Here is a 115343-nt window from a genome sequence, read left to right on the forward strand (position 1 = left end):
CTCGCATCACCGCCCTCGCGCGTACTGTTCACGAAAGTATCGAGTTAACGCTTCAATTCTTCCTGAATATACTTAGTTAAATTGGGTAATGTTTCCTCTACACCTTTTTTCAAGAACTCTTTTTTAGCCGTTGGGCGTTTAAACTTCTGCTTAACTTTCGGGTCATGCACATAAGCGGCATAGCTGGCGGAATAACCAATACGCCCCGTTACTCGCGTACCGTTAATGGTGACTGTGCGAAACTGGCTATTAATCAATGTTGAGGTATCGATAGGCGTATAGAGTGCGGCCTGTGCTCCAGCGTCGATAAGAAACCGCTGCATAGCGCGTGATACGCGTTGCTCTACATGTTGGCAATATTGCTGGAACGATTGATTACGACCTCTTCTCTTAGAGACTTTCACTTTTATCATTGCTGTACTCCAATAAAACTAAAGGGCAGAAATCTGCCCCATTAAAATTAAAAGCTGCCTCTTGCCTTTCTGCCTAACCCATAAGCCTGACGTAAAGCATCATCTAATTTTCCACCGTTCATCACTTCATGAATAATTTCATCAAGCGTGATCGTGTTTGTCCTTGGGTCATATTGTGGCTGACCAAATTCAACCTGAGCACTCGCAACGGTGTTATTCACATTGATAACAACATTAGGCACACCACCGCCCCCAATATCACGATTAGGAATAACCTTACCGCCTTCTCCTGGTAAAAGGTAATTTCTCCCTGCGGCTTGGAATATTTCAGGCTTACCACCTTCACCAAATCGATACATTTTATTTGCATCGACCGCACCACCGTTATAACGCCCACCACCAAAGCCAATCATTGACATAGACGTAGCTTTCCCTGCGGCCTGTGCGGTTGTATAGGCTGATAATCCCGTTCCTGATGCGGCTCCGCCTGTTGCGATTGATGCCGCGATTGCTGCTGGTGTCCATGCCGCTAATGCTGCCGCCCCTCCTGCTGTTGCTGCCGCTGCGTTCGCTGCCTGTGAAGCAACGCCAATTGTTTTGGTCAGAATGAAGTTTTTAAGCATCTCCACACCAACCTGAGCAATGGAATTTACAACACTGTTTAGCATCGTATTACCTAACGAACGCAACGCCTCGGACGCATCCATTGAGCCAGTGATTAACCCTGTCATGACGTTTGAAACATTACCCGCCAGAGAATCAACCGCTGAAGCCAACATTTCATAGCCTAGGTTCTGCTGCCTCATTAGCTCCCATTGTGCCGCTAACTGCTGCTGTTGATACTCTTTCTCTGCTGCGGTTCTGAGTAGCTGATATTGCGCATCGGTTGCCGCCTTAGACGCGGTGAACTGGTCATGGCTAATCTGTTGTTTTGCATAGGCTTCATTAAGTATTTGTAACTCTTGCGCCTTGTATTCTTTCATCATGGCCAACTTCTGAGTATGCTCATTAGCTAATGCCTGAATCGGGTCAAATTTAGCGCGGTTTTCCTCAATGTAATTGACTGAGGCATTGATTTTGATATCGGTCATTCCCTGATTAAATGACACCATCGCCTCACGCCCCATGCGCTCAAAATCTTCCTTGTTGATGAAGCCCTCATCTAACAAACGCTTGAGGGTTTTCACTTCCTCACCAAAGGTATGCGCCAGTTTCAACTCTGGGGTGATTTCCTGAGCCGCAATAAAATCATTCACGCGCTGATTGAGGTCAAACAGTTCCGCTGCCTCTTTCGAAATAGCCGCTTTTTGTTTCTCTGTTGCCTGTGCTCCGAGCCGCTGAACAGCTTCATAGATTGCCATTTGGCGGTTAACATCGGCTGCGCCACTTTCCAATAATCCATAGCGTTTTTTCAGTGTGGCCAATTGCTCACTTTGGCGTTTTATCGCTTCATTCGCTTGGTTGGCGGCTTTAGCGGACTTGTTGCCTTTTGATTTACTGCTTAGTGCGGCTTCTTGGGCTTCACGTAACTTGCGTATGGCTTCAATGGCTTTCGGGAGTTCGGTATTGTAGGCGGCTGAACCTTTTTGTAATCCCATTTGCATGAGGAGTAACGAAGCGTTGTATTCATCCAGTGCCGGCTTACCGTCTTTCATGCCAATAGTGAGGGCTTGGGTGCGCTGCTCAATCTCAGTGAGCGAGTTAGCAAGATTTAAACTGACCGTTTTATCAAACTCATCCGTTAATTCTTGGATTTTCTGTTTAAATATTTCAGAGTCTTTAACAAAGCCGTCAGCAATTAACGCCTTTTCTAGCTCTTTGATAGCCTGCTCTTTCTTAACGGCTGCCTCGCTGCCTAATTCCAGTGATCGGGCTACTTGTTGGTTAGCATCAATCACGCCTTTAGCTTGGCGTTGGTAAATTAAGTCGGCTCTGGCCAGCTCATCCGTTTGTTGTGCTCTAACCTTAGCAATATCAGCGGCTTTACCTTGTGATACCGTCCAGCGACGAATATTTTGCTCACCTTCTGATATAACTAACTCATACTGTTGCTGTTTTTTAGTAAGATCATCAATCAACTTCACAAAGTCATCACGCACATATGGAGTGCCAACTTCCATACCTTGAGCTTTTTGGGATTTAATCGCTTGCTCAATTCTACCAAGTTCTTCTCTGTAGTAGCGTAACTGCTCATTTACGTCTAATAGGTTTTTTTTCTGTCCGTCTAGTTCTGTGGTTGTTTCCGCTATCTTCTCGCCTAAGCGGTTAGCCACAACACGCGCCTGTTTTGCTGACAGTTCGTCAATTTTATCAATCCACTGATCTACCCTGTCGTTAAACTCTTTGGTGGCGGTGTCATCGTTCATGGCGTTATACAATGCGTAAACACCTGCGGCAGCCAAAAAGAATACACCAGTAGGACCACCTAATAATCCCACTGTGCCCCGTAACCCTTGCATAGCGATAGACTGAGTTTTAGCGGCTTGGGCTGCGCGGTTATTGGCTGCGGTCACTGCGTCAGTTGTGGTCGCTAGTGTGGCTTTCGCTTTTTGCTCCAATGCTAATGCCGCATTTAATTTATGGGTTGCGTTGGCTTCAACTTCTTTCGCTTTAGCGACCTGAGCCTCAACACGCGCAATTTCTTTCCCTGTTGTGGCTAAATGCGTTTTGATTTTAGTTTCTGTGGCGTGTAGGGCGTTACTGGCTTTGGTGACGCGTTGTAGATTTTCCTCACTCGCTGCCATTTGATAGGTTATTTCGGCATCCTTGAGCTGTACCGCCTGTCGTGCTCTCAGTGACTCTAAATCACGTTGCTTGGCATCATTAGCCGCTTCTAGTGAATAAACGTGCTCTAACGCTGCCTGAGCCGCTTTTAACTCGGCTTGTGCGGATACTGTCAGATTTCTAGCGTTAATGACTTCTTGGGAGGCTGCGGCTTGTAATGCCTGTGCTTTCATTTGAATAGCGCGAGTATGTGAAACCTCGGCTTGTGTGGCGTTAATCGCCCCTTGAGTATGTTGTAAGAGTGAAGAGGTCGCACTACCAATATTGGAAATATACCCCGCACCTAATAACCCAGAGACATTACTAATTACACCTGTAAAACGCGCATTCGCGCTAGTCGCTCTGTCTGTAGCGGCTGACGCTGCGCCAATTTGCCCCGTTAACTCGCTCATTTGACGTGATAATCGGTTAATTTCAGGCATTTTTAACGCACTGGAAACGGCCATTGCTGTTTTATCAAAACGGTAAAAGGCTTTCGACGTATCATCAGCCTGCTTACCCATTTCAGCCATTTTCCGCTTTGTTTCTCTAACCGCTTTCCCCGCCTCAAGAACGCCCTCAGTATCAGCTTTAATGATGATTTCAACCCCATCAATCTCAAACATAATGACCTCTCTTTTAATGTTTCGCTGATAACCCGCTGACATTACCGTCACGTAATGCAAAGCGTGTCATTTCGCCAATCACATAAATACACTGATCTGTGATGGAATATGGCTTAGTGAATACATTCAAATACGGACGCAACAAATCACATGCCTTACTCTCAACATCGAACGACTCACCACGAGACTTAACAATCGATACCGCATTATCAAATAGTCCTGCCGCCAGCAATTCAGGGATCACCTCGCCTGTAATGCCGTTATACGTCACTAATGTTGTTCCCGTTTCCGCTTTTAGCCCATCAACATAAATCTGGGCGATGGTACTTGCTAACTGCTGTAACTTTTCCATTAGAACCCCTCACGCTGTAAGGCATCACTTAATAGCCCTTGAATCAATTGGCTAATAGGCGCTCGTTGAATGAAAACATCTTTTTCACCCTGTTTTTCTTTAAATTTTTTAACGCGATCTACTATGTCGCTTTCAATTGACACTGCCTTGAAGGTTCTTTTTTGCTTATCCATGATTATTTACCCACCCTGTAGTTATATACACTACAATTATAATCCAGAGTAAAAAATAAACAACAATATATTGCTACAAAAAAGTATAAATGTAGAAATATTTTCTACTAAACTTGATTTACTTGAAATTAAGACAACAAAAAAACCGACTCAAGGTCGGCTTCTGTTCTATTTATATGCTTGCTATTTCAACGGTGAGTTATAGACAGGACTTTTAAAAGTATAAATTAGATGCGTTTTCCCTTGATTTGATACGCTCATTCTTAAGTTTGCTTTGTATCCATCTTTATCAAAATCCATATTAACGTCGCCACAATCTTGGCTTGCTAAGCAATTAAAAAAATCACTTTCATCTTTAATGATATGGGTTTTATTTACAGCTTCGCCATATACTTTTTCCAGTTTATTTCCCGCTTGCTCATATAGTTCAAATGCTTCATCTTTGGTAGTTGCTTTCTGATCGAAGTTCTCAGTATAAAATATATAGAACAGCCCTAACTTATCGTGAAATGTTGTAAACAAAATAGCTGCGTCGTGTCCGTCAGGTGTTTCTTGAAAAGTACAGGAGTGTTCAAAATTACAGTTTGTATCTTTTAAATTTAATGCTTTAACACTTTCTTTAGTCTGCCCCCACTTAAAGCCGTAGGGTGCTGGTGGACTGTTATCACATCCCGATAGAAACAAAGCCAATAAAGCCGTTATCATGATTTTTTTCATTTGGTGATCCTTTTAGTTGATAAGGCCAATTATACATAACCGCCTCGGCTTATGCTTTGGCGGTGTTCAACTAATAACTATCTGTAACGCCTAATCAGAGCCTTTCTAGCAATTTTGATTTGATCTGGCGTACCTGTAATAACCATGCGTCTAAAAATAAATCCTGAAGTTTTGACATTAACGTCAGCGATACGCCTGACGGCTTGCATGGCATATTTAATTTTATCAAGCTCAAAGATTGTATAAGCCAATTCAATTACATCTTGATTACCTTTGCTTCTGTAAATAATTTTCATAAGGCTCCTGTATCATTTCTTTAGCCACTCTATCAGTTTTTGCTCCGCTATGCTTTGTTGTTCTGGCGTAACCTCTCCGTTAGGTTGTCCGTGCATATCAAACCGATTGCCGCCCAGAGTAAGAGCTTTCAAATATGCCTTGCGGCTGATGTATGAGCGTAATCCCTGTTTAATGTGACTCTCTGGGATATCCAGCCCTTTATCTTTAACCTCAGCAATCATAGCTTCCTTGATGCCAATCATTAGCGGCTTGGCTTCTGGCTCACTGAATAGCGTCCAATGCTGCGCTATACGGTCGATACGGTGTTGTTTCTTCTTCGCGTGAACATCTGCCTTGTTTTTCTTCTTCGGTTGCTGTGAGGCTTCCTGTGGCGTTTTAGCCTGTATGCTTTTTGGTGTGCTCATCACTGGTGGATTTGTTACACCATTGTTATTTTTTCTTAATGATAAAGTCACTCGGGTCATGATTTCTTTTTCCTCAAAAAAACTTTTCTATTAAATACGCGATCAGGTGTTGGTTCAGTCGGTTCAGTTGGTTCAATTTGTAAAGATGCTTGTTTTTAAAGTATTTATTTGAAAATACTGAACCAACATACCCATGATTTGAACCGACATTTTCTATGTATGAACCAACATCGAATTTAAAAATGCCATCCAGTGGAAAAACTCTTTAATTCTGTGTGTTGGTTCAAAATGCCACTTTGTCGGTTCAAAACAGCCTCTTGTTGGTTCAGTGTTGGTTCAATAAATGCTATTTTTCCCTTATAAATCAATAAAACTTATCTACTGAACCAACTGAACCGACACTAAAACGATAAAATCACGCACATGAAAAAAACATTATGAGATTTTCATCCCTCCGCTAGTTGTTGCTCAATTGTTATCTTCTTCTGTGCTCTCTGGAGCGAACTGCAAAACGTAAACATTAAATTGCCGTCCGTCTATGCGTGGGCTTTTTCGTTGATAGCCTCTCCCACTGGTGGGTGGTGTTAACATGCCAGCCATTTTTAACGCCTCAGCAAATTGTTTGTAGTTAAACCCTGCCGCGATTTCTTTCTCAAAGGCGGACGGGAAGGTATAAAAGATTATCGGGTCATCCTCGTTACTGCCTTTCTTCCTATATCCTGCAAGGTCTCTAATAGGTAGATCCCTAACATCATAAGGAATTGGGGCAAATCGGCTTAATCCGTGAGCATTCAAAAACGCCTCAGCTTGTTCTTTGATTTGCTCATACTCTTTGTTTCCCGTGCCGAACTCTGCGACCCATACGTTAAATATTGCTTGAACTACATCCCTACAATCTTGTTCACTCCAACCCGTAATCACACGCCCCATAATCAAAGCAGCTTCAATTGTGGCGAATCGGTCGCTCGCTCGGTGTACCTGTTCCCCATAGCTACTTGGAATTAACTTATTCCAGCGTTGCTGTGCGGCTCTGTAGGCTTCTTTAGCTTCGTCTTTGTGATTTGATAGGTACTCAATCCAATAGCGTCCTGCTGCCCCGTAGCTATCACGACAATTCACCTTGATTAAATCCGCGTGGGCTTTCCCTGTTTCACATTCGTGTAGTTCGGTGGCGCGTTCAATGGGGATATTTAGTAATCGCACTAATTGCCCTGCGTTCACTTTCACACCTGAATTTAATAAAAAGGTTTCAATGTCTTTTTCCCCTGTACTAATGGCCACCGTCCGCCAGCTTTGAACCTGCCTATTGCCACCATCTTTCGCACCTTGTATCTTGCCTTTGCCATTAAACAGCGTGTAAGCCGATTTATAGACGTGTTTAGGGTCTGCGCCTTGTCCGACTTCATCCAAATACAAAAGCCCGTCATTGTGCGCTACAGCCTCGTTAGTCATGCCGTATTCAGTGCCATACCACGTTAAACGCTGCAAATCGGGATCACCGTACAAGCTCACGGCCATATCTGCGGTGGTGCTTTTCCCTGCTGTCGATTGGGCGTAAATGTGAATACCAAAGCTGTCCGCCCCTGTGATACTCGTCATCGGTGCGGCTAAGGCTGCGCCAATCGCAAACATCATAAAACTATTACCGTTAGCCAATCGTGCAACATCATTCCGCCAGCTTTCTACTGTTCCGCTTGTCTGGTAGGCGGTAGCGGCTGCGCTTTGCCCGTTAAAAAATATCGGTTGCTCAGGTGTACCAATGATTGAGCCGTCTGGCATGATGTACGCGCCTTTGTGCCAGCCTGATTTATTGGTGATACTCCAATTCTCTTTGAATTTCTGGCGCAAGAGCCAATCAGATAAAGACTGTCTTAGCCCTGATTTAGTTGTCACAATTAGCCCTGCATTTTTAAGCGTTTTCCACCCCTCACGCTCGCCAATATCCCCCATCGGAACGGCTTGAACGTTGTTATTGCCCCACTCGAAAATCAAATACTTTTGATTCAGGTCATTAACGCCTTTCGTAATGCGTTTTATGGCGTTAGATAACCATTGTTCATGATTGATGATCTCCCCTGTTTCTTTGTCCGCTTTAGGTGTAACCAGAAATACACCGTCGTCGCGTGATTCAATGCGTATTTTCATGGGGTCTGATTTAAGGGCTTTGTGGTTTACATCAATCTCAATCATTACCTTACTTCCTTGTTTATCCACTTCGGCATTAAATGCCTGTCTTGCTGCCTCAATGCCGTGTGATAAGCGATAATCATCCCAATCGGCTTTATCTTCGGTAGGCGGTAAAACCGCAATACCATTAACCGCTTTAGCTGCCTTTTCTGCCGCCAATTTCCCTATATTGTCTTGGTCTGGCTTAATATCGTTGTCACCTGCAATGATAATTTGGCTCTCTTGGTACTTTGTCCGCATCACCTTAGCCACATGAATTAAGTTACCCGCATCAATTGCCGCTACTGTGTGCGCTTCTGGTTGGATTAACTGGCACGTCATGGCGGTTGCCAATCCCTCAGCGATAATCACCGTAGAAACATTTACAGGCTCATTGATAGGGTAATAGCTGCCATTCTTCGCGCTATCGAGTAATAGCCGTTTCTCGCCATTGGATTTAATCGTCTGTGCTGCTGTGATTGTGCCGTCAGTGTCTATCAATGGAATAATCAGCGAACCATCGGCTAACAGGGTCACGGTGGTACTATCAAACCCTTTCGCCTTGAGATACTCAGATTCGCCCTGTTTAGCATTGGCAATAGTGCGGTTGTATCGCGCTGTAAAGCGTTTATGCTTCACTATCTGCTCGTTAGCTTGGCTCTGGGCTTGCTGTGCTTTCAATGCGTCCTGTTGCGCTTTTACCTCATGGCTACGGTAGGCTGGTGGATTATCTGAACGGGTATCAATTCCAATTATGCCAGCCACTTCATACGCTGCCTCAGTCACGCTGCCACCCAGAACACGCTGAACTAAGTCCAATCCATCGCCTGAGCCGCACTGGCTACAAATAAACGTGCCGTTGCCGTCTATGTCGTCGAATCTAAAACGGTCTTTACCGCCACAATGGGGGCAAGCTGTGTGCGTGTTTAGGGGCACTTCTGCCCCAAAGTTGGATAATATGTTTTGCCATTGGCCATTTGCTTTCAGCTTCACATCACGGATAACATCAATCGGTTTCATTGAAACGCCCCCTTATCGGCTAAAGAGTCGCCCATATCATTAATCATGCTTTGCCAAACCTCGCGCCCGTAACCCGTGATATAGCCATTAATCACGCACTGACCCATTAAACTAATGGCTGTTGTTTCCCACATAGGAACAGACTGTTTAAGTGCTTCCAGCAAATAACTATCGACGAGCATTCGAATACCTTTCACACCGTCAATAATGGCAACCTCAATGGCCTTGTTGCCTACATTCATTGGAAACCAATCACCGCCATTACGTGTGGTTACATCGTGATAAATAGCGGCTGCGTAGCTATTCGCCAGTGAATTAACTTTAAAATTCTTCGTTATCATGTCATTGCGTCCTTTTAATGAATGGTTACGGTGTTGCTAAACTCACCATCTTCTATCGCCCGAATGAGATCATCGTGAAGAATAGATAATCCCTCGCGCCCTCGGTCTGATAGTCGGCAACCTTGTTTAGGCTCAAGATTGATAAAATCCCTATACATTCTTATGGCCATAGCAGGGGCATATCCTGATTCGTAATGCTCATAAGCTGCGCCCTCAACGTGGTTTGCCAATAACATACGTTCGCTTGCTGCATAAACAGTTAAGGCTGCGTGTTCATTGCGATACACTGCTGCGGTAATCTTTCCGCCTTTCCCGTTATCGGTTTGATGAAATCCGTTATTGTCGGCCTGTTCCATGACAAAAGAGGCGGCAACAATCCAACGCCAGAGAATGACGGTTTGCTCAATGGTGGATTTAAAAAAGCCTTCAACCTCACCTTTGCTAATGGCTAAAACCAACTCAAACCCCATTGATAAATGACCATCAAAACTACCGTCATTTAATGCGTCCAATGCCTCCGTATAGCTAATAGCCTCTTGATTCGCTGCGTCAGTAATGAGAATTACACCGTGTTCGCTGTGCTCGAATGCGTTAATGTTTGTAATATTCATCGGTTCGCCTCCGCTACTGCTACTTTGTAAGCTCTCAACACATGCGAGGACTTACCTGTAATAATTGTTTTAATCACTAAGCCGCGCTTTGTGCTGGCTGTTACATTGGTTTTAAGCAGTACCGCATCCACAACACGACGATGTTTTTTATACTGAAATAGATTGCTAGTTACGGTGATTTTGGCGACTGCGCCACCGTCAAAATAATTGAGTTTCACTACTTGTTACCCTCCATAGCAGAATCAATATCTTTAACGGCATCACTCACCATAGAGAAAACAACATCTATCATATGGGCGGTTTCCTCGTCCTGATTCGCCTCTTGCCAAACGCTTAACAGTGTCAGCACTCGGTTTACTTTCATGCGTGGCACTTCCAGTGATAAAACCATCTCTTTGTTAGCCATTACTTCACCTCACGCACATAGTTAATTCGGATATCGGTTAAACCGTCACGTTGCGCTTCTCGCATCACTTGCGATTGTGCGTCTTTCTGGGTGGTAGATATCACCTGCTTACAAATACCTAGCGTTAACCCTTTAGGTGTTGTGCCATATCCTGCGATTTGAAACGTTCTCATGAGCGATAATCCCCCATATCCTGAATGTGTAGCTGTGAGGCTTGCTCAATGGCAATTACCATTGGTTTAAGTGCTTTTTTCTCCTTACGACGTAGGTTCATGGCATAACTACCGCGCCTACCGTGACCTTGATAAGAGTCAGCTTCTAAACGGCTAATCAAGTTCTGAGCCTCACCAATTGGCATGGCTTCAAGTTCCGCCAGCGTGGGTATTTGAATGTGTTTAATTTCTGGGAATTCAGAGAGTCGGAAATAACTGTTAACCATTGAACGCTGAACCTGCCACGACAAATCATCAGTAAATGGCTTGGCAACCATCAAATAACCTGATTCAGTGATAAGCATTAGCTCTTTTGCTTTTCCGCCTATTTCTAGTTCGGGCAACTCGGTACGTATTACGTACTTAGTGAGCAAAAAGTAATCTACCCCATCAATGAAGTGTTTTTTATGCGTGTTAAATGTGCGCTTTGCTGTACCTTTCGGGCGTTGGTGTACCTCGTCAATCATGGCAAAGGTCACAACTCGCTTACCTTGATACATAAATGGGCTTAAGCTGGTGGCATTGATAGTGACCTGTCTCATTTCATCACCCCTTCAATTCTTTCAAACTCAATAAATTGATTTTTTAAAAGACGACTTACCGCCCTTAACATGAAATAAGTATCACTTTCTGCCTCATTTTCTACGGCTGTTAATATCGGAAACATTAACGACTGGATTTCTTCGTTGATTTCCTTGGCTTCATCAAGAAGGCGCGACGGTGTAGGTTTTTCATGTTTTTTCATTTGGTCGCCTCCTCGAGGGATTCGCATATTTCTGCGTTGAAGTCATACGCAATAGAAACGGGGTCGATTAACTCACGCGAACAATCGCTACTCACTTGCTCCAAGATAACGGCAAGCAATGAATTATTTTGCTGCGCTTTGTATGCGGCTCTGTCTAATGGAATAGGCTTGCTCATGAGTTAGCCTCCAGTACCACAATTTCCTCTTGAAGAAATGCGCAGACGTCACCGGATAACTTCGCCATAAGAGAAGCTAAAGTAGATATTTCACTGCCTTGTAACTGGTGCGGGTGCGATTCAATGAGTAGATTAATTAACTCAACCTGATGAGCTTTTTCAGCCGCTTGGTGAATAGTGATATCTGCGCTCATACTTCCCCCTCTAATTTTGCGTCTACGGCTTCTGCGTCACTAATACGGTTAATAGCTTCCAACCAGTAATAGAGTTCTTGTTTTTTTGGATCATCAATCTGAGGGAATACCTCACAAAGAATATGAGCCATACCTTTTCGAACCCTAAGCAAACGGTCACGGCTACGTTCTTCTGAGTGTAAAGGGGTGTTATTGCCTAACATGTCCGCTATTTCAGCTTGAATACGCTGATAGTTATCAGGATATAAACGACTCATGATTAAGCCCTCCCTGCATAGGTGTATTCGTTGCTGAACTGGCTTAATGGAACAATGACAGGACTATCAAAGCCGTCTCGCTGAAAGGTCACACGGTTGAATTGAACCGATAGAACTCTGACGGTTTCGCCATTATTTTTGTGAGTGTAGAAGTCATTAGGTTGAGGGTTACGCATGAGCCACCTCCTGAGTAGGTAAGCGGCCAGCGAATATCAGCATGTAATCACGTACAAGCATCAGTCTTGCACTGTTCTCGTTCGGTGCTGTAACAGCAATACGGCAAGGTTTAGCGGTGTAATCGCTACGGTTTAACGCGAGAAATAACCATCTGTACGATTGGTTAGGGGTGAGACTAGTCCGCCCTGTGACGGGTGTGTTATGCTTACTCATAGTTACCTCGATAGCTTCGTTATCGGTGGTGATTAGATGCCCCGTTAGTGTTCCACCACTGCGGGGCATTGTTTTTATATAGCACTTACCTTTATACTGGTTCGCACCATATACATATAAACTATCATAGTGGTTCGAACCAATGCAAGATGAAAAAGACAAAAAACCATACGACCGTGCAAACAGCACAAGAAGAACAATCCGATTTGATGATGATTTGCTCAAACAAATAGACTCAGTTATTGGTAATGAGCCATTTAGTTCATGGGTTAAGACAGCCTGTCGTAACGAGCTGGAAAGATTAGGTGTTAAGCCTAAAAACTGATATTTGCCATACCAGAGAAGTAAGCTAATATTAATATTCTCACTTGCTCGGTATTCAATATCGACGTTTCCAAGGGTAGCCGATTGGCTGCCCTTTTTTATGGACTGACAAAACTCAATTCGTTCCTTTTTTATGGACTCCAAAAACTCAATTATTTTGCCTTTTATGGACTCGCAAAACTCAATTCGTTCCTTTTTTATGGACTCCAAAAACTCAATTATTTTGCCTTTTATGGACTCGCAAAACTCAATTTTCCCATTTTTTGAGATGAACGAGTTCAAATAACGGGATTTCCCGACTTTAGAAAGGTGAGAAAAATCACCTTTAGCTAATGGTGTAAATTCTCCACGTTTTGAGTGGCTCAAATTTGAGTAGCGCAAAATATCAGCGGATTTATAACCTGAGAAATATTCCCCAGATTGATTTCCCGTAAATTTTGGTGGTTGATTGGCGTAAATTTTCGCTGATTGGTTGCCAGTAATACTGTAGTTTAAAGCTACAGTATTACTAAGGGAGTAAATTAAACTTACCCCCTTACCTGCCAGTAGGGAATCATTCACTTGGTAGGCAATATTCCCCAACTCTGGGGATAATTGATTAATATTTGAACTTTGATTCCCCCGATTTGGGGTATCAAACATTGCTTTAGTCGCATTCATCATATTAGCCACCAATCCGCACAGTAGGACTCATTAAACTAGCGAACTGCTCAATGCGTTTGCTAACCTCTCGCAATGTCTGAGTAGCAGATAACCCCGAATCAATAGCATCCTGAAACGCTGCCTGTTCGATTTTCTGCATACAGACTAATAAACCTAATTGTTGCTCGTCTGCGCTGGTACGTTCACCAGTGAGTAAGCCTGTTAATCGGTTCTCTGTACGGGCTAGGTTGATGTAATGATATTTCTCTGCGCCTAAGTCTCTGAGCGCGTCGCGTGACTCATGGTAATGTGGCAAATATTCACGGCGGATAGGTTCAGCGGCGCGTTTCTTGCTGAATGCTTTGGTAACATCCAGCTTGAATTGTGTCATCTGCTCATGGTTACGCCCACGAACAATACGGCACATAAAATCAAATTGGTTCTCATTCAGTAGGTAATACCGATGATATTTAACCCCTCGCGCCCCAACTTCTTTCACTGACTCCGTTTCAAACGAAGGCAGTGAGCCGAACTCTCGTAGCTGTTTTATGTGCTTTTTAATTAATTCAAAAAGGTTCTTATGTTTAATTCCAATGCGTTTAGCAAACAGGCGGCTATCTATTCTCGGCTCAGTTCTGTGTTGAATTAAAATAGGCTCGTCGCTGAATTTAGGGTGAGCGAATCCACCAGCATTTAAGCTGTTATTTTTTAGTTTCATTATTTATTACTCCGTTATTCGTTCGGGTATAAGCTCAAAATTGAATTGATTTGCTCTTGTGGTAATCCCTCATAACTCCCATTGGCCGCACGAACATTAATTAAATCAATAATTTTCTGTGCGTCTTTTTGGCTACGAATGCGATAACGGTAATGTGACCCAATACCGTCAGGGTTCGGTTCGCTAATGCGCTCTAGGGTAATATTTAAGGTGCGCTCTAACTTTGAAAAGTAGTTACGGCCAGACGATAAACGACAATGTTTTAAAATATCGTTTTCAGTGGCTCCACGCTGACCAGTTTTAGAAATATAAATATTTGCTTTCTGTTCTTTTGGTGTGCGTTTGGTTATAATGGCGGGGCAATTTCCAATATCATTACTGATATCAAAGCCGCCTCCGCAAGGGCGGTTTTTCTTTTCCATTATGCTACCCCGCTTTGTGATTTCTTAGCTTCAGCCCATGCGCGAATCTCTTTCGCATCATAGACAAAAAAGCCTTTCTCAATCTCAAATGACTTAGGTAATTTACCGTCACGCTCCCAACGATAACGAGTAGCATCAGAAATGCCTAGAAAGTCGGCTGTGTGACGTAGACGGGCGTAACCGTCCATAGGGTAAGGTGTACTGATTTTTGCGCGTGGCTTGCGCTTAGGTGATTGCTTCTTCATGTGTCTAACCTTTTGAGAGTTGGTGTAGACACATTGAATATTAATTAAATAAACAAAAATAGGTGAGCGTTTTTAAAATAGGGTAGAAAATAAAACCATGGGGTAATTTACCTACGCTTCCATCCTAACTCATCAAGATAATCACTTATTATACTTATCAGTAACTTATAATCTTTAATTGGCGATACACCGCCTTCAAATAAAGTGGCTTCATGATTTAAAACCAGCTTGGCAATCCTACTTTTTATTATTACATCGTTTTTATTTCTATACCTGTCATCATCTGACTCATCTTTAGATGGGTACAATGCCAATAATTTATTAATTGCTCTATGTATGTCAGCCCTATTTTCTATAGCTTTCTTCTGAGATTGATGTATCAATTTATCTTTAGACAGGTTTCGAGCTTCTTTCTCAATCGAATCAATTTCTTTTAAATTTCCTGAACGAATGAAATTATCATTGTTAGTTATTTTTTTATCAAAGTTACCTGACATTATTTTAATAACATCTTCACTAGTGATGTATAAATCACTATCCCTAATTATCTTCTCACTATCTGATATTACCTGTATAAATGATTCTTCTTTATAAAAAAAATCATTTTGCAAGTAAAGCTCCAAGCCGTTAAGCTCTACCTCTTTTCCACTTTCAATGTCATCAACTATATAAGGCGGTAATATCCATAAACCGCTAGCTTTAACATCTAATTCTAACCCAGCTCTTATTGCCCCACCTTTAAGTAAATAGCGATAAGGATCCCTATTACTATCTAGAGCCTTGCAAACACCGCTGACATAATTAAGTCTTGATAAAGAGTTTATTCGTAAAATAGTTGTTATATAATCATCCCCACCAAAAGAAAGAAAAGATCCAATAGAACCAACAAGCTCATGCCTTTCATGCCACAAATAATACCTAGCGAATTCCCAATCTAACTTAATTAAACAATCAATATCCCCCATCACTGCGAGGTTAATTAAATCACTTTCACGCACAGACAGTAATTCTGCTGCTCGGCTTAATTTGCAATATCTAAAAAGTATTTGCTTACCCATCACGTCACCTTTAACGCGCCTTAAAGAATACCGTATCAGATAGGTAAGGTTTCCCACTTTTCACCCCGTCGAGCTAGATACGGTTTAAACTAGTTATGCTTTCTTACTCATTGGTACAACATTATAGTCTGATCCACTTTCTAATGCTGTAAGCAAATCAGCCCATTGTGATAATGCGGCTTTTCGTTCATCAAAGTAATCATGGCGGTTATACACTCCCTCAATGCCTTTTACCCTGTGATTTAAGCACCTTTCAGCTATCTGTGGCTCAACACCTAATGCTGATAGGTGAGTTCGCATTGTTCTGCGTAGGTCATGGATACTGAACTGAATAAACGACTCAGGCAATGATGAAAGAATGCTTTCAAGGTTCTTATTTAACGTTGTCTTATTTATCGTTTTATTTTTACCAGTGCCTGTTCTTCTGGCAGGTAATACATATTCACTACCGCAAGCCATTACCTTTAATTGATTAAACCACTCTATAACAGGTTTACTCAAAGGGATATCTATAGCGTCACCAGTTTTGCTTCTCTCTGATGGGAAATGCCATACCGCATTATCTAAATCAATCTCGCACCATTTAGCCTCGCATAATTCCATCTTACGCAAGCCAACAGCTAGAATTATTTTAAATGCTATTTTGTTAGATTCTGGCAATGTCGAACTATTCAGCGTTGAAAGGAATAATGTCAGCTCATCACGGGTTAACCACCGTTCGCGTTTACTTTCCATTCCGCCAGCATCAGAAATACCAAAGGCCGAGGCTGGATTGCTATCTATCATCTGTCTACGAACCGCATAATCAAAAATACGCTTTAACCAACGTAGCGATTCATCAGCGGTAAATGGTGAGCCTCTATCCACGATGGACTTTATTAATAGATCAACATCTTTTGGCTTCACATCCTCAATTTTCATTGAACCAATAACAGCCGTGATATTTTTATCTATCAGCTTTTTAGATTCCTCATGTTTTTTTCTTTTTGGCTTTATTTGTCGCTCGTAAAATTCATCAATCAGCCCAAACACTTTAACCGCTTTATCTTCGCGCTGTATTCTCTCTAACGCCTCGGCTTTTTGTCGCTTTATATCTCCAGCAACATCAACGCCTAAAATAACCTTTGCCGATAACTCTCTAGCAATTTCACGCGCTTTCATTAGGGTAATATTGGGGTATGTCCCGATAGAAACTATTCGGGCTTTTTTATTGAAGCTATATCTAAATCTCCAGCTTGGGTTTTTGTCATTCTTTGAATATCTAAGATAGAGCCCATTTCCGTCAGCTTTACCCTCGAATCGTTCATTTGAATTTATCCAAGCCTTAATTTGTCTATCGTTTAAGTTTGGCATTTTGTGCAATTTCCAATCAATCGATAACTTTTACAAAAAGCTATTAATTTCTACACGTTAAAACGCTGTATGTTTTTTGGTCGTTTTTAGGTACAAGCTCAGGTACAAGCAAAAACGGCTATTACGTGACTACTTCTGATTGCCCGTGAATTACATTATCAATTATTATCAATGAGTTAGATTGTGAATTGATATACTCTGATATGCTAAGAACGCCTATTCAACACTTTCGGAATAAAAATTGAAAATACTGTACCATGCGGTTGATTTTCTTCAATAATCACTGCACCATTACAGCGTTTAACATAAGATGCAACGAGATATAACCCGATACCATGGCTATCTGCTATATCTGTTTTCGTTGTGACACCACGCTCAAACCATTTGTCTTGAATTTCTGACGGGAAACCACATCCCTGATCAGCGACTTCAATGACAATCTCCTTTCCTTCATCTGAAAGGTATAACTCAACTTGCTTATTACCCTGATTATTTTTCAAACTTGCTTCAAACGCATTATCGAGTAGATTACCCAAAATGGCACAAAATTCAGTACTATTTAATGAATCAGGTAATTCATGTAACTGACTACCCGCAGTAAATTTTAATTGTAAGCCTAGTTCTTTGGCTCGGTGGTGTTTACCAAATAATAAACCAGCAACTTGCTTATCAAAAAACTGCCCACGGAGTGTATCAATTAATTGTTGCTGAGATTCTGACTCCCCTTTAATTAGCGCCAACGCTTGGTCATATTCTTTCATTTGCAATAAACCGCTTAATGTTGACATCCAATTAAGGTGCTCGTGCCGTAACGTACGTAAACTTTCTATATATTGGCGAACTTGAGTCAACTGAGAGTTTAGCGATTCAATATCATTTTGGCTACGAAAGCTAATGACCGCCCCCACAAGATGTTCCCCATCACGAATTGCCACCCGGTTTGCAATCACATTTAGACCATTAAATTCGCAAATCACATCATGCTTAGTCGTTTCAATATCGGTAATAAAAAAGTCGGCTGGCGAGATATGCTCCGACACAAAAGTCCCTGTTAACTGCCCCAGCGGCTTACTTAGAGATAACATTTTCCGGGCATTAGAGTTAATATTAATAATCTGCCCTTGTATATTCACTGCGATAACACCTTCGAAAACAGCTTCAAATATCCCTTTTTGTACTAAGACTAATTGGGTTATTTCCTCAGGTTCCATACCCAACATTTGTTTTTGAATTAAACGTGAAAATGCCCATGATAAGAAGAGCAATATAATCAGTATCCCTAAAAAAGTGGCTCCTGTTTGTACGAATAACTCACTGAGTGATGTTTCTATTTTGTTGGATAGATAGCCAATAGAAACAACACCGATCACTTTACCTTGCTCATCAAAAATGGGTGTTTTTGCTCTAACAGCATTCCCCATTGAACCTTCGCCATTGATAAAATAGCTTTCCCCTTTCTCTAAGGCTCCTGGTTTGTTCCACTGCATTTGAAAACCAATTTTTTGACTATTTGGGTGATACAAACGAATCGAATTTTCATCACCAATAACAACATAATCGTAGTTAGAATCTTGGTTTAGTTTGTCAGCGATAACCTTCAACCCAGGAATATCTCTATACTTTACGGATTGAACAACACCATCAATAGAAGCAATCAGCTTTGCTTGGCTCATTGCTAACGATTGAATGTTCGCAATCAATCGATTTTCAGCTGTGTCCGTAAAATATTTACCCAGCCCGAGAGTTAAAAAAACAGAAACTATTAATAACAGAAAAAATACTCGTACTGAAAATGAAACTGAATTTACTTTTTTCAATGAGGAGAACGTATATTCTTTTTTCATGTTATGTCTCGTTACTGGCTGAAAAGTAAAAATTTTGTTAACTCAAAAATGGTAGGATAACCGATAAATCGGATTCAAGCCAAAGATATAATACACATATTAATAATTAAACACATTAAAACCAAGCAATAAAAAACATATTCAATAATTAAAAACTTTAAAACCATTAAACAAATACAATCTCATTTGAGAAACATGAAATAGGTCAAATATATTAAATACAGTATCTTTAATATAAATATCAGAGAGGGTAATTAAATAAAAATTTATATTTGTTTTTATAAAAACAACCTAAGAGAATTTATTTAATTAACTTTAACATTAGCAACATTTTAAAAACATCTCTAAATGAGATGCAGGATACTATTATGTTCGAAAACATAACGTTTAACCAAGTAAAACGTCATGAGAACAGGAAACTTGCTGAAATAACTCAGTTTTTAAAGGAAAACGATTTAGAACTTGATTCAAGTATTGACGTTTTTATTACGATTTCTCGCAATGAAAAATTAATTGCGTGTGGAGGATTAGCAAAAAATGTTATTAAATGCGTTGCTATTAGCGATGATGCTCGAGGTGAAGGCCTTGCATTAAAATTAGCAACAGAACTGGTTAATCTTGCTTACGAAAATAATACAACTCATTTATTTATTTATACCAAATTTCAAAATGAAAGCTTATTCCAACAATGTGGTTTTCATACCATTGCCACAGTTCCTGATATTATGGTATTGATGGAAAATAGTTGCTGTTATCTAAAACGTTATATCGAAAGTTTAAAAGCACAACGTAAGGAAGGAAAAAAAATTGGCTCAATCGTTATGAATGCCAACCCCTTCACTCTTGGGCATCGTTATTTAATAGAGCAAGCTGCGAAGGCCTGTGATTGGCTACATCTATTCGTTGTCAAAGAAGATACCTCACGTTTTCCTTATAAAGTTAGATTAAATTTAATTGAAGCAGGAACCAAAGGAATAGAAAATCTTACTATTCATAAAGGTTCGGAATATATTATTTCTCGAGCGACTTTTCCTTGTTACTTTATTAAAGATAAAACAGTTGCTAATAACTGTTATACCGAAATCGATATTAAGATTTTTCGTCAATATATTGCCCCTGCTTTAGGGATAACCCATCGATTCGTAGGCTCGGAACCTTTTTGCCAAGTCACCAACCAATATAACCAAGACATGCGCTTTTGGTTAAAAACCGATGCTATGAATTTTCCACCTATAGAACTCATTGAATTTCCGCGAACAATCATCAATGGAACGGCTGTTTCTGCCTCACAAGTTAGACGATTGCTCGCTAAAAAAGATCTTGCGGCGATTAAGCCGATTGTGCCTGAGGCAACCTATCAATATTTACAAGAGATGGTCGCCAATCAAGTCGCATCTGCTCAAGGCCACACCGAAAGTTCTGAATTAGCCATAGGTGAAATATGAAGATAAAGCACGCAGCAGTAGCTGGCACACTTGAATCAAGTGATGTCATGGTTCGCATAGAGCCACTAGAAGACACTCAAGAGGTCTCAATACAAATTACCAGTAGTGTTGAAAAACAGTTTGGGGATGCTATCGCAAAAATCGTACAAGAAGTTATCCAGCAACATGATATTCAAGGGGCACAAATCATTGTAGATGATAAAGGTGCACTAGAATGCGTACTCAAAGCCCGCTTAGAAGCCTTATTGGCTCGCGCTTGTGATATCGACTATCTGCCTTGGGAGGATAAGTAATGACTCCAGAACAAAAATCACGCACACGCAGAAGTATGCTGTTTGTTCCCGGCTCTAATGCAGCTATGTTGAGCAATTCCTTTATTTATAAAGCGGATGCTTTAATGTTCGACCTTGAGGACTCCGTCACTTTGCGCGAAAAAGATACGGCTCGTCGCTTGGTTTACCATGCATTGCAGCACCCGCTTTATCAAGATATTGAAACCATTGTACGGGTCAATGCATTAGATTCCGCTTTTGGTGTTGCTGACCTTGAAGCCGTTGTTCGCGGTGGTGCGGATATCGTCCGCCTTCCTAAAACGGATACGGCACAAGATGTTATTGATATTGAAAGTGAAATCTTGCGTATAGAAAAAAGCTGTGGCCGCGAAGAAGGCAGCACAGGTTTGCTAGCCGCTATTGAATCACCAATGGGCATCACTCAAGCTGTAAATATTGCTCATTCATCACCAAGACTTATAGGCATCGCATTAGGTGCCGAGGACTATGTCCGCAATTTGCGCACCGAGCGGTCTCCAGACGGCGTAGAACTCCTCTATGCTCGGTGCGCCATTTTACAAGCCGCTCGATCAGCAGGTATTCAAGCGTTTGATACCGTTTATTCTGATGCTAATAATGAAGAAGGTTTCCTACGCGAAGCCGCTCACATTAAACAGCTCGGCTTTGATGGCAAATCATTAATTAACCCAAGACAAATTGAGTTACTTCATAATTTATATGCACCAACTCAAAAAGAAGTCGACCATGCGCAGCGTGTTGTTGAAGCCGCTGATGCCGCAGCCCTTGAAGGTAAAGGTGTGGTTTCATTGAACGGAAAAATGGTCGATGGCCCAGTTATTGACAGAGCTCGCCTCGTATTATCACGAGCAGCATTATCAGGAATTCGGGAAGAGTGAGGCAATAAAAATGACAAATAATACTCAGCGCCAGGCTCGCGTATCAGCCTACTTACAACCAAATACTGACGATGTACTACGTGAATTTAAAGATATTGGTAAAGTACAACAGCAGGTACAAAAGCCGAGAAATCGCAAATTGTGTGATGACTTGCAAGTCGCTATTCGCCGTTCTGGTCTTAAAGACGGTATGACCATTTCTTTCCATCACGCCTTTCGTGGTGGAGACCTTACGGTCAATATGGTGATGCAAGTCATTGCAGAGATGGGCTTTCGCAACTTAACACTTGCATCCAGTTCATTAAGTGCTTGCCATTCACCACTTGTTGAACATATTCGTCATGGGGTTATTCGTAAAATTTATACCTCTGGTATCCGAGGCCCGCTCGCTGAAGCCATTTCACGTGGTGAGTTAGAAGAACCCGTACAAATCCATTCACATGGTGGAAGAGCCAATCTAATTCATAGCGGTGAACTAGTTATTGATGTGGCATTTATTGGCGTGCCATCATGTGATGAATACGGTAATGCAAACGGATATACCGGAACGGCCTGCTGTGGCTCTTTAGGTTATGCCAAAATTGACGCTGAAACTGCGAAAAAAGTGGTGATGTTAACGGAAGAGATACTCGATTACCCCCATAACCCATCCAGTATTAAACAAGATGAAGTCGATTATATCGTCAAAGTTAAACGCGTGGGTGATGCGGATAAAATCGGGGCAGATGCAACTCGTATGACATCGAACCCTCGTGAACTTCTGATTGCGCGTACCGCAGCGGATGTTATCGAAAAATCCGGTTATTTCAAAGATGGTTTCTCATTACAAACCGGTACTGGTGGCGCCTCTTTGGCCGTTACTCGCTTCCTTGAAGATAAAATGAGACGCCATAACATTCAAGCTGGTTTCGCACTTGGCGGTATTACCTCAACTATCGTTGATTTACATGAAAAAGGGTTAATTCGCAAATTATTAGATGTTCAAAGCTTTGATAAAGCGGCAGCTGAATCACTTGCTCGCAACCCGAATCATATTGAAATCAGTGCTAACCAATATGCCTGTTTTGATTCGAAAGGTGCTTCCGTTGATATGCTTGATGTCGTCGTACTCAGTGCGTTAGAAATCGATACACGCTTTAATGTCAATGTGTTAACAGGGTCTGACGGTGTTATTCGTGGTGCATCTGGAGGTCATAGTGATACTGCTGTAGCCTCAAAACTGTCAATTATTGTTGCTCCGCTTGTCCGAGGACGTATTCCAACGTTAGTGGATGAAGTTCTCACTTGTGTTACACCAGGTTCCAGTGTCGATATTCTTGTCACTGACCATGGTATTACGGTTAACCCTGCACGCCCTGAATTAAAACAGCAACTTGAAAGCCAAGGTATTAAAACCGTTTCAATGAGCTGGTTAAGAGAGCGAGCACAATTATTAACCGGTACTCCTAACCCAATTGAATTTACAGATAAAGCTGTTGCGGTTGTCCGTTATCGTGATGGTTCAATCATTGATGTTGTTCATCAAGTGAAGGAGTAAATATGTTTTACCCACTGCCTGATACTCAAGAGCAATTTGAAATTTCTTTACCTGAACTGTTGGATAGCCGTGATGCCCGTCAGGCTCGCCAACAAGCATGGATTGGTCTCCATCAGGTAACCTTGATTTCATTTACTGTCGTTTTTCCTGGAGCTGTCAAAGACAATTCTCTTGTTAGACATGTGTTTAATCAGGGCTTAAATGCGCTTGAACAAATTGCTTCATGCGGGCAGTGGGTGTTTTTATCACAACAATCTTGGGCATTCAAAACGGGGCCGGAATGCTTGGTCGCCGTTGATGGTGATGCTATCGAGATAAAAAAAGCGTTAATTCACCTAGAAGGATCGTCTGCTGTTGGTCGGTTATGGGATTTTGATGTGTTTGATGCGAATGGACAGCAATATTCGCGATCTCAATTAAATTTTCCACCAAGACGATGCTTAATTTGTGAAAATGAAGCAAAAGTTTGTGCTCGTCAACGGACACATTCATTGGTTGAGATACTTGATCGTATCGAGGAGTTAGCAAATGCAACCTATTAAACAACTCAGCCATATCAATGAAAAATTAACTCGCTATTACAGCCAATTAGCATGGCAAGCGATGTTGGCCGAAGTGAATTTAACCCCTAAGCCCGGGTTAGTTGATAAACACAATACCGGTGCCCATAAAGATATGGCACTGACTGACTTTCATTTAAGTGCCAATGCCATCGCGACACATTTTCCACGATTTTTACAGGCAGGCGCTCAATATAAAAATTGCCCTATAGCGCAGCTATTACCTTACATTCGCCCTATTGGTATGGATTGCGAAAGGTCGATGTTCCGTGCAACAAAAGGCGTTAATACCCATAAAGGCAGTATTTTTTCCTTAGGTTTAGTCTTAACCGCAATAGGCCGTTTGATTGCACAACAACAATGTGTCTCACCGGAAAATGTCAGCTTATTGGTTGCTAGTATGTGTAAGGGAATTACCAATGAACTTAAACAAAAAACCGAAAAACCCACCGCAGGCCAGCGTTTATATCAGAGCCATGGGCTAACCGGTGCAAGAGGTGAAGCCGAAGGCGGTTACTCGTTAGTAATCAAACATTCACTTCCTTATTATTTACAGCAACTCGCTAAAGGCAAACTAGCCGATATTGCCCTACTTGATACCTTGATTCTATTAATGAGCCTGAATGACGATACGAATATTGTCAACCGTGGGGGTGTCAACGGCTTAGCATGGGTAAAACAACGGGCGGAACAGTTATTAATTGCTGGTATCAATACCTGTGATGACTTAGTTAAAGTTAAACATTTTGATAATGAATGTATTCAGCTAAATGTGAGCCCAGGGGGAAGTGCAGACTTATTAATTCTAACTTGGTTCTTTGCGCGATTACCCAATCATTCTTTTATTTAACATTAAGTGATTTTTTAATACTAATAAAATAGGAATAATTTAAAAAATAAAACAATTTAACCAAATAAAAACCAATTAACTATTTAACTAAATTATATACCTTAGGGTGAATTACTAATGAAGAATTAAAATCATTTTATTCACTCAAGATACAGCCATATTTAAAATATCGTCACTTTAACAAATTCCTAATATTAAAGTTCATTCAATTTAATATTAAATAAATTTAATATTGATTTAATCAAGGAAATTGGCTTATGCAAAAAGAAAAAATATGGAAGCTATTCGTGTTAATAGCCATTCCAATTATTATTGCTTTAATACCAACACCAGCGGGTCTACCACATATTGCGTGGTTGCTATTCGGTCTTTATCTTGCCGCCATTGTTGGGCTGGTACTTAAACCATATTCAGAGCCTGTTATTTTATTAGCCACGATTGCTGCAAGTGCGGTAATTATTGGGGTAACGGGTACTAAAGATGTCAAAGCAAGCGAAGTTTTAAGCGGATATGCATCCGGTACGACATGGCTTGTATTTGCTGCATTTACTCTGAGTGCTGCCTTTGTTATTACTGGTTTAGGTAAACGCCTTTCTTATATTTTGATTGGTAAATTAGGCGGTACAACATTAGGGCTTGGTTATGTAACCGCAATCCTTGATTTAATTATCGCTCCTGCGACGCCATCGAATACAGCACGTGCTGGGGGAATTGTTTTCCCAATTATCAATAGTGTGGCCGTTGCTTTAGGGTCTGATCCAGAAAAAAGCCCACGTAAAGCAGGTCACTACCTCCTCGTCAACGTGTATATGGTGACCAAAACCACCAGCTATATGTTCTTGACAGCAATGGCGCCGAATGCACTCGCCCTTGCCATGATGAGTGACATTATGGGCATCCATTTAAGTTGGGGCGGATGGGCACTTGCCGCCTCTGTACCGGGTTTAATCATGCTGATTTTGACGCCGTTAATGATCTACAAACTGTATCCGCCTGAGTTGAAAAAGGTGAATAACAAAGAGATCGCAGCCAAAGGCCTTGAAGATTTAGGTCCAATGACTATGCGTGAAAAATTGCTGGGGATTGTCTTTGTTATCGCGCTGTGCGGCTGGATTTTCTCTGACCTTATCGGTGTTAGCGCGTCTAGCGTCGCGATTGCGGTCATGGCATTAACCCTGATCCTCGGTGTTGTAACTTGGGATGACGTACTGAAGAATAAAGGCGGCTGGAATACCCTGATTTGGTACGGTGGTATTATCAGTATGTCAGGCGTACTCACAAAAGCAGGCTTCTTCAAGTGGCTCGCAGATACCATGAGCCAATACCTTTCTTTCGGTGACCAAGCGATGCTGGCCTTCTTTGTCATCATGTTCATCAGTGTTGCCATTCGCTACTTATTCGCCTCTGGTGGTGCCTACGTTGCAGCCATGGTGCCGGTATTTGCCACTGTAGGTATGGTTGCAGGGGCTCCTCCGATGTTGCTCGCTCTGGGCTTACTGTTCTCGAATGCTTATGGCGGAAGCGTAACGCACTATGGCGGTGCAGCAGCACCTATCGTATTCGGTGCAGGTTATAACGATATCCGTTCTTGGTGGATCATCGGCGGGTTAGTTGCCTTCATTAGTTTATTTGTTCACATGACTATCGGTTTAGGTTGGTGGGAAATTTTAATTAGTACTGGATTAATTTAATTCTTCGTCAATAAACCGACACGACGGGCACAATCATGATTGTGCCCTATTTAACAACAAAATTATTAATTTCTCGCTGTTCCAGAGTTATTTGCAGTCTTGGCGCTATAACGTGAACTTTATTGGAGCAACCTTAATTCAGACTTAAGTTTACCCTAATAATATGAGTTAGGTTTACCGTAATAATACTTGACGGGTTTAACCTAATCAAATTCATAGGGTTACCTAATAATATTAAGTCAGTTTACCCTAAATAGTTCGCGTTGTAGCAAGGCGGCAAAACGAAGGCATCCCGAGGAGCATACATCAGTATGTGACTTGGGGGGCTGACTGCAGCCAACACAGCTACAGCGTCATACTTAACAGGTATTCCTAGATATATCTAGCGGGTTTACCCTAAATAGTTCGCGTTGTAGCAAGGCGGCAAAACGAAGGCATCCCAAGGAGCATACATCAGTATGTGACTTGGGGGGCTGACTGCAGCCAACACAGCTACAGCGTGAAATATGACGGGTAAACAGATGAAAAAAATTCCTTGTACACTAATGCGTGGCGGCACCTCGAAAGGCGTATTCCTTTTAGCGGACTCTCTCCCTAAAGACACTCAACAACGGGATGAACTGATCCTTGCTATTATGGGTTCTGGTCATGCTTTGCAAATTGATGGTATTGGTGGGGGTAGCCCACAAACCAGCAAAGTCGCTATTATTAGCTCTTCAACTCATCCTGATGCTGATATTGATTATTTATTCGTTCAGGTTTCTATTACTGAACGTATTGTTGATACCGCACCAAATTGCGGAAATATTCTTTGTGCCGTGGGTTCTTTTGCGATTGAAAAGGGGTTAGTTCCTATTACTGGTAAAACAACCACTGTCAGGATCCGTAATGTCAATACGAACACTTTCGTCAACTCTACGGTGCAAACGCCTGATGGCCATGTGGATTATGATGGTGATACCGAAATTGCTAGTGTACCCGGCCATGCCGCGCCTGTTGCCCTGACATTTTTAAATGCGTGTGGAACAAAAACAGGAAAATTGCTTCCTACTGGTCATGCTATTGATACCATTGAAGGCATTGATGTCAGTTGTATTGATATGGCAATGCCTGTGGTATTAATTGATGCTCCTCAGCTCAATAAAACTGGTTATGAAACTGCGGAGCAACTTGAATCCGATACCGAATTTATGCAAAAGCTGGAAACTATTCGTATAAAAGCCGGGGCAGCGATGGGACTTGGTGATGTGAGCAAAAAAGTTATTCCTAAACCCATATTGATTTCACCCGCCATTCACGGTGGAACCATTAATGTCCGCTATTTTATGCCACATAAATGCCATGGCGCTCTTGCCGTGACTGGTGCTATTGCCATTGCCACAAGTACTATTGTTCCTAATAGTATTACCCAGCAATATGTTCACTCTGTTGATATGAAAAACATTGCTATTGAGCATTTAAGTGGCAAATTTGACGTGTCGTTAAACCAACAAGGCAACTCACCGGAAGAGCTTCAAGCTTCAATTATTCGAACTGCAAGAAAACTCTTTGAAGGCGATGTCTACGTTCCTTAAAACTAATATCTTGGCCTGCCTCTTATCTAGAGGCAGGTGATTAATTTTATTTTTCTGCAAATAACGGTTCAAAATTACCATCAATATAATAGGAAACTTGATGTGCCTCATCTGGCGTTGGCAACTCCAACTTCCCTGCCATTTTTTCCATAACTTGCTCCGGCACTGCATACTTACGTTGTTGATTTTGTTGCCGCCACTGTTTAAATGGCACTTCCAAGTAAACTAAATGGATTTTGGCTTGATAACGTTCAAATAAGCTGATCATGGTTCCCCGTAAAGAGGCACTTAATGATGTTGCATTCCAAATAAAATGTGTTTTAGTGCGTAACAATCGTTTTGCTTGCTCTTTAGCTTGCTGAGCTACCCACCCTTGTGCATTTTTATCTGCAGGGTTGATTTTATGTTCTCGGCGAATATCATCTAAACACACGACTGCCGTTTGTGGGTAAAACTGTTTGATAAAATGGTCTTTTCCCATCCCCGGCAAACCACATAGCATAATCACTTCGCTCCCTATCTCTTCAAAAGGTTGGTAATCCGTAGTGCCTTTTTGATGATGAAAATAATGGAAGCGCCCAGCTGGTGAAGCGAATGATTTAGGTTTGTCCCAACAGCCCTGCTCACGACAAAATAATTCAAATAGCTCGATTCTAACTAATAATTCCGCTTTATCTTCGCATGTACGCCCTATCGCATCGGCTTTCGCTAACATGCACAATAAAGGCATTTCAACGCGCAATGATGCCGCAAATAATGTACGTTCAGGATCTGGCTTTTCCATTAACCAAAGCGGTAGACCATGAAATCGAACTAAAGCCGCAATCTGTTCACGAATAGCAAAAGGTGTTTCTATTTGTCGAAATAATATATTTCGTACAGATAACTCACCTTTTTTAGCATGTCCAGGCGAATGAATCCGCCCCTCTTCATCTTCTTTTGTCGTACTACGTTTTTCAACATCATGCAGCAACGCTGCCGCCCAAACGATTTGTTGTTTAAGTTCTGGAAGCTGTTGATATTCAGGTAAATCTTCCAAAGCCGCTAACACCATTTGAGTGTGAATGGCCACATTACCTTCCGCATGGTGCAAACGGTCTTGCGGCACATATTGCATATCACGCACAAAATCGAACTGTTTTTCAAGTTGCGCCCAATCACGACATTGGGTTAATTGCCAACTCATGGTTGTTCTCCTTGTAATTCAAAGGCCAGCTTGGCTCTCTGCCAATGCCGTTTCCAGTGGATATCTGTTTTGACATGGTTTTTACGCACATATTTAAAAACATGCGCCATAAAATCATCCACATGAAACCCTTGGCTATCACGGCTCACAATCCCTTCCATGCTACAGGCTTTCCCTGTATGTGTATCACGCGCAATGAATTGACTATCTAATGATGCCGCAGTAATTAATGAACTTGCATACTCTTGCTTATCCATCTGTTTACTGAGTGATAAATCTAATTGTGGGACAGTTGGAAAATCAAATAAAGCCGCATAAAATTGCACCTCTTCCCAACTAAGCCAATACTCCCCTTGCCTAACAGCAAACACATAGAAATAATCTTCAATATGTTGATATTCAATGGAATGTATTGCATAAAGGTTTTCGCCGAAGAGTTCGATATCCCCTAAATCATCTTTAATCAGCTGCCAACGTTGGCGAATTTGCTGGCTCCATGCCGATTGGGTTGGGGCACCATGAGAGCGTGCAAAAACTCCATAGCGGTTTAAGCAATTATTTTCACCATCCAGTTTTTCTGTGTGAACCAGTTTGTTTATATTTTGGATGTGCGACCACCAATCGCTATTGATGCGATCATCACTAGTCGTACCAGGGGAGAACGGATAGTGATACGTTCTACCATACTTTCTTGATTGCATATTCATCATGCTTTCTCTAAAGAAATAGAAATAACCACAAATCTTTTGTTAGATTTGCGTCTTTAATTGTTGAGAAATCAAGAGTAGGTATTACATATCTATTCCGAGTAACGGCCTCATTTTTACTTGGCTAATAGTTAAAATTAGCGAAATTGAAGGAAAACAGTTGAATTTTAGTCTAATTGTCAAGAAAAAGGCTATCAATTTATTCCTAATCTCATTACTAACGCAACTATTCAACTGTTATACAATTTTCATCTAGGGAATATTTCACTACCACTTTATTACGATACAAACAATTATCCTGCAGAGTGATAGGTTCTTGTCCTTTGGTTGTTACTTTTTGCCAAATTTCATTATGACGGTATATAACTTCATTCTCTCGGGTAAATTTATGGTTTTTCTCATAAATATGGTATTTGTGTTCACGAGGAGTGCAGCTCAATAACTCCCCTTCGAGTTGATGTTCTGCAATATTAAATACCAACTGAAAAGCACTTTGTGTCGGATTATAAAAAACCAAATCGATATAATTATAAAAAATTGCCGCCCCAGAACCAAAAGGCAATACCCGCCCTTCATCTGGAAATGGATCAAAACTATGATTAGCACGCTCAACCACTTGTAATGGAGAATGCAATACCATCCAATGAATTAAATTACTCAGTTGGCAGATTCCCCCGCCAATCCCTGAACGAGCCTCACCAAACGAAAGTTCCATACCTTCAAGAAAACCTCTGCGCGCAGTTGGTTTTCCAACGAGCCGACAAAATGAGAAGTATTCCCCTGGGTAGATGATGACTCCATTCATCGCTTCTGCAGCAATACGTAAGTTTGTCACTTTGTTGTATTGTAAACGTAGGTCTGACTCACCTAATTTACGGATCAGCTTAGATGTGTGCTTGTTGTAGCGATACTCAAGACGTTCATTGGATTTTAATTTCGCATAATATTTGGCGGAAAATGCCCAATGCAATCGTCGAGCTAAACGTTTTTGGGTGACACGCAGCCAATAGAGAATAGGATGATAAGAAGAAAGCGGCCTACGCATAACAAACCTTATTGATATCATTAACCAATAAATCATGTCATAGCCCTTCGCTTTACGACATAGTAACTATCTGATAAACCCAATAATTGATAAAAGAAAATAATCCAGCACGCAAAATAAAAACCATTTGTTCTAAATATTTCATGTCACAGCTAGGCGGCAAAAAAGTAAATCCCTAGGCGCATACACAAGTATGTGACTAGGGTTTACTTTTGAAGCCAACAACGCTGTGGCGTTAAAGCCAACGAGTAAATTAATACAAGCCGATTAGCGCCCCAGTCGCTAATAAAAAGAAACTGAACAACCAAATCCAACCAAACGAATAACGTAAGTGGCGGCCCATATCAATTCCAGCCAACCCCATAGCTAGCCACGCCGCTGGAGAAAAAGGACTCACGAAGGTCCCTGCGTTGTTACCTATCGCCATGGCGTAAACAACGGAAGATGGATCAACACCAACTGTGGCGGCAATTTGTTGAATTATTGGTAGTAAGGCAAAATAGTAAGCATCGGTACTGGTAAAAATATCCATCGGCACACCTAAAATACCGACAAAAATATGGACTTTAGAAACCCATTCGGTTGGCAAGATAGCCGTTAAGTCTGTTGCGATTGACTCAAGCATGCCACCTTCCGATAAAATACCCAAAAATGCTCCCGCCGCTAATATAATAGCAACCATTCCCAACGCTTGTGGTGCATGGGCGGCCAAAATTTTCATTTGGTCTCTAGGATTAGGGAAATTCACCATCAAGGCAATGGAAAGTGCAATCATAAAAACATAAGGTGCAGATAATAAACCAAATGCTAAACACACAACGGAGGCAACAATTAACCCACCATTGATGAGTGGTTTTTTAGGTTTTTGAACCGTTTCTGTTATATCTGCAGTGTCGTCACTGACAGGTAACAAAGAATCCATTTCATATGGCGTAGTTCCTTTCAAACTGGCCGCTGCAATACGTCGTTTCTCACGTAACCCCATCAGAATAGCAAATACCACTGCGCCACCCATACCAATTAGTTGTACTGGGATCAAATGTTGCCAAAGGGTCGAAGCATCAATTCCGGTTACAGCTGAAGCTCGGCCTAATGGCCCGCCCCAAGGTACCATATTCATGACACCCATACTGGCGCACATCAGTAGCAACATTAAATAGGGGCTCATACCAAGTTGACGGTATAAAGGTAACAATGCAGGAATAATAATTAAGAATGTCGCAGCACCTGACCCATCGAGATGGACAATACCCGCAATTAACGTTGTCATAATACAAACAACAATAATATTCCCACGAGTCATTTTAACCATTAAACGGATCAACGGGTCAAAAATATGCAGGTCTTTCATTAAGCTAAAGAATAAAATCGCAAATAAAAACATAGCTGCGACTTTTGAGACTTTATTAATGCCGCTTTCAAAGAATACTGAAATTTCAGCAACAGAATAACCGGCAAATAAAGCACCAATAAAAGGAATACAAGACATTGCGATAATTGGGCTAACTTTTCCCATCATCAATAATGTTACTATCGATATAATGATTAAAATACCAATAATTGTCAGCACATCAATTTCCTTCTTAGAATTATATTTTTCAGGTGAACACAAAGCTTAGGATTAGCTAGTATCAGCTTAATAAGCTTGTTTCTTATATAAACCATTTAATATAACCGCAAGGAATATTTTATATTTTTGCCTCACAAACAATGCATTAACGCTTATTTAAATTATCATTTAAAATAAAAAAATAGTTTTATTCACTATTAGAACCATTAAAACCATAAGCAGATATTAACGCCATTTTATATTGGTGATTATTAATTTTATTTATAAGTTACAGAATTATAACAATCAAAAAATAATAGCTATTATTATATTTTATTTTTTATCTCATTTTTTTATATTTTTTCCCTCTTTTTGCATCATATTGCTAGGGAAATATACTTTTTATGGTATTGATCAAATCTGCAAAAATTTACTTGATTTTCCTTCAATAATTCGCTGTAAAACAAATTTTCCCCCTTAATACCACACCATCTCACAAAAAATTTTTAGCTAACTGGGTATAATATTAAAATAATTTAAGTTTGCTAATAAGGAAAGTTCCAATGAGCCACCTTTTTTCACCTGCATCAATCGGCCAAGTTTCGCTGAAAAATCGTATTATTGTTCCCCCAATGTGCCAATATTCTGCAGAAAATGGTATGCCAACAGCATGGCATAAAGCCCACTATATGAACCTTGCTTTATCAGGTGCCTCTTTAGTTATTGTAGAAGCCAGTGCTGTTGTTCCTGAAGGTCGTATTACCTACAAAGACCTAGGCTTATGGAATGAAGAGCAAATGACAGCAATGCAACAAATGCTCAGCGATATCCGGCAATATTCAGATGCACGCTTAGGAGTACAAATCGCTCACGCTGGTAGGAAAGCATCAACAGATTTACCTTGGTTAGGAGGTAATAGTATTCAGTCCACACAACCTAATGGCTGGCAGACTGTAGCACCATCAGCACTGGCTTTTGGTAATAATGCAATTCCACATGCATTAACTATTGAAGAAATTTCGCAGCTCAAACAGCAATTTATTGAGGCAGCAATTCGGGCAGAAAAAGCAGGTTTTGACGTTATTGAGATCCATGCTGCTCATGGATATATACTGCATGAATTCCTATCGCCAGTTTCAAACTTACGACAAGATGAATATGGTGGATGCTTTAAGAATCGTACTCGCTTACTGATTAATATTTTCCATGAGATGAGAGAAGCCATTAGCCCTAATGTTGCAATTGGTGTACGGATCTCCGCAACAGATTGGCTTGAATCGGGTTGGAGCGTACCTGAATCAATTGAGCTAACAGAATTATTAGAAGATTTAGGTTGTGACTATATCCACGTCTCATCTGGCGGGTTATCAACTGAACAACAGATACCATTGAGCCCAAATTACCAAGTCCCTTTAGCACAAGCTATTCATGAGAATACTATGATGCCTGTCATTGCTGTCGGTCTTATCACTGAACCTTTACAAGCAGAAGCCATTGTGGCAACTCACCAAGCAGATTTTGTGGCAATCGGTAGAGGTATATTATTTGAACCACGCTGGCCTTGGCGAGCAGCAAGTGAATTGAATGAACAAATAGACGTTGCACCGCAATATCTACGCAGCGCCCCACACCAATTCAAACACTTATTTAAGTAAAAATAATAAATTCGCAGCTATTGTTGCTTGATAATCAATAGCTGCGAGTAATAAATAATTAACGTGCGTTAGTCGAGCACTGTTGAACGAATTCAATCATGGTTTTTTGGAATTCAGGCTCTGCGGTACCTGATTTTTCTAATTCCGCATCCATACGTTTAAACTCAGCTAAACCATATTTTTCAATTGTTTTATCGTAGGCACAACCACAAATTGCGGTAACTGCTTTTGCTGTTTCACCTTGAGGATTACCAGATGCAACGACACAAGTATTAACAAAGTTGTCTTTGTATTCAGCAATTTCTGATTTTTCATCAGAACATGCAGACAACACAACCATTGCTCCTGCCATACCTAATATTAATGCTAATTTTTTCATTTTATGCCCGTTTCCTATTCAGCTTTAACTGAGGTGATAATATTAAACCGCTATTATTCCTAGTTCACGCTATTTTGGATATATCGTTTATGTTTTCAATACCATTAATCTTAATATGCTAAATAAGAGGTTCTTATTAAGATTAACATCCCTATCACTGACTATGCATATTAATCATAGCTGTTTTCTTATAAAAAATCTGTATTGACCCATTGTTTATTATGTGTATTTTACCTTGGTAATGAATTAGAACAACGCCATCGGTAATAGAATAATGCCGATAAAATTAGCACACAACCAACAATTTGGACAAAAGGCATTCTTTCATTGTACCAAATAGCCGCTACAAATACGGTCATAACAGGTTCAAGGATCATAATAATTGCAGCATTGCCGGCAGTGGTATTTTTTTGACCAATAAGTTGCAATACAAAGCGTAAACTCGTTGCTATTACAACACTAGCAATAAACCACATCATGGTAGGTACGGTGATGCTACTTGGCCACTCTTCTAAAAAAAATGACAAAACTAACCCAGTCATTCCTGTACAAGCAAGCTGAATGGTCGTTAATGGCAAAAGAGGGATTGTTCGAGTATATAAACTGGTATAACAAAAATAGATAGCTTGAACAATTGCCGCACCAAGAAACCACAGTTGGCTTGCTTTAAACTCAAGCTGTGCCTTAAATAGTGTTAAACATGCCAACCCTAATACAGCGACCGGAAGTGCCTCCCAGAAATAACGAACTGGTTTATTTTTTAAAATAACCCATGCGACTAGCGGGACAAACAACATAGCAAGGCTCATGATAAAAGCCCCTTCACCAATTGAATCTGTTATCGCAACTGCGTGGATCCAGAGCACCATATTTAATGACATCCAACCGCCTGTCATTAATATTTTTGGTAATTGCTTCGCCGTTATTCTATTTTTTTTCCCTCGACAAAAAGGGGCTAAAATGATGGCTGCAAATAAAAAACGGCTACCAAGAAAGGCAAAAATAGGCATTCCCTGCACTGATTCTCGGGAAAATACCCACCCCCAAGCCGCGATTATCGTGGTAAGCACCAAGAAAAATTCTGCCTTTCTTTGTGAATACATGTGTTCCTCTGGATAAATTAACTGACTCGCAGATACATCATACTGGCTTTTGTATGTAAACCAATCACATTTATGGCCTTTCTCTCCGACTTCCCTAAATAAAAAATATCTCGCCAAAGAACGATAAATATGACCTTAAATTAAGAGCCATTTCCTCTTAATAAAGATAATTTTACTTCTTGGCTGCTTTTTTCTTATTAACTAGACTAAGTCTGATTTTAAACGCGATAAATGGGGAAGTTTGCATAGAATCTCATCAATTTATCTTCTTACATAGCCTGAGATAATCAAGGGCAGACAAACAATGCACAACTTGATGAAAGGTTATATCATGGTTATTCAAAAAACATTACTGATAGATAATGATAAAATCAAAAAAATTAAGACTGCGATCAATAAGAGAAAATATGCACATGCCGATGAAATAAGTTTGTTATGGCAGCACGCTTTAAAATCATCGTCAGTCTTCAGTTGGGGAAAAGTGATGCTAATTTCTATCATTAGTGGTCTTGTTATCACAATAGCCACTTATTTGTAGGATGAGCTTTTAAAAAGAAGAAATCGAGCCTATCGCCCGATTTCTATTAACTTTCTTTGATATAGCTAAAATAGCTAATTCAACTAATTACCAGTAACCTAAGAATTTCCACCAAACGCTACCAATAAAGAACCAAATGGCTAAGTTAACCACACTCATCACAAAACCTGTTTTCCACCATTCCGCAAGGGTTGCATAACCCGAACCAAAAATAATAGGTGCAGTACCCGTACCATAGTGTGTCAATGACATCATTAGTGATGATGAGAATGCTAATGTTAGAGCTAATAACATTGGTGGAGCACCAAGGGCTAAACCTGCCGAGAAAAATGCTGCATACATCGCCGTAATATGCGCAGTTGTACTCGCAAAGAAATAGTGAGAATACACATAAATTAAAACAAGAATTAGCATTCCCCATACCCAGCTAATGCCTAATCCATCAATAGTTGCACCGACGGTTAATGACATCCACTTTATGAGACCGAGCTTACCTAAAAAACTCGCCATCATGACTAAGGCAGAGAACCAAACGACAGTATCCCAAGCCCCTTTGTTTTTCAGAACGTCATCCCAATTAATAACCCCTGTCGCTAATAGAACACTCAGCCCAATAAACGCCGCGGTGGTTGCATTAACACTATATGCAGGCCCAAAAATCATGGCAGGTACACCAGCCCACAACAAAAGTAACAACCCAAAAACACCGAGAGTTATTTTTTCAGGTAATGAAACTGGGCCTAATTGTTGTAAACGTTCTTTGGCAAAATTTGGCGCATCCGGTGTTGAAGTAATTTCCGGCTTATACATCAAATAGATCACCAAAGGCATTAATATTAATGACACGATGGCAGGAACAAACGCCGCAATCGCCCACATACCCCAAGTTAATTCATTTTCTTGGCTTGTTTCACTAATAATCAAACTGACAATTAATGGGTTTGGCGCTGTCGCCGTAATAAACATTGCAGAAGTGATTGGGTTAATATTGTAGTTAACGAGCGATAAATAACGCCCTATCTTACCTGCGGTTCCATCTTCAGCCTTTGACCCAAAACTATCCGAGATCGAACGCATAATTGGGTGAATAATTCCCCCACCTCGAGCCGTGTTACTTGGTGTCACAGGAGCCAATATTGTTTCTGCTATTGCCAATGAATAAGCAATACCCAATGTTTTTTTACCGAATAAAGAAATGACATAATAACCTATCCTTGCCCCCAAGCCTGTTTTATTAAGGCTCATGGAAACCATGATAGAAATACCAATTAGCCAAATTAGATCATTAGAAAAGCCACTTAAAGCATCCGCAATTGCCCCTTTAGTTGATTCAGGGTTAGTGACTCCGGTTACTGCAACTAATGAAATAGCGACAATAGATACACCTCCTATTGGTAAAGCTTTACCAATAATAGCAGCGATAGTACCTACAAATAATGCTAAAAGATGCCACGCATTTGGATTAACACCTTCGGGAACAGGAATTAAGAACCAAATAATTAATGTTATTGCAACTGCGATTAGAGTTGGTACAGGTTTTAAAGGTGTTAGTTTATTCATAAGGTTATCCATACACGTATAAAGATGGAAATACAGAGTAATTTCAGTTATATATTCTAATTTTATCTTTAGATTAACAATATATAGCTCAAAAACCTTGATATTTATCAGTACGTGAATTCTTTTATGATAAATTTTAAGCCAGTTTGTAACGATGTGTAATATATTATTTCAGATATCAATCGTTCCATATTTCTTGCACAAAAAGATAAGCCTACACTTACATTAATAAGAGTAAGAATAAAACTGGGATTATTATTTGCTCTGTTACTAGGTTAACAGCACACAATCACATTTGTCACATAATCAAATTTGGTTAGTAATATACTAAAATTTCAATTTTTTTTATAGTTCATCCTCAATTTATGATTGCTGAATCGAATTAATAAAATAAAACCAAGAAATATTCAAAATTATATTGAATATATAAAAAATTATAACAATGACAATATTGATTAAAAAACACGCATATTACTATTAAATTAATACCTCTGCTTAATTAACATTAGTTATTATCTTATCTGATAATTTAAAAAAACACTTATAGTGATTATGCTCTGTTCTCAATACCATTTTTATCTCTAATCTAAATGTGAGTAATCAAACTTATCAAAATATGACTAATAAGGAAACGAAATGCCCACTGATAACATTTACATCACAAACTCTCAACAACCATGTATTGTATTATGTACAACCAATAGCCATGAAAGTGCAATTAAAATTACCCAACACTTACTCGCTAATCGCTTAGCAGCATGTGTTTCCCTACTGCCTGAAATAACATCTGTTTATCTATGGCATGGTAATATCACGCAAGATAAGGAGGTTTTACTCTTGATCAAAACGACCCAAGGAAACCAACTTAATCTATTTAATGCAATAAAAGAAATACACCCATATGAAACCCCAGAACTCATTCGCTTAGACCCAAGCCAAGTTGAAGACAATTATCTGCAATGGCTGATTAACTCTGTCAAATAATAGGTATTAATCTGAATTTAATAACTATAGCGTTATAAATTGTGAGCTAATATCATTTTTGTATAAATTAATTCAACTGGTCGGCTATGGTTTACCGTAAATTAGTGCTATATAAATAAGCTCGCTTTATATTTATTTTCCCTCCTTAATATTTGGAGGTTTTTTTTGTCTAAAATTGACTAGCGTATATTCCTTCAACCTGCTAAAAGTCCGATTTATTCGCCCCTTTGGCATTACATGGTTAGACAGCTATTATTATTATCGGCATTCTCCTTAAAAAAAGCGACTGATATTAATATCAATCGCTTTGTGTATAAAAAATAGCCTGAATAAGCTAGTCTCGTAATGGCGGGTTTCTCACTTGCCTATCACCTGCTACATAATAATCTGCATTGCTTGTGGGTAACGAAGGACGGTTTCGAATTTTATCGGCAATTTTCTCTGCAATCATGATGGTCGTTGCATTTAAATTCCCTGTAATGATCAACGGCATAATCGATGCATCGATAACCCGTAGATTTTCAATACCGTGAACTCGCCCTGCACCATCCACGACTGCCATATCATCGTAACCCATTTTACAGGTTCCACACGGATGAAAAGCGGTTTCTGCTCTCTCGCGCACAAATGCATCTAGCTCTTCATCAGTGCTAATCTGTTTGCCAGGGCTTATTTCATCCCCACGATATGGGTCAAGTGCTGGCTGAGCCATAATTTCACGAGTAATACGAATGGCGGCACGAAACTCTTCCCAATCTTGCTCCGATGACATGTAATTAAACAAAATACTTGGATGTTGCTTTGGGTCTAGGGATTTCAAGCGAACACGCCCTCGACTAGGCGATCGCATTGAGCCTACATGGGCTTGAAAACCATGCTGATTGACTGCATTACTACCATTATAGTTAATCGCCACAGGCAAAAAGTGGAATTGAATATTTGGCCATGCGAATTTTTCGCTAGTGCGGATAAACCCACCTGCTTCAAATTGATTACTTGCGCCAACTCCAGTCCCTTTAAATAGCCACTCAGCACCTATTTTAGGTTGGTTTATCCATTTTAAGGCTGGATATAATGAAACTGGTTGTTTGCATTCATATTGCAAATACATTTCAAGGTGATCTTGCAAGTTTTGCCCAACACCAGGTAAAACGTGCACAGCTGGAATATTGAACTCAGCCAAAACATCCTCAGGCCCAACTCCAGAACGCTGCAAAATTTGCGGTGAGGCGATCGCACCTGCACATAAAAGCACCTCTTTACTCGCCTTCACTACCGTAGGTGTAGTGCTATTACCTTGATAATATTTAACACCAACCGCTTTTTTCCCTTCAAACTCAATGGTATCTGTCGTGGCATGGGTAAGAATAGTCAGGTTATTACGCTTTTTCGCTTGGTCTAAATACCCTCTTGCTGTACTTGCTCGTCGCCCTTGCGGTGTAACTGTACGGTCCATTGGGCCAAAACCCTCTTGTTGAACCCCATTTAAATCATCTGTTTGCGGGTACCCTGCTTGTACGCCTGCTTCCACCATCGCATGAAATAGCACATTATTGCCATTTTTCGGTGTTGTCACACTGACGGGGCCATCTCCGCCGTGATAATCATTTGGGCCAATATCACGTGTTTCCGCTTTTCTAAAATAAGGTAAACAATCAAGGTAACGCCAGTCTTCTAACCCAGGCGCTTCCGCCCAACCATCAAAGTCTAGAGCATTCCCTCGGATGTAACACATCCCATTAATTAATGATGAGCCACCAAGCCCCTTTCCACGACCACACTCCATACGGCGGTGGTTCATATGCGGTTCAGGGTCAGTTTCATAAGCCCAATTATAACGTCGCCCTTGTAATGGGTACGCTAATGCCGCTGGCATTTGTGTGCGAAAGTCGAACCGGTAATCCGGTCCTCCTGCTTCAAGGAGCAGCACAGTAACATCAGGATCTTCTGTCAGGCGGGTAGCAAGAACGTTACCGGCTGAACCAGCACCGATAATAATATAGTCATAGACCATTGTTATCTCCTCTGTTTCAGTCAAATTAAAATGATGTGATTAAAAAACGGATGCAAATTCCCCCAGTTCCACTTGAATGGATTTCACTTGTGTATAATTTTGCAGTGTCATAACGCCATTTTCGCGGCCAACGCCGGAATGCTTATATCCGCCCACAGGCATTTGTGCTGGTGATTCACCCCATGTATTAATCCAACAAATCCCAGCCTCTAATTGATGAATAACACGGTGTGCACGTGTTAAATCTTTTGTCACTAACCCTGCAGCTAACCCATACACACTATTGTTCGCACGAGCAATCACTTCGTCTTCCGATTGATAACTCAAAATACTCATAACAGGGCCAAAAATTTCTTCCTGCGTGATTTGCATTTCATCGTGGCAATCAGTAAATACCGTTGGTGCAACATAAGCCCCCTGTGCAAAATCGCCATCCATCAAGCGTTCACCTCCGCACAATAATTTCGCACCTTGCTGTTTGCCTAACGCAATATAACGCAACACGTTTTCCATATGAGCAAAACTGACTAATGGCCCAAAGTTGGTGTTTTCGTCAACGGGTGAACCTATTTTAATGCGAGCCACACGTTCAGTGATCTTATCCTCAAACTGTGATTTAAGCGATTCAGGCACAAAAACCCGTGTTCCATTGGTACACACTTGGCCTGAACTATAAAAATTCGCCATCATGGCAATATCCGCAGCTTTATCTAAGTCTGCATCATCAAAAATAATTAGAGGCGATTTACCGCCTAGCTCCATCGTCACCTCTTTTAAAGAAGAAGCTGATGCATTCGCCATCACTTTTTTACCGGTTGCGATCCCCCCTGTGAATGAAACTTTGGCAATATCAGGGTGCTCCGTTAACCATTGCCCCACTTCACCGCCTTGGCCTGTCACTACGTTAAATACCCCTGCTGGCACGCCCGCTTCAGTGTATATTTCAGCCAACTTTAACGCTGTTAACGAAGTGACTTCACTGGGTTTGAACACCATGGCATTACCTGCTGCTAGTGCAGGAGCTGATTTCCATAACGCAATTTGGATAGGATAATTCCATGCCCCAATGCCTGCCACGACTCCCAGAGGTTCACGACGAGTATAAGCAAACGAGCTATCACGCAAAGGGATTTGCTGCCCCTCCAGCATCGGAATTAAACCTGCATAGTATTCAAGAACATCCGCCCCTGTAACGATATCCACATAACGAGTTTCAGAAAGCGGTTTGCCCGTATCAAGGGTTTCGAGGTAAGCCAATTCGTCGTTACGTTCCCGTAAAATATCCACTGCACGGCGTAAAATACGTGAGCGTTCCATCGCAGTCATAGCCGCCCAGACTTTCTGGCCTTGTTTGGCGCTTTCTACCGCCCATTGGATATCTTCAAGGGTCGCAGATTGCAGATCCGCGATAGTTTCCCCATTGGCAGGGTTGATTGCAGGAAATCGCCCGCATTCAGGTTGTGAACTGTCGACATAACCACCATGAATATAAAGCTTATGTATCGGTGGATGTTGCATATTATCTCCTCTGAATTGGTTATTAGGTTCCTAAAACCTCAGCACGTTGTAGTTGCATATCGATGTATTCGTTAGTGATTTTGAGTGCATCCTTAACAGGAAATTGTTCATTACTCAAAGCACTACGTAGCCATAGGCCATCAATTAAAGCAGCCAGCCCCTTTGCTGCCATCCGCGCATCTGCCTTGTTTAATACCCGCCCAAACTCATAGCTTAAGTTTGAATACAAACGCCGGTCATTAACCTGTTGTAAGCGGTTTAAATTCGGTTGATGCATACTGCTAGCCCAAAAGGCTAGCCACGTTTTCATCGCGGCCTCACTGGTTTGCGTTGGATCGAAGTTGCCTTCAACAATCGCCTGAATTCGTAGTTTTGCCTCCGCCCCTGTTAACATGCGTAAACGCATTGCCACCGCAAAACCCAACTGGTATTGAATATGGCGCATAGTGGCTTCAAGCAAGCCATTTTTATCACGAAAATAATGGCTGATGATCCCTGTAGAAACCCCGGCTTTACGGGCAATTAACACAAAACTGGCTTCCTGCATTCCAACTTCATTAATCACAGCCAATGTGGCTTGAATTAACTGTTGTTTACGTATCGACTGCATTCCTATCTTCGGCATGGTATTTGAACCTAAAAAATACATTGATCCCTTTTATTAAACGTTTTTTTGATTGAATGTTCAATCAATATTAACTATTGTTTACAACAATTCATTCACAATCAATATAAGAGAGAAGATAACAAAAACCAAATCTTGGCTAATAAATCAATAGATTAGCTTAGAAAGTAATTTTAACCTGTTAAATAAATAAAAATGTGGAATGTCCAATGACAACTCAAAATAGCCCAAAAAATAAGCAGAAGGATAAATTGAATTCTGTGGTTTTTTTTACTTCCGCCGGTCTTATTCTGGCGTTTTCTTTTTTCACCATCTTGATGACTGAAACAGCAAATCAGTGGATCGTTGCCGCGCTTGGGTGGGTATCTAAAACCTTTGGTTGGTATTACCTGCTAGCAGCAACGCTTTATATTGTTTTTGTCATTTTCGTTGCTACCTCACGCTTTGGTAATATCAAACTCGGCCCTGAACAATCTAAACCTGAATTTAGCGTGCTCAGCTGGTCTGCGATGCTATTCGCGGCAGGAATTGGTATCGATTTAATGTTTTTCTCCGTCGCTGAGCCGGTCACCCAATATATGCTGCCGCCAACGGGCGAAGGCGAAACCTTAGAAGCAGCTCGTCAGGCGATGGTGTGGACACTGTTCCACTATGGCCTAACGGGCTGGTCTATGTATGCCTTAATGGGGATTGCACTGGGTTACTTCAGTTATCGTTATAACTTACCGCTAACCATTCGCTCCGCACTCTATCCTATTTTTGGTAAACGGATTGACGGCCCAATTGGCCATACAGTAGATATTGCGGCAGTACTAGGGACGATTTTCGGTATTGCAACAACTCTTGGGATCGGGGTTGTTCAGCTGAATTATGGCCTCAAAGTATTATTCGACTTACCTCAAGGGCTCCCCGTGCAAAGTGGGTTAATTCTGCTATCAGTGATTATGGCCGTGATTTCTGCCACATCTGGGGTAAATAAAGGTATTCGGGTGTTATCCGAGCTCAATGTGCTTTTGGCATTTGGCTTGATTTTATTTATCTTATTTGTCGGCGATACCGAGTTCTTACTCAATGCCTTAGTACTGAATGTGGGGGATTATATCAACCGCTTTATGGGTATGACCCTCAATAGCTTTGCCTTTGACCGCCCAACGGATTGGATGAATAGCTGGACGCTGTTTTTCTGGGCGTGGTGGGTAGCATGGTCGCCATTTGTTGGGTTATTCCTCGCTCGTATTTCTCGTGGGCGGACTATTAGACAGTTCGTGATCGGTACTTTAATTATTCCGTTTGTTTTCACACTATTGTGGTTATCTATTTTTGGTAATAGTGCATTGTATGAAATCATTCACGGCAATAGCGAACTTGCCAAAACCGTCCTCGACGCCCCCGAAAAAGGCTTCTATTCACTACTTGAGCTTTACCCCGGCTTTGGCCTAACCGCTTCCGTCGCCACAATAACTGGGCTGTTGTTCTATGTCACCTCTGCTGACTCCGGCTCATTGGTATTAGGTAATTTCACCTCAAAACTCAGTGATATTAACAACGATGCTCCTAATTGGTTGCGAATTTTTTGGTCTGTCGCAATTGGTTTACTCACCTTAGGGATGTTAATGACAGATGGCGTCGCTGCTTTACAAAATACAACGGTGATCATGGGCTTACCATTTAGTTTTGTGATCTTCTTTATTATGGCAGGGCTATATAAATCATTAAAAGTTGAGGACTTTAGACGCGTTAGTTCGCTAAATACCAATGCGCCAGCTCCGCTGTATGGCAATGGAACACTCAATTGGAAACAGCGTTTGGGACGAGTGATGAATTTCCCGGGAACGACTTATACCCAGCGGATGCTTGATTTGGTGTGCATTCCTGCTATGCAAGAAGTGGCAAAAGAGCTCAGTTTAAGGGGAGCGAAAGTGGAATTTAACACCTTGCCACCCATTGCTGATGAGCGCTTAGACCATTTAGAGCTAACTGTTGACCTTGGTGAAGAACAAAGCTTTATTTACCAAGTGTGGCCACAGCGCTATTCCGTTCCCGGTTTTACCTATCGCGCACGTTCAGGGAAATCCCATTATTACCGCTTAGAAACCTTCTTATGGGAAGGCTCACAAGGGAATGATTTAATGGATTACACCAAAGAACAAGTGATTAGCGACATTCTAGACCAATATGAAAAACATATGAATTTCATTCATTTAAGCCGTGAAGCTCCCGGTGCAACCTTAACATTCCCTGAATCTGTCTAGCTTGAACTCTAAGGGAGCGATGCTCCCTTAGAGTCAACAAATGAACAACTTATCAATAAGGGCGGCCCGCTTGCTCTAACATTTTTTTCATTTGCTGGCGATCATTCATCCAAGCCATTGAATTAGGGCACCCTGCTCCCGTCGGGTTAACATCACACACATTAAAATGTTTTGAAAACGCATTTTCATCTGCATTTCGCTGCTCTAACAAAGCTTGATAACTTTGTTCTTCTTGTGGAAGTTTCTTTTTGGGATCAAAGACAAACTTTTGTTGTGTCTGTAATTTTTTAATTCCTTGGTAGTCTTGATTAAACTCGCGATCAGCGGGTGACTTTTCTTTAAATGTAAAGTCGCTGGCAAAGCCATAAGAAGTAAAACAAAGAAAAATAGCAATAATAACCTTTTTAAACATATCAATTTCCTGCTGTATCCATAAGTAAATATTATATGTCAGCAGAAACACATGGTGTTGAATAATAATAAGTGAAATTTATAAAATCCTTAATATTCAAATAAATAATTTACATATGTTATTAAATCAATTGATTGATACATCATTGAAATTGGCTTAGTCTTATTATATCAACCCTATGATGGATATTGGTGATAGCCCATTTTCTCTGAAATATTACGCCCCGCCGTTTTCAGTAATTGGACATAGTCATCAATACGCTGCTCATCAAAACGAATCGTTGGGAACGAAATCGATAGCCCTGCAACCACATGACCTAAGCGGTCATACACTGGTACAGCAATACAGCGCAGGCCTAACTCTTGCTCTTCTCTGTCTTGTGCATAATGGCATTCACGAACTGTGGCTAATTCCGCCAGCAGGTCTTCTATCGTTAAAATTGTTGTTGCCGTTTTTTGACTAAAAGTTTCATCTTTCAATGCCAAACGAATGGATTCTTCATCTTGCCAAGCGAGTAAAATCTTACCGATTGCGGTGCAATACAATGGGTTACGACGCCCAACCCGTGAATACATGCGTAAATTATAACTCGAGTCGATTTTATGGATATAAATAATGGCATCTTCATCTAATGCACCCAAATGCACCGCTTCATGGGTTAATTGGCCAATACGGCGCATTTCTTTATCTGCAATTTCTATCAGGTCAACATACTCGAGGGATTTTGCCCCTAATTCGAAGAGTTTTAAGGTCAGAGAATACTTATCTGCTTCACCTTCTTGATCCACATATCCTAACTGTTTCATCGTTTGCAGAAAACGAAATGTCGTGGCTTTTGACATCAATAAACGCTGTGAAAGCTCAGACACACCAATCTCTTTTTGCTCACCAAGGGCGCTAAGAATGCTAAATACCTTAACCACTGCTGAAACAGCATCCGTTTGAGTCGTTTTATCCATTATTTTCCCATCATCCTATAAATTGATATCGACATTACACCCTAACTAATAGCATAAGTGGCTATCATGATAAAAACAAGAACGTCGATTCTATATTTTTAAAACGGCGTTTCATTTTTATTGAAGTTCTATTTAAAATGGGTTTTAATAGCATCATTAAGTAGCAATAGTTTACTAAGTCGTAATCGCGCAGGTGGTGAAAATGAATACACATCCGCAAGTTGCCGTTATTGGTGAATGCATGGTTGAGTTGCAAAAATCGGGTGAACTTTATAGACAAACATTTGGTGGGGATACACTCAATACCGCGCTATACCTGTCTCGTTTAACTAAAGATCACGGTGTGACAACCCGTTACATCACCGGTTTAGGTCAGGATCCATTCAGCCAGCAAATGCTAAGCAGTTGGCAACAAGAAGGCATCAATACTGAAGAGGTCTTTATTTCGGACAAACATTTGCCTGGGATGTATTTAATCGAAACTTCTGCTGATGGCGAACGCCGCTTTTTCTATTGGCGAGATAATGCCGCAGCAAAATTTTGGCTTGATGCCGTTTGTCTTGACCACAACAGCAAAGCCCACACACAGCAAATCCTAAATTCACAACAATTTATCTATTTAAGTGGCATCAGCCTAGCCATTTTACCTAGCGCTTCACGCCAGTTGTTATTTGAAATGTTACAGCAAGCTAAACAGCATGGTGCCCAAATTGTGTTTGATAATAACTATCGCCCCGCACTTTGGTCTTCCAAACAAGCTGCACAACAGGCTTATCAGCAAATTTTAAGCCTAACCGATATCGCTTTTCTGACCTTTGATGACGAACAACTGCTCTACGGTGATATTGATGAAACTGATGCAATTACACGTACCCAACAATATGGTGTGAACGAAATAGTGATCAAGCGCGGTGCTGATGCCTGCTTTGTGATTATCGATAACGAACGTATTGAAGTCCCTGCGAATAAAATCAACCACGTGGTTGATACCACTGCGGCAGGGGATTCTTTCAGTGCCGGCTACCTTGCTTGCCGTATTTTAGGTGGCAACCCATGCGAAGCGGCAAAAACAGGTCATTTACTGGCTGGAACCGTCATCCAACACCGGGGAGCGATTATTCCATCCGAAGCCATGCCAACCACTGCTTTAGAAACATGTTAAGAGGCTTTAACCATGAATCAATTACTTGAAAGAATTAAGAAACTCAATGTTGTTCCTGTTATCACCATTAATAATGCAGAGCATGGTGCGCCATTAGCAAAAGCTTTAGTGGAAAATGGCCTGCCATGTGCAGAGGTCACCTTCCGCACCCCTGCCGCGGTACAAGCGATTAAAAATATGCGTGCTGCTTACCCTGAATTACTGATTGCCGCAGGTACGGTATTAACCACAGAGCAAGTTGACCAAGCCATTGAAGCGGGTGTAGATTTTATCGTCAGTCCGGGTTTTAACCCAAAAATTGTGGCTTATTGTCAACAAAAGAACGTGATTATTATTCCTGGGGTGAATAATCCAAGCTTAGTGGAGCAAGCCCTTGAATTTAATCTCACCACGTTGAAATTCTTCCCAGCCGAAGCCTCTGGCGGGGTTGCCATGCTCAAAGCACTCAGCGCCGTTTACCCGGTTAAATTTATGCCAACTGGCGGTATTGGTGTGAAAAATATAAAAGAATACACCGCATTACCGTCTGTATTAGTGTGCGGCGGTTCATGGATGGTACCGAATGAATTAATTGACAGTGAAAACTGGCAAGAGCTCGGCAAACTCATTGCCGAAGCTGCAACTATTTAATTTATAATAAAAGTTTCGTTGTTGTTATTGCGCCCTTACTGGATGGTAAGGGCTTTTTTGTTGTTTGTGTTTATTAAAATATTGTTTCATTATTAGCTTTATCAAATTAATCAAAGAATATAATACAATTTACTAATAACTTAGCTTTTAGATTTATTTAAATAACTGACAAATAAATAAGAATTGAATGAAACTGCATACATTTTATTTTCGCAGAAGAAAACCAATAAAGTTTATTTTATTAATACTACTTATATACCCCATTAAAAATCTTATTAACTATCTAATAATATAAAATTCAAATAACACTTCGGCAACGAGATATAACTTCCTTTATCGCTTCACCAAGTTCTTCATCAGAAACACTATCCGGCAAAACAATATAGTCATCCTCAGTAAACCCATCCCCCGTCCATGTTTCTAATTTTTTATGGAGTGTTGGCCTTAATGTTAAAAAACCATTTTTCTCTCTAATATTGCATAACATCATTGATTGATAAAAATTTTTTTTATTTTTGAAACCAAGAGAAGATAAGTTTTCACTGAGCCATTTTTTTTCACACTCTGCAAGGCGATCTCTATTAAAAAAAAAGCTATCTACATGAGGATCTATAACTCTACATTTTTTTAGAGCAACTTTAGATAATTTACCTAGCTCACTATTTGTGACTTTTTTATTAACTGATACTATAGGAACCGTATCATCTACTACAAATAAATGATACCCTGACAAAACCATAATAAAATAAAAAAAATCATTTACTCGAATGGATATATTATTTCCAGAGTCATAGTTTTCCATCTCTCCCCCCTATTTTACTACTGTAATTTTCATATTAATATTATTCTCTATAGAATAAGCTATGGATTTATTAATTTCCACCCATTGAGCTGAAGTTGTTTTGCTTGGGATTGCTATTTCTATAGTCCTTAGTTTGATATCTGAATTTAATAGTGTGAGCCTTGATTGGTCTATCCCTTTAAAATTAACCACATCATTTATATATCCGTTTATTTTTGAACTGATCTTAACTGGGTTTTGATATGTTTTAGCTCCCGTATCTAATGTTTTTACACTTATCGCTTCTTTATTTTTTGTAAAATAGTCAAATGTTTCCGTCCCCGCAGGTAACCTTTCACTATCCGCTAGTTTTCTAGATTTACCAATATAATCTTCAAATGGATAGCCTTGCTTGTAAACGCCTTCTCCAAAAGCCATATAGGTTTTTCTACCGTCCGGCTCAATTCTATATATTTCTTTGATATCTATAATAGGCCAAGATTTTTTACCATTCAATAGCGCATCAACATATCGGCCTGAATTCGCTGATATGCTAGCAGCACTTTTAACAGTAACAATATATCCTGCTACCTTAGTAAATAGTTGACCAGTTTCTAAACCCGCATTAAACGCACCATCAGCTCCAGCTTTCTGATATTCGATTTCAATTTTATTAATTCGATTTAGAATATCTTGTTTTTCACCCTCAGCTATATCACTGAACATTGTTTCACTTGTTAATAAAGCACGTATCCCATCCCATGTTTCTTCATAATTTATTGTTCCATTTACAACATCTTTTAATGTATCCCATAACTCTGCAGGAACTCCCGCAACGAAACCGGCAGCAAAAATACCATCCTGATGACTACTGGCTAATCCCCATTTGATATGGATCCCAGCACGCTTAAAAAGATTAGGCTCAGCAGCTAGCTCTTTTTCCATTAACTCACGTTGCTTGTGAGATAAATAGTTATAACGAAAAGTATTCTCAGCACTATTTGCTGCGCTATAAACCCCTCCGGGTTCGCCAGTAAATATCGCACCTGCAAATCCGCCAAAAGCTTTCGCCATTTGAGCTTTTTGTTCTGCTTTCTTTTTCCATTCATGCGCCTGAATTAAATTATCATCTAGAGCAATCGCTGCAAATTCCGCAGCGAGAGCACCAACAACAGCACCTTTTGTATTGTTACCTGAAAGCTCAGCAGCAAGCCCGCTCACAGCAGCGTGACTGAGCATTTTCCCTGATTGACCTAAAATTTGCCCATTATCGCCAATTAGCCTAGCACCCTCTGCATTCAGTTGATTAGCGACATTACCTAAAAATGCATTTTTTAAATTTTGAGTAAAACTGCCACCTTGAATTGATGTATTAATGCTTGAACTAACAACAGATTGTGCCGCAACACGTTGTGCCACATTACTCCAATCACCATCACTCAATAAAGGTAGCTTCGCTTCAGCCCCAGTTCCTGCTCCCCACTCCATATGAACATCTAAACCACTGAGTGCGCCGGAAACAGCCATCTGGGTAATAATCGATTTAACCGTTTCGCTCCGGCCTAATGCATTAAATGTTTTTGTTAAATCTCCTTTATTTTCAACCAATGCATTAGCTGTTTGAGCTGATAAAGCCATCACGCCACTATAAGCCGCTCCGGATATTGCACCTCCTGTCACACCACTAGATCCGGATGATGCCCAAGCTGCAAACTCGGTTGCCGTTCCGTGAGTCATTGCTGCAACTGAAATCATAATCAATGCTGACACTACAGGGTTTAAATGCTGACTTTCATAATCCCATTGCTCATAAGCATCTTTAACAATATCCCATTGGATATCTTTACGATCTTTTAAACTGGCTAGCCATTTAGTTTCATCCCTTTTCCCTAATTCATTAAGGACACTTTCTAAATTTTGAGCATTTTTAGCTTTAACATCTGCACTCACACCATTCGCGGCACCAACAGTCAATGCACCACCAATATGTAATGAGGGTAATACCCATGAGTCCTCTTTATATCCCTTATCCCAGTGAGTAATATAAAAGCCAGTTGAATTAGAAATGACTTGCTCAAACTTACTATTTTTAACTGCTTTAAAATTCACCTTACCAGTCTGGCTAGTTATCTTTGCATTTTGTCTGGTGTTGAGTTTTGTAGCTTCTAATGTGATATCGTCTTTGGCAAATAAGTTGATATCTTTATTTGCGACAAATTCAGAGACTTTATTCGTAGCAGATTGAAAGTTTTTTATTTCATGGGTCGAACCCCAGAAGCATGATTTTATACCTAAAAAACGATTGCAATATTTGCGCTCTTCCTCCCACTTAGTCGTTTCAATCATAGATTGTGCGTAAAGGATCCCCCCCTTAGCTGCAATATCAATAAAGCCTTTCGCTGCAAGTTTTGTTGCTTGAAATAATGTACTACCATTTGACAATAAAGTGATATTTTTCCCGCTATGAATTTCTGATCTACGTTGTTCCCTTTTATCTGTATTATTTTTTCGACTTTCCTCTGTTAATGCTTCAAACTTGATATTGTTATCACTTGTAATTGTGATATTTTTACCTGCTTCTAACTTAGCGCCTCGACTAACAAAATCTCCAGCAGAACTTAAAACAATATCTTTACCACTCTCTATTGAAGTGACTAAATTTTTCCTTTCATAAAAATTCCTAGTTGGAAAGTCAGTCAAGGAATATGATGTAGAATCAAGAGTAAGTTGTTTGCCCGCTGATAGTGTGATGTTTCCCCCACTCGAAAGGTTAGCTGAAATAATCCCCATATCTTCACCACTCATCATAGTGAGATCTTTTTTAGCGGAAATGGGAGCAATTAGTTTCTGTATTTGTGAATGAGATAATACTCGCGTTAATTCATTCGCTTTTTCTGGTAAAAAATATGCATCTAGTGTGTCCGTAAGAACAGCATCATATTCACCAGACGAGAATCGAGGTCTAATTGAAAGCTCAGAGCCATTTATAAAATTAATGTTATTATTAGAATAAAAACCATAACCTGATGAAAATAAATTACCACCCGCTTGAAGCAATAAGTCTTTATTTGTTTGTATTTTCCCTCTATTGTTAAGAAAGTTATTAAAATTAGTTTTATATTTTTCACTATCCCATAACTCTTTAACTCGTATCTTAGGGGTATTTATATCGTTTTCCAAAAACAATATATTTTCACCTGCATTTACAGAGAAATTATTTAGAGGTTTTATCACTGAATCGAGGAAAATTACATTTCCTTTTGCTTGCACTAAGATATCATTTTTAACTGAAATATTTCCTTCATATGCTTTCCCATTTTTATTGTAATATCTTTCAGGCGTGTCATTTGAAATCAACACACTGCCTTGTAAAGATTTTATAAACGCATTATTTGCATTTACTTGACTATTTTTCCTTACTTCTATATTTTTATCAGCTGAAAGAATAAAATCATGCTTTGTATCTATTTCTGCATTTTCTAAATCAATATTTGTATTAGAAAATATGTATACATCCTGTTCGGATTTTAACCCATGATTAATTTTAACATTTCCCCCCTTGATAAAAACATTTTTAGCAGTAACAATATTAGGTACATCCTGAATGATTTCTTTATCTTTTGGTAGAACGATGAAAGGTTTATCATCATAATAATCAAGGTGAGAATAGCGATTAGATGGATATAGCTTACTTGCTTTTGAGTTGCCATAATCAGGTTTATTAATAATGCCTTTAACAAAGCCATTACCTAGTGATATTCTATCATTGGATGTATATCTAAAATCCACATCCTCTAAGAAATCACTCATAAAATTATTACCTGCGAAAATACTGGCAGGAGCATAAATAGGGTAGTCTATTTGGCGTAATGCAAAAGTCTCATCAGGTAGTCTATACCCAGTAATACTATAATCTATAAATTGATTGCTAATGGCAGGGCTATCTGTGAATGTTAATTCATTCCGCATGGCATTTGGTGTAAACCTATAATAACGCTCATGTTCGTTTTGAACTAATAAACTACTATTTATGAAGCTCCTCCCTGTCAATATCATATTTTCTTTTGATTTTATATTACTACCATAGTTTAATAATTCATTAGCGGATATATATAAGTTCTTACCAGCCAAGATATCACCTGTTTTACCAATGGTTTTATAGGCATATTTATAATTTCCTAGATTAATAACAGGTAGGGAAGAAATGGGAACTGTACCACCAAGCAATCTATTTAAAAACTCCAAGTTTCTTTTTGGGTCACTAATCCCAGAATTGACAAAATAACTATTTTGCCAGTCTCTAAAATCATAGGCGGGCACATCATAATTATGTGTCAGAAAATAAAGAACTCCATCATCTGTTATTCCTTCTTTTATCGGGTTTAAAATAATGGGATTTTTAAATTCCTTACCCATTGCATCATTGGAAAAAACAGATTTTTTATCATCACTACCTTGAGCGGTAAAATATAGTCCCTCTAAGCTTCGGTTATTTGCAACCTCTTTCGCTCTAACAACCAAGTCTCCCTTTTCTGTTTTAATCGTTGCGGACTTGTTTACGATAGATTGACTTAAATCTCCAATTGCATTTTTCTGTATCCACAAATTTTCTTTCGCTTGAACAAGTGCTTTTTCACCCGTATTTTTAATTGTATTAGAAAAAATACGCATGTCCTTACCTGCTATAATCTCGCCTTCATTGATTAAAGAATTTGTCGCAAGGGTAATATCATTTTCCGCATTTAATTTTGCATTTTTCTTAATATAGAGTTCTTTACCACTAACATTAATTTCATTTTTTGATTGAATATTACCATTTGTTGTAATTTTCCCATCAGCAGTTAGTATTAAGCTCCCTTGAGTGGTGTAAATGTTATTTAAATTGACTCCTATACCTGATGCTGTACTCGTTAATTTTATTTGGCCAGCATACATGCCTCCAAGTGCTTTTGTATCAATAGCAATAATAGGGCTTTGTATTTCGCCATTAATTGATGTTACAGTTCCTTTTTGGAAATCAATACGATTATTCCCATGCATCAATGAGACATTTTTCCCTTTAATTTGTCCATTAAGAACCATTGCTTGGCTAATAATATCCGTATAATTTGGGGTTTCGGCATTCATTCCTTTATTGCCAATGGTGATCGTCCCTTTTTTTACTTCAATAGCAGATAATTGACCGTCGCTACCAAGAAATGGTTTTCCTGTTGTTAGGGTGAGCGCGGGAACATTGATAAAGCTACATCCATTGCACGTTATTCCATTTGGGTTTGCTATAATCACATTCGCAGATTTTCCCGCCACTTCCAATTTCCCAAGTAACTGGGACTGACTATCACCTACAACTTCATTAATAATCAGTTCTGCATTAATTCCTCTTAACTTATTGTTTCCATTTATGTCCCCTGCGAGTTGAGTTTTTACTGTATTCTTTGAATTATTTAATATAATACCTTTTTCAAGGATATTAAATTGTTGGTATTTATTATGCGAAATACCATTTTCATTTGGAGTAGCTATATTAACAATAGTGGTGCTGTTTTTTTGATAAACTGAAGAGTCACTCCCTAAAATTAAAACATTACTACCCCAAGATGGATTAATCGGAAATAATATAAATAAACACATCAGATAGTAGATAATAAAACGCTTCAAACGTGGTATTTTATGTTCAACCATAAACTTCTCCTACACAGATTATGGGTTAGCTTGAATATTCCAATGTAATGACCAATTATTTACCTTTAATTTCGATGGGTAATACAAAGGAGTGCTAGAATTCCTTGTGTTCTAACTTCATTAACTAAAACATATGATGAGTTTGATTCCATTTTTCTAATACTATTTTCATTTCTTCCTTATTTTTTAACGGCAGGTTTTATAATTCTTTTCTTTGATTTAATTCTGATATCAATCTTTGATTTTTCTCTTGAGCATGGATATCCCTGAAAATTGATAGTGATGTCAAAAAAGAATAAGCACATTTATTAAAATGTGAATACCAAGCCAATTATTTTCATGAAAATGATAATAGTATTTTTCATGTATATATCCCTATGTGTTCCAACATGAAAAAAAATAACAGTGACATATATATCCAACAAGCATCAAATTTATTATATGTCTTATAAAAATTAAAAACATGATTAGTTTAAAAAACAAATAGCAACTATAACCACCACAAACCTAATTTACTTATTAAGGCTTGTGGTGGTGAATAATTAAATTATTGGCTAACTAACCAATAAAACGTTTTAACTGTAAACGCAACATCTCATTTTCGCGTCGGAGTATTTCATTTTGATCCATTAGGCTCATCGCCATTGCGATGCCCGGCCAGTCAATTTCTAATTCATGATAAAGACGCACGGCTCTTCTCACAATGACTACCGCTTGGTCGTCAAACAACCATTCATTAGTAGTTTCAATAGGTTGAATTATCCCAAGGCCGACAATTTCCTGTAATTCATCTTCAGCAATACCGGTATGAACGCAAAAATCAATAACGGTTAATGTGGTTAACTGTTCCATTATTTTCCTCCCCAATTTTTACGCGGGTCAAAGTGCGTATGGCTCTCAGCCAACTTCTGCCATAGTGCATCCGACTCTGCATTACTGCTATTCGGCATCACGATTTTTATAATCGCATACAGATCCCCAGCTGTGCCTTTATGTTTCAGCCCTTTGCCTTTAAGGCGTAATTTTTGGCCAGCTTGGCTATTAGCAGGAACGGTGATCACAATCGGGTCTTTTAATGTTGGAATGGTGACTTTAGTTCCGAGGGCTGCCTCCCATGGCGCAAGCGGCACGACCACTTCTAAATCATGGCCTTTGATATCAAATAATGGATGTGGTGCAATGCGGATGGTTATCCATAGATCGCCATTTTCACCGCCATTTTCCCCCGCTGTGCCTTGCCCTTTTAAGCGAATACGTTGCCCATCAATCACCCCTGCCGGGATAGTCACATTAAGTGTTTTGGGAACTTCATTTTCGATAAAACCAAAAGCGTTATAGACGGGTAAGTTATAGCTAATGGTACGTTTATGTGGTTCTTGGGTTTCTTCAAGGAAAACAGCCAGTTCAACTTCTAAGTCCTGCCCGCGGTGACTGCGTGCTTGCCTTGTGCCACCACGTGTACGTTGGGAAAACATCGATGAAAAAATGTCATCAAAACCACCCGCATCAAACCCTTGCTGAGAATATGTGTGGCTTTGTTGACCTTGGTTGGCTTGGTTAAAATAGGGATCATTTCTGTGCTCCCACATTTCATCGTATTCCGCGCGTTTTTCTTTGTCGCTGAGTACCGCCCACGCCTCTGCAATTTCTTTAAATCGCGCTTCTGCATTTGGCTCTTTACTGACATCGGGGTGATATTTTCGCGCTAAACGGCGATACGCGGTCTTAATGGTTTTTAAATCATCGGTGCGCTTAACACCCATGATGCTGTAATAATCCTTTAGTTCCATAGTCATATCTCGTTCACTTATCTGTTGAATAGAATTCTTATGGTATTTACCCAATTGGGTTAAACATCACAACGACCTTGAATTTAACTTAGGACATTTACGCAGTAATTGGAATAGCTAGGCCATGATAAAATTCCACAAAAAACAGGAAATTTACGCTATTTCAGGCTAAACCTATAAGAGTGCCGTTTGATTAATAGGGGAACTCTATGGATGCTCTTGCCAATCGCCTGAACTATAAAGTCAATTTTGCCATATCTATTGAGGATTTTATTCGATTAATTCGCCAGTCACCATTTAAAGAAATGGTGCCAACCGATAATCTCACTCAATTAGATGCAATGCTGAATAACGCGGATTTATTGGTTAGTGCATGGGATGAGGAACAGGTGGTCGGTTTTGTCCGCACGGTGACGGATTTTAGTTCTTGCTGTTATATCTGCGAACTGGCCGTTGATATGCATTATCAAAAACACGGTATCGACCGCCAATTAATGCGCCTCGTCGCTGAAGAACTCCCCGCCGACTGCCAGATTTTATTTTTCTCCACCGACAGCAACCTCACCGAATACTTAAAACTGGGGTTCACCCAATCCCCAAGAGCATGGCACACCACGGCAGAGAATTTTTTGGTTAGATCGGCAGAGCTGGATGAATAATAGAAAGTAACATCGTTAAAAGCGTAGAAATATAGTAGAAAAAACAAATTTGAATGAGCTTTAAAATACCCCTATGCGTATGCTCTAAATAATTCGTGCTACAGCTAGGCGGCAAGCTAGTTTAGCCCTAGGAGCATACACAAATATGTGACTAGGGTGAACTAGTGAAGCCAACAACGCTGTGGTGCGAAGTATGACGAGCATCTATCTGAGGCGGCCGCGGAGGCGCTTAATAGCCTGACTATGCAGCTGACTCACCCTTGACTCCCCCACCTCCAGCACCGCGCCAATCTCCTTCAGATTCAGCTCTTCTTGGTAATACAGCGTCAGCACCATCTTCTCGCGCTCTGGCAACTGCTCAATCGCGGCGGCTATTTGGTCGCGTAAACTGGAATCCAGCAACAAACTTAGCGGGTTACCGCCATCATCTTCATCCATTTGCGGCTCACAGCTTTCCCCATGAACCTCATGCCATTCATCATAGGAAAACAGTTGGCTATTATTGGTGTCTAGTAGCGCTTGGCGATACTCCGCAAGGTCAATATCCAGCGCTTTGGCGATTTCCGGCTCAGTCGCACTTCGCCCTAAAGATTGTTCCAGCGCACCAATGGCTTTGGTCATTTCACGCGCTTGGCGGCGTACACTACGTGGCACCCAATCACGGCTGCGCAGCTCATCTAGCATCGAACCCCGTATTCTTTGCACCGCATAAGTGGCAAATGACGCCCCTTGAGTCACATCGAAACGTTCCAATGCATGCAGTAAGCCTATGCCCCCCGCTTGAATTAAGTCGTCAATGTCAACACTAGCGGGTAGTCTAACTTGCAGTTTTAGGGCTTCATGGCGTATTAGAGGGTAATAACGCTCCCATAGGCTATTTTTATTAATCACACCTTCGGCAGTATACAAATCACTCACAACCTGAATCACCCTTCAAGCTCTATAAAAGTTATTCATTATCTGTGTTGGTTTTGAATTCAATCCGTAGAGTAAGGCACTAAATGTGGCTTTATTTGCCTTATCCTAAATAGGTAAAATTTGAATGATTGCAATGTTAACGATTGTTTTAACACAATTTTTAGGGAATTTTACTGGTAATACAAGAGGGAGTGGTTGTTTTATTGAGAAGTGATTTTGTCATTAAATTGCAGATTTGGACTTTAGACTTTGTTATTGACTAAATTAGCCTTCTTAAAGCAAGTAAAGTTATCGGTAAGCAGCAAGCTAGCTTAACAATAAGCATGAGAACCAAAGTAAACATAGCACTAGATATGGGAAATAATGACAAAGAAAATAATCAGATTAATGGATTATATATAAATAATATCATTATTAAATACAATTAATATTAATTAAACATTAAGTTAATTCGGACTAACAAGGTAAACAACCTATTATTTGACAGATTTAACTTATATAATGTATTTTTACATTCACTAATGTAATAGCATATTAGTTTAATTAAAAAGTAAAATGACATATAGATATTTTGAAGTTATTATCTTTTAATTTAAACTTAAATAATTAAGAAGAAAAATGATATACAAAATATATTTCTTTTATTTTTTTTCTTTTCCCGATATGGATATCCAAAACATTACAACCCATCTATTGGGAACAGCAAGCGCAATTGAAGTTATTTTCAATTTCATACATAATGATGGCGGTTGCGGGGGCGTGCTCACTACTTTATGCCAAAGGGCTATTCCGATTTGGTACTAAGACTGGTTTAATTGTGGGCTTTTTACTGTATGGGTGTGGCCTTGTTCTTAGAGCCTATCCCACAGGGATGGCTATCGCCGTGACTTCAGGTTTGATGGCAGGGATGGGTGCAAGTATTATCGCTATTGCGCTAAAATCACTGATTTTTAATATTGATAAACAGGAACAAAATAAAGTCCTGTTGCACACTGATAATTTAAGCACAGTAGCACAAAGCCTTGGGGCTTTTATTGCTGGGGGGCTAGTCACAATTTTATCGATTATTGATCACCCCCCCCTATCGTTCGGCTTTGTTAATTAGTGGAGGTATGGTACTAATCGCCATAATTGCCATCCCGTCATTAAAAATACCACTGAATAAAACACCATTAGCTAAGAATCCCCCCCAAAAAACCACTTCATTTTTCCCTTTTCTCAGTAAAGCAGATTTAATTTTATTCATTGCATTTATTATCAGTGGCGCCAGTTGGGCACTGATCTTACCCATTATTCCGGTGTATTTAAAAAACATGCACTTTTCAGATACAAATGTTGGCCTAGTGCTATCATTAGGTGTGATCACCGGGCTAGTACTCAAGAACCTTTTTATGTTTATTTTTTCTGACAAAGATAAACCTATCTCATTACTCGTTTTTTCTGGTTTATGCATGCTGATGCTCTATGGTATGTTTTGGTCAATAAAATTTAGTTCCCCGATTATTTTCGCCATCTCGGTTATTACCATGTATATGTTTAGAACCGTTTGCTCACTATTAATTAATTTGGTTGAGATGGAGATTGCCCGCAAGGGGAATGCCGAACATATTTTTGCTTTAATACAAACCGCATTTTTGACAGGGGATATCTTTGGCGGAATTGCCCTACCCTATGTTTATGAGTCTGGTTTTCTGGTTAACTACCCTCTGGTGATTATTATTTTTATTCTGCTATCAAATATATTAATTTACAGCTGTGCAAAAGCCAGCACTAAAACCATACAGAATTTACCTAAAAAACGCTAAAGCGAGCCCTAAATAGTTTGTACACAGGTAGGCGACGAAGGCGATTATCCCGATGAGCGTACATAGGTACGTGATTCGGGTGACCTTGTGAAGCCAACACATCTACAACTTGAAATATGACGACCGTTCGATAAAGAAAAGGCCAGCATTGCTGGCCTTTATAACTCACCAATTACGAATTAACGTAACAGGCTCAGAACACCTTGTGGAACTTGGTTAGCTTGTGCTAACACAGCAGTACCTGCTTGTTGCAGGATCTGACCACGGCTCATGTTAGAAACTTCTGTCGCAAAGTCAGCATCTTGAATACGGCTACGTGCTGCACTCAGGTTGTTAACAGAGTTGTTCAGGTTATTGATAGTAGACTGCATACGGTTTTGGATAGCACCTAAAGAAGAACGGAATGAGTCAACTTGTTTTAAAGCATCATCAATAGCAGCTAGAGGCTCATCGGAAATTCCCATTTTAACGTCAGTAGCGGTTGATAAATCTACTTTAGCAGGATCTAACTTTCCTGTACTTGAATCAAAATCAGTTCGTTTAACTTCATAATATTTATCATCTTTTTTCAGATAAAACTCACCTTTAATAGCTTGTCCTGTTTTTTCATCCATTTTTTGAATGAGTTCTTCACCGGCTCCCAATTCGATAGCATTCATGTCTTTCTTTTCAGCTATAACTTCAGTTGCATTCGTTGCTGCCACTGGAGTTCCTACTGGAGAAGAATATTTAAGGTTTGTTGTCGTTGCTATATCTAATTGGCCATTATCTTTGAAATTATCTTCAGATAATTTTTTAAACTTACCAGTGCTTTCTTCATAATATAAATCACCATTATTATCTGCAAACACCTTACCAGTAGAACCCGTGTCGTCATATTTCACAGCTGCAGCTGGAGCACCATCAATTTTAACCTCTGTTGTAGCAAGGTCTTTAACTTGTTCACCAAGACGGCTTTTCACGCTTAAATCTAATTTATCAATATTTAATGTCGAGCTATCGATTTTTTGCAGGTTTATACCTATTGTTTCTCCATCATTAGCACCAACTTGAATATTTAATGTGCTTGTATCTTGCAATACTTTAACACCATTAAATTGAGTTTGTTCCGAAATACGGTTAATTTCATCCATACGCAACTTAACTTCATCTTTAATTGATTGAATGTCAGAGTCTGAGTTTGAACCCGTTCTTGCCTGTACAGTCAGCTCACGAATACGTTGTAAGTTATCGTTGATTTCGTTAACTGCACCTTCCGCAGTTTGTGCGATAGAAATACCGTCGTTAGCATTACGTGCTGCTTGGGTTAAACCTTTCACGTTTGCAGTAAAACGGTTAGCAATCGCTTGGCCAGCTGCATCGTCTTTTGCGCTGTTGATGCGTGAACCGGAAGATAAACGCTCAATCGCCGTACCCAGTACGCCTTGTGAACGGTTTAAGTTGTTCTGAGTGGTCAGAGACAAAATGTTAGTGTTGATAACTTGTGCCATGATGTGATCCTTATTATTCAAATTAATGCGTTAAGCCAAAATGCTTAACTTGATGAATTTCGTCAGCAACTAGGTTATCGGCTACAAAAAAGTCCCCTTTAGGCTTTTTGATGAAAATTTTTATCTGTAAGGTTGGAAATGGCTTTACAGCCCGCTTTTAATGCCATTATTTTTAACACTTTCATTTTTAACACATCCATTTATTTTTATTAATTTTCTTATTATTTATTTTCAATAGGGATAATTACCTACTTTTCTCTTATCAGCTCTCGCCATCACTCTTTTTCAGAATAGTCTAAAATTTTGCTCCGTTTTGCCGATAAGACTCTAAATAAATTTTATTTCAGAGTTTATGTCACAGACATAGAATAGGAGAAAACATGGCAGGAATATCCACACTCGGTATCGGGTCAAACTTAGATTTAAACGTACAAATGGACCAATTAGAAGCGATGGAGCGCCGTCGCTTAGAGCCACTGACCACGCAAAAAGCCAGTTATGACGCGCAAATTAGCGCCTTTGGCAAAATGCAGTCGTCCTTAGAGAAACTCAAAAAAGCGGCTGAAGATTTAAAGAAATATGGTGATATCAGCACCACCAAAGTGAATGGCGAATATAAAGCCTTTGATGTAAAAACTGACGGTAAAGCGGTTGCGGGTGTACATGATGTGATAGTCACTCAGTTAGCAAAAGCACAAACTATCGCCACCAAAGGCACACCTAACAATAGCAATAAAGAATTACTGGGCAATGGTGCACCTGAGCGAACCATTACCATCACACAGCCGTCACAAAAAGAAGATAAAGATAAAATCGTTATCAAACTGGATAACGAGCACACCTCACTGATTGAAATTGCGGATGCCATCAATAAAACTGATAAAGGCGTTTCCGCATCCGTCATCAAAGATAAAGACAATATCTATCACCTTGTCGTTACCTCTAAAAAAGAAGGTAGTGAAAACCGTATTAGTATCAATGTGGAAGGCGATGACAAACTGGCTGCTATTCTTAATGTTGAGTCTGAAATTGATGCGGATGGTAAGGTTACCTTAAAAAATGCCGACACCAGTGGTATGGTGCAAAAAGTGGCTCCACAAACTGCCTTATTGGAAATCGATGGTTTCAAATTAGAATCACAAACCAATGAAGCCAAAGACTTATTTCCTGGTTTAACCTTAACACTGAAAAAAGAAAGTGAAGACGGTAAAGCTGACCATTTAATCGTTTCGGAAGATATTGAACCCGCCAAAAGTAAAATTAAAGCGTGGGTAGATGCCTATAATGAATTCCAAACGTTAGCCAAAGAGCTCACCAAATACACCCCAACGGAAAAAGGCACCGCACCAGATAAAACCAATGGCCCACTAATTGGTGATTCCACTTTACGCATGATCCAGAGCACCCTGCGCACGCAAGTTCGTATGCCACAAGCCAGTGGGGAAGTCGATACTCTGGCTAAAATGGGTATTAAACAAAAACTGGATGGCACCTTAGAAATCGATAATAAAGTGCTAGATAAAGTGCTCAAAGAAAACCCATCGAGTGCCAAAGTGTTTTTTGCCGGTGACGGTAAAGAAACTGGTTTTGGGACTGAAAACTTTAACTACTTGAAAGACACCTTGGACAGCAAAGAAGGCACCCTGCACAACGCCACCGATGGTATCCAGAAGAAAAAGAAAAGCTTAGACAAACGGATTGAGCAGACCAATAAACAAATCGAAAACACCATGGACATGTACCGTCGTCAATTCCAAAACCTCGATAAAATGATGACGTCACTGAACAGCACCAGTAATTCATTAGGCCGATTATTAGGCTAATACTTTTAGGTTAAAAACATGTATCAACGACACGCACAGCAAGCCTATCAGCAGGTCGATTTGGAGAGTGAAATCACCAACGCGACCCCATACCAACTGATTCAAATCCTGTTTAAAGGGGCGCTAAGTGCCCTAAAACGCGGGGAGATTTTTATGCGGCAAGGTAAGGTGGCGGAAAAAGGTAAAGAAATCTCAAAAGCTATCGACATCATTGACACTGGGTTAAAGCAGTCGTTAAATTATGAAGCTGGCGGCGAACTTGCAAAAAATTTAGCAAGTTTGTATGAGTATATGACTATGCAGCTACTCCGTGCCAACCTCGAAAACAACGTGGCTTATGTCCAAGAAGTTTACCAATTACTCTCCGATATCGCCTCTGCGTGGCAACAAATCGGTGCAAATGTGGATGAAAGATAATCAGGTGGACAATAAAAATCCTATCGATTTACAAGAAATATACCGTAATGTCTTAGTATTAAGTGAAAATTTAGTTGCCTTAGCGCAATCCGGGGAATGGGAGACGTTGGTCTCCCGAGAGACAGAATATGTCCTTGCGGTGGAAAACCTCACCAAGTTAACGCAAGCGTTCGAAAAACAGCAGCCAATAACTGAAGAGTTTATTCAGTTATTGCATAAAATTATTGAAAATGAACGCGTTACTAAAGAATATTTACAACAGCATTTAAACTTTTTAAGCAAAGAAATTAAGCAATTAGACCAAAAACGGGTACTCAATAATAGCTATGGCCAATTTGATGAGCCAGACACCCCGTTAGTCGTTCGCCCCATGGAATGAATTTAAGTGTCAGGCCAACAAGCCTGACACCCTCTTCCCTTCGGGATTACAGCCTATTGTTGCTGCTTTAGACGTTGCTGCTTTTTCAGTTTTTTCAACAGCATATTGCGTTTTAACGGCGACAAGTGGTCAAGAAACACTTTACCGTGTAAGTGGTCAATTTCATGTTGCATGACAATTGCTAAAAACTCGTCACTATCCACTTCAAACTCTTTACCGTGCCTATCGTACGCTTTCACTTTAACGCGCAGGAAACGGTCTACATCCGCATAGATTTCCGGCACAGACAAGCACCCTTCTTGATAACTGGTTTCCCCTTCACTTTCGACGATTTCAGGGTTAACAAATACCATGGGCTCATCACGGTTTTCTGAAATATCAATCACCATAATGGATTTAGTTTCAGCAATTTGCGTGGCAGCAAGGCCAATGCCGTTATCCGTGCTGTACATGGTATCTAACAAATCGTCGATTAAGGTTTGTACCGCAGCGAAATCCGTCACTGGGCTGCATTTAATACGCAGTCGTTCATCTGGAATTTCAATAATTTCTCTTACTGCCATAATTTAAACCCTATAAATTCGATTACTTTTATTCAAATATCAATAATTCAAAATATTTTAAGCGGCAGTAGCGATATTCGATAGCCGCTAACTGCCATCACAACTCTGCCAGTGAAGTATGACGAACAGATAAAATATTATCGTCTTTCTATTTCATCAACAACATGCAAAAAATGGCATTGTTAATCCGAAAGAAAATTTCACTTTAAACATCAATGAATTATCACTAAGCTGTTTAGTTTAAACCCTTATGCCACACAAGGTACATAAAATTTCACAGAAAAATAACACGTTATTTTAAAAAAAACATCTAAAATAGAAAAATGGTGCTCCTTTGTAGGTTTCCAACTGTTTCTGTTTTATCGGCTAGTCGCAGTTATTTGCCTATAGATATTTAATTTTATGTTTTTTCATCATAAAAATTCAGTTAGGCCACATTCAAATTATTTTCAAATTAATATATAATAAATAATAAGTGGCTTATCTTATAATTTAATCAATTTAAAAAAACCATATATATTTACAATAGAAATATCACTGCCTTTATTCCAATCAAACACGAATATCCCGAATAAATATAATTTAAAAAATCGATTTTACCCGCCAGAGAAATGACCCTATTATAAATAAGTTGAGAAAAACAAACCCCCTCTCATTCTTCTTTAAATAATTATTTAAATAATACGGAAATTAACACATGGAAAAGAAAGCATTAGCTCGTCACTTAGTGGCTATATTACTCAGCGGTTTGTCTTATAATGCAGCAGCCAACACTACATTTTCAAAGCCCGCACCAACATTAAGCCATATCAACGCATATGGCATCAAAAATAACGTTAAAAGCATTATTGATATTAATGAAAGAATCAATAATATTGATAGCCAAATAAGCCAGATGGATTCAAGTTTTAATAATAGCATTAATAAGTTAAAGAAAAACAATAACAATAGGCTTAAATCAGAAACTACGAATATACGAAGTGAGTTAGTGAAGTTACAAGATACCGTAGACAATTCCATACTTGATTATCACAATGTAAACGCTGAAAAAATACAAAGTAATACTGATTTAATTAATGACCAAATCACATCAATACAAAAAGATAAAGAAATAGAGCACCATGCGTTTGACTCAAAATTAAAAGAAGTTGAATTATATGTACAAGGTGCATTAATTGGTGTAAATGCGGCCGACCAAGTCACCGAACAATTGAATACCAATATTCAGAATCTAGATAAAAAAGTCATTGGAAACACCTCGTCAATAAAAACCCTAAAAAGTGATGCGGCCAAAACACAAAAAGCGAACGAAGTTAAATTCACAAAATTAGAAAATAAATTTGACCATGGAGTCAGCCAGCTTGATAGCAAAATAGATAAACGTGCCCAAGAAGCCAATGCGGGTATTGCCTCCGTTGCTGCAATGAGCAATATCCCTTATGCAACAAATACCCGTTTTAGTGCCGGTGTTGGCGTAGGTAATTACAAAAATGGTTCTGCGATCGCTGCTGGGGCTCAATATCGACTAAAAGAAAATATCAACTTACGCAGTTCTGTTTCTTGGAATAACTCTGATTCTGCCGTTATCGGAGCGGGTGTCGCCTTCGGTTGGTAATTATCTAACCCCTATTTTTCATATAACCTTTATAAATTATTTATAAACATTAACCATAGTACCAATGATACATTGGTACTATTTTTAATCGCCCTAATCGGCCAATATCTAAATTAACTAGCTCTGCGTTGTAATTAATCTTGGTGATAAGTCACAATCGCAATTGGTGTTGGGTTAATGGTAACCCAAAGATTAGACATACCGACATGAGTTAGCGATGACTCACTTACTTTATTACAACTGGTTTCAGATTGGCATTTCGAGAGAAATTCACTGGCGACTTGCTGGCTAAGCCCTTGCTTTGTCAAATAACTCATTTCATTTTCTAACTTTTGTTGGAAGTCCGCAAAATCTGGTTTTGGCGAGGTATAATCTTCAACCCCAACAAGTGTAGTGGCAACTTGAATGAGTGCGCCATCATCAAAAGTTAGTTGGTTTTCATAGCTCCAATCATTAAAAGGTTTTTGCTGCCCAAAAGTACAAACTGTTTTATTGCCATTTTTTTGGCATTTCCCCGCTTTAATAAAACTTATGCTATCCATACTTTGCCCCCAGTTTAGGCCAAATGGTGCAGTCGATGTGGTATCGCACCCTACTAATAACAACGCAGCAACCCCAACTACCATCCATTTCATACTCTCACCTCACTAGTCAATTTATCTCATGCTACAGGGTGAGGAGGCTAAATTGAAGTAAAAAAGTCATCAGCTATTAACTCAATCAACATTAATATTTATATTTTAAGTTATTTATTTAACAATAAATTTACATACAATTAATTATTATCAAAAAGATAAAGTTAATACAGATAAATCATCGTATACAGATTGCCAGATTTACTTTGGGTCTATACAATGCTCTGCTTTACAGGATCCCAGTATCACTGCAATATAGATAACTATCGTATTCTTAGTCAGTTACCCCTCTAGCAATACCTAAAACTCCCTAGATGGTTCTTGAATAACAAGATAGCTGAATCGTTACAACCTGGTTTTGTAATTAATTGCTTTTGTAGCTAGTGGATTTTGTAACTAGTTGGTGGGCGAACAGGTATTCACCAGTCGTATTATTAACAAATAACCATAACGTAAAGTACAAATTGTGAAATTACTATTTTCTCTTTCTTTAACAACCGCCATTCTCTCCGGTATATGGGCTTGGGTTGCAGATAGCTTAGGGTTAATCGGCTGGGCCGGCTTTTTAGGCTGTACTGCGTATTTTGCTTACCCCAAAGATGGGCTTAAAGGATTAGGTATTACTGCACTAACCGTCAGTAGCGGTGTAGTTTGGGGGTTGGTGATCCTGCATAGCGGTGACTACCTGCAACACTTACCTCATTTTGTTGGGTACTTTGTTACGGGTATTGTTGCCTTTTTGATGTGTATGCAAGCTAAAAAACAGTGGCTTTCTTATATACCAGGCACGTTTGTGGGTACCTGTACTATTTTTGCGGCTGAAGGTGCTTGGTTGGTAACGATTCAATCACTATTAATCGGTGTGCTATTTGGCTTTGCAATGAAAAAAAGTGGGCTTTGGTTATTTAAAAAGTACTTATCGGATAAAAACTAAAAAAAAACCGCCAATATGGCGGTTTAAATAAATCAATGAAACCAAGGGAATTTCAAACAGATTCGATATTACATTAAAATTGTCTAACAGCAATATATAACATTTTGATTTAACTAGTAATTAATCGAATATTAAACTAAGTACCCTTACTTATACCCACAAATATAATAATGATAAGTTTGTTAATAAAATGATAAAATTCGGACTTGAAATTCCAATTTAGATTAATAAAGCTTATACAACTGGTCAAACATCAGTCGAATTAATTCTTTTTAATATAATCATATAGTGAAATTCAGATTTTTCTGCATCCTTATATTATCAATAAAAAAGTAAAACCTTTTCTAAGCACCAATATGTTTTTCTTTCGTTAATTGATAACTTAGACTATTAAACCAATCAAAAGTGAAATAAAAGCGTAATAAACTAATTAAATTTACATGGCTAGAACGTAAAATCAGAATCGTTTGAAAAACACACTTTCATTCCTCTGCTATACTTGAATAAGAATATCTTAAGACCTATAACTGAATGTAACGAAAGGAAGAAGATATGATTAAAAAAATTTGCTTTTTAGCCTGTTCATTAGCTGTCGTATTCTCTTTAAGCGCATGCAACACCACCAAAGGTGTTGGTGAAGATATAGAAGCAGGTGGCGAAGCCATACAAAGAGCAGCTAAATGATGGCTAACAACCATCATCCTTAAATATTAGCTACCTCGACTAGAACTGACATATATACCAAACGGTGACAGTTTCGCCGTTTGGTATATAAATTTAAAGAGCCTATAAATTCCTAAACCTTACTCTATTGAAATACAGAACATTTTAATATTGGCTAACAGGATCACAATTTAATTATGCCTCTCTTTTACAATGGGAGCCATCCAGCTAGGAGAGCATAATGAACCCGAAAAATAAAATTAATGTGTTAGACCACATTTCACCTGAAATGCAATCTGTAATGCAATTTTATGCAGAAAACCCATCCCCTTCCCCTATTGACACCAGCTATTACGGAATGCGACAAGCGTATATTGAAGATAGAAAATATTGGAATGCAGAAGCCCCAATGATGCACAATATTTACGATATTCAAGTACCAACTCAATATGGCAATATTTTGACTCGTCTATTTCAACCCCTGAAGTCACCACCAGCAACTTTATTTTATATTCACGGAGGCGGGTTTATTTTAGGTAATTTACAAACTCATGACCGCATAATGCGGTTACTAGCCTGTTATTCAGGCTGTACCGTTATTGGAATAGATTATTCGTTATCCCCTGAAGCTCGTTACCCCCAAGCCATTGAAGAAATATCCACCGTTTACCAGTATTATCAACAAAATGCCGCAGAGCATAATATCAATATGCAACAAGCTGGCTTTGCAGGTGACTCAGCTGGCGCAATGTTATCTCTTGCTTCTATACTTTGGTTGCGTGATAACACTATAGAAAGTGCCAATATTAAATCCGTTTTATTGTGGTATGGGCTTTATGGCTTACAGGATTCAATCAGTCGGCGGCTATATGGTGGGGAATGGGATGGGTTACAAAAAGAAGACTTAGAAAATTATGATAATGCCTATCTCGGGGAAAATGGTGATAGAGAAGCCCCTTATTACTGCTTATTCAATAATGACTTAACCAATGATATTCCACCTTGCTTTATTGCTAGTGCAGAATTTGACCCGCTATTAGATGATAGCTTGGCTTTATTCCGAACACTCGACGCTAACAATATATCTTGTGAATATAAAATGTACCCAGGAACTTTGCATGCTTTCTTACATTACTCTCGCATGATGCAAATATCAGATGAAGCAATTCGTGATGGTGCGAATTATTTTATCAAACAACTTTTATAATATTAACTCTATATTTATTGAAGATAATAGACGATAAAACGAAAAAACCTCGCATTTAGCGAGGTTTTTGAATGCTTAGCGATTCGTTTATCGTTATTTAGCGATAACGTTAGCTGCTGCTGGGCCTTTAGCACCATTTTCAATGGTGAATGAAACTTGTTGGCCTTCTGCTAATGATTTGAAGTTATCACTTTGAATTGCAGAAAAATGAACAAATACATCTTTGCTGCCGTCTGCAGGAGTGATAAAACCAAAACCTTTATCATCGTTAAACCATTTTACTGTACCAGTCATTGTATTAGACATAGAATTTCCTTTAATTTTTTAAAATTGCCATAAGGCATGTTGCGGTTTGTTCTTGTGGTACTTATGGGAATTAATTAGAAGGAATTCGCAATGAAGTGGTATCTGAGATAACGCTTAATGGTGAACATCTTAAAACTGACTAACATAAATAGGCCTGTACTTCCAAACCAGTGAGCACATTAAGCCACACTTATAACCAAATGGCAAATTTTATTTTCACATCAATTCAAGAAACAAATAGTTTGCTGTTTATCCGAACCTAAAAGAAAGCACATCTTCAGGTTTAATACCTATCAAAAACACCATAATCAGGCCTTTCGCCCCTCATCACCGCTCGCTGTTGCTCATGTACCGCTTCTCTATCGGCTCTTTTTTGTTCGGATGAACGGGCGTCTTTATGTGACTTTGGCCATGTTGGTTTATCAGGCTCGAAAGAAGGCGTAAATGTACAACCCGTAATTAAAAATAGACAAAATAGCGAAGATATTACTTTCATAATGGCTTTTATTTTTCCAATACAGCGATTAGGTAAAAACACTTAATCATGATACCAATATTTATCATTTATCTAAATCATTATTTGGATACTACTTTGGTAAAATGACCATTGATAATTCACAATAACAATATATAAAGTAGGATTTAAGATAACAAAAAAGCCGCATCACGCAGCTTTTAAATCTTGTAATGCATTACAGTTATGATTGACTACTTTTTTCAGTTGGGTCAAACGGAAGCCCACCAGCAAAGACAAATGATAACCCAACAATAACGAACGAAACCATAACAAAACACTTATCAATAAATCGTTTCATACTGTTATTCCTATGCTTGATCATCGAATTAAAATATGCGAACCGATTATTATTGGCAATAAAAAATTACCCCATTACTTTCCCAACAGAGTACTAAAAGATCAATTAATTTATTACATTCAAATAAATAGTAAAATCATACTGGCATAGACATAATTTCTTGATACGCCGCCACTAGCTTATTACGTACTTGAATTCCCATTTGTAAACTTAAACTTGCTTTTTGCATATCAACCATCACGTCATTTAAGGAAATATCTTGCTTTCCTAACGTGAAGTTTTCAACTTGCTTAGCTGAATCATTACGTGTTTTATTAATTTGATTTACGGAAGCAACTAGGTGATCAGCAAATCCAACTGGCTCTATTACGGGTTTAATTGGGTTAGTGGCTTGGGTTGCCACGACATTTAATTGTGAAATAACCCCTTCAATCGCTTGAACTGTCATTCGATTCTCTTCTTATTAAATTAATGTGAATTTTTCACTAACCTATATTGGCTAGCTTACCCTATCACACCCTTTTTAACTTGAAGCCGATAAATAACACCAATTTTATAGGCTGATTCCGTCATTAGAACCCCTTAAAACAAGAAATAATAGCAAAGTGAAAAAGTGACGTTACGAAGAGGGAAATAACATTGTTTCACCAAAAGTATTTTCATCCGTCTAGTAGTCTGCCAAGCAGGGAATATTTATGAGTGCCGCATCTAAAGACACGGGGGAGGCCAAAAAGGGTTTTGCCTCTATAGTTGAAAGGATTAAAGCTGATCCTAAAATACCGTTAATGATTGCGGCGGCTGCGGCTGTTTCAATTATTGTCGCCCTTCTCCTCTGGCTACGCAGCCCTGACTACCGTGTACTTCTTAGCAATTTAAGTGCTAAAGATGGTGGCGATATTGTTGGCCAGCTAACTCAGATGAATGTGCCATATCAAATTGCTGATAATGGTAGCGCTATTTTAGTTCCTGCAGATAAAGTGCATGAATTACGTTTAAAGCTCGCTCAATCAGGTTTACCTAAAGGTGGCAATACTGGTTTTGAATTATTAGATAAAGAACAATTCGGTATCAGCCAATTTAGTGAGCAAATCAATTACCAACGTGCATTAGAGGGTGAACTCTCTCGTACTATTGAGTCCCTAAGCCCAGTACAAAGTGCTCGGGTGCATTTAGCAATTCCTAAACCCACCTTATTTGTGCGTGAGCAAAAGCTACCAACGGCTTCTGTGACGGTCGGTTTACTACCGGGAAGAATGCTTGATGAAGGGCAAATCAGCGCCATTGTCCATATGGTATCAAGTAGCGTAACAGGCCTAACCGCTAGTAATGTCATTATTGTTGACCAAGCGGGTCGCTTACTCACCAATAACGATAATAGCCAGCAATCGGCAAACAGCGCACAAATCAAAATGACTAAAGAGATGGAGTCTCATCTCAAACAGCGCATAGAAGATATTCTGTCGCCGTTAGTCGGTCGTGCCAATATTCATGCCCAAGTCACCGCGCAAATGGATTTCTCGAAAGTCGAACAAACTTCAGAGGAATATAAGCCCAACCAAACGCCAGATAGTGCGGCTATTCGTTCCCGCCAAAACAGCCAAAGTATGCAAAATAACAATGGCGGAACCGGTGGAGTGCCAGGTGCGCTGTCAAATCAACCCGTTAGTGCACCAAGTGCACCTATTGAAACCAATAAAGACAATAAAGATGGCGCTCAAACGGCGAATAACCGTAATAGTGTCTCGAACTCGCAAAGCGATGAAACCACAAATTACGAAGTAGATCGCAAAATTAGTCACACTCAACGGCAAATTGGTGTCGTCGATAGGCTCTCGGTCGCAGTTATTGTCAATTACCATTCACAAGATGGTGAAAATGGTCCAGAAATGAAGCCATTGCCACCAGAGATGCTGCAACAAATTGAAGCATTGACACGCGAAGCAATGGGCTTTTCCACTGCACGTGGGGATTCTCTCAACATTACTAATTCATTGTTTACCAATGAGGCTCCGGTTGAAGAAGCACCTTCGTTACTTGAAAGCCCACAATTTATTGCTCAGTTACTGGATTACGGAAAAATACTGCTTATTGCCATTATTGCTTGGTTTATGTGGCGTTTCGGTATCAAACCTCAATGGGTTAAATACCGTAAAGCACAGCAAGCCCAAGCCGAAGCTGAAGTTTTTGTTGCCACACAACTGAAAACCCCGCTCGTGGTTGATGAAGCGATTGATGAAGAAATGGATGAGCAAACACGCCGTCGCCTGACTCGTCAACGTGTTAGTGCTGAGATCCAAAGCCAACGTATCCGTGAAATGGCAGAAAAAGACCCACAAATCGTGGCAATGGTTATCCGTCAGTGGTTAGGAAAATCCCAATGAGTTTAAGTGGAACAGAAAAAAGTGCCGTGATGTTAATGACGCTCGGTGAAGACCAGGCTGCGGAAGTATTTAAGCACCTGAATCCTAAAGAAGTTCAGCAATTGAGTATGGCAGTGTCAAACATGCGCCAAATCTCAAATAATGAATTGGCAGAAGTATTAACTGAATTTGAAGAGTCAGCGATTCAATTCGCGGCACTCAATATCAACACGAATGACTATCTGCGTTCTGTATTGGTGAAAGCACTTGGCGAAGAACGCGCCGCAAGCTTACTTGAGGACATCTTTGAAAAACAAGAAACCACGTCAGGGATCGAAAGCCTCAACTATATGGAACCCCAAACCGTTGCCGATATTATCCGTGATGAACATCCGCAAATTATCGCGACTATTTTGGTTCACTTAAAACGCAATCTTGCGGCGGATGTCCTCGAATTATTCGAAGAGCGCCAACGCAACGATATTATGCTACGTATCGCCACCTTTGGTGGTGTCCAACCTGCTGCATTGGCGGAATTGACCGAAGTATTGAACAACTTACTGGATGGCCAAAACCTCAAACGCAGCAAAATGGGTGGCGTGAGAACTGCGGCAGAAATCATCAACCTGATGAAAAGCCAGCAAGAAGAAAGCGTTATCGATGCAATGCGTGATTACGATGGTGAGCTTGCTCAACGTATTATTGACGAAATGTTCCTATTCGAAAACCTTATCGAGGTGGACAACCGCAGCATTCAACGTATTTTGCAGGATGTTTCGACAGACTCGCTGGTTATTGCCCTCAAAGGCAGCAACCAAGCACTACGCGACCACTTCCTCAACAATATGGCCGCTCGCGCTGCAGAAATCGTGCGCGACGATTTGGAATCACGTTCTCCTGTGCGTATGTCTCAAGTGGAAAACGAACAAAAAGCCATTTTGCTTATCGTTCGTCGTTTAGTCGAAAAAGGCGAAATCGCGATAGGTGGTGGAGACGACGTCTATGTCTAAGTCAACAATTCCAAATGACCAATGGCAGCCTTGGCAGCTTCGTGAGCTTAATCAATGGGATCTCAACTCAGGCATTCCTGCATTAAGTGATGTTCCTGAGCCTGAAGCGCCAAAAGTCCCGTGCCTTGAACCAAAAGAAGTGTTAGAGCAAATTAATTTGCTCGATAACATCAAGGAAGATGCACAGCGGACGGGTTACCAACAAGGGCATGAAAAAGGCCAGCAAGAAGGTTACCAAGCTGGTTTTGAGCAAGGCTTACGAGCTGGAGAAGAACAAGGGCGTGAGCAGGCACTTGCTTTGCAACAACCTGTGATTGAAACATGGCAAAAACTGCTGTCTGAATTCAATTATTCGCTCGATACCTTTGATACGGTGGTGACCACTAAACTGTTGCAGATAGCGTTGACTGCGGCTAAGCAAGTTTTAGGACAATCCACCGTTTGTGATGGCACCGCATTGTTGGAGGAAATCAGCCAGTTACTCCAACAAAAACCGATTTTTACTGGGCAGCCTGAACTACACATCAACCCAAATCATTTTGAATTGATTGAACAGCACCTCGGTTCCCTACTCAACTTGAACGGCTGGCGCTTAGTCGCTGATCCTAAACTGCATATCGGTGGCTGCCGAGTCGTCGCTGAAGACGGTGAAATTGATATGACTGTGGCGACACGTTGGCAAGAATTGTGTCGTTTATATGCACCGGAGAGCTTTTCATGACGGCACGATTGGGACGCTGGATTGCTTCGTTGGACGATTTAGAATCGCGGATGAAAGGGATCCCGATGGTGCGTCGTTATGGCCGCCTCACAAAAATCACTGGCTTAGTGATGGAAGCCGAAGGCATTAAAATGCCTTTGGGGGCAACCTGCTTTATTGAACGCTCAATTAATGGTGGCTCAGATGAAGTGGTGTGTGAAGTCGTCGGCTTTAACGGCCCAAGAATGTTATTGATGCCATTAGCCGACCTCGAGGGGATCGCCCCGGGTGCCCGTGTTTATGCACAATCAACCGGTGATGACGGGCAAACTAGCCGCTTACTCCCTATTGGTAATGAATTATTAGGCAGAGTACTTGATGCCCAAGGTAATCCATTAGATGGAAAAGGCCCCTTAGAGGTAAAAACACGCGCGCCATTAATTACCCCACCAATTAACCCATTAGAACGAACGCCTATTAGTAATGTATTGGATGTCGGTGTTCGTGCAATCAATGCATTATTAACCGTCGGTCGCGGCCAACGTATGGGGCTATTTGCTGGCTCTGGTGTGGGTAAAAGCGTATTACTTGGCATGATGGCACGCTTTACACAAGCCGATATTATCGTAGTCGGGTTGATTGGTGAACGTGGTCGTGAAGTCAAAGATTTCATTGAAAATATCTTAGGGGCTGATGGCTTAAAACGTGCCGTTGTCGTTGCAGCGCCAGCCGATGTGTCTCCTCTATTGCGCATGCAAGGCGCCTCTTATGCCACTCGTATCGCTGAGTATTTTCGCGATAAAGGTTTAAGTGTGCTGTTGATTATGGATTCACTCACTCGCTACAGCATGGCACAACGGGAAATTGCGTTAGCCGTGGGTGAACCACCAGCAACGAAAGGCTATCCACCTTCTGTATTTGCCAAATTACCAGCATTAGTTGAGCGTGCAGGGAATGGGAAAAATGGTGGGTCAATTACCGCTTTTTATACCGTTTTAACGGAAGGGGATGACCAACAAGACCCAATTGCTGACTCGGCTCGCGCCATTTTGGATGGCCATATTGTACTTTCACGTTCACTGGCAGAGTCAGGGCACTACCCTGCAATAGATATCGAGGCATCTATCAGCCGTGCCATGACCGAGCTCATTCCTAAAGAGCATTACCGAAAAATTCAACGTTTCAAGCAGTTAACGTCTAGTTACCAACGCAACCGAGATTTAATTAACGTCGGTGCGTACGCCATGGGCAGTGACCCCATGTTGGATACGGCAATTCAATATTACCCACGTATGTCGAAGTTTTTGCAACAAGATATTGATGAGCGATGTGATTATCAAACCGCATGCGAACAGTTGACACAAGTGGTTCCCAACGAATAACGAGGGGATAAATGGCCAAAAATAATGCCTTAACAACATTACTCACCTTAGCTGTTGAAGCCTCGGAAGAAGCAGCAAAAGTGTTAGCTCAAGTGCGCCAAACCCACACCCAAATGGCGCAGCAACTAAATATGTTGGAAAACTACCAATCCGAATATCGTCAAAAACTCAACCAAACCTTGCATACGGGTATGGAATCGGATAAGTGGCAGAATTATCAGCAATTTTTGGTCACATTGGAACTGACCATTGAACAACAGCAGCAACAACTGAATTTATGGGAGCAACGCGTTAACGAAGCTAACCGCCATTGGCAAGAAAAACAACAGCGTGTCAACGCGTTCGATACGTTAATTCAACGTGCTGAACATACTGAATACCAACGTCAAAACCGCTTAGAACAAAAGCAAATGGATGAATTTGCTCAACGAGCGACTTTACGGAGACCTCAATAAATGGACATCAACGCCCTGAATGTGCCAACCGCATCATCGACTAAAAATGGCAATATACAACAAAATGAATCGCGCGCTGATGAAAATCAAGCCCCTGCACTCCCCTTTCAAGCCATGCTTGATAACCAGCAACCGATTGAAAAACAAAATGTCACTAATCAACCGATCAATGAAGAAGCACTTAACAAAGGCATTGTTGATAACAAACTGGCAATAGCGAGTAAAGAAACGATTGAACAAACCAAGGTTGGGCAAAAAACGGCTGAAAATGCCATTGAGCAACTGAACTTTAGCCGTAACTTGCGTGCTGATAGCGTGCAAACTGCACTTAACACTGAGCTACTAACAGGCAAAGATGCCAATGAGCAAGCGTGGCTAGAGAGCTTAAAACAGTCATCAACTGGCCAAGTACAAGCAACGGCAAATACAACTATTAAAACAGAAGCACACTCGGTTTTAGGCGCATTTACCCAAAAAATGCAGCACCTAACGGATAATGCAGATGGCATCATTAATGAAGATGATGCCAAACATCTGGAAGGTTCACAGCAACAAATCGCAGGCGAAGAAGATGGCCCAGAACTTGGGGTATTTATTAAGAATGAAAAAGAAGAACGTCGTGACCAGCCTCTTTTTCCCTTTGATAACCCACGAGATATACGCAGTAAAAATTTAACTGCTGATTTCATGCCATTGAATAAAAAAGTGAGTGATAAAGACCCAGTATTAAACCTACAAAATGTTTCAAGTGAAGCCCTGAACCAAACCGCGAAAGGCGCATTTACACTACAAACTGAGACTGGTGCTTTTACCACCACATCCTCACAGCATACAACGACCGCGCCAGTTAGCATGATGCCAACGACATCAACAGCCCAAGCGGCAACCATAAATGCGCCAACGGCTGCTCCAACCATGCATTTAGCCAGCCAATTAGGTAGCGAAGCGTGGCAGCAGCAATTAAGCCAACATATGTTATTTTTCTCTCGCCAAGGAATATCTCAGGCACAAATTCGCTTGCACCCTGAAGAGTTAGGATCACTAAATGTGCATTTACGCATCGAAGATAACCAAGCAGTAATGCATTTTGTCTCTCCACATAGTCATGTACGTGCAGCCATGGAATCCATGATGCCAGTGCTACGCAGTGCGCTACAAGAAAGTGGTATTCATCTTGCTCAAGGCTCTGTTGGCCAAGATAACTTGAACCAGCAATCCGATAGCTCTCAGCAAAATGCGCACCAAAACGATGGCCAAATTCAAGCGACACATCCATCCGTTGGTGCTGTTGGTATCAGCGAAGCAAATGCCACTGTTTCACCTAAAAATGTAGCATCAAGACAAGGTGGCATTAACACTTTTGCATAAAAAACAAACGAATCGCGGTAATTTCCTAGCTAAAGCGCCGAGTTACCGCCTTTTTGTTTCGTTTTTCACTCCTTTAACTCTTGGCAACCAAGCCATAATGCTAGAGATCATAACGTAAAAACCCATTTGGGTTTAGCATCCAAGAAACAGGAATTCAGCTAAATGTCGTCGAGCAAAAAATCAAAAAGTTCCAACAAAGGGTTGCTTATTCTATTTGCCCTTCTTGCCCTTGCTGGCGCAGGGTTTGGGGGTTATACCTGGTGGACGACACAACAAGGCACGCAAACGGCGAGTGAGGAAGAAAAGCGCCCGAACATGCCACAACCCATTTTTATGGAGTTAGAGCCATTTACCGTCAATTTGGCAGGTGCAGCCGATGCACCTGATCGTGTGCTTTATATCCATGTGACTTTGCGACTTGCGAACGAAAAATCGCGCAAACAACTTCATGAATACCTCCCTGAAGTGCGTAGCCGTTTGTTACTGCTACTTTCAGAGCAAAAAGCAAAAAATATTGAGACGCATGAAGGTAAGTTGCAGTTAATGAAAGATATCAAGCAAACGCTCACCCCTACCCTGATCCCAGGTGATACCGATCAGGATATTTCTGATGTGTTATTTACTACTTTTATTCTGCGGTAATATTCATGAGCGATAATATTTTATCTCAGGCCGAAATTGATGCGCTGCTTAATGATGATGTACCATCAAGCAATACGCCTGTGCCAGAGACTCAAGGGAAAGATAATGTTCGCCCTTACGACCCGAATACTCAACGTCGAGTTATTAGGGAGCGAATGCAGTCTCTCGAAATCATTAATGAACGTTTTGCTCGCCAGTTCCGTATGGGTTTGTTCAATATGTTACGTCGCAGCCCAGATATTACGGTGGGCGGTATTAAAATTGAACCTTACCATGAGTTTGCGCGTAATTTACCCGTACCGACTAACTTAAACTTAATCCATATGCCGCCTTTACGAGGCACGGCACTGTTTACCTTTGAGCCCGCATTAGTTTACATCGCTGTCGACAATCTATTTGGTGGAGACGGCCGCTTTCCCGTACGGCAAGAAGGTAAAGAGTTTACCAATACTGAACAACGCATTATCAATCGCATGCTCAAGTTAGCTTTAGGAGCTTATCGCGATGCTTGGAAGCCAATCGCTGATATTGAAGTGGAATATGTACGTTCTGAAATCCAAGTCAAATTCACTAATATCACCACCTCCCCTAATGACATTGTCGTTACCACACCGTTTTTAGTGGAGATAGGCAATACCGTTGGTGAATTCAGTATTTGTATTCCGATCGCCATGATTGAGCCATTACGTGAACGTTTAATAAACCCACCAATGGAACAAGGCCACCAAGAAAATGAAACTTGGGTCACCAACCTTGTCACCCAAGTGAAACGTTCTGAACTTGAATTGGTTGCCAACTTTGTTGACATTCCAATGCGAATTTCTCGCTTACTGCAACTGCAAAAAGGGGATGTGATCCCAATTGAGAAACCTGACCGCCTCATCGTTAATGTTGATGGCGTTCCCGTATTAACCAGTCAATACGGTACTCAAAATGGCCAGTATGCATTGCGTGTAGAACATTTGATTAACCCTGTATTAAACACTCTAGATGAGGAAAGTACCAATGAGTGAGGCGAAGAACTCTCCTGATGCATCAACCAATCACGACAGTGAAGACCTGTGGGCTGAAGCGCTGGAACAGCAAAAAAAAGCGGAATCCGCCTCAGCTGGTGCACAGGCTTTCGACAACTTTGATGGACAAAACCCGCTAAATCAACTGTCTGATATCGATATGATCATGGACATTCCTGTCCGTCTTTCAGTTGAATTGGGTCGCACTAAAATGACCATTAAAAAACTACTGAGCTTATCCCAAGGTTCTGTAGTTTCTCTGGATGGCTTAGCGGGTGAGCCACTGGATATTCTGATCAATGGCTATTTAATTGCGCAGGGAGAAGTGGTCGTGGTTTCAGACAATTACGGTATTCGTATTACTGACATCATTACGCCTTCCGAACGTATGCGCCGTTTAAGTCGTTAATTAACCACGTGAGTCGCTGATAATGGCAATACCCAATCAAACTGAGCAGGCACCGATATCTGTGCCTTTTTTATCAACAACCGTTTCCTCCGGTGAACCTAATACTCCTGCTATTGACCACAATGATAGCTTAACGCAGATATCAGGGGCTTTAGGGGGGATCATTTTATTGATACTAGCAGGTGCTTGGTTGGTGAAAAAATTAGGATTTGCTCCCCAAAAAATGGGCAAGGAGCAAATCGTAAAAGTCAAAAGCCGTTGCTCATTAGGTAATAAAGAACGCGTTGTGGTTGTTGAGGTGAATAATGAGTGTTTGGTATTAGGTGTTACCACACAAAATATCAGCCTCTTACACCAATACCCGGCTGCACCTGAAGTCGCTGAGACATTGCCAACTGAACCGCTCACCTTTCAGTCTTTATTAAAGAAAAAACAAGAGGCTGCAAAATGTGCGGCTTCAGTTACACTTATGCATAAGTAATCGGAAGGGCTCATGTTACCTCTAAAATCTTTACTCACGATTACTACCCTCTTGTTTTTATTGCCAAACTCCGCTTCTGCGGCACTACCAGCTGTTATTAGCCATTCAATGGCTGATGGCGGACAAACTTGGTCTTTACCTGTTCAAACGCTTTTATTTTTGACCTTATTGGGCTTTATTCCCGCCTTATTATTAATGATGACCAGTTTTACTCGCATCATTATTGTTTTAGGTTTATTGCGTAACGCGCTCGGAACGCCCTCCGCTCCACCGAACCAAGTCTTATTGGGTTTAGCACTGTTTTTAACCTTTTTTGTGATGTCACCCGTTGCAGACCAAGTTTACCGCGAAGCCTACCAGCCTTTTAGCGAAGACAAGATTAGCCTCGAAACGGCTTTAGAGAAAGGAACAGCACCGTTAAGAACCTTTATGTTAGGGCAAACACGCGAATCCGACTTAGCCCTATTCGCAAGAATAGCCAAAGTGGGTGAAATTCAAGAAGCGAAAGATGTTCCGTTACGTATTTTAGTCCCAGCCTTTATTACCAGTGAACTAAAAACCGCATTTCAAATTGGCTTTACTATTTTTATTCCATTTTTAATCATTGACTTAGTGGTTGCCAGTGTCTTAATGGCATTAGGGATGATGATGGTTCCACCTGCAACAGTTTCCTTGCCATTTAAATTAATGTTGTTTGTATTAGTTGATGGTTGGCAACTATTGCTTGGCTCATTATCGCAAAGCTTTTTTAATTAGGATTATTTTACTCGGAGTAGTTATGACACCTGAATCAGTAATGGCGATGGGAACTGAAGCGATGAAAATTGCGCTGATGCTAGCTGCCCCTTTGTTATTAGCCGCTTTGGCGGCGGGTTTAATTATCAGCTTACTGCAAGCCGCCACGCAAGTGAATGAAATGACGCTATCTTTTATCCCTAAAATTTTGTCGGTTATTTCTGTGATTATTATTGCAGGGCCCTGGATGCTGAATCTGCTTACCGACTATATGCGGTCATTGCTTAGCAACTTACCGTTTATTATTGGCTAACAATGCTAACCATTACCAGTGAAACACTCACGCTGTGGCTAAGCCAAGGTTTTTACCCTTTCATACGCCTTTTGGCGCTGCTTGGTACAGCGCCCTTTTTTAATGAAAAACAGGCGATTACCAAAGTTCGCGTTGCATTGGCTTTTTTTGTTGTGTTGATTGTTTCCCCACAACTTCCTGTCGTGAATATTCCTCTATTCTCTGCTATGGGATTATGGGTTATCGTGCAGCAAATGGTGATTGGTATTGCGATGGGGCTAACAATGCAAATGTCATTTGCTGCCGTGCGTCATGCGGGGGAAGTGATTGGTTTGCAAATGGGGTTATCTTTCGCCACCTTTTTTGACCCAACTGGCGGGCCCAATATGCCAATTTTAGGTCGCATATTTAACGTAATTACTATTTTATTGTTTCTCGCTTTCGATGGGCACTTGTGGCTTATTTATATTGTAGTCAATTCATTTGAACTGCTCCCAATTCAAACCGCACCATTAAATCGCGATGGTTTTTGGGTATTTGTCCAATTTGCTAACACCATATTTATTAATGGGTTAATGTTGGCTTTACCGTTTATCACCTTATTTTTAATTCTAAACCTTGCTTTGGGTATTCTAAACCGCATGACCCCGCAGCTATCGGTGTTTGTGGTCGGTTTTCCTTTAACACTTACCATTGGAATTAGTATGTTAGGGCTGATTATTTCTATCCTCCCGCGCTATACCGAGCGTTTGGTCCACCAAGCTTTCGAGCAGTTATCGTTGATGTTTAATTTGTTTGTTTGAGTATCGATACTTAATCAATTAATTAGTTAGTAAAACCATTTGGTAACTCTAATTATTAAGGTAAATCTATAAAAGCTTATTTCTAATTCAAAATTCATTGTTTACTCCTAATTTTAAGTATTAAAACCCATTATTTTTTTCAGGCGATAAATTAAAGAAAGAGAGCCGCCTATATGGCGGTAACGATACCCATTATTTATTTCATTTCTAAGCTATCAAAACAAGTGATAGTTACGAATACATCTAACACTAAATTTAACTTAGGTAAAAGATGGTAAAATCACGTAAAAACGACCTTGAGGTCATATTTTTTCAATTTAATCATGTAAAAACGCCCCGTGTAGTAGAGCCCCTTCACTGCTATTTATGTTATTTAACCAAATTTCTAAGCTGGCAGTGCAGTAATTACGACAAAAATAAATAATCTTAAAGGGCAATTATTGGGTTTTTAATTCCACATGCAGCAGCATACTTTACAATGCTTTTAATGCTCGCATTATTCACATTACTCTCCAACCTTGTGATAGTTGATGGATTAACTCCTATAATTTCAGCTATTTGAACTTTCGTTAACCCAGCAGACTCTCTCCACTCCTTAAGCATAGCCTGCAATTTTTCAGTTCTTATTTCTTCTTCATAAGCAGCTTGGTATTCTGGATCTTTCATCCATTCATCATGTAGCTCTTTATGTGTTTTCATCGTTTAATAGCTCCAATAAACGTTTTCTCGCTAAATAAAACTCAGACTTTGGGGTTCTTTGTGACTTTTTGATAAAGATCCTGAGCATAAAAATTGTTTTATCTTTGTGGTAAACCCATAACCCCCTAGCTATTTCACTTCCCATAGTTCTTATCTCAAACAATCCATCGCCCAATGATTTAGTATCTGGTTCTCTTAAATAATTAGCTGATAACTCTAATTTTTTAATGAGGCGGTCATATTTCACCTTGATTTTTAAAGGCAGTGCATTTGCTTCTTTTTCAGCCTCAGAATGATATTTTACAGTATACATATACCCTCATCATAATTTGCACTGTAATGCAAATTGCTTTTTAGTGCAAATCACATTCCATTGTATCGTCTGTACTACATACCGACTGCAGTAAATAGATCAGTTTCTCTGTACTGCCTGTACGGCAGTGAACTATAACAAAAATAGATTAAAACAAATAAAAACAACTGACTAGCTTTAAAATACAAAAAATACCTTTGTTTTTAGTGAATCCTATAACTAATTGTTAAATCAGCGGATTTTTAAAGAGCAAAAATAAAAGGTCAAATAAGGGTAAAACAAAAGCAAATTTATGCAATATAAAAAAGACACAATAATAAACTCAAATCCCCTTTTTGTGGTGACTAAAAACCCCCAAACAAAAAACCGCGCTTGAATGGCTCCAAAGCGCGGTGAGTAAAAAGAGTATTAAATAATTAACGGCTGCCGAAAAGTGACATGCTGTTTAAGTCTTTAAAAATACTTTGTGAGGCTTCAAACATCGCTTTTTCTTTATAATAATCTGTGGTGGTGCCAGTCCAGTTAGTTTCTAACAACTCACTTTTGCGGGCCGCATTTTGAATCGAGCGCGTATCAGCTAAAAAATCTAATTTATCAATTTCTTGTAATTGTAAACCTTGCTTAGCTTCAATATTAGAAATTTGATCTAATGCGGACTTGATGGCTCGGTTCGCTTCACCTAACTCAGCTTGCGCTTGGTCTAAATCTGCTTGTGGTGCGCCTTGCAATGGCTTTTTCAGTGATTCGATACCGGTGTTCAGCGCTTTAAAAATATTGACCACATTATTGCTATCGGTTTCAAACACTTGTGCGCCAGTGAAATAAGTCGTCATCTCACGGTCACTCGCCACATTCTGCATAATCGCTTTATCGCCACCGTGATACAACACATCACCGTTAGCATCAATTTCAAATGGCGGTTTATCTGATTTAAAACCTGCGAAAATATATCGACCATTCCCATCAGTCGAATTACCTAACGCCACTAATTGTTCTTTCAAACCCGTGAGTTGCTCAGCCAAAGTATTACGGTCTTTATCGCTTAAAGCACCTTGGTTTGATGCCTGAATAATGGTGGTATCAATTTGCGTCGTCACATCTGTCATCTGAGTCAAAATACTCATCTGCAATGTCATTCCCGTTTTCGCAAATCCACGGCTTGCTACATATTGTTGGTTACGGTTTTCTGACTGGTTAATCCGCACCGCTTGCGAAGACGCTTGCGGGTCATCAGAAGGCTTGCTTACACGCTTACCAGAAGCTAATTGACTTCCTGCATCCATCCAACGCGCTTGAGCACTGTTCATGTCTTGTAAGCGTTGGTGATAAATCATGTTGGTACTTAAACGCATCGCTAAATCCTTATCCTATCGCTAATATTTAGAATGCACGCATTAATGCGTTAAATAAATCGTCCACCGTTTTTAATACTTGTGCATTGGCATTGAAAAACTGTTGGATTTTCTGCATCTGAATACTTTCTTCATTCATATTCACGCCCGAGATGGCTTGCTCTTGCTCATAGAAGCTCTCAGTCATTTTGTTTTGTGTTTCAGAGTCAATTTGTGCTTGTTTGGTTTTACTGCCTACATCATTAACTAACGTTGCATAGAAATCAGAGAACGTAGAACTACCATCAATCAGTTTTTCGTCTTGCAGTTTAACCAGTTGTTTAATGTTTTCATTATCACCTGGGCCACTGTCTTTACTTCCAGCCGCCGCAAAATCGGATGCATTGCTGACCAAGGTCTGCATACCGTTGATTACACCACTTACTGGTTTTACCAAGAATGAGTCACCTTTTGACATACCAGTACTGTTGCTGATTTTGATCTCTAAACCATCAAACTTCAGTGTACCTGCCGTATTTGAATCCACAGGAACATTAATACCTTCTGGCAAACGTGTGACATTCCATTCATTGCCGTCAAAGCGCATTTCGTAGTTATTACCTGTGACTTTAGACACATCGCTATAACTGAGATCAAAGTCCGCTTTACCACTATTATGAGTGTTGCTAACAACAGAGCCTTTACCAATTTCAAAGAAGTCTTTACCGGTGTTGCCGTTGGCATCGTACCCCTTGCTGTGCACTTCATTGAATTTGGTCGCAAAAACCAATGCTAATTTATTGAGTTTTTGATAAGCCGGGTCCATAACTTCTTGACGAGAACGCAAGATACCGCTGAGTTCCCCACCACGGAATGACTCATCAGGAATTTCCCGTGCTTGGCCATTCGCGCCCACAAAGCCAATGCTAAAACGGCTATCATCTTTAGAAGAAGGGACGGCTTCTAAGCGATTCGCTTTTTCACCCGTGACTAACGGTAAGCCATTAGCAAACGTCACGTTATAGTTACCGTTCTGTTCGATAACTTTTATACCAACTAATGAGTTAACTTCATTGACTAAACGGTCACGCACATCTAATAAGTCGTTAGGCTCAGAACCACTCACAGAACGGATCCGCGAAATTTGCTGGTTTAAACCCGCAATTTTTTCAGCGTAAATATTGATATCTTTCACTTTATTTTCTATCTGGTGATTAATATCCCGTTCCATTTCCTGCAAACGACGATCCGCTTCTTTAAACTGGCCTAATAATGCATTTGAGTTTCCTAAGAAAACGTCAATCAAGGTTTTGTCACTTGCATCGCTGGAGGCAGCGTCTAACGCGGTGAAGAAGCTACCGATATTACTTGAAATATCTTCAATATCATTAGTAAGCAAATCATCAACTTTATTGCAGTTCTTAACGTATGCCTCATAGTCACCGCTACGTGCGCGGGATTGGCTGTACTGCGCATTGATAAATTCATCAAACTCACGGCGAACATGGCTGAAATAAGTGCCGTTACCAAAATAGCCATTAGGTGTCATCGTACCGGGATTCTCCCCGAAAACAGCACTTTGGCGATGATAGTAACCCACACCTGCGTTAGCTAAGTTGTTAGAAATAACACTTAACCCGCCTTGTGCAGCGTTCACACCACTGAGCGCATTATTCATTACATTGTTCAGCATAAGCTTTTCCTGTTCTGGATGCTTATCGCCATCATTGGCTGACACAATGAGAGCGATAGCAACGCAAATTATTTAGTGCATATTTGGTTATCGGAAATTCAGCGTAATTATTTAGTCCAAACGCGCAATAATTCCGGATTTTTAGAAAATATCGTTTAAGTCTATGGTATATGCCTGAACAGCCCTTGATGCAGAGGTATTCGCCGCGGGTTGATGACCGCGTATCTGGTTAATCAAGGTGATTAGTTTGTCCGAATAGCCTGGGTCTGTGGCATACCCGGCTTGATGTAAACGGCGCGCAGCAATCTCTGGTGTCGGCGCTTTTTTGACGTCTTTGTAACGCGGGTTTTCCGTCAATAAATTGATATAATCGGCAATCGCCTCTTCATAAGAGCCATAAACGCGAAAATCATCCCGCATTTTGATGGTTTTTCCGTTGATCACTTCTGTTGTCATAATATTAGTGACGGGCCCTTGCCAGTTTTTTCCCGCTTTTATACCAAACAGGTTATGGCTGGTTTTTCCATCTGATTTCAGAATTTCTCGCTGGCCCCAACCACTTTCTAATGCCGCTTGTGCCAATAGCAGAAAATGAGAAATACCACTGTTTTGGCTTGCCGCTTTTGCAGGTTCAATTAAACGGCTAATAAAATTACTGCTATTAAGCGATAACGCTTTGATTTTTTGGAATGGTGCCGATAATGCATCGCCCATTGGTGCAAAATGGCGCATCATTTGTTCCATATTAAATGGCGGTAATGATTGCACTGTTTTTTCATCTAACGGCAACAGGCTATTGGATGTGGGCCCACTTGACGTGTGTTGGTCTCGTGTAAGCTGCTGGTACATCATTTCCCCGAAACCTAAACCTTTTTGCGACAGGTCCTGGGCGATTTGCTGGTCATACATACTGGTGAGCATGCGTGTTTGGTCGCTGGAAAATAAGCCATCTTGTGGGAGTGCGTCACGCATACTTTTTAACATCAATTGAACGAATGTTGCCTCAAGTTGCTGCGTGACATGGCGCAGCCCTTGCTCCGAATTCTTATTCAGTTCACCTTTTAACTGTCCCAGTGACTGTAAATCAAATGCGGCACCTTGCAATAGCTGCATGTCACTCATTAGATGATCTCCAGTTTTGCACGTAAACAACCCGCACTTTCCATCGCTTGCAGTATCGACATCAAGTCGTTTGGCGTTGCACCGAGTGTATTTAGGGCTTGAATAACTTGGTTTAATTGCACACTTGCGTTGACTTTTTGGAGTGCCCCACCCTGATCACGTACCCCAACATTCGTATTACGAGTGACTACGGTTTGCCCACCTGCAAATGGGGTGTCCGGTTGGCTCACTTGAGTTTGTCTTTCGACTGTGACCGCTAAACTGCCATGTGCAACAGCACAGCTGTCTAGTGTTACACTGCGGTTAATCACCACAGAACCGGTGCGTGAATTGAGGATCACTTTCGCTTCAGCCACTGGCGCACGTACATTAAGCTCCTGTACCCGTGCTAAAAAGCGCACTTGGTCGCGATTATTGGCAGGAACCAGTAATTGCACTGTCCGAGAATCTAACGCAGACGCCGTCCCCATACCGCCCATACGGTTAATTGCATCCGCAATATCTTGTGCCAATGTGAAGCTATCTTCGTTTAATTGCAGGTTAATTGCCCCGTTTTGCCCGAAACTGCTCGGTAATTCGCGTTCAATAGTTGCTCCACCGGTAATACGGCCGCCATTGAGTTGATTAACCTTAATACTACTGCCGCCGCCACTGGCTCCCGCACCACCCACTAAGATGTTACCTTGAGCCATCGCATAGATTTGTCCATCAACCCCTTTTAAGGGAGTCATCAACAACGTACCGCCACGTAAGCTTTTCGCGTTACCCATTGAGGAAACCACAATATCCACGGACTGCCCAGTACGCGCAAAAGGCGGCAATTTCGCGGTGACCATGACCGCCGCCACATTTTTTAATTGCATATTGGTACCCGGCGGCACCGTAATCCCCATTTGCGACAGCATGTTATTCAAACTTTGAGTGGTAAATGGAGTTTGCATGGTTTGGTCACCTGTCCCATCTAGGCCCACAACTAAACCATAGCCAATCAAGGCGTTATCTCGCACACCTTGAACGGTGGTTAAATCTTTAATACGCTCACTGTATGCTGAATAAGTGAAGCAAAAAAATAGTGATAGCAAAATTAATACTTTGTTTTTCATTGAATTATCTCGGCTGTTTTCTCGCTAATGTTTAATTAATAAGGCGAAACATTTAAGAAAAAGCGTTGTAGCCATCCCATGTTTTGCGATTCGTTAATATAGCCGTCACCCACATATTCAATGCGTGCATCAGCGACTTGTGTCGAACTCACATGATTGTCTGAACCGATAGTGCGCGGGTTAACCACCCCAGAGAAACGAATCGACTCAGTACCTTGGTTTATCGCGATGCGTTTCTCACCAACCACATGTAAATTACCGTTCGCCAATAATTGGTCGACTGTGACAGTGATGGTGCCTTTAAAGGTGTTGTTGGCATTGGCACCGCCTTTGCCGCTAAAGTCACTGTTACCTTTAATATCTAATTCTGTGTTTTTACCGCCAATCCACCCTTGCATGAAACCCGGTAATATCGCAGCTAAGAAACCTGTTTTCCCACTACGGTTGGCATTCGCTGAGGAGTTTTTGCTCGCACTCACGTTTTCTTGCAAGTTAATGGTTAAAATATCACCAACATTACGAGGGCGCCGGTCTTCAAATAATGGCTGATAGCCATAATAAGCAGGTTGAGCGCTTTGAAATATCGAGCCATTGGGTGCTGGTGCTGTCGGCGCTGTTGGGATTGCCGTGGTTTGTGTGTCCACTAATGGACGCGATTTGATTTGTGCACAACCGCTGGTAACTAAGACCAAAATGGCAAGTAACCCTGCCTGTTTAGGCGCTATGAAACGCGTTAGTAACGCTGCTTTTTGCTGTTGAGAAATCGTGCCGCTTTCAATCATCATGTTACTCTTTTGCTGCTGTGTACGTTTTATCATCACGAAGAGGTCCCTCTCATTAATAACTCATCACTATCGCAATGAGTTATTTTTACGTATTTTTACCCATTACAATTGCGTTAAGCGCTGTAACATTTGGTCAGAAGCGGATACCGCCTTACTGTTGATTTCATAAGCACGTTGAGTTTGGATCATATTGACCAACTCCTCTGCCACATTGACGTTAGAGGTTTCTAACATGTTTTGATAAAGTAAACCGGCGCCATTGGTCCCCGGTGCGCTCTCATTTGGTGCGCCCGAACTTGCGGTTTCCATATACAGGTTTTCACCCATACTTTCCAAACCAGCATCATTAATGAAGGTGGTTAATGTAATTTGGCCAATTTGCTGTGGTTGGTTATCGCCATAGACGGTAATGGTCACGGTACCATCGCGCGCAATCGACAAGCTATTCGCGTTATCGGGGATCATAATCGCAGGAACGATTTGGTAACCACTTGAGGTCACTAACTGGCCATCTTGGTTTGGCTGCAATGCGCCATCACGGGTGTAAGCATCCGTACCATCAGGCATTTGCACATGTAAAAAACCTTGGCCTCGGATAGCGATATCGTTGGTATTTCCTGTTTTATTTAATGCGCCTTGCGCATGAATACGCATGGTGGCAACAGGGCGCGAACCCGTTCCCATTTGTAAGCCGGATGGTAATGAAGTTTGTTCTGAACTCATTGCGCCCGGCTGGCGAATATTTTGGTACATTAAATCTTCAAAAACAGCGCGTTGGCGCTTGAAACCATTGGTACTAACGTTGGCTAAGTTATTAGAAATAACATCAAGGTTAGTTTGTTGAGCATCAAGCCCTGTTTTAGCAATCCATAATGAGCGGATCATAATAATTCCTTACTGTATTTAGCTAACCGCGAGCAGTTGATTGGCGCGTTGTGCATTTTCATCAGCACTGCGGACAACTTTCATTTGCATTTCAAAGTGCCTTGCATTGGCAATCATCGAAACCATGGCTTCTGCGGCATTGACATTACTGCCCTCAATCACCCCAGCAGTGACAATGCCTCGTTCACTTTGTGGCAAAACATTGCCATTTGTCGCTTGTCCTTGTGGTGATAAATGAAACAAACCGTCTTCGCCACGGATCAAGTCTTGCGGCTGTGCTTCAACCACTTTCAAGCGCCCAATTTGCCCTAACATAGTCGGGGGGTCAGTCGCCAAAAGCGCAGTAACGGTACCGTCAGCGCCAATAGTTAACTCCGCATTTGGCGGAACGTTAATCGGCCCGCCATCACCTTGTAAGCGGCGCTCACCAATAACAAGCTCACCTTCACTAGACACTTGAATGTTACCGTTACGGGTATAAGCTTCTGTGCCATCCGCTAATTCAACAGCCAAAAAATGCTTATCATTTAACGCAACATCGGTTTGCTTACCCGTATAATTGAGTGGCCCTTGGCTCATATCAGCGCCGGGAGTAGATGCCACCACCAGCGTTCTGGTTTGCTCGCTGTCACCATGTATCGGCACGGCACGCATTGCGGACAATTGCGCTTTAAAGCCTGCGGTTGACACATTGGCAATGTTATTTGAAACAATCGCTTGGTTTTCCAGCGCATGACGCGCTCCTCCCATCGCGGTATAAATGACGTGATCCATGGCCACCCTCTTGTTTTATCGTAAGTTAACCAGCGTCTGTAACATCTGATCTTGTGTCTTGATGGTTTGCGCGTTTGATTGGTAATTACGCTGCATCACAATCATGCTAATTAACTCTTGGCTCATATCCACGTTAGAAGACTCCAACGCACCGCTGGTTAATTTACCGAACTGACCGACACCCGGAACGCCGTCCATCGGGTTACCTGACGCATTAGAAGAGGCCCAAACGTTGCCACCTTGAGATACCAGACCATTTGGATTTGCGAAAGCAGATAATGCCACTTGACCAACCACACGTTTTTGTTGGTTAGAATAGTTAGCGGTAATTAAGCCGTTATCTTCAATTTTGAAGGTGGTGTATTCACCGGCTCGATAACCGTCAACATCAATTGCACTAACAGAAGACTCGCTGACCTTTTGTTGACGAGTCTTACTTAAATCAACGTTTAATATTCCATTATCAGCGCCATTTAACCCGTTATACGCGAAAGCAAATGTGGCTTTATCTGCGTCTTTTAACTTACCATTACCATCAAACTCTAGTTCACCCAGTTTTTTAGCTTCAGTTTCGTTAGCGTCTTTCGCATAAGCGGTCCATTTGTTATCTGACTCTTTAACAAAGTACACTGAAATTTCATGGGTATTACCTTGACTATCGAAAGCGGTCATTGTGGTGCTAAAGTTATACGTTGCTGAATCATCAGGCTTTGTGATGTCAAATTTCTTATCTTTAACTTTATCTTCAGAATTAAGGTTTATCGTCAGTTTCGCTAACTCAGATTTTTTCGCATCCATCATATCCGTTGGGATATTCAAGCCTTCAGGTACACCACCACTTTGGATGGTAACATTGCCTTTTTCATCAACACTCGCAGGGTAACCTGTGACTACCATCCCTTGGTTATTGACTAAATTACCGCTTTTATCGCGTAAGAATTGACCATCTCGGCTGTAATAAGTATCACCGTTTTGGTCTTGTACACGGAAAAAGCCATTTCCGGAGATGGCAACGTCTGTCGCTCTATCCGTACGCGTGATTGGACCATCTTTAAAATTTTGTGTCACTGCGGCCACATTAACGCCTAGGCCAACACCTGAACCTGCAAACATATCTGCAAATGAGGTCGTCGCCCCTTTAAAACCATTTGTTGCGGAGTTGGCAATATTATTACCAATTGAATCAAGCCCCGCTGAGGCTGCATTTAAGCCACTGACTGCTTGTGAAAAAGACATATTTTCTCCATGAGTATTGGGGGTAAATTAAGAAGATGGATAAACTTTGAAAATGCTGCTCAGCGGGACGCTTTGCCCAATGCCAACATCAAGTAATGGTGCGTCAGCTCCAGGAGTCACACCGTTAACACGGGTATACCCCAGTTTGGTCACTTCGATTTCAGCTCCTGAACTAACAGCTTTCACATCAAAGTAATATTTTCCTGTTGTATCGGTGACTAAGTTCCCGTTGTTATCACGGCCATCCCATGCCATATCATAGATATCGGGTTTAACTTCCGTTTCATAGGTAATGGTTCGCACAACCATTCGGTTTTTATCGCGAATGGTAATTTCAACGTTGTCCGCCAATTTCGGCAAAAAGAAGCCAAACGGCGAGGAAATATATTCAGATTGCGGCTCTTCAGTGCCCTCTTCACCTTCAATGGCATCTTTGTTACTTAATCCAAACATTGAAGGGCTATTTGGGCTGATGCCTTCGTCTGGAAGCGGGTTTGATGGCTTAATCACATTGCTGTCTTCACCTGAGCTCGCTTTTTTGAGCGGCGCTAAGATGATTTCATTGCGCGGAATAAGCACACCTTTACCTACCAACTGAGTGGCTTGCAATGACTGACCTGAACCAATTTGTTGGGAAATACCACTCACGCTGTCGCTGAGTTTATTCATACTTTCAAGTGTCGCTATTTGCGCCAATTGGCTGGTTAAATCCGTATTTTCCATTGGTTTTGTTGGGTCTTGGTTTTGCATTTGTGTGACAATCATTTTTAAAAAAGTGTCACGCATATCGTCACTTTGACTTTTCTTTGGCACATTACTCGCAGCTGGCTGAGGGCCAGCTGTCGTATTATCCAAAGAGTCGTACATTGTGGCTGCAACTCCCATGAAAATGCTCCCTTACTGGCCTATAGTCAGTGTCTTTTGCAGCAATGTTTTTGCTGTATTCATCACTTCTAAGTTAGCTTGATAGCTACGAGAGGCTGAAATGGTATTGATCATTTCACCAACCATGTCGACATTTGGCATTTGCACATAGCCTTTTTCATTCGCTGACGGGTGACCGGGCTTATATTCCATACGGGGTGGCGTAGGGTCTTCTATCAGCTCACTCACACGCACGCCTCCCACTTCGTGACGCCCTTGTGGTGCCATTTGAAAAACAACTTGTTTTGCGCGATATGGTTGGCCATCTGGCCCCACGATACTTTCTGCGTTGGCCATATTGCTCGCACTGACATTCAAACGTTGAGATTGCGCGGTCAATGCCGATGCGGAGATATCAAAAATACTTAGTAAAGCCATGGCAATTACCCTTGCTGTAAGACAGCCAACATACTTTTGACGCGGCTATTGATAAATGTAAGGTCGGCCTGATATTTCAGGGTGTTATCTGCGAATTGGCTACGTTCAATGTCCATATCTACCGTATTACCATCCATTGAGGTTTGGTAAGGAACACGATATTTCAGGTCAATATTTGGCGCTTTGCCCCCTCGGCCTTCAATATGCCCTTTCGAAGTGACAGCAAGAGTCACACCTTTTCCCCCTACCACACCTTTATCCATGGCTTGTTGAAGTTGACGATTAAAGTCAATATCACGTGCTTGGTAGCCGGGTGTGTCGGCATTAGCAATGTTTGAAGCTAATACAGTCTGCCTTGCTTCGCGTATTGACAAAGCCTGTTGCTGGAAAGCAAACGTGGCGTTTAATTTATCAATCATAGTGGTCCTCAATGGAGATAACGCGATCCCTGAATTTGAACGTTCGCGAGTAAAAATTAAAATTCGACCCGCATATCTTAGCGGCCTACTAAAAAATCTAATGGCGGGATAAAGGCAAAATAATTGACCTATTTGGCTCATTCATTATTACGCAGCTGCGTAAACTGCAATTGTGAAAAAGTTTGCTTACTGGGGGGATAAAACGGGATGTATTACACTAAAAAATTGCCTTTATATATGATAATCAGTTTGTTAGGTCTTACTCCAGCGCTTTCTCAAGCGTCATTACCCCAAGATATTAACCATTATTTTCGCCAAATTCATGGCAAGAAAACCCACGTTTCAATCGAAATCAAAACCCCAATTGAACGTTGGCCTATTTGCGAGAAGCCACAAATCAACCCACCTATTGGCGGGCGTAATATGGGGAATGTGTCCCTTCCTGTGCAATGTGGTAAAAAAAAGCAATTTATTCAGCTAACAGTGAATGTGACAGGCCAGTATTACGTGGCAACACGCAATATAAATAGAGGGGAACCCATACAATTTGTTGATATCGGAACCAAAAAAGGCTTATTGCATAAACTCCCCGCAGGCGCAAGTACAGACAAAATTGCACTTCGCGGAGCAATAGCTCTACGTAATATTCCAGCAGGTCAAACATTCACAAAATCAATGATAAGGCAGCCTTGGGCAATAAAAGCAGGGCAAACCGTATTTGTATTCGCCAGTGGTGATAATTTTTCAGTGAAATACGAAGGAAGAGCAATAAATAATGCTACTGCCGGCCAAAATACCCGCGTACGATTGTTAAATGGGCAAGTTGTAAATGGGGAAGCGCTAGAAAATGGCAGCGTTCAAGTGGCATTAAAATAAAGCGCCCCCCGCTTGTACTCTAAATAATTCGAGTGGCAGCTAGGCAACAAGTGAAGAGAGGCCGATGAGCATACATAAGTATGTGATTCAGCGAGCTGAGTGCAGTCAACAACGCTGCAACTTGAAGCATCACGAGTATATACTCTAAATAATTCGAGTGGCAGCTAGGCGACAAGTGAAGAGAGGCCGATGAGCATACATGAGTATGTGATTCGGCGAGCTGAGCGCAGTCAACAACGCTGCAACTTGAAGCATCACGAGTATATACTCTAAATAATTCGAGTGGCAGCTAGGCGACAAGTGAAGAGAGGCCGATGAGCATACATGAGTATGTGATTCGGCGAGCTGAGCGCAGTCAACAACGCTGCAACTTGAAGTATGACGAGTAGTGCAATATTTTGTAACACTCTATACACTAAAGATTCATAAACATAAGCCGATAACTGACATATGAAAAAAATCGGAAATAGGAAAATACATTATGGCTATTGAGCAAACATCTGCAATTTCTGCACTGGCTCAGGTGACAAACCGCGACCCACAAGATGCGGCTGCCCCGATGCGGGACAAAAAAGTGTCCACTAATGAAGTCGTTAAAGAAAGTTCTTTTGCTCCTAGTGAGCTACAAAAAAAATTATTGCAACCTCAAGCAAGTGATATTAATAGTGCTAAAGTTGAACAAATTAAACAAGCAATCAAAGATGGCACCCTAACAATGGATGCTGAAAAAATTGCTGATGGCATTTTGCGCGATGCTCATGAATGCATGTTATCAATGAAATAAATAACCACTATGACTGACGAATTACTGATATTACTTGAGCAACAACTCGCTCATTTGCAATCATTACAAATAGTGATGAAAAATGAAGAGCTATTACTAGGTTATCACCGTGTGCCGCCTTCGCCTTTTCAGGAAACCACTGAACAAAAACGGTTTTTAGTTGCTGCGATCGGCCATGGTGAAACAAACCGCCTAGCGTTAGAAGCACAATCTGAGATCAGTGCACCTTATGAAGGCAATGATGCACTAGCAGGTGTATGGGAAGCCATTAAAAGCTTAACAACTGAACTAAAAGAGTTGAATTATCGTAATCACCAAATGCTGCAACTGCATATTGAGCTGAATGCTCAGCGCCTAAACTTTGTGAAAAAACATAATAACCAATCCACTTATGGTGCTGATGGTTTAGAGTCAAAGCGCCCTGCATTAGGTAAGAAAATTTCAATTTAAGGTGTGTTTTGTCTAGTTCACAACCCTCTTCTTTCATACTGAGGCTCGTCAGGCAGCTCGCTCAATAGAATTACTAAAATACAGACAAAGTTGCTGCTGCAATCTCTTTTTTTCATATTCCTCTTGATGGTAGATTAGGTAAATTTCATCGCCTTAACTAAAATAAATTTATCAAAGGGATAGGATATGTTTAGGCCACCACCTATAAATATAAACTCACATATTTTGGACATTAGCATTGAACGTTTTTTTAACTACCGAACCATATTCAAAACTACAGATCTAAATGAATTGCATGGTATTTATTGTTGGAACGAAGAAATTTCCACTAAATTTATCTACTTAATCGGCATGATTGAAATTACACTAAGAAACAAAATTCATCGCTGTCTTAGTCATTTTTATTTTACAAACCAATTAACTCTCTGCAGTCAAAAATTATATGGTAATGTCCAGTCTTGTAATTGGTATGACCACCTAGGCCTGACACACAATAATAAACTGTTCAATGCGATTGACTCTGCCAAAAAGAAAAATGGTAAGTATATCCAACCAGTTCCAGCCCCACATAGAATAATATCAACACTAGAAAATGGGAGGTGGGCGCACATTTTAAAAATTAATAAAACAAGCAATGGTACAATTATTCCGTGGGAACAAATATTTCCTAATATATTTCAATATTATCCGTACTCTATTCAGCAAAAATCACATCCTAAAGATATAAAAAATCGGCATAGAATAATTCAACGATTACTCCAAACAAATAAATTACGCAATAGATGTGCTCATTTTGAGCCTATATGGAAGTTTGGTAATTTAATTAATGAATTTGATAGTTCAATAATTAAGAGTGCCCCTAATGATATAGCTTCAACATTAAGTCGACTAAAGTTAGAATATCGCCATTTAATTGACTTACTTGGCTGGCTATCTAGCGATATGCAATCCTATTACCTAAATAGCTTTACTCATAAAGATCTAGTTCAGCTTATCCACATAGATGGATTAACCGCATTTAAACTCGCATCAAGTACAAAAAAGATAGCTTTGAGTAAAATTGGACGAAAGCACAATTTGAAAAAAGTCCTGCGTGATGGGCAATCTGTCTTACTAACGGATAAAGGCAGAATTGTAGGGCGTTTTTTAGTCAGTTAAATACAAAGAGGCCGCTCTTAAAAGAGCGGCCTCTTCATACTTTCTTTGCACTTTGACGAGCATTCAAATACACACCTTAGGTATAAGAACAATTTAGCTTCAAAGCGACTACATATTTATCCTACACAACCATATAACTAAAAGCAAGATGATTAACTACCACTGATCATCGACGTCATTCTTATCTTACGGTGGTCCGTCATTTCTAAATTCGACATGACCACCAGCTGCGGCAGACTGCGCCGCAAGAAACGCGATAAAATCAAGCGTAATCCATGGTTAACTAACAGCACTGTAGGCGCGCCCATCGCTTCTTGGTGAGCTACAGCTTGCTCCGCTTGAGTTTGAATAAACTGCGCCAAGTTCGGCTCTAACCCACCGCCGTTCTTCGCGGCTTGCAGCAAAATCTGCTCAAGGCTAGCCTCTAAACCAATCACTTGAATTTCTTCTGCATTACCAAACCACTGCTGTGTAATTGCTCGCCCTAATGCAATGCGCACTTGGGATGTTAAGTAATCAGTATCTTTGTTTTCCCCATTTTCTCCTGCCATTTCAGCCAAGGTTTCAATGATGGTACGCATATCGCGGATCACCACATCTTCCATTAATAAGTTTTGTAAAACGCGGTGCAAAATCGTTAATGAAATCGTATCTGGGATCAGGTCATCTGCCAATTTTGGCATCTCTTTTTTCACGCGGTCATACAACATTTGGGCTTCTTGGCGGCCAAATAAGGTACTGGAGTTTTGCAGTAAAATTTGATTAAAGTGAGTTGCCACCGCTGTACTCGCGGATACCACGGTATACCCTTGGATTTGTGCTTGCTCACGCAAATCATCATCAATCCAAATGGCGGGTAAACCAAATGCTGGCTCTTTAGTGACATCCCCTTGTAACGACCCAGCCGCATTACCTGGGTCAATAGCCAGACTACGCCCTGGCTGTGCTTCCCCCCGCCCAACTTCCGCGCCTTTAATTAGAATTCGGTATTCACAAGGGGAAAGCGCTAAGTTATCGCAAATATGTACGACGGGTGGCAAATACCCCACTTCTTGAGCAAATTTCTTACGTAAACCACGTAGTCGCCCTAATAATTCACCTTGCTGGTCATTATCGACTAATGGGATCAACCGATACCCCACTTCCATCGCCAACAAGTCTTCTAATTGAACGTCATCCCACGTGGCTTCAACCACTTTATTGGCTTCTTGAAAATGCTGAGATTGGCTATTATCCCCCGCACTACTTTCGGGTTGTTGGGATTTGCGGACTAAATACCAACCAAGGGCAGCCAGTGCCGCGGTAAACAGTAAAAATACAAAGTTAGGCATACCCGGTATTAAACCGATTAAACCTAGAACCCCAGCGCTCAACCACATCACTCTTGGGTTATTGAATAATTGAGTGACCATTTGTTCACCCACATCTTCATCTGTTGCCACACGAGTGACAATAACCCCAGCAGCGGTGGAAATAATCAAAGCTGGAATTTGCGCGACAAGCCCATCACCAATAGTCAGCAAGGTATAGGCACTGGTGGCATCTCCCAAAGACATATTGTGCTGGCCTACACCAACGATTAACCCGCCAACCACGTTGATCACCATAATCATGATCCCCGCGATAGCATCTCCTCGCACGAATTTACTCGCACCATCCATCGAACCATAGAAATCCGCTTCTTGCGTAACCTCCGCGCGGCGTTTTTTCGCTTCATCATCATTAATGATACCCGCGTTCAAGTCGGCATCGATGGCCATTTGCTTACCCGGCATGCCATCTAACACAAAGCGAGCGCCCACTTCCGCGATACGCCCTGCCCCCTTAGTGATAACCATAAAGTTAATCAGCACAAGAATAATGAATACCACAATACCGATGGCGAAGTTGCCGCCCACCAAAAAGTGACCAAAGGCTTCGACAACTCGCCCAGCAGCATCTGGCCCTGTATGGCCATCTAACAGGATAATTCGCGTCGAGGCGATATTCAAAGAGAGGCGCAATAAAGTTGCAAATAGCAAAATGGTAGGAAATGCCGCAAAATCTAATGTGCGTTTTGTGAACATCGCCACTAATAACACCATAATGGAAAGTGCAATATTAAAGGTAAACAGTAAATCCAATAAAAAAGCCGGTAATGGCAATACCATCATCGACAGGATCATTAATATCAGAACCGGGCCGGCCAGTATTTGCCACTGCGTTCCTTGTAAATTTTTCGGCAATTTTAATAATGAAGCCAAATTAGCCATCTCGATTGTTATCTCCAGCAAAGTCCAGCGTCGGTGGCACTGGTAAATTTTTCGGTTTTTTGGGTCTGAGCCCACCTTCTCGGCGCCAGCGGCGCAATTGGTAAACCCATGCTAAAACTTCTGCAACCGCGGCATATAATGCAACAGGAATGCTTTGGCCTATCTCCGCATGGCGGTATAGCGCACGAGCAAGAGGCGGTGCTTCTAACTGTAATATTCGGTGCTCTTCACCAATTTCTTTGATGCGCTGAGCTAATACTCCAGCACCTTTCGCTAATACTTTGGGTGCCCCCATTTTTTTGTCGTCATATTTAAGGGCGATCGCATAATGTGTTGGGTTAGTGACGATAACATCTGCATTCGGCACATCTGCCATCATTCGGTTACGCGCAATCGCACGCTGCTGTTGGCGAATTTTGGCTTTAATCTGCGGGTCACCCTCTTGCTGCTTGAATTCATCTTTAATTTCCTGACGGCTCATGCGTAATTTTTTCAAATGGGAACGAAACTGATAGAAAACATCAAAAGCCACCATTGGGATCAGCAAGAAAACAATCAAATAACCAGCAAAAATCACTTTTTGCAGTGCATTACTTAGCGCCGTAACGGGTGATTCCATCACTAAATGCAGTAACGATGGCCAACTTTGCCAAAGAAAAATAAACGCGCCCAAACCAACAAATAAGGATTTCAAAATCGCTTTAAATAACTCAGATAAGGCATTCATCGAAAAAATACGTTTTAGCCCTTTGATTGGATTTAACTTTTTCAAATCAAATTTAATCAACTTGCTATTAAAAACGAGCCCACCGACTAATGATGATGCAGAAATGCCAACCAAAGCTAACCCGCCAATGACTGGTAATAAGGCAAATAACGCCTCACTGACCACACGCCCTAAGTAACTGATCATCAAGCCTGTATTTTGTAAATAGTGGCCATCAAAAATAAAACCCTGACGAGTAATTTGCCGCAATTGTGCCGCGAGGTGTCCACCACTTAGCCATAGCAAGCTCACGCCTGCTAACATCATCATTAGCGAGCTAAGTTCTTTTGAACGAACGATTTGCCCATCATCTTTGGCTTTTTGCTTTTTATGGGGCGTGGGCTCTTCGGTTTTTTCTACATCACTCTCGTCGGACACCGTGGTTCCAAAATGTAATGAAAATACGAGTTATCGCTATAGCATGACAGAGTGTAAAAAAATCAATGGTGGAAAATAGACGCAGTTCAAGGGGGTTATTTGGCTATTGAACAATAAGGCGGCAACTTTGCGAAGGGTTTCGCAAATAATCGCAATAAATTAAAGATACTCTGATAATGGCAATATTTGTTGATAAAATCCCTATCGTGATCGATGAGCTGTGCTAAAGTACACGTGTCATAACACGTGTATAAGGGGCATCTATGAATAGAACAAAAAAAACCGTCAGTGTTACTGTCGCGCCTGAACTCTACGAACAAGCAAGGCGGGCTAAACTTAACTTATCAGCAATACTGGCTTGTGCCTTACAAGCTGAATTAAAACGCCTCGAAGCGCAAAAATGGAAAAATGACAATGTCGAAGGCTTTAATGAGTTAAACAGGATAAATGAAGAATATGGATTACTCTCAGATAAATACAAGGATTTTTAATGCAATATCGCCTCTATCAAAACCGAGATGATGCTATCAAATACCCATATTTACTGGATATTCAAAGTAATATTATTGATTTATTGAATACTCGCTTAGTCATCCCGTTATTCGATAGCAGGCTAGTTAAAAAGCCATTACCTGTACGCTTAAATCCACAATTATCAATCAACGGGCAGGTTTTTATTTTAATGACTCACCAAATGGCTTGCGTCCCTCATTCATTATTAGGGAAAGAAATCGTTGACTTAAGTAGCCAACGAGACACCATTAAACACGCAATTGACTTACTGATTGATGGCTTTTAACAATGAAGGGTTATTATGGATATTTGTCACCTTGTTGCCCCTGATATCACTTTAGAAGATGCCCCAAAAGAAGCCTTACGTATGCTTAATTGGCTAAAACATCAAGGTATTATCGACCCTGACTTTCAAAGTATCGAGTATGGTGAAGTGATTTATCGTCCTACCCCCACTCACAAAGAACCCATTTTGTACGTGATTAATGATGAAATCGTCCCAACTCAACTTCCTGAAGATACGCTAAAAAACTACCTGTCTATCGTGACAGAACGAACAGTTTTTCATGCAGGGGGAAATGGCCTTGGTATTTATTGCCCACAATGTAATCAGGAACAAAGTGAGCATAGCCATGCATGGAGTGATACTGTTACGGATTGGTATGAAGGAAAACCAGAAAATCTCGCTTGTTTTTATTGCGATTTTCATGGCTCACTTAATGAATGGCAGTTTGACCCTCAATGGGCATTCGGCAATTTAGGTTTTAGTTTTCATAATTGGGATATACGCGATAATTTTATCGAGGAATTTGAGCAAATACTTGGTAGTAAAATCATTGCTGTTTATCAACATGATTAGCAATTAAATTGTTCAGCTGAATACTCATAGGCTCTATATAATTCAAGGTTTAGAGGAAAAATCCAAGGTAATCCGCATCCCCACCGCTTCTGCATATTTTAATAATGTGCCTAATTTTGGGTCGAACTGCGCTTTTTCCAAACGGGACACGTTCTGCTTCTGAGTTTGCATTTTTTCCGCAATTTGAATTTGGGTTAAATTATTGGCTAAACGCGCTTTTTTGAGTTGATTAATTAACGCCTGTCTCATCTGTAATTCAGTAGAGCACTCATTAATATCTCCATCATTTTCTTGAACTATTTCTTTTAGTTCTTTTTTTTCTTTAATCACAAAAGTAGAAATTAAATCGTTATTTATCATTGCAATCCTCTCCTTGTAACGCAAATACAATAAAACTACCCTAACCCTATGTAATTAGAGTAGTTGAATTAAAAACTTGTCGGCGATTAGAAGCCCAGCTCATCAAGCAAATCATCAACTTGAGACTGTGATGCCATCACATTCACGCCTTCTTTATTGATTTGTGGGCCATTGAGCAAACTTTCGTTTTGCGTTTTCGCACGCATTTCAGGTGGTGTATTTTCCATTAACAGTGCGAGCAGTTGCTTTTCAGCTTCTTCAACCACTTCCATCATTTTTTTGATGACTTGCCCTGTTAAATCTTGGAAATCTTGCGCCATCATGATTTCTAACAGCTCTGCTTTGGTGGTTTCGCTGTCTTGGATCACTTGCCCTAAAAAAGCTTCTGTTGACTCACGCAATTGTGCAGGAACCCCATCTCCAGCGGTTTCTTGCCACTGCTGTTGCAATACCTGCGCATTTTTATTCATTTCCACTTGCAGTGGTTTGATGACATCAATACCATTTAAGGTTTTTTCTGCCGCTTGCGCCGTCATTTGGGCGATATAACGCAGCCTATCTTTTCCGTCTGGAATACTCGCCACTGCCTGTTGAACGCTTTTTTCTAGCCCCAATTCGCGCATACTTTCACGCAGCGTTCTCATTAGCGTACCAATGCGCGTAATGACTTGTTTTAAATCATCATTACCATTGCGAATACCTTCCATACCCACTTGCTCAGTCATGAAAATCTCCTTTGGCACGCACTGTTATTGCAGCCCCATTTTTTCAAATACTTTATTCAGTTTTTCTTCTAAGATAGCGGCAGTGAACGGCTTAACGACATAACCACTCGCACCCGCTTGTGCAGCGGCAATAATATTTTCTTTTTTCGCTTCTGCTGTCACCATGAGTACTGGGATATGCTTCAAAGCATCATCACCACGAATGGTTTTAAGCAACTCAAGGCCATCCATGTTTGGCATATTCCAATCAGCAACAACAAAATCGATGCTGCCTGTACGGATTTTTTCTAAAGCATCAACACCGTCTTCTGCTTCTTCTATTTTGTTAAATCCGAGCTCTTTTAATAAGTTACGGACGATACGTCGCATTGTAGAAAAATCATCGACAACCAAAAAACTGAGATCTTTAGCGGCCATAACCACTCCTTCAAAATACAATTGTGAATTCCTGTCACGGTTTAAACCGTGACAGAAGAAAGTCTTGCTAAAACACTTGGGGCAATCTTGAGAATATCTTGCACCTCATCCGCAGCCCCCAATTCAATCGCCGCGCGAGGCATTCCAAACACCACGCAACTACTTTCGTTTTGTGCGTAAGTGATAGCCCCTTGCTTACGTAAATTTAATAGCCCTTTCGCGCCATCCATCCCCATCCCTGTCAATAAAATGCCAATACATTTTCGCCCAACACATTGAGCGACTGAATCAAACAACACATCAACAGAAGGACGATGCCGGTTAACAGGTTCGCTTTGCTGCAAAATAACTTGAAATCCCTTGCCTTTATCCGCAATCAACATGTGCGAATCGCCTGGTGCAATATATGCATGGCCTTTTTGTAATAGTTCGTTGTGTTCAGCTTCTTTTACGGTCAATACACAGAGCTTATTTAAGCGATCAGCAAAAGAACGCGTAAAACCCGCTGGCATATGTTGAGTGATCACTACCGGAGGGCATTCATGAGGTAACATTTCCAAAAATTGCCGTATTGCCTCCGTTCCTCCGGTCGATGCGCCAACCGCAATCACACGGCTATTGCAAACATAGGGAGAGAGTGATTTCGCTTGAGAAACTGGCTCATTAACCTTTTTGTCAGGGCGGGCAAAGCGGCTGCGCTGAGTAATTTTAGACATGGCTGCTGCGCGAATTTTCTCACCAATAATATCGCGATAACTCATCATGGTTTCGCGGATACCAATTTGTGGTTTCGTGACAAAATCCACAGCACCTAATTCCAGCGCTTTTAACGTCACTTCCGAACCTTTCGACGTTAATGTTGAAACCATTACCACAGGCATTGGATGCAAGCGCATTAGTTTTTCTAAGAAATCAATACCATCCATTCGCGGCATTTCCACGTCTAACGTGATCACGTCCGGTTCATGTTGTTTGATTAAGTCACGTGCAACATAAGGGTCTGGTGCAGTATCAACCACAACCATGTCTTCATGACTATTAATAATTTCGCGCATTAATTGGCGCATCAGTGCTGAGTCATCCACACATAGCACTTTAATCTTTTTCATTACCCCCTCCTCGCCGCTTGCAAGCTGTAGACGGTTTGCCCTTTAATAACGAAACTTTGTGATAACTGCGATAAATTTTCGGAATGCCCGATAAAAAGTAATCCGTCTGGCTTAAGCAATGGAACAAAGCGCTCTAACATTTTAATCTGCATTTCTTTATCGAAATAAATCATGACATTACGACAAAAAATAGCATCAAACCGATGTTGCATCTGCCAGTCATGGTCACTCAAGTTTAAGTAACGAAATTCAATCATTTGGCGCAATGCAGGTTTGACTCGTGCATAACCGTCAAATTCACCAACCCCTTTCATGAAATAACGTTGTCGCTGTAATGCCGTTAATGATTTCAGCTCTTCTACGCGGTACACGCCTTGTTTCGCTTTTTCTAGCACTTCCGTGTCAATGTCACTGGCAATCACTTTGGCATTGATGGCATTCGGCCCAAGTACATCACTTAATGTCATTGCTATCGAATACGGCTCTTCTCCCGTTGAAGATGCGGCACACCAAATATTAATGGCGCTATTTTTACGCGTACGAACAAAGTCCGCTAACGTCACAAAATGGTGTGGTTCACGAAAAAACGCAGTTAAATTTGTCGTCAAAGCATTCACGAAAGCTTGCCATTCTGCATGGTGAGGCTCACGCTCTAACATCCGCAAATAGTCGGAAAAATTGTCGATATTACAATCACGTAACCGCTTTAATAGCCGGTTGTAGACCATATTTTTTTTATTCATGGTGAGGACAATGCCTGATTTTTTATGAATAAATCGACAAACCCGACCAAACTCATCATCAGTCAGTGGTTCTACCTGTGGTACAAAAAGCATCGTACTTGTCGTCCTATTCAATAAAAACCCAGAGGCAGCCAGTTATTTGGCTGCCTTTTAGGATGGATAACCTAAGGAAAAATAACCTGTTACGGTCATCCACCGAAAATTCAGAAACGAATTTTCACAACACTTAACGCCGATTACGATTTAAATGACTTTCGGGTAATTCAAAGAATGCAACCGTATCAACTAAGTTGTTTGCTTGGTCTTCTAACGCCGCCGTCGCACTGGTCGATTGTTCCACTAATGCCGCATTTTGTTGTGTCACTAAATCCATTTGGCTTACCGCTGTGGCGACTTGCTCAATACCACGGCTTTGTTCATTGGAAGCAGAAGCAATGTTACCCATTAATTCAGTAACTTGGTTAACAGCTGCAACTAACTCACTCATAGTTTCCCCCGCTTCATTAACAAGCTGAGAACCTTGGCTCACTCTACCGACAGACTCATCAATCAAGGTTTTAATTTCTTTTGCCGCTTCCGCACTGCGCTGAGCTAGCGCTCTAACTTCACCAGCAACCACAGAAAATCCGCGCCCCTGTTCACCTGCTCGAGCGGCTTCAACGGCAGCATTCAATGCTAAGATATTGGTTTGGAAAGCAATCCCATCAATCACACTAATAATGGCACTGATTTTTTGTGAGCTATTAGAAATGGAAGTCATGGTGTCAATCACGTCTTCGGTGATCTCTCCACCTTTCGTTGCGGTTTTCGATGCACTAACAGCAAGTTCACTGGCTTGACGTGCGTTATCCGCATTTTGCTTAACGGTTGCTGTCAACTCTTCCATACTAGCCGCAGTTTCTTCGAGTGATGCTGCTTGCTGCTCAGTACGTGAAGATAAGTTATTATTACCTAAAGCAATTTCACGAATACCGGTATACATTTGGTCAGTATTTGAACGCAAGGCGGTCACTGAAGTCACTAAAGACTCCTGCATATCCTTTAGCTTGCCAAATACCTCACCGATTTCATCACGGGTCGTCACTTCAATTTTCTGATTGAGTTTGCCATCAGCCACTAATGCAAAGTGCTCTCCCATACTCTTCAGTGGGTTAATTACTTTACGTTTCATCCAATAATGAGCAAATGCAATAACCGCGATGATAATGACGATCACTGAGCAAAATGAACTCCAAGCGAAGGTGTTATACATTCTTGCTACCGCAAGAGATTCGTCGCTTTCAGCATTCAGTAATTCAAGGTATTCCTCAACAACTTGCTCCAACTGATCCTGGTTTTCTTGAGCAGGAAGTTCAATATAGGCTGCAATATCTTTATTATCTAAATGTGTTTTTAATGCTTTGAGTGTTAAGACAAATGCTTGATACCGAGCCTCTAAAGCCGCAAGATTTTCTTTCTCACTTAAAAGAGGCTGGTTTTTAAACATAGTGTAGTCTTTCTCAGCTTCAGCGAGTAATTTGTCAAAAGTCACTTTTGTTTCTTCAATCAATGGTTCATTACCACCGACTTTATGCAGCAATGCAATTTGCGTTAGGCTATTGCGCGCTTGCATTAGGTGTTTACTGGTTTCCTCAAGCATCGCACGCTTATCAGACCCCAAATCAATACGCTCTAAGGATTTTAATTCGCTTACAACAATCCCAACAGAAACCCCGCTAGACACAATCTGCATCCCACAAAATAAAATGAGAAGAAGATATAAACTCACCGAAATCCGGATATTTTTACCAAACATAGAAATCCCCACTTGTGCCAGCTAAGAGAACTGAACCTCTGAAACATTGCCTTGTTTTCTAATGCGCAGGAACGCTGCAAAACCGTAGCTTTGCAGCGCGAAACTGAGCTTAACCCTTAGAAAGTTTCCCAATTGTCATCATCTTTATGTTCTTTCGATGATAGTTTTGTCAGATCCGGTGTTTTAACGATATTTGAAACCGTTCTTGCTGCCGGCTGAATATTGCGTATTTCACTTTGTTTTAATGGTGGTAAACGGAAGATAGAAATCAGTTGCGACAGTTTTGCCACTTGCTCTTCCAATACATTGGCTGCAACCGCGGATTGCTCAACCAGCGACGCATTTTGCTGCGTAACTTTGTCCATTTCAGCGACAGCAATACTGACTTGTGCAATTCCTTTGCTTTGCTCGTCTGATGCGGTCGCAATATGCGTCATAATGTCAGTAACACGTGTAACAGATTCAACAATCTTGGTCATTGTTTCGCCTGCATCTTCAGCTTGGCGAGCGCCTGTCCCAGTTCTTGACACCGAATCTTCAATTAACGTTTTAATCTCTTTAGCCGCATCTGCACTGCGTTGTGCCAAATTACGCACTTCATCAGCAACAACGGCAAAACCACGACCATGCTCACCTGCCCTTGCCGCTTCAACTGCCGCATTAAGCGCTAAGATGTTAGTTTGAAAAGCGATGCTATCGATAACTGCAGTAATATCAGAGATTTTCTGTGAGCTATCCGCAATATTCAGCATGGTGCTAACGACATTAGATACCACTTTGCCACCCTCTTTTGCTATCACTGACGCTTGGTTTGCAAATTCACTCGCTTGGTGAGCGTATTCGGTATTTTGTTTAACAGTGGCAGTCAGTTCACTCATACTGGCTGAAGTTTCTTCTAAGCAAGCGACTTGTTGCTCAGTTCGTGCTGACAAGTCATTGTTACCTGCTGCAATTTCGGTTGTACCTTGGTAAATAGTTTCGCTACCATCTAGCACACCTCGAACCGTATTAATCAGCTCTTGTTGCATGTGTTGAACACCATTGGCCAATTCACCAATTTCATTCTTGGCAATTGTTGTCACATTCGGTGTTAAATCCCCTGAAGCAAAGACTTTAATACGTTCAATTAAGATACCGAGTGGCTCGATAATACCTTTACGAACATAGCGATAACTGAAGAAACCAATCAAAGCGAGTAAGATAGATAACGTCACCAACATGTATAATGATTGGCGATAGTTATTATCTGCATTGACAACTTCGGCCTGGAAATCTGCTGAAATATCCGCAAAATAAGCGTTAAATTGCTCTTCAAATTTCACTTGGTGCCCTGAGGTTCTGTGTGCATAAAAACCTTCAAGGTCACCTTTTTCAGCGAATTCACTTAGCTTGATTAACGCATCACGATAGGTTTCATAGGTACTAAACAGCTTTTCAAATTTGGCTTTATCATAATCTGAACTTTGCATCAGCTTGTTATAACGTGCGTAAGCGTCATCCGCTGATTTAAAGTTACGTTTAGCGGCTTTAATCAAGTCTTCTGTCGTTGCATCGTCTTGAATTTTACGACCTTCGAGCAAATAGGCATTGATAGAGCGGTTTAAGTTCGCCCGGGCTTGTAACAAATTAACCCAACTTTCTGTTAATACTTGTCTTTGGCGTTGTAAGGAATTCAAATAACTAATGCTGTCGCTGTTATCGCCCAGTTTGGTAAACATCAACCCACTGGATACCAGTTGCAGCAAAATAAAGATAAAAATGACGGACAAAAGTCCCGATACGATTTTAATTCGACTGTACATGACGTTTTACTAACATAATTTTGTTGTATTTTGGATATCGGTCATCCAACCAAAAACTTTAGTTAATGACTTATTATTATTTGAACAATTATTGGGGCTGATAATTACTCAGCCATGCTGTCAATCAGCGCCATTTCATCGCTAGTTAATAATTTTTCGATATCGACTAAAATCAACATACGGTCATTTAATGTTCCGAGCCCTGTCAGATATTGGGTCGATAATGTCACCGCAAAATCAGGTGGTGGCGCAATTTGCTCTTCATTCAAGACCAGCACATCCGAAACCCCATCGACGACAATACCGACAACGCGATCTTTTAAATTCACCACAATAACGACCGTGTTATCGTTATACACCACGTTTTCATGGGAAAACTTCACCCGTAAATCAATAATTGGAATGATGACTCCACGTAAATTAGTCACACCTTTGATAAAATCAGGGGTATTCGCGATACGAGTCACTTGTTCATAGCCACGAATTTCCTGCACTTTTAAGATTTCAATGCCATACTCTTCTTCACCCAAGGTAAAAATGAGGTAGCCTTCGCCGTTTTTTTCTTCTTCGTGTTTATTTAAATCATCATCTAACATAGACATGGTGTATGGCCTCTATTTAGTGCACGACAGGTTGAGAAACCTGCTGTTTCTTTTTAATCAAAATGCTGTTATTCATTTTTTGCAGCTCAGCCACATCTAAAATCAATGCAACAGAGCCATCGCCCATAATCGTTGCTGCGGAAATACCAGGGATTTTGCGATAATTACTTTCAATGTTTTTCACCACCACTTGCTGTTGCCCGACGAGCTTGTCAACTAACAACGCAAAACGGTGGCCTGCATTTTGAATAATCAGCACAATACTGTTATCTAAATTTCGCTCGGCTTCTTCGATGGAAAATACTTGGTGTAATTCAACAAGCGGTAGATATTCCCCTCGCACAAGCAGCATTTTTTCTTCTCCCGCTAAGCGATAAATATCCTCTTGCCGAGGCTGCAAGGTACTGATAATGGCACTCAATGGAACGATAAAAACATCTTCCGCTACTTTCACAGACATACCATCCAAAATGGCTAAAGTGAGCGGTAATAAAATGCGGATAATGGTACCTTTACCTTCGGTAAAACCGATTTGAATACGACCGCCCATGTCTTGGATATTTCGTTTAACCACATCCATTCCAACACCGCGTCCCGAAACGTCCGTCACCACCTCTGCTGTTGAAAAACCCGGTGCCATAATCAGCATCGCAACTTCATCATTGCTCATCCCATCATGCACATTCATGCCTTGTGACTTCGCTTTTGCCAAAATACGTTCACGATTTAGCCCTGCGCCGTCATCACGCACTTCAATACAAATGTTGCCACTTTGATGTGCTGCCGCTAAGGTCAGTGTTCCGGCTTCCGACTTACCATTTGCCACACGAACTTCTGGCTTTTCAATCCCATGGTCGAGGCTATTGCGAACAAGGTGATTTAGTGGATCAACAATGCGCTCAATCAAGCTTTTATCGAGTTCAGTCGAACTTCCTTCTACTTTCAGTTCAATTTTTTTACCTAATTTGGAAGCGATATCGCGTACCATGCGCGGGAAGCGGCTAAATACGTAGTCCATTGGCATCATGCGAATTGACATGACGGATTCTTGCAAAGCGCGGGAATTACGCTCCAACTGTACGATTGAGCTTAACAAATCACTGTATTCGTTCTGATCGACATGTTGACTATGTTGGGTCAACATTGATTGAATAATCACCAGCTCACCCACTAAGTTAATCAGCTGGTCAACTTTCTCTACAGCCACACGAATGCTGCTCGAATCCCCTTTCGGTTTAGCGATTGCCGTTTTTTTAGCCGTGGTGGGTGCAGCAGGTTTTGCCGAGCTTTGCGGAGTATCTACTTGAGGCTCTGTGACTTCATTCGCTGCAACTTTATCATCATTTAATAACGTTTCTTCCTTTGAAAAAGCGAGGCAATCGGCAAATGAAATTACTTCATGGCTAATTTGCGATTCATCCACCACAAAACATAGCACCCCACTAATATCATCAATATCCGTATTAGTTCCTACCCATGCTTGTAAACTATTTGCTGTTTTTTCAGTATGATATAAATGCCCAAATAAACTGAGCTCATCCGCCAATAAATCAACTTCATTTTCTTTGAGCTGATTTAACGAGATCATAAAGTAGTGTGAATATTCACCTTGCTTCGCGGGTGTGTCTTCAACAACCGCATCTTCAACTTTAGTTTCAGATATCGCAGTACCTGTCTCAGCGACCTCTTCCGCTCTATTTTCAACCCGGCTAAGCACCTCACAAATACGCTTGAAGGTATCTTCATCCGGTAAAGAGTCATTTTTATAGGCATCTAACTGTGATGCCATGACATCCTTAGCATCAAGAAAAACATCTATTATGTCAGGCGTGAGGGTTAACTCATCATGACGCGCCTTATCTAAAAGGTTTTCCAATGTATGAGTTGTATTCTGCAACTGAGTGAAACCAAAGGTTGCAGCCCCTCCTTTGATTGAGTGGGCACTGCGGAAGATGGCATTTAGCTGCTCGCTATCCGGGTCAAAAGGATCAAGCTCAAGTAAATGTTGTTCCATATCCCTGAGCAACTCATCGGCCTCATCGAAAAATGTTTGATAAAACTCGGTAATATCCATGGTTTTTATCCAATTTCGCTTAAGTTTCACTTAACGCTGACTGCCGGAACCCCCCGGCAGACAACTAAACAAGTTATGTAATAAATTCAAATAACAGCAATTCATCACGGTATTTTCACCGCAGCGACAACACCCACAGCCGTTTCTTGCATGGGTTTTTGCGGTTTATTCAGCACATCATTGATCGGCTTGGCGCCATCGTATTCGCGGAGAATTTGTTTGGTTTCTTCATCATTTAACACAATGATACTTATCCGGCGGTTGATCGGGGCAAAACCATCTTCTTTGTCTAAATGAATGGCTGAAGCCATCCCAACCACGCGTAATACTTTATTTTCATCCATTCCACCGCGAATCAATTCACGGCGCGAAGCATTTGCGCGATCTGATGAAAGCTCCCAGTTGCTGTAATTGGCGCCGTTGGCATAAGCGAGATCATCAGTATGACCGGAGATACTAATTCGATTAGGAACATCATTAAGAAGTGGTGCTATTGCACGCAAAATATCGCGCATATACGGTTCAACCGTTGCCGAACCGACTTTAAACATTGGGCGATTTTCACTATCAACAATTTGAATGCGTAGCCCATCATTAATCATATCAATCAATAAATGTGGCTTTAATTCATTCAAACGGGGGTCTTTTAAAATAGCCTGCTCAAGGGACTCTTTTAATTTTTCAAAACGATAGTTTGCATTTCCATCAATAATATTATTGGGCTCTGGCATCACATCCCCATCACGGAAAATCGGGTCTTTACCTCCACCAGGAATAGGGTTTGTGGCATCTCCACTTTTACTTCCCGGGTTGATAGCTGTACTCAAGGGAGTACGGAAATACTCAGCAATTTGTGTTAATTCTTGAGGACTTGAAATTGAGATCAGCCACATCACTAAAAAAAACGCCATCATCGCCGTCATAAAATCGGCATAAGCAATTTTCCATGAACCGCCGTGTCCGTTTTGATGATGTGAACTGCGCTTTTTAACCCGAATAACATGAGGTGTATTGGCTGCCATTCGTTTGTTACTCCTCAGTTGTTTCTTGTGAGCGAGCACCTACTTTCACTTCTCGAACTTTATCTTCAAGTTCAACAAATGAAGGTCTATCTGCGCTGAATAACACCTTACGGCCAAATTCAACCGCAATTTGAGGAGCATACCCTTGCAATGCAGAGAGGAAAGTCACTTTAATACATTCCATCATTTTCAATTGCTCACTACTGCGCAACCTAATCAGCGCAGCTAAAGGCAAAATAAAGCCATAAGCCACTAAAATACCTAAAAATGTACCAACCATTGCATGAGCAATTAAAGCACCAAGTTCACCTGCGGGACGGTCTGCTGAGCCCAAGGCATTCACGACACCCAAGACGGCCGCAACAATCCCAAATGCAGGCATAGAGTCACCGACCATGTTTAGCCCCGAAGCAGGTACTTCATTTTCTTGACGAAAAGTTTCTAATTCTTCATCCATTAATGCTTCAATTTCATGACTTTGTAAGTTACTACTCACCATCAGACGTAAATAGTCCACAATGAACATCATGGTGGACTCATCTTTTAAAATACGGGGATATTGGGAGAAAATTTCACTTTCACTTGGATTGTCAATATCTTTCTCAAGTGCAAGTAACCCTTGTTGGCGCGATTTATTAAGTAATTGAAATAACAATGCCATTAAATCCATTGACATTGTTTTATTGTAAGAGGAACGACGAAAGAGTTTTGGTAATACTTTGCACAAGGCGACGATGGATTTGCCACTGTTACCAACAACAAAAGCACCTAAACCTGCCCCTAAAATAATGACAAATTCAGCGGGTTGATAAAGCGCACCTAAATGGCCACCGACCATTATATATCCGCCTATAACCGCAACTGTAACAATGATATACCCGATGAGTATTAACACAATATTCCCTTTCACTCCGTTGGTTAACAGATGGCAGTCAAAGGGAATATTAGGAGTGACAGGCAAAAAATTTTGCCTGCTAACCAAATCAATCCAATTACATTACCGCTTTAGTAATGCCATCCTGTCGATATACCGTAATATCGGCTAGATGTTCGGAAAGTTTACGTTTTTTTATTGCGCGTGATGGCGGTTGGCATAAACTACAAGTGAAGCTATTTTCAGGAATATGTGCGTAAGTAATAAAAGAGCCATGGCAACAACTACATTGTGAACTTTGTAACATGCCACTTTCCACAAAACGGACTAGCGTCCAAGCACGTGTTAAAGCCAACAAAGGTTCTTCGCCGGGTTCTGGAATACACTGTTCAAGGTATAACCTATAGGCTTTTAATATAGCGTCAACACCACGACATTGGCCGCTTTTCAGTAAAAATTGATAAGCATTATAGAACATGGATGAATGAATATTCTGTTCCCATGTCATAAACCAATCTGTAGAAAAAGGTAACATTCCTTTCGGTGGAGGGCTACCTCTTAGCTCTTTGTATAAACGAACTAAACGACCGCGACTGATTTGCGTTTCACTTTCTAACATTTGAAGGCGAGCGCCCAAAGAGATCAATTCCATGGCTAGTCGAATGTCATTCGCTTCTTGGACTATACTTTTTTCAGCTGCGGTACTCATCTTTTTCTCGCTATTTCGGTGTCGCCCTCATTATGCGTTTGCAATAATCGGGTCGAAAGTAAGATACCTGTATGAATTTGTTGTAATTCATCAACTCTTGAATCACGAGTTAGTTTTTCAATTGTTTCACTATTATCAAATCTAAACTGGCAGATTAGCTGGTTTGTCTCTGCTAATTTGACTAATTGAGGGAGTGTAAGGTCTGCTAAAGTAGTTGCCATTGCATCAGAGATACCTAGACGAAACATCGCAGAGGCTTTCTCTTGAGAGATGAGTTTTTGGGCTAATAGCAAATATGAGAGGTTAATATCGTATATATGCTTCAGAAAATCTGTCGTCGAGCTCATTTTTTTTCCTTTCCGAATATTATCAACATCTGTGCGATCTGTGTGCAAAAAGAACAAATATGAATTTGAAAGTATTGTGTATTCAAATTATTAAATTAAAAAATTAATTAAATTGGGTAAATGTAATTCCATTAATTTCCCCATGTTATCCATTCAAAATACCCAATTTGGAGTACAAATACACAAGCTTCCAAACTTAAATTAAATATATTTCCTGAATACCTACAACAATAAAGAATGACTAAAAAATTAGCAGTTTCCATAAAAATCAGAAATTGCTGATGTCATTATTAGTCGCTAATTATTATGCACCACTAAATTAACTATTCAAGGTACTTATGTTTCTTTTTGTATCAATAGGGCGATTACCCATTAATTCATTAAATAATCTTCATTATTTCTTTATCTTCTATTACCTTATCCTAAATATCCACAACATTTTGAGTTAACCTAAGCAAAATGCCAGGATTTTAATCAAACCAATCACTCCTTACATGTGATTATTAAGCCTAATAAACCAAGCATAACATCAAAAACAATATATTGATCCAAATCAATTTTTAGTATTAAGAAACTGAGTTATACATTACTGTATTAAGGCTTTATCGGCATTATTGGAATAAAATTTAATCATTAATTTTCAATAAGTTTGATATATATTACAGCCATCGTTCAAAATTATTCAATCGCAGTTATCATATAAACAGCCATTATATTGTCATACATATTAAGTATTCACTTCCATTTTCATTAGAATCATTAAACTATAAAATAAGTATCATCACCCTGTAATATTAATAAAACTAATAAAATTTACGTCGATTACCAATAATGAAAGTTTATTCAGCTTAAATATTTTTGTAAGATATTTTTGCATATTTATTATTTCAAGTGATCATTTTGTTATTAATTCATTAAAGTAGTTTTTTTGGGTTAATTAA

The 115343-nt window shown here is 40.6% G+C and carries 120 protein-coding genes; 43 read left to right on the forward strand and 77 right to left on the reverse strand.

Annotated features, from left to right (window positions below; genetic code table 11):
- Window positions 1-44: 44 nt before the first annotated feature.
- The 26 genes from FVA72_RS13115 to dpiB all read right to left on the reverse strand — a co-directional run bounded on the left by FVA72_RS13115 (window position 45) and on the right by dpiB (window position 18869).
- Complete coding sequence (locus tag FVA72_RS13115) at window positions 45-413, reverse strand: HK97 gp10 family phage protein (protein WP_137019053.1); 369 nt, start codon at window positions 411-413, stop codon at window positions 45-47.
- A 47-nt stretch (window positions 414-460) separates the two neighbouring features.
- Window positions 461-3802, reverse strand: a complete 3342-nt coding sequence (locus tag FVA72_RS13120) for a hypothetical protein (RefSeq protein ID WP_137019055.1) — start codon at window positions 3800-3802, stop codon at window positions 461-463.
- Window positions 3803-3815: 13 nt separating this feature from the next.
- Window positions 3816-4154: a hypothetical protein gene (locus FVA72_RS13125; protein WP_102139348.1), complete on the reverse strand. Its 339-nt coding sequence runs from the start codon at window positions 4152-4154 to the stop codon at window positions 3816-3818.
- The gene (locus tag FVA72_RS13130; protein WP_004255410.1) at window positions 4154-4327 is read right to left on the reverse strand and encodes a hypothetical protein; all 174 of its coding nucleotides are present in this window, start codon (window positions 4325-4327) and stop codon (window positions 4154-4156) included. The genes FVA72_RS13125 and FVA72_RS13130 overlap by 1 nt, the downstream gene beginning before the upstream one ends.
- A 183-nt stretch (window positions 4328-4510) precedes the next feature.
- Window positions 4511-5044, reverse strand: coding sequence for a hypothetical protein (locus FVA72_RS13135; protein WP_137019058.1), 534 nt, complete (start codon window positions 5042-5044; stop codon window positions 4511-4513).
- 77 nt (window positions 5045-5121) lie between these two features.
- The gene (locus FVA72_RS22060; RefSeq protein WP_137019060.1) at window positions 5122-5340 is read right to left on the reverse strand and encodes a tryptophan synthase subunit alpha; all 219 of its coding nucleotides are present in this window, start codon (window positions 5338-5340) and stop codon (window positions 5122-5124) included.
- A 12-nt stretch (window positions 5341-5352) separates the two neighbouring features.
- Complete coding sequence (locus FVA72_RS13145; RefSeq protein ID WP_243154701.1) at window positions 5353-5805, reverse strand: ProQ/FINO family protein; 453 nt, start codon at window positions 5803-5805, stop codon at window positions 5353-5355.
- Between the two features lie 408 nt (window positions 5806-6213).
- Window positions 6214-8931 carry a TOPRIM and DUF927 domain-containing protein gene (locus FVA72_RS13150; RefSeq protein ID WP_137019062.1) on the reverse strand — a complete coding sequence of 906 codons (2718 nt, stop codon included), beginning with the start codon at window positions 8929-8931 and terminating at the stop codon, window positions 6214-6216.
- Window positions 8928-9272 carry a hypothetical protein gene (locus tag FVA72_RS13155; protein WP_137019064.1) on the reverse strand — a complete coding sequence of 115 codons (345 nt, stop codon included), beginning with the start codon at window positions 9270-9272 and terminating at the stop codon, window positions 8928-8930. The genes FVA72_RS13150 and FVA72_RS13155 overlap by 4 nt, the downstream gene beginning before the upstream one ends.
- Window positions 9273-9286: 14 nt before the next feature.
- Window positions 9287-9883 carry a hypothetical protein gene (locus FVA72_RS13160; protein WP_137019066.1) on the reverse strand — a complete coding sequence of 199 codons (597 nt, stop codon included), beginning with the start codon at window positions 9881-9883 and terminating at the stop codon, window positions 9287-9289.
- A complete protein-coding gene (locus tag FVA72_RS13165) occupies window positions 9880-10101 on the reverse strand; it encodes a hypothetical protein (protein ID WP_137019068.1) in 222 nt (73 codons plus the stop codon). The genes FVA72_RS13160 and FVA72_RS13165 overlap by 4 nt, the downstream gene beginning before the upstream one ends.
- Entirely contained in the window at window positions 10101-10289 is a 189-nt protein-coding gene (locus FVA72_RS13170; protein WP_137019070.1) for a hypothetical protein, read from the reverse strand. The genes FVA72_RS13165 and FVA72_RS13170 overlap by 1 nt, the downstream gene beginning before the upstream one ends.
- Window positions 10289-10462: a hypothetical protein gene (locus tag FVA72_RS13175; RefSeq protein WP_004265069.1), complete on the reverse strand. Its 174-nt coding sequence runs from the start codon at window positions 10460-10462 to the stop codon at window positions 10289-10291. The genes FVA72_RS13170 and FVA72_RS13175 overlap by 1 nt, the downstream gene beginning before the upstream one ends.
- Complete coding sequence (locus tag FVA72_RS13180) at window positions 10459-11043, reverse strand: ORF6N domain-containing protein (protein WP_137019073.1); 585 nt, start codon at window positions 11041-11043, stop codon at window positions 10459-10461. The genes FVA72_RS13175 and FVA72_RS13180 overlap by 4 nt, the downstream gene beginning before the upstream one ends.
- The gene (locus FVA72_RS13185) at window positions 11040-11246 is read right to left on the reverse strand and encodes a hypothetical protein (RefSeq protein WP_036960437.1); all 207 of its coding nucleotides are present in this window, start codon (window positions 11244-11246) and stop codon (window positions 11040-11042) included. Before FVA72_RS13185 ends, FVA72_RS13180 begins: the two co-directional genes overlap by 4 nt.
- On the reverse strand, window positions 11243-11422 hold the full coding sequence (locus tag FVA72_RS22065; RefSeq protein ID WP_137019076.1) for a hypothetical protein: 180 nt from the start codon (window positions 11420-11422) through the stop codon (window positions 11243-11245). Before FVA72_RS22065 ends, FVA72_RS13185 begins: the two co-directional genes overlap by 4 nt.
- On the reverse strand, window positions 11419-11616 hold the full coding sequence (locus FVA72_RS13195) for a hypothetical protein (protein ID WP_137019079.1): 198 nt from the start codon (window positions 11614-11616) through the stop codon (window positions 11419-11421). Before FVA72_RS13195 ends, FVA72_RS22065 begins: the two co-directional genes overlap by 4 nt.
- The gene (locus FVA72_RS13200; protein WP_004255438.1) at window positions 11613-11873 is read right to left on the reverse strand and encodes a hypothetical protein; all 261 of its coding nucleotides are present in this window, start codon (window positions 11871-11873) and stop codon (window positions 11613-11615) included. Before FVA72_RS13200 ends, FVA72_RS13195 begins: the two co-directional genes overlap by 4 nt.
- Window positions 11874-11875: 2 nt before the next feature.
- Window positions 11876-12049, reverse strand: coding sequence for a DUF4222 domain-containing protein (locus FVA72_RS13205; RefSeq protein WP_137019081.1), 174 nt, complete (start codon window positions 12047-12049; stop codon window positions 11876-11878).
- Complete coding sequence (locus FVA72_RS22255; protein ID WP_165119730.1) at window positions 12042-13250, reverse strand: host cell division inhibitor Icd-like protein; 1209 nt, start codon at window positions 13248-13250, stop codon at window positions 12042-12044. The genes FVA72_RS13205 and FVA72_RS22255 overlap by 8 nt, the downstream gene beginning before the upstream one ends.
- A 1-nt stretch (window position 13251) precedes the next feature.
- Complete coding sequence (locus FVA72_RS13215; protein WP_137019086.1) at window positions 13252-13947, reverse strand: Rha family transcriptional regulator; 696 nt, start codon at window positions 13945-13947, stop codon at window positions 13252-13254.
- A gap of 14 nt (window positions 13948-13961) precedes the next feature.
- Window positions 13962-14369 (reverse strand): hypothetical protein, encoded by a 408-nt coding sequence (locus FVA72_RS13220; RefSeq protein WP_137019088.1) that lies wholly within the window; start codon window positions 14367-14369, stop codon window positions 13962-13964.
- Window positions 14369-14614, reverse strand: a complete 246-nt coding sequence (locus FVA72_RS13225; RefSeq protein ID WP_004264148.1) for a helix-turn-helix transcriptional regulator — start codon at window positions 14612-14614, stop codon at window positions 14369-14371. Before FVA72_RS13225 ends, FVA72_RS13220 begins: the two co-directional genes overlap by 1 nt.
- Before the next feature lie 107 nt (window positions 14615-14721).
- Window positions 14722-15672 carry a hypothetical protein gene (locus FVA72_RS13230; protein ID WP_137019090.1) on the reverse strand — a complete coding sequence of 317 codons (951 nt, stop codon included), beginning with the start codon at window positions 15670-15672 and terminating at the stop codon, window positions 14722-14724.
- A gap of 93 nt (window positions 15673-15765) precedes the next feature.
- On the reverse strand, window positions 15766-17025 hold the full coding sequence (locus FVA72_RS13235; protein WP_137019366.1) for a tyrosine-type recombinase/integrase: 1260 nt from the start codon (window positions 17023-17025) through the stop codon (window positions 15766-15768).
- A gap of 206 nt (window positions 17026-17231) precedes the next feature.
- Window positions 17232-18869, reverse strand: a complete 1638-nt coding sequence (dpiB, locus tag FVA72_RS13240; RefSeq protein WP_004255452.1) for a sensor histidine kinase DpiB — start codon at window positions 18867-18869, stop codon at window positions 17232-17234.
- Between the two features lie 368 nt (window positions 18870-19237).
- Here dpiB and citC point away from each other — a divergent pair, with 368 nt between their 5' ends.
- The 8 genes from citC (at window position 19238) to FVA72_RS13280 (ending at window position 27715) form a co-directional block, all read left to right on the forward strand.
- Window positions 19238-20314 (forward strand): [citrate (pro-3S)-lyase] ligase, encoded by a 1077-nt coding sequence (gene citC / locus FVA72_RS13245; protein ID WP_243154702.1) that lies wholly within the window; start codon window positions 19238-19240, stop codon window positions 20312-20314.
- Window positions 20311-20607 carry a citrate lyase acyl carrier protein gene (gene citD, locus FVA72_RS13250; RefSeq protein WP_004255457.1) on the forward strand — a complete coding sequence of 99 codons (297 nt, stop codon included), beginning with the start codon at window positions 20311-20313 and terminating at the stop codon, window positions 20605-20607. Before citC ends, citD begins: the two co-directional genes overlap by 4 nt.
- Entirely contained in the window at window positions 20607-21503 is an 897-nt protein-coding gene (gene citE / locus FVA72_RS13255) for a citrate (pro-3S)-lyase subunit beta (RefSeq protein WP_004255459.1), read from the forward strand. Before citD ends, citE begins: the two co-directional genes overlap by 1 nt.
- Window positions 21504-21513: 10 nt before the next feature.
- Window positions 21514-23040 (forward strand): citrate lyase subunit alpha, encoded by a 1527-nt coding sequence (citF, locus tag FVA72_RS13260; protein ID WP_096865105.1) that lies wholly within the window; start codon window positions 21514-21516, stop codon window positions 23038-23040.
- Between the two features lie 2 nt (window positions 23041-23042).
- Window positions 23043-23582 carry a citrate lyase holo-[acyl-carrier protein] synthase gene (gene citX, locus FVA72_RS13265; protein WP_110591571.1) on the forward strand — a complete coding sequence of 180 codons (540 nt, stop codon included), beginning with the start codon at window positions 23043-23045 and terminating at the stop codon, window positions 23580-23582.
- Complete coding sequence (citG, locus tag FVA72_RS13270; RefSeq protein WP_110591570.1) at window positions 23569-24450, forward strand: triphosphoribosyl-dephospho-CoA synthase CitG; 882 nt, start codon at window positions 23569-23571, stop codon at window positions 24448-24450. The genes citX and citG overlap by 14 nt, the downstream gene beginning before the upstream one ends.
- A gap of 257 nt (window positions 24451-24707) precedes the next feature.
- Window positions 24708-26141: an anion permease gene (locus FVA72_RS13275; RefSeq protein ID WP_094961208.1), complete on the forward strand. Its 1434-nt coding sequence runs from the start codon at window positions 24708-24710 to the stop codon at window positions 26139-26141.
- 521 nt (window positions 26142-26662) lie between these two features.
- Window positions 26663-27715, forward strand: a complete 1053-nt coding sequence (locus FVA72_RS13280) for a 4-oxalomesaconate tautomerase (RefSeq protein ID WP_110591569.1) — start codon at window positions 26663-26665, stop codon at window positions 27713-27715.
- A 46-nt stretch (window positions 27716-27761) separates the two neighbouring features.
- Here FVA72_RS13280 and FVA72_RS13285 read toward each other — a convergent pair whose 3' ends face one another.
- From FVA72_RS13285 to FVA72_RS13300, 4 genes are all read right to left on the reverse strand, one after another.
- Window positions 27762-28901: an AAA family ATPase gene (locus FVA72_RS13285; RefSeq protein ID WP_110591568.1), complete on the reverse strand. Its 1140-nt coding sequence runs from the start codon at window positions 28899-28901 to the stop codon at window positions 27762-27764.
- Window positions 28898-29608 carry an RNA ligase family protein gene (locus FVA72_RS13290; protein ID WP_110592578.1) on the reverse strand — a complete coding sequence of 237 codons (711 nt, stop codon included), beginning with the start codon at window positions 29606-29608 and terminating at the stop codon, window positions 28898-28900. Before FVA72_RS13290 ends, FVA72_RS13285 begins: the two co-directional genes overlap by 4 nt.
- Before the next feature lie 226 nt (window positions 29609-29834).
- A complete protein-coding gene (locus FVA72_RS13295; RefSeq protein WP_004255480.1) occupies window positions 29835-30689 on the reverse strand; it encodes a VanW family protein in 855 nt (284 codons plus the stop codon).
- 217 nt (window positions 30690-30906) lie between these two features.
- Complete coding sequence (locus FVA72_RS13300) at window positions 30907-32223, reverse strand: CitMHS family transporter (RefSeq protein WP_036957833.1); 1317 nt, start codon at window positions 32221-32223, stop codon at window positions 30907-30909.
- Between the two features lie 542 nt (window positions 32224-32765).
- On the opposite strand from FVA72_RS13300, the gene FVA72_RS13305 reads away from it, so the two are divergent.
- Window positions 32766-33857, forward strand: coding sequence for an NADH:flavin oxidoreductase/NADH oxidase (locus tag FVA72_RS13305; RefSeq protein ID WP_004255488.1), 1092 nt, complete (start codon window positions 32766-32768; stop codon window positions 33855-33857).
- Between the two features lie 58 nt (window positions 33858-33915).
- Here the strand turns inward: FVA72_RS13305 and FVA72_RS13310 are convergent, their stop codons facing one another.
- The 3 genes from FVA72_RS13310 to FVA72_RS13320 form a co-directional block, all read right to left on the reverse strand.
- Window positions 33916-34236: a hypothetical protein gene (locus FVA72_RS13310; RefSeq protein ID WP_004255491.1), complete on the reverse strand. Its 321-nt coding sequence runs from the start codon at window positions 34234-34236 to the stop codon at window positions 33916-33918.
- 230 nt (window positions 34237-34466) lie between these two features.
- A complete protein-coding gene (locus tag FVA72_RS13315; RefSeq protein WP_036957835.1) occupies window positions 34467-35339 on the reverse strand; it encodes a DMT family transporter in 873 nt (290 codons plus the stop codon).
- Between the two features lie 625 nt (window positions 35340-35964).
- On the reverse strand, window positions 35965-37437 hold the full coding sequence (locus tag FVA72_RS13320) for an anion permease (protein ID WP_036957836.1): 1473 nt from the start codon (window positions 37435-37437) through the stop codon (window positions 35965-35967).
- A gap of 636 nt (window positions 37438-38073) precedes the next feature.
- Between FVA72_RS13320 and cutA the strand changes: the two genes are divergently transcribed.
- Window positions 38074-38421, forward strand: a complete 348-nt coding sequence (cutA, locus tag FVA72_RS13325) for a divalent-cation tolerance protein CutA (protein WP_094961204.1) — start codon at window positions 38074-38076, stop codon at window positions 38419-38421.
- Window positions 38422-38755: 334 nt separating this feature from the next.
- Here cutA and betA read toward each other — a convergent pair whose 3' ends face one another.
- The 3 genes from betA to betI are packed head-to-tail and all read right to left on the reverse strand — an operon-like array spanning window position 38756 to window position 42578.
- Window positions 38756-40435 (reverse strand): choline dehydrogenase, encoded by a 1680-nt coding sequence (betA, locus tag FVA72_RS13330; protein WP_096865099.1) that lies wholly within the window; start codon window positions 40433-40435, stop codon window positions 38756-38758.
- Window positions 40436-40474: 39 nt separating this feature from the next.
- Window positions 40475-41953: a betaine-aldehyde dehydrogenase gene (gene betB / locus FVA72_RS13335; protein ID WP_110591567.1), complete on the reverse strand. Its 1479-nt coding sequence runs from the start codon at window positions 41951-41953 to the stop codon at window positions 40475-40477.
- Between the two features lie 22 nt (window positions 41954-41975).
- Entirely contained in the window at window positions 41976-42578 is a 603-nt protein-coding gene (betI, locus tag FVA72_RS13340) for a transcriptional regulator BetI (protein ID WP_094961277.1), read from the reverse strand.
- A 209-nt stretch (window positions 42579-42787) separates the two neighbouring features.
- Here betI and FVA72_RS13345 point away from each other — a divergent pair, with 209 nt between their 5' ends.
- Window positions 42788-44830: a choline transporter gene (locus FVA72_RS13345; RefSeq protein WP_004255510.1), complete on the forward strand. Its 2043-nt coding sequence runs from the start codon at window positions 42788-42790 to the stop codon at window positions 44828-44830.
- Window positions 44831-44882: 52 nt separating this feature from the next.
- Here FVA72_RS13345 and FVA72_RS13350 read toward each other — a convergent pair whose 3' ends face one another.
- Window positions 44883-45242, reverse strand: a complete 360-nt coding sequence (locus FVA72_RS13350; protein ID WP_164455762.1) for a hypothetical protein — start codon at window positions 45240-45242, stop codon at window positions 44883-44885.
- A gap of 176 nt (window positions 45243-45418) precedes the next feature.
- Window positions 45419-46201 (reverse strand): DNA-binding transcriptional regulator KdgR, encoded by a 783-nt coding sequence (kdgR, locus tag FVA72_RS13355; protein ID WP_004255519.1) that lies wholly within the window; start codon window positions 46199-46201, stop codon window positions 45419-45421.
- A gap of 202 nt (window positions 46202-46403) precedes the next feature.
- Between kdgR and FVA72_RS13360 the strand changes: the two genes are divergently transcribed.
- A complete protein-coding gene (locus tag FVA72_RS13360; protein WP_110591566.1) occupies window positions 46404-47363 on the forward strand; it encodes a sugar kinase in 960 nt (319 codons plus the stop codon).
- Between the two features lie 12 nt (window positions 47364-47375).
- Entirely contained in the window at window positions 47376-47993 is a 618-nt protein-coding gene (locus FVA72_RS13365) for a bifunctional 4-hydroxy-2-oxoglutarate aldolase/2-dehydro-3-deoxy-phosphogluconate aldolase (protein WP_096865095.1), read from the forward strand.
- Window positions 47994-48291: 298 nt separating this feature from the next.
- Here the strand turns inward: FVA72_RS13365 and FVA72_RS13370 are convergent, their stop codons facing one another.
- The 4 genes from FVA72_RS13370 to cbpA all read right to left on the reverse strand — a co-directional run bounded on the left by FVA72_RS13370 (window position 48292) and on the right by cbpA (window position 56246).
- Entirely contained in the window at window positions 48292-48795 is a 504-nt protein-coding gene (locus FVA72_RS13370) for a contact-dependent growth inhibition system immunity protein (RefSeq protein WP_110591565.1), read from the reverse strand.
- Window positions 48796-48804: 9 nt separating this feature from the next.
- A complete protein-coding gene (locus FVA72_RS13375) occupies window positions 48805-54456 on the reverse strand; it encodes a DUF637 domain-containing protein (RefSeq protein WP_110591564.1) in 5652 nt (1883 codons plus the stop codon).
- Between the two features lie 558 nt (window positions 54457-55014).
- Window positions 55015-55308, reverse strand: coding sequence for a chaperone modulator CbpM (locus FVA72_RS13380; protein WP_004255543.1), 294 nt, complete (start codon window positions 55306-55308; stop codon window positions 55015-55017).
- Entirely contained in the window at window positions 55308-56246 is a 939-nt protein-coding gene (gene cbpA, locus FVA72_RS13385; RefSeq protein ID WP_110591563.1) for a curved DNA-binding protein, read from the reverse strand. The genes FVA72_RS13380 and cbpA overlap by 1 nt, the downstream gene beginning before the upstream one ends.
- A gap of 209 nt (window positions 56247-56455) precedes the next feature.
- Here cbpA and FVA72_RS13390 point away from each other — a divergent pair, with 209 nt between their 5' ends.
- Window positions 56456-56905: a GNAT family N-acetyltransferase gene (locus FVA72_RS13390; RefSeq protein ID WP_004255552.1), complete on the forward strand. Its 450-nt coding sequence runs from the start codon at window positions 56456-56458 to the stop codon at window positions 56903-56905.
- 204 nt (window positions 56906-57109) lie between these two features.
- On the opposite strand, the gene FVA72_RS13395 is transcribed toward FVA72_RS13390, so the two are convergent.
- Window positions 57110-57823, reverse strand: coding sequence for an RNA polymerase sigma factor FliA (locus FVA72_RS13395; RefSeq protein WP_094961194.1), 714 nt, complete (start codon window positions 57821-57823; stop codon window positions 57110-57112).
- Window positions 57824-58535: 712 nt separating this feature from the next.
- Between FVA72_RS13395 and FVA72_RS21730 the strand changes: the two genes are divergently transcribed.
- A complete protein-coding gene (locus FVA72_RS21730; protein ID WP_243154703.1) occupies window positions 58536-58928 on the forward strand; it encodes a hypothetical protein in 393 nt (130 codons plus the stop codon).
- 7 nt (window positions 58929-58935) lie between these two features.
- Window positions 58936-59628 carry an MFS transporter gene (locus FVA72_RS13400; RefSeq protein WP_243154704.1) on the forward strand — a complete coding sequence of 231 codons (693 nt, stop codon included), beginning with the start codon at window positions 58936-58938 and terminating at the stop codon, window positions 59626-59628.
- A gap of 179 nt (window positions 59629-59807) precedes the next feature.
- Here FVA72_RS13400 and FVA72_RS13405 read toward each other — a convergent pair whose 3' ends face one another.
- Complete coding sequence (locus FVA72_RS13405; protein WP_110591531.1) at window positions 59808-61118, reverse strand: FliC/FljB family flagellin; 1311 nt, start codon at window positions 61116-61118, stop codon at window positions 59808-59810.
- 380 nt (window positions 61119-61498) lie between these two features.
- Here FVA72_RS13405 and fliD point away from each other — a divergent pair, with 380 nt between their 5' ends.
- Genes fliD through fliT form a run of 3 tightly spaced genes read left to right on the forward strand, consistent with a single transcriptional unit; the run spans window position 61499 to window position 63737 of the window.
- Window positions 61499-62941, forward strand: coding sequence for a flagellar filament capping protein FliD (fliD, locus tag FVA72_RS13410; RefSeq protein ID WP_110591530.1), 1443 nt, complete (start codon window positions 61499-61501; stop codon window positions 62939-62941).
- 18 nt (window positions 62942-62959) lie between these two features.
- The gene (fliS, locus tag FVA72_RS13415) at window positions 62960-63358 is read left to right on the forward strand and encodes a flagellar export chaperone FliS (protein WP_110591529.1); all 399 of its coding nucleotides are present in this window, start codon (window positions 62960-62962) and stop codon (window positions 63356-63358) included.
- Window positions 63348-63737, forward strand: coding sequence for a flagellar protein FliT (gene fliT / locus FVA72_RS13420; RefSeq protein ID WP_094961189.1), 390 nt, complete (start codon window positions 63348-63350; stop codon window positions 63735-63737). Before fliS ends, fliT begins: the two co-directional genes overlap by 11 nt.
- Window positions 63738-63790: 53 nt before the next feature.
- Here the strand turns inward: fliT and def are convergent, their stop codons facing one another.
- Window positions 63791-64300 carry a peptide deformylase gene (gene def / locus FVA72_RS13425; protein ID WP_110591528.1) on the reverse strand — a complete coding sequence of 170 codons (510 nt, stop codon included), beginning with the start codon at window positions 64298-64300 and terminating at the stop codon, window positions 63791-63793.
- A 697-nt stretch (window positions 64301-64997) separates the two neighbouring features.
- Here def and FVA72_RS13430 point away from each other — a divergent pair.
- Window positions 64998-65915: a YadA C-terminal domain-containing protein gene (locus FVA72_RS13430; protein ID WP_243154705.1), complete on the forward strand. Its 918-nt coding sequence runs from the start codon at window positions 64998-65000 to the stop codon at window positions 65913-65915.
- Between the two features lie 134 nt (window positions 65916-66049).
- On the opposite strand, the gene FVA72_RS13435 is transcribed toward FVA72_RS13430, so the two are convergent.
- Window positions 66050-66550, reverse strand: coding sequence for a hypothetical protein (locus FVA72_RS13435; RefSeq protein ID WP_094961188.1), 501 nt, complete (start codon window positions 66548-66550; stop codon window positions 66050-66052).
- A gap of 466 nt (window positions 66551-67016) precedes the next feature.
- Between FVA72_RS13435 and FVA72_RS13440 the strand changes: the two genes are divergently transcribed.
- From FVA72_RS13440 to aes, 3 genes are all read left to right on the forward strand, one after another.
- Window positions 67017-67484 (forward strand): DUF1097 domain-containing protein, encoded by a 468-nt coding sequence (locus FVA72_RS13440; RefSeq protein WP_094961187.1) that lies wholly within the window; start codon window positions 67017-67019, stop codon window positions 67482-67484.
- Window positions 67485-68036: 552 nt separating this feature from the next.
- The gene (locus tag FVA72_RS13445; protein WP_004255580.1) at window positions 68037-68168 is read left to right on the forward strand and encodes an entericidin A/B family lipoprotein; all 132 of its coding nucleotides are present in this window, start codon (window positions 68037-68039) and stop codon (window positions 68166-68168) included.
- A gap of 220 nt (window positions 68169-68388) precedes the next feature.
- Complete coding sequence (aes, locus tag FVA72_RS13450) at window positions 68389-69354, forward strand: acetyl esterase (protein WP_096864731.1); 966 nt, start codon at window positions 68389-68391, stop codon at window positions 69352-69354.
- A 93-nt stretch (window positions 69355-69447) separates the two neighbouring features.
- Here aes and cspE read toward each other — a convergent pair whose 3' ends face one another.
- The 3 genes from cspE to fliE all read right to left on the reverse strand — a co-directional run bounded on the left by cspE (window position 69448) and on the right by fliE (window position 70923).
- Entirely contained in the window at window positions 69448-69660 is a 213-nt protein-coding gene (gene cspE / locus FVA72_RS13455) for a transcription antiterminator/RNA stability regulator CspE (protein WP_036957846.1), read from the reverse strand.
- A 283-nt stretch (window positions 69661-69943) separates the two neighbouring features.
- Window positions 69944-70156, reverse strand: a complete 213-nt coding sequence (locus FVA72_RS13460) for an AAA family ATPase (RefSeq protein WP_165119732.1) — start codon at window positions 70154-70156, stop codon at window positions 69944-69946.
- Window positions 70157-70611: 455 nt separating this feature from the next.
- The gene (gene fliE / locus FVA72_RS13465) at window positions 70612-70923 is read right to left on the reverse strand and encodes a flagellar hook-basal body complex protein FliE (RefSeq protein WP_004255594.1); all 312 of its coding nucleotides are present in this window, start codon (window positions 70921-70923) and stop codon (window positions 70612-70614) included.
- Window positions 70924-71170: 247 nt separating this feature from the next.
- Here fliE and fliF point away from each other — a divergent pair, with 247 nt between their 5' ends.
- From fliF to fliR, 13 genes are all read left to right on the forward strand, one after another.
- Window positions 71171-72856, forward strand: coding sequence for a flagellar basal-body MS-ring/collar protein FliF (gene fliF / locus FVA72_RS13470; RefSeq protein WP_004255597.1), 1686 nt, complete (start codon window positions 71171-71173; stop codon window positions 72854-72856).
- Window positions 72853-73845, forward strand: coding sequence for a flagellar motor switch protein FliG (gene fliG, locus FVA72_RS13475; protein WP_004255600.1), 993 nt, complete (start codon window positions 72853-72855; stop codon window positions 73843-73845). The genes fliF and fliG overlap by 4 nt, the downstream gene beginning before the upstream one ends.
- Window positions 73838-74566 (forward strand): flagellar assembly protein FliH, encoded by a 729-nt coding sequence (gene fliH, locus FVA72_RS13480; RefSeq protein WP_110591526.1) that lies wholly within the window; start codon window positions 73838-73840, stop codon window positions 74564-74566. The genes fliG and fliH overlap by 8 nt, the downstream gene beginning before the upstream one ends.
- Window positions 74563-75927: a flagellar protein export ATPase FliI gene (gene fliI, locus FVA72_RS13485; protein WP_094961183.1), complete on the forward strand. Its 1365-nt coding sequence runs from the start codon at window positions 74563-74565 to the stop codon at window positions 75925-75927. The genes fliH and fliI overlap by 4 nt, the downstream gene beginning before the upstream one ends.
- An 11-nt stretch (window positions 75928-75938) precedes the next feature.
- Window positions 75939-76382 carry a flagellar export protein FliJ gene (fliJ, locus tag FVA72_RS13490; protein WP_094961182.1) on the forward strand — a complete coding sequence of 148 codons (444 nt, stop codon included), beginning with the start codon at window positions 75939-75941 and terminating at the stop codon, window positions 76380-76382.
- Window positions 76383-77750, forward strand: coding sequence for a flagellar hook-length control protein FliK (locus tag FVA72_RS13495; protein ID WP_110591525.1), 1368 nt, complete (start codon window positions 76383-76385; stop codon window positions 77748-77750).
- A gap of 162 nt (window positions 77751-77912) precedes the next feature.
- Window positions 77913-78392: a flagellar basal body-associated protein FliL gene (gene fliL / locus FVA72_RS13500; RefSeq protein ID WP_094961180.1), complete on the forward strand. Its 480-nt coding sequence runs from the start codon at window positions 77913-77915 to the stop codon at window positions 78390-78392.
- 5 nt (window positions 78393-78397) lie between these two features.
- Window positions 78398-79405, forward strand: a complete 1008-nt coding sequence (gene fliM, locus FVA72_RS13505; RefSeq protein WP_110591524.1) for a flagellar motor switch protein FliM — start codon at window positions 78398-78400, stop codon at window positions 79403-79405.
- Window positions 79398-79814: a flagellar motor switch protein FliN gene (gene fliN, locus FVA72_RS13510; protein ID WP_004255621.1), complete on the forward strand. Its 417-nt coding sequence runs from the start codon at window positions 79398-79400 to the stop codon at window positions 79812-79814. The genes fliM and fliN overlap by 8 nt, the downstream gene beginning before the upstream one ends.
- Before the next feature lie 22 nt (window positions 79815-79836).
- Window positions 79837-80295, forward strand: coding sequence for a flagellar biosynthetic protein FliO (fliO, locus tag FVA72_RS13515; protein ID WP_175427123.1), 459 nt, complete (start codon window positions 79837-79839; stop codon window positions 80293-80295).
- Between the two features lie 12 nt (window positions 80296-80307).
- The gene (fliP, locus tag FVA72_RS13520) at window positions 80308-81051 is read left to right on the forward strand and encodes a flagellar type III secretion system pore protein FliP (RefSeq protein WP_036957850.1); all 744 of its coding nucleotides are present in this window, start codon (window positions 80308-80310) and stop codon (window positions 81049-81051) included.
- Between the two features lie 22 nt (window positions 81052-81073).
- Window positions 81074-81343: a flagellar biosynthesis protein FliQ gene (gene fliQ / locus FVA72_RS13525; RefSeq protein ID WP_004255630.1), complete on the forward strand. Its 270-nt coding sequence runs from the start codon at window positions 81074-81076 to the stop codon at window positions 81341-81343.
- Window positions 81344-81345: 2 nt separating this feature from the next.
- Window positions 81346-82125 (forward strand): flagellar biosynthetic protein FliR, encoded by a 780-nt coding sequence (gene fliR, locus FVA72_RS13530; RefSeq protein ID WP_110591523.1) that lies wholly within the window; start codon window positions 81346-81348, stop codon window positions 82123-82125.
- A gap of 426 nt (window positions 82126-82551) precedes the next feature.
- On the opposite strand, the gene FVA72_RS13535 is transcribed toward fliR, so the two are convergent.
- From FVA72_RS13535 to flgB, 13 genes are all read right to left on the reverse strand, one after another.
- Window positions 82552-82824, reverse strand: coding sequence for a helix-turn-helix domain-containing protein (locus FVA72_RS13535; protein WP_096864723.1), 273 nt, complete (start codon window positions 82822-82824; stop codon window positions 82552-82554).
- Entirely contained in the window at window positions 82811-83137 is a 327-nt protein-coding gene (locus FVA72_RS13540; RefSeq protein ID WP_096864722.1) for a type II toxin-antitoxin system RelE/ParE family toxin, read from the reverse strand. The genes FVA72_RS13535 and FVA72_RS13540 overlap by 14 nt, the downstream gene beginning before the upstream one ends.
- 416 nt (window positions 83138-83553) lie before the next feature.
- The gene (gene flgL / locus FVA72_RS13545; RefSeq protein ID WP_036957851.1) at window positions 83554-84489 is read right to left on the reverse strand and encodes a flagellar hook-associated protein FlgL; all 936 of its coding nucleotides are present in this window, start codon (window positions 84487-84489) and stop codon (window positions 83554-83556) included.
- A 28-nt stretch (window positions 84490-84517) separates the two neighbouring features.
- A complete protein-coding gene (gene flgK / locus FVA72_RS13550; protein ID WP_110591522.1) occupies window positions 84518-86161 on the reverse strand; it encodes a flagellar hook-associated protein FlgK in 1644 nt (547 codons plus the stop codon).
- A 141-nt stretch (window positions 86162-86302) separates the two neighbouring features.
- Window positions 86303-87283: a flagellar assembly peptidoglycan hydrolase FlgJ gene (gene flgJ, locus FVA72_RS13555; protein ID WP_110591521.1), complete on the reverse strand. Its 981-nt coding sequence runs from the start codon at window positions 87281-87283 to the stop codon at window positions 86303-86305.
- A complete protein-coding gene (locus FVA72_RS13560) occupies window positions 87283-88386 on the reverse strand; it encodes a flagellar basal body P-ring protein FlgI (RefSeq protein ID WP_004255651.1) in 1104 nt (367 codons plus the stop codon). Before FVA72_RS13560 ends, flgJ begins: the two co-directional genes overlap by 1 nt.
- Before the next feature lie 35 nt (window positions 88387-88421).
- Entirely contained in the window at window positions 88422-89204 is a 783-nt protein-coding gene (locus FVA72_RS13565) for a flagellar basal body L-ring protein FlgH (protein WP_004255652.1), read from the reverse strand.
- 69 nt (window positions 89205-89273) lie between these two features.
- Window positions 89274-90056: a flagellar basal-body rod protein FlgG gene (gene flgG / locus FVA72_RS13570; RefSeq protein ID WP_004255657.1), complete on the reverse strand. Its 783-nt coding sequence runs from the start codon at window positions 90054-90056 to the stop codon at window positions 89274-89276.
- Window positions 90057-90074: 18 nt separating this feature from the next.
- Window positions 90075-90830, reverse strand: coding sequence for a flagellar basal body rod protein FlgF (locus tag FVA72_RS13575; RefSeq protein WP_110591520.1), 756 nt, complete (start codon window positions 90828-90830; stop codon window positions 90075-90077).
- 15 nt (window positions 90831-90845) lie between these two features.
- Window positions 90846-92066, reverse strand: coding sequence for a flagellar hook protein FlgE (flgE, locus tag FVA72_RS13580; RefSeq protein WP_110591519.1), 1221 nt, complete (start codon window positions 92064-92066; stop codon window positions 90846-90848).
- Between the two features lie 27 nt (window positions 92067-92093).
- Window positions 92094-92951, reverse strand: a complete 858-nt coding sequence (locus FVA72_RS13585) for a flagellar hook assembly protein FlgD (protein WP_110591518.1) — start codon at window positions 92949-92951, stop codon at window positions 92094-92096.
- A 12-nt stretch (window positions 92952-92963) separates the two neighbouring features.
- A complete protein-coding gene (gene flgC / locus FVA72_RS13590; RefSeq protein WP_096864712.1) occupies window positions 92964-93368 on the reverse strand; it encodes a flagellar basal body rod protein FlgC in 405 nt (134 codons plus the stop codon).
- A 5-nt stretch (window positions 93369-93373) separates the two neighbouring features.
- Entirely contained in the window at window positions 93374-93787 is a 414-nt protein-coding gene (flgB, locus tag FVA72_RS13595; RefSeq protein WP_004255669.1) for a flagellar basal body rod protein FlgB, read from the reverse strand.
- 237 nt (window positions 93788-94024) lie between these two features.
- On the opposite strand from flgB, the gene flgA reads away from it, so the two are divergent.
- From flgA to FVA72_RS13615, 4 genes are all read left to right on the forward strand, one after another.
- Window positions 94025-94663: a flagellar basal body P-ring formation chaperone FlgA gene (gene flgA / locus FVA72_RS13600; protein WP_110592574.1), complete on the forward strand. Its 639-nt coding sequence runs from the start codon at window positions 94025-94027 to the stop codon at window positions 94661-94663.
- Between the two features lie 481 nt (window positions 94664-95144).
- A complete protein-coding gene (gene flgM / locus FVA72_RS13605; protein WP_110591517.1) occupies window positions 95145-95447 on the forward strand; it encodes a flagellar biosynthesis anti-sigma factor FlgM in 303 nt (100 codons plus the stop codon).
- Window positions 95448-95456: 9 nt separating this feature from the next.
- Complete coding sequence (locus FVA72_RS13610; RefSeq protein ID WP_110591516.1) at window positions 95457-95897, forward strand: flagella synthesis protein FlgN; 441 nt, start codon at window positions 95457-95459, stop codon at window positions 95895-95897.
- Between the two features lie 186 nt (window positions 95898-96083).
- Window positions 96084-97055 carry an Abi family protein gene (locus tag FVA72_RS13615; protein WP_110591515.1) on the forward strand — a complete coding sequence of 324 codons (972 nt, stop codon included), beginning with the start codon at window positions 96084-96086 and terminating at the stop codon, window positions 97053-97055.
- Window positions 97056-97207: 152 nt separating this feature from the next.
- On the opposite strand, the gene flhA is transcribed toward FVA72_RS13615, so the two are convergent.
- Complete coding sequence (gene flhA / locus FVA72_RS13620; RefSeq protein WP_004255687.1) at window positions 97208-99307, reverse strand: flagellar biosynthesis protein FlhA; 2100 nt, start codon at window positions 99305-99307, stop codon at window positions 97208-97210.
- The gene (gene flhB, locus FVA72_RS13625; RefSeq protein ID WP_110591514.1) at window positions 99300-100451 is read right to left on the reverse strand and encodes a flagellar biosynthesis protein FlhB; all 1152 of its coding nucleotides are present in this window, start codon (window positions 100449-100451) and stop codon (window positions 99300-99302) included. Before flhB ends, flhA begins: the two co-directional genes overlap by 8 nt.
- Window positions 100452-100714: 263 nt before the next feature.
- On the opposite strand from flhB, the gene FVA72_RS13630 reads away from it, so the two are divergent.
- Genes FVA72_RS13630 through FVA72_RS13640 form a run of 3 tightly spaced genes read left to right on the forward strand, consistent with a single transcriptional unit; the run spans window position 100715 to window position 101823 of the window.
- On the forward strand, window positions 100715-100942 hold the full coding sequence (locus tag FVA72_RS13630; RefSeq protein WP_004255691.1) for a type II toxin-antitoxin system CcdA family antitoxin: 228 nt from the start codon (window positions 100715-100717) through the stop codon (window positions 100940-100942).
- Entirely contained in the window at window positions 100942-101250 is a 309-nt protein-coding gene (locus tag FVA72_RS13635; protein ID WP_110591513.1) for a CcdB family protein, read from the forward strand. Before FVA72_RS13630 ends, FVA72_RS13635 begins: the two co-directional genes overlap by 1 nt.
- A 15-nt stretch (window positions 101251-101265) precedes the next feature.
- On the forward strand, window positions 101266-101823 hold the full coding sequence (locus tag FVA72_RS13640) for a hypothetical protein (protein WP_110591512.1): 558 nt from the start codon (window positions 101266-101268) through the stop codon (window positions 101821-101823).
- Window positions 101824-101865: 42 nt separating this feature from the next.
- On the opposite strand, the gene FVA72_RS13645 is transcribed toward FVA72_RS13640, so the two are convergent.
- The 13 genes from FVA72_RS13645 to flhD form a co-directional block, all read right to left on the reverse strand.
- Complete coding sequence (locus tag FVA72_RS13645) at window positions 101866-102183, reverse strand: helix-turn-helix transcriptional regulator (protein WP_232062951.1); 318 nt, start codon at window positions 102181-102183, stop codon at window positions 101866-101868.
- 86 nt (window positions 102184-102269) lie between these two features.
- Complete coding sequence (locus FVA72_RS13650) at window positions 102270-102908, reverse strand: protein phosphatase CheZ (protein ID WP_094961165.1); 639 nt, start codon at window positions 102906-102908, stop codon at window positions 102270-102272.
- Between the two features lie 24 nt (window positions 102909-102932).
- A complete protein-coding gene (gene cheY, locus FVA72_RS13655; protein ID WP_004255705.1) occupies window positions 102933-103325 on the reverse strand; it encodes a chemotaxis response regulator CheY in 393 nt (130 codons plus the stop codon).
- 41 nt (window positions 103326-103366) lie between these two features.
- A complete protein-coding gene (locus FVA72_RS13660) occupies window positions 103367-104434 on the reverse strand; it encodes a protein-glutamate methylesterase/protein-glutamine glutaminase (RefSeq protein ID WP_110591511.1) in 1068 nt (355 codons plus the stop codon).
- Window positions 104434-105270, reverse strand: a complete 837-nt coding sequence (locus tag FVA72_RS13665; protein WP_004255713.1) for a chemotaxis protein-glutamate O-methyltransferase — start codon at window positions 105268-105270, stop codon at window positions 104434-104436. Before FVA72_RS13665 ends, FVA72_RS13660 begins: the two co-directional genes overlap by 1 nt.
- Before the next feature lie 133 nt (window positions 105271-105403).
- Complete coding sequence (locus FVA72_RS13670; protein WP_110591510.1) at window positions 105404-106972, reverse strand: methyl-accepting chemotaxis protein; 1569 nt, start codon at window positions 106970-106972, stop codon at window positions 105404-105406.
- Window positions 106973-107088: 116 nt separating this feature from the next.
- On the reverse strand, window positions 107089-108774 hold the full coding sequence (locus FVA72_RS13675) for a methyl-accepting chemotaxis protein (protein WP_096864706.1): 1686 nt from the start codon (window positions 108772-108774) through the stop codon (window positions 107089-107091).
- Window positions 108775-108878: 104 nt separating this feature from the next.
- Window positions 108879-109376, reverse strand: a complete 498-nt coding sequence (cheW, locus tag FVA72_RS13680) for a chemotaxis protein CheW (RefSeq protein ID WP_004909833.1) — start codon at window positions 109374-109376, stop codon at window positions 108879-108881.
- Window positions 109377-109392: 16 nt separating this feature from the next.
- Window positions 109393-111450, reverse strand: coding sequence for a chemotaxis protein CheA (gene cheA, locus FVA72_RS13685; RefSeq protein WP_110591509.1), 2058 nt, complete (start codon window positions 111448-111450; stop codon window positions 109393-109395).
- Between the two features lie 104 nt (window positions 111451-111554).
- A complete protein-coding gene (gene motB, locus FVA72_RS13690; RefSeq protein ID WP_004255726.1) occupies window positions 111555-112472 on the reverse strand; it encodes a flagellar motor protein MotB in 918 nt (305 codons plus the stop codon).
- A gap of 7 nt (window positions 112473-112479) precedes the next feature.
- Window positions 112480-113367 (reverse strand): flagellar motor stator protein MotA, encoded by an 888-nt coding sequence (gene motA / locus FVA72_RS13695; protein WP_036957858.1) that lies wholly within the window; start codon window positions 113365-113367, stop codon window positions 112480-112482.
- Between the two features lie 97 nt (window positions 113368-113464).
- Entirely contained in the window at window positions 113465-114055 is a 591-nt protein-coding gene (flhC, locus tag FVA72_RS13700; RefSeq protein WP_004255732.1) for a flagellar transcriptional regulator FlhC, read from the reverse strand.
- On the reverse strand, window positions 114052-114402 hold the full coding sequence (gene flhD / locus FVA72_RS13705) for a flagellar transcriptional regulator FlhD (RefSeq protein WP_036957860.1): 351 nt from the start codon (window positions 114400-114402) through the stop codon (window positions 114052-114054). The genes flhC and flhD overlap by 4 nt, the downstream gene beginning before the upstream one ends.
- Window positions 114403-115343 lie beyond the last annotated feature (941 nt).

Source organism: Providencia sp. PROV061 (genome assembly GCF_011045655.1).
Classification (GTDB): domain Bacteria; phylum Pseudomonadota; class Gammaproteobacteria; order Enterobacterales; family Enterobacteriaceae; genus Providencia; species Providencia hangzhouensis.

What these genes read in the sequence shown, in the direction of transcription:
- FVA72_RS13115 (WP_137019053.1), bottom strand. Translation starts at nt 413, where the DNA reads ATGATAAAAGTGAAAGTCTCTAAGAGAAGAGGTCGTAATCAATCGTTC.
- FVA72_RS13120 (WP_137019055.1), bottom strand. Translation starts at nt 3,802, where the DNA reads ATGTTTGAGATTGATGGGGTTGAAATCATCATTAAAGCTGATACTGAG.
- FVA72_RS13125 (WP_102139348.1), bottom strand. Translation starts at nt 4,154, where the DNA reads ATGGAAAAGTTACAGCAGTTAGCAAGTACCATCGCCCAGATTTATGTT.
- FVA72_RS13130 (WP_004255410.1), bottom strand. Translation starts at nt 4,327, where the DNA reads ATGGATAAGCAAAAAAGAACCTTCAAGGCAGTGTCAATTGAAAGCGAC.
- FVA72_RS13135 (WP_137019058.1), bottom strand. Translation starts at nt 5,044, where the DNA reads ATGAAAAAAATCATGATAACGGCTTTATTGGCTTTGTTTCTATCGGGA.
- FVA72_RS22060 (WP_137019060.1), bottom strand. Translation starts at nt 5,340, where the DNA reads ATGAAAATTATTTACAGAAGCAAAGGTAATCAAGATGTAATTGAATTG.
- FVA72_RS13145 (WP_243154701.1), bottom strand. Translation starts at nt 5,805, where the DNA reads ATGACCCGAGTGACTTTATCATTAAGAAAAAATAACAATGGTGTAACA.
- FVA72_RS13150 (WP_137019062.1), bottom strand. Translation starts at nt 8,931, where the DNA reads ATGAAACCGATTGATGTTATCCGTGATGTGAAGCTGAAAGCAAATGGC.
- FVA72_RS13155 (WP_137019064.1), bottom strand. Translation starts at nt 9,272, where the DNA reads ATGATAACGAAGAATTTTAAAGTTAATTCACTGGCGAATAGCTACGCA.
- FVA72_RS13160 (WP_137019066.1), bottom strand. Translation starts at nt 9,883, where the DNA reads ATGAATATTACAAACATTAACGCATTCGAGCACAGCGAACACGGTGTA.
- FVA72_RS13170 (WP_137019070.1), bottom strand. Translation starts at nt 10,289, where the DNA reads ATGGCTAACAAAGAGATGGTTTTATCACTGGAAGTGCCACGCATGAAA.
- FVA72_RS13175 (WP_004265069.1), bottom strand. Translation starts at nt 10,462, where the DNA reads ATGAGAACGTTTCAAATCGCAGGATATGGCACAACACCTAAAGGGTTA.
- FVA72_RS13180 (WP_137019073.1), bottom strand. Translation starts at nt 11,043, where the DNA reads ATGAGACAGGTCACTATCAATGCCACCAGCTTAAGCCCATTTATGTAT.
- FVA72_RS13185 (WP_036960437.1), bottom strand. Translation starts at nt 11,246, where the DNA reads ATGAAAAAACATGAAAAACCTACACCGTCGCGCCTTCTTGATGAAGCC.
- FVA72_RS22065 (WP_137019076.1), bottom strand. Translation starts at nt 11,422, where the DNA reads ATGAGCAAGCCTATTCCATTAGACAGAGCCGCATACAAAGCGCAGCAA.
- FVA72_RS13195 (WP_137019079.1), bottom strand. Translation starts at nt 11,616, where the DNA reads ATGAGCGCAGATATCACTATTCACCAAGCGGCTGAAAAAGCTCATCAG.
- FVA72_RS13200 (WP_004255438.1), bottom strand. Translation starts at nt 11,873, where the DNA reads ATGAGTCGTTTATATCCTGATAACTATCAGCGTATTCAAGCTGAAATA.
- FVA72_RS13205 (WP_137019081.1), bottom strand. Translation starts at nt 12,049, where the DNA reads ATGCGTAACCCTCAACCTAATGACTTCTACACTCACAAAAATAATGGC.
- FVA72_RS22255 (WP_165119730.1), bottom strand. Translation starts at nt 13,250, where the DNA reads ATGATGAATGCGACTAAAGCAATGTTTGATACCCCAAATCGGGGGAAT.
- FVA72_RS13215 (WP_137019086.1), bottom strand. Translation starts at nt 13,947, where the DNA reads ATGAAACTAAAAAATAACAGCTTAAATGCTGGTGGATTCGCTCACCCT.
- FVA72_RS13220 (WP_137019088.1), bottom strand. Translation starts at nt 14,369, where the DNA reads ATGGAAAAGAAAAACCGCCCTTGCGGAGGCGGCTTTGATATCAGTAAT.
- FVA72_RS13225 (WP_004264148.1), bottom strand. Translation starts at nt 14,614, where the DNA reads ATGAAGAAGCAATCACCTAAGCGCAAGCCACGCGCAAAAATCAGTACA.
- FVA72_RS13230 (WP_137019090.1), bottom strand. Translation starts at nt 15,672, where the DNA reads ATGGGTAAGCAAATACTTTTTAGATATTGCAAATTAAGCCGAGCAGCA.
- FVA72_RS13235 (WP_137019366.1), bottom strand. Translation starts at nt 17,025, where the DNA reads ATGCCAAACTTAAACGATAGACAAATTAAGGCTTGGATAAATTCAAAT.
- dpiB (WP_004255452.1), bottom strand. Translation starts at nt 18,869, where the DNA reads ATGAAAAAAGAATATACGTTCTCCTCATTGAAAAAAGTAAATTCAGTT.
- citC (WP_243154702.1), top strand. Translation starts at nt 19,238, where the DNA reads ATGTTCGAAAACATAACGTTTAACCAAGTAAAACGTCATGAGAACAGG.
- citD (WP_004255457.1), top strand. Translation starts at nt 20,311, where the DNA reads ATGAAGATAAAGCACGCAGCAGTAGCTGGCACACTTGAATCAAGTGAT.
- citE (WP_004255459.1), top strand. Translation starts at nt 20,607, where the DNA reads ATGACTCCAGAACAAAAATCACGCACACGCAGAAGTATGCTGTTTGTT.
- citF (WP_096865105.1), top strand. Translation starts at nt 21,514, where the DNA reads ATGACAAATAATACTCAGCGCCAGGCTCGCGTATCAGCCTACTTACAA.
- citX (WP_110591571.1), top strand. Translation starts at nt 23,043, where the DNA reads ATGTTTTACCCACTGCCTGATACTCAAGAGCAATTTGAAATTTCTTTA.
- citG (WP_110591570.1), top strand. Translation starts at nt 23,569, where the DNA reads ATGCAACCTATTAAACAACTCAGCCATATCAATGAAAAATTAACTCGC.
- FVA72_RS13275 (WP_094961208.1), top strand. Translation starts at nt 24,708, where the DNA reads ATGCAAAAAGAAAAAATATGGAAGCTATTCGTGTTAATAGCCATTCCA.
- FVA72_RS13280 (WP_110591569.1), top strand. Translation starts at nt 26,663, where the DNA reads ATGAAAAAAATTCCTTGTACACTAATGCGTGGCGGCACCTCGAAAGGC.
- FVA72_RS13285 (WP_110591568.1), bottom strand. Translation starts at nt 28,901, where the DNA reads ATGAGTTGGCAATTAACCCAATGTCGTGATTGGGCGCAACTTGAAAAA.
- FVA72_RS13290 (WP_110592578.1), bottom strand. Translation starts at nt 29,608, where the DNA reads ATGAATATGCAATCAAGAAAGTATGGTAGAACGTATCACTATCCGTTC.
- FVA72_RS13295 (WP_004255480.1), bottom strand. Translation starts at nt 30,689, where the DNA reads ATGATTTATTGGTTAATGATATCAATAAGGTTTGTTATGCGTAGGCCG.
- FVA72_RS13305 (WP_004255488.1), top strand. Translation starts at nt 32,766, where the DNA reads ATGAGCCACCTTTTTTCACCTGCATCAATCGGCCAAGTTTCGCTGAAA.
- FVA72_RS13310 (WP_004255491.1), bottom strand. Translation starts at nt 34,236, where the DNA reads ATGAAAAAATTAGCATTAATATTAGGTATGGCAGGAGCAATGGTTGTG.
- FVA72_RS13315 (WP_036957835.1), bottom strand. Translation starts at nt 35,339, where the DNA reads ATGTATTCACAAAGAAAGGCAGAATTTTTCTTGGTGCTTACCACGATA.
- FVA72_RS13320 (WP_036957836.1), bottom strand. Translation starts at nt 37,437, where the DNA reads ATGAATAAACTAACACCTTTAAAACCTGTACCAACTCTAATCGCAGTT.
- cutA (WP_094961204.1), top strand. Translation starts at nt 38,074, where the DNA reads ATGCCCACTGATAACATTTACATCACAAACTCTCAACAACCATGTATT.
- betA (WP_096865099.1), bottom strand. Translation starts at nt 40,435, where the DNA reads ATGGTCTATGACTATATTATTATCGGTGCTGGTTCAGCCGGTAACGTT.
- betB (WP_110591567.1), bottom strand. Translation starts at nt 41,953, where the DNA reads ATGCAACATCCACCGATACATAAGCTTTATATTCATGGTGGTTATGTC.
- betI (WP_094961277.1), bottom strand. Translation starts at nt 42,578, where the DNA reads ATGCCGAAGATAGGAATGCAGTCGATACGTAAACAACAGTTAATTCAA.
- FVA72_RS13345 (WP_004255510.1), top strand. Translation starts at nt 42,788, where the DNA reads ATGACAACTCAAAATAGCCCAAAAAATAAGCAGAAGGATAAATTGAAT.
- FVA72_RS13350 (WP_164455762.1), bottom strand. Translation starts at nt 45,242, where the DNA reads ATGTTTAAAAAGGTTATTATTGCTATTTTTCTTTGTTTTACTTCTTAT.
- kdgR (WP_004255519.1), bottom strand. Translation starts at nt 46,201, where the DNA reads ATGGATAAAACGACTCAAACGGATGCTGTTTCAGCAGTGGTTAAGGTA.
- FVA72_RS13360 (WP_110591566.1), top strand. Translation starts at nt 46,404, where the DNA reads ATGAATACACATCCGCAAGTTGCCGTTATTGGTGAATGCATGGTTGAG.
- FVA72_RS13365 (WP_096865095.1), top strand. Translation starts at nt 47,376, where the DNA reads ATGAATCAATTACTTGAAAGAATTAAGAAACTCAATGTTGTTCCTGTT.
- FVA72_RS13370 (WP_110591565.1), bottom strand. Translation starts at nt 48,795, where the DNA reads ATGGAAAACTATGACTCTGGAAATAATATATCCATTCGAGTAAATGAT.
- FVA72_RS13375 (WP_110591564.1), bottom strand. Translation starts at nt 54,456, where the DNA reads ATGGTTGAACATAAAATACCACGTTTGAAGCGTTTTATTATCTACTAT.
- FVA72_RS13380 (WP_004255543.1), bottom strand. Translation starts at nt 55,308, where the DNA reads ATGGAACAGTTAACCACATTAACCGTTATTGATTTTTGCGTTCATACC.
- cbpA (WP_110591563.1), bottom strand. Translation starts at nt 56,246, where the DNA reads ATGGAACTAAAGGATTATTACAGCATCATGGGTGTTAAGCGCACCGAT.
- FVA72_RS13390 (WP_004255552.1), top strand. Translation starts at nt 56,456, where the DNA reads ATGGATGCTCTTGCCAATCGCCTGAACTATAAAGTCAATTTTGCCATA.
- FVA72_RS13400 (WP_243154704.1), top strand. Translation starts at nt 58,936, where the DNA reads ATGGTACTAATCGCCATAATTGCCATCCCGTCATTAAAAATACCACTG.
- FVA72_RS13405 (WP_110591531.1), bottom strand. Translation starts at nt 61,118, where the DNA reads ATGGCACAAGTTATCAACACTAACATTTTGTCTCTGACCACTCAGAAC.
- fliD (WP_110591530.1), top strand. Translation starts at nt 61,499, where the DNA reads ATGGCAGGAATATCCACACTCGGTATCGGGTCAAACTTAGATTTAAAC.
- fliS (WP_110591529.1), top strand. Translation starts at nt 62,960, where the DNA reads ATGTATCAACGACACGCACAGCAAGCCTATCAGCAGGTCGATTTGGAG.
- fliT (WP_094961189.1), top strand. Translation starts at nt 63,348, where the DNA reads ATGAAAGATAATCAGGTGGACAATAAAAATCCTATCGATTTACAAGAA.
- def (WP_110591528.1), bottom strand. Translation starts at nt 64,300, where the DNA reads ATGGCAGTAAGAGAAATTATTGAAATTCCAGATGAACGACTGCGTATT.
- FVA72_RS13430 (WP_243154705.1), top strand. Translation starts at nt 64,998, where the DNA reads ATGGAAAAGAAAGCATTAGCTCGTCACTTAGTGGCTATATTACTCAGC.
- FVA72_RS13435 (WP_094961188.1), bottom strand. Translation starts at nt 66,550, where the DNA reads ATGAAATGGATGGTAGTTGGGGTTGCTGCGTTGTTATTAGTAGGGTGC.
- FVA72_RS13445 (WP_004255580.1), top strand. Translation starts at nt 68,037, where the DNA reads ATGATTAAAAAAATTTGCTTTTTAGCCTGTTCATTAGCTGTCGTATTC.
- aes (WP_096864731.1), top strand. Translation starts at nt 68,389, where the DNA reads ATGAACCCGAAAAATAAAATTAATGTGTTAGACCACATTTCACCTGAA.
- cspE (WP_036957846.1), bottom strand. Translation starts at nt 69,660, where the DNA reads ATGTCTAATACAATGACTGGTACAGTAAAATGGTTTAACGATGATAAA.
- FVA72_RS13460 (WP_165119732.1), bottom strand. Translation starts at nt 70,156, where the DNA reads ATGAAAGTAATATCTTCGCTATTTTGTCTATTTTTAATTACGGGTTGT.
- fliE (WP_004255594.1), bottom strand. Translation starts at nt 70,923, where the DNA reads ATGACAGTTCAAGCGATTGAAGGGGTTATTTCACAATTAAATGTCGTG.
- fliF (WP_004255597.1), top strand. Translation starts at nt 71,171, where the DNA reads ATGAGTGCCGCATCTAAAGACACGGGGGAGGCCAAAAAGGGTTTTGCC.
- fliG (WP_004255600.1), top strand. Translation starts at nt 72,853, where the DNA reads ATGAGTTTAAGTGGAACAGAAAAAAGTGCCGTGATGTTAATGACGCTC.
- fliH (WP_110591526.1), top strand. Translation starts at nt 73,838, where the DNA reads ATGTCTAAGTCAACAATTCCAAATGACCAATGGCAGCCTTGGCAGCTT.
- fliI (WP_094961183.1), top strand. Translation starts at nt 74,563, where the DNA reads ATGACGGCACGATTGGGACGCTGGATTGCTTCGTTGGACGATTTAGAA.
- fliJ (WP_094961182.1), top strand. Translation starts at nt 75,939, where the DNA reads ATGGCCAAAAATAATGCCTTAACAACATTACTCACCTTAGCTGTTGAA.
- FVA72_RS13495 (WP_110591525.1), top strand. Translation starts at nt 76,383, where the DNA reads ATGGACATCAACGCCCTGAATGTGCCAACCGCATCATCGACTAAAAAT.
- fliL (WP_094961180.1), top strand. Translation starts at nt 77,913, where the DNA reads ATGTCGTCGAGCAAAAAATCAAAAAGTTCCAACAAAGGGTTGCTTATT.
- fliM (WP_110591524.1), top strand. Translation starts at nt 78,398, where the DNA reads ATGAGCGATAATATTTTATCTCAGGCCGAAATTGATGCGCTGCTTAAT.
- fliN (WP_004255621.1), top strand. Translation starts at nt 79,398, where the DNA reads ATGAGTGAGGCGAAGAACTCTCCTGATGCATCAACCAATCACGACAGT.
- fliO (WP_175427123.1), top strand. Translation starts at nt 79,837, where the DNA reads ATGGCAATACCCAATCAAACTGAGCAGGCACCGATATCTGTGCCTTTT.
- fliP (WP_036957850.1), top strand. Translation starts at nt 80,308, where the DNA reads ATGTTACCTCTAAAATCTTTACTCACGATTACTACCCTCTTGTTTTTA.
- fliQ (WP_004255630.1), top strand. Translation starts at nt 81,074, where the DNA reads ATGACACCTGAATCAGTAATGGCGATGGGAACTGAAGCGATGAAAATT.
- fliR (WP_110591523.1), top strand. Translation starts at nt 81,346, where the DNA reads ATGCTAACCATTACCAGTGAAACACTCACGCTGTGGCTAAGCCAAGGT.
- FVA72_RS13535 (WP_096864723.1), bottom strand. Translation starts at nt 82,824, where the DNA reads ATGAAAACACATAAAGAGCTACATGATGAATGGATGAAAGATCCAGAA.
- FVA72_RS13540 (WP_096864722.1), bottom strand. Translation starts at nt 83,137, where the DNA reads ATGTATACTGTAAAATATCATTCTGAGGCTGAAAAAGAAGCAAATGCA.
- flgL (WP_036957851.1), bottom strand. Translation starts at nt 84,489, where the DNA reads ATGCGTTTAAGTACCAACATGATTTATCACCAACGCTTACAAGACATG.
- flgK (WP_110591522.1), bottom strand. Translation starts at nt 86,161, where the DNA reads ATGCTGAACAATGTAATGAATAATGCGCTCAGTGGTGTGAACGCTGCA.
- flgJ (WP_110591521.1), bottom strand. Translation starts at nt 87,283, where the DNA reads ATGAGTGACATGCAGCTATTGCAAGGTGCCGCATTTGATTTACAGTCA.
- FVA72_RS13560 (WP_004255651.1), bottom strand. Translation starts at nt 88,386, where the DNA reads ATGAAAAACAAAGTATTAATTTTGCTATCACTATTTTTTTGCTTCACT.
- FVA72_RS13565 (WP_004255652.1), bottom strand. Translation starts at nt 89,204, where the DNA reads ATGATAAAACGTACACAGCAGCAAAAGAGTAACATGATGATTGAAAGC.
- flgG (WP_004255657.1), bottom strand. Translation starts at nt 90,056, where the DNA reads ATGATCCGCTCATTATGGATTGCTAAAACAGGGCTTGATGCTCAACAA.
- FVA72_RS13575 (WP_110591520.1), bottom strand. Translation starts at nt 90,830, where the DNA reads ATGGATCACGTCATTTATACCGCGATGGGAGGAGCGCGTCATGCGCTG.
- flgE (WP_110591519.1), bottom strand. Translation starts at nt 92,066, where the DNA reads ATGTCTTTTTCACAAGCAGTCAGTGGCTTAAATGCAGCCTCAGCGGGG.
- FVA72_RS13585 (WP_110591518.1), bottom strand. Translation starts at nt 92,951, where the DNA reads ATGGGAGTTGCAGCCACAATGTACGACTCTTTGGATAATACGACAGCT.
- flgC (WP_096864712.1), bottom strand. Translation starts at nt 93,368, where the DNA reads ATGGCTTTACTAAGTATTTTTGATATCTCCGCATCGGCATTGACCGCG.
- flgB (WP_004255669.1), bottom strand. Translation starts at nt 93,787, where the DNA reads ATGATTGATAAATTAAACGCCACGTTTGCTTTCCAGCAACAGGCTTTG.
- flgA (WP_110592574.1), top strand. Translation starts at nt 94,025, where the DNA reads ATGATAATCAGTTTGTTAGGTCTTACTCCAGCGCTTTCTCAAGCGTCA.
- flgM (WP_110591517.1), top strand. Translation starts at nt 95,145, where the DNA reads ATGGCTATTGAGCAAACATCTGCAATTTCTGCACTGGCTCAGGTGACA.
- FVA72_RS13610 (WP_110591516.1), top strand. Translation starts at nt 95,457, where the DNA reads ATGACTGACGAATTACTGATATTACTTGAGCAACAACTCGCTCATTTG.
- FVA72_RS13615 (WP_110591515.1), top strand. Translation starts at nt 96,084, where the DNA reads ATGTTTAGGCCACCACCTATAAATATAAACTCACATATTTTGGACATT.
- flhA (WP_004255687.1), bottom strand. Translation starts at nt 99,307, where the DNA reads ATGGCTAATTTGGCTTCATTATTAAAATTGCCGAAAAATTTACAAGGA.
- FVA72_RS13630 (WP_004255691.1), top strand. Translation starts at nt 100,715, where the DNA reads ATGAATAGAACAAAAAAAACCGTCAGTGTTACTGTCGCGCCTGAACTC.
- FVA72_RS13635 (WP_110591513.1), top strand. Translation starts at nt 100,942, where the DNA reads ATGCAATATCGCCTCTATCAAAACCGAGATGATGCTATCAAATACCCA.
- FVA72_RS13640 (WP_110591512.1), top strand. Translation starts at nt 101,266, where the DNA reads ATGGATATTTGTCACCTTGTTGCCCCTGATATCACTTTAGAAGATGCC.
- FVA72_RS13645 (WP_232062951.1), bottom strand. Translation starts at nt 102,183, where the DNA reads ATGATAAATAACGATTTAATTTCTACTTTTGTGATTAAAGAAAAAAAA.
- FVA72_RS13650 (WP_094961165.1), bottom strand. Translation starts at nt 102,908, where the DNA reads ATGACTGAGCAAGTGGGTATGGAAGGTATTCGCAATGGTAATGATGAT.
- cheY (WP_004255705.1), bottom strand. Translation starts at nt 103,325, where the DNA reads ATGGCCGCTAAAGATCTCAGTTTTTTGGTTGTCGATGATTTTTCTACA.
- FVA72_RS13660 (WP_110591511.1), bottom strand. Translation starts at nt 104,434, where the DNA reads ATGAAAAAGATTAAAGTGCTATGTGTGGATGACTCAGCACTGATGCGC.
- FVA72_RS13665 (WP_004255713.1), bottom strand. Translation starts at nt 105,270, where the DNA reads ATGCTTTTTGTACCACAGGTAGAACCACTGACTGATGATGAGTTTGGT.
- FVA72_RS13670 (WP_110591510.1), bottom strand. Translation starts at nt 106,972, where the DNA reads ATGTTTGGTAAAAATATCCGGATTTCGGTGAGTTTATATCTTCTTCTC.
- FVA72_RS13675 (WP_096864706.1), bottom strand. Translation starts at nt 108,774, where the DNA reads ATGTACAGTCGAATTAAAATCGTATCGGGACTTTTGTCCGTCATTTTT.
- cheW (WP_004909833.1), bottom strand. Translation starts at nt 109,376, where the DNA reads ATGTCTATGTTAGATGATGATTTAAATAAACACGAAGAAGAAAAAAAC.
- cheA (WP_110591509.1), bottom strand. Translation starts at nt 111,450, where the DNA reads ATGGATATTACCGAGTTTTATCAAACATTTTTCGATGAGGCCGATGAG.
- motB (WP_004255726.1), bottom strand. Translation starts at nt 112,472, where the DNA reads ATGGCAGCCAATACACCTCATGTTATTCGGGTTAAAAAGCGCAGTTCA.
- flhC (WP_004255732.1), bottom strand. Translation starts at nt 114,055, where the DNA reads ATGAGTACCGCAGCTGAAAAAAGTATAGTCCAAGAAGCGAATGACATT.
- flhD (WP_036957860.1), bottom strand. Translation starts at nt 114,402, where the DNA reads ATGAGCTCGACGACAGATTTTCTGAAGCATATATACGATATTAACCTC.